Raw genomic sequence first — 110,329 nt, forward strand, 5'->3', positions numbered from 1 at the left:
GAAGTCGTCAACTTCAAGCCGGCCAACGCTTCGGCCTGTTTCACGGCGGCGGCAACGCCGTCGACGACGGGCACATCGAATTTGTGCGACAGTTTTTGCGCAAGATCGGCCATGCCGGCGCAACCGAGCACGATCGCCTCGGCGCCCCTGTCGAGCGCGCGGGATATCTCGGCTTCCAGTTTCGCCTCCGCGCCGGAGCCGGGCTTTTCGAGATCCAGCACCGCGACGTCGCAGGCGGTGACCTCGGCCCGTTCCGCAAAGCCGTAGCGGCGGACCAGTTCCTGCAGCGGCACGATCGAGCGCGGCAGTGTGGTCACGACGGCGATGCGCTTTGCGATCTGACCTGCCGTCACCAGCGCCGCCTCGCAAATTCCGACCACCGGGAAGCGGGCCGCGGTCCGGGCCGCATCGAGGCCGGTGTCGTCAAAACACGCGACAATCGCGGCGTCGGCGTCCGGCGCATTCATCAGCGCCTGGATCAGGCCGGGCACGGCGAACGCCTCGTCGTAATACCCCTCGATCGAAACCGGTCCCATTGCCGACGTCACGGCGGAGATTTCAGTGCCAGGGCCTGCAACGACGCGCGCCGCGGCGCCGATGGTTTCGGTCATCGAGGCGGTGGTGTTCGGATTGACGATCAGGATTTTTGTCATGGGTGCATGGTAATGGGTATGGCGCGCAGTGCAACTCCGTCATCCGTCGTCCCTGCGAACGCAGAGACCCATACGCCGTGACGTGTGTTTTGAGGGTTGCTGTTCGAAGGCTTCGTTTCAACAACCGAAGCCTGTGGTTATGGGTCCCCGCGTTCGCAGGGACGACTTCTACACAATGGCCTTAACCCACGCCGCGAACGCATCCAGCGCCTCATCCAATACCTCCTGATCGTTCCGCCCCGAACTCTTCAGCACGTGGAAGGAATGATCGGCGCCCTTGAGCAAACACAACGTCGCCCGCGATCCCAGACTTTTGACGACGGGTTCGAGCAGGCTCAGCTCCGCCAGCGCATCGCGCGTGCCCTGCAGGAACAGCATCGGGATTTTGACATCGGCGAGATGCGTCGCCCGGTCGCGGGAGGGTTTTCCAGCCGGATGCAACGGAAAGCCGAAGAACGCCAGCCCCCGCACGCCGGGCAAGGGTGAGAGCGCCTGCGCCTGCGACGTCATCCGCCCGCCGAACGACCGGCCGCCCGCGATCAGCGGCAAAGCATCGCAGCGCCGCCCGGCTTCCGCCACCGCCGCCCGCACCGCGGCGTGCGCGACCGCGGGCGCATCGGGTCGCTTGCTCCCCCTCTCCATGTAGGGAAACTGATAGCGCAACGACGCGATGCCGCGCGCGCCCAGACCGTCTGCGACAGCTTCCATCGACGCATGGGTCATGCCCGCGCCGGCCCCGTGCGCGAAGACATAACACGCCCGAGCCTGCGGCGGCGCGACCAGCAAGGCTGAAACCGCCTCGCCCGGGCCAACCTCGATTCGGAGCGATTGCGCGTCAACGATTGTCATATGATCCGATCGGCAACACTGGGATGACCGGGACAGTATAGAGGAAACAACCGAGCGAAAGCGAACACGACCAAAACAATCCCGGCCGTGGCCGAGAACGCCACGGCCGAAATGTTCCCGCGGAACGGACGTCAGGCCGCCGAGAGGAAATCGCGCTTCAGTCCCATTTGATCGACAAACGGCCTCTCGTCCGCCAGCGCCTGCTGGAACGGCGCGGTCGCAACGATCCCGCGCAGATAGTTTGCGAGATTCGGATACCGGGCGGCGTCGATTTCAAAGCCCACATATTGATAGACGATGAAGTTCGACGCGATCGCGATGTCCGCCAGTGTCATGGCGTTGCCGACAAGGAATCTTCCTCCGATCTGGCGTTCGAGATAGCCAAGGATTTTCGGCTGCACATTCGTCAGCACATCATCCACCACAGCCTTGTCGGTCGGGACGTTGCGGATATGGGGGCCGACGATCGTCTGGGCGAACAGCGGATGCACCACATGCCGGAAGATCGTGCCGCCGGCATAGGCGTCGAACCACAGCACGCGCGCATAGTCCCTGATGTCCGCCGGCAAGATCGGCGGCGCGGGCTGCTTCCTCTCGAGGTAGAGGCAGATGGCGGTCGAATCGGCGAGCGTAAAATCTCCGTCCTGCATGACCGGGATTAGTCCGGTTGGGCTGAGCGTGCCCCAATTGGCAGGCGGGTTGCCGGGCATCACCGGAATCACCACCTCGAACGTGTAGTCGATCTTCTTCAGGATCGCGGTGACGATCGCCTTTCTGGTGTGAACGGAAAGCGGAACGCCGTGAATCGTAAGCATGTCTACTCCTGTTGGGATTGGCCGCCGGCCGGAAGCCGGCACAGCGGTTCGGGTGGCCGGAACGCGCACGCGTGCCGGAGTCGGTGGTTTGAGAGAGTGAAAGGAAGCTAGGCGGCCAGCTTCACGGGAAACTGGATCTCAACCAGTGCGCCTTCGAAGCCGGGAGGCCCGGTAATGGACTCCAGGAATACTTCACGGCACGGCCCGGCGATCTGGTAGTTGTTGGCTTCGATCCAGCTGCCGACCGCGCCGAATGAGCTGTGGCTTTCCATATTGGTGCCCGGCCGGACGAGAGTCGCCATGGCCTCCACCGCCGGCAGTTCGCCGGCGCGCAGCAGATAATCGCCGGTCAGGCGGACGCCGCCATTGGACGGCCGCGTCAACGAGAAGCCGATCTCGAGATCGAGCTTGTCGTCGTCGTGATCGTTGCGCGCGACCACGACCAGCTTGTCGCGCAGCGCCGGCCTGATCTGCCGCGCACCGTCTTCGGCGACGAGGCGGACCATCCGGACCACTTCGTCCATGTCGGCGCACGAACATTGCAGCGACAGGAACGGCGTTGCCTCGACCGATTTGAGGATGACGTCAAATCCTTCCGTGCCGCCGTGCCGGTCGATTTGCGCGATGCGGGATTCGATATGGCGCAAGCGCGTCTCCTCCGCGCGCAGCGACCGCTCCACTTCTGCCCGCTTCAGCGTCAGCATGGCCCGTAGTTCGATTGGCGAGATCGCGTCCTTCAACAGCGGCCCGATCTGCTCCAGAGAGAGGCCGAGCTCCTTCAGTGCGAGAATGCCGTTCAGTCGCGGCAATTGCCGGATGCTGTAGTAGCGATAGCCGGTCTGGATATCGATATGGGCGGGCTGCAGCAATCCGATCTGGTCGTAGAACCGCAACTGCCGGCTCGATACCTGCGCGATCTGGGCGAATTCGCCGATTCGGAACATCAGAACTCTCCATCCATGAGCGGACTTCGTTTCAGCTTGCGGGGAAGGCGTGGTCGCGGGGTCACCAAGGTCTTGATCGTACGGCTCCAAATCTGAAAGGTTTCGCTTCGGGCGGATCGCGGCAAGGCAACGGCTGCCGACGCGGCGGCCAGAGTGCCGAGGGAGAGATGGATAAAGCTGTGGCGGGCGGCCATAAGCGGCTCCTCTGTTTCGAGGAGCGCATTGTGCGGGTTTGACGCGACGTCAAAGTCAAGCGACCTTTTCATACATGACGGCGCCGCGAAACTGGCAGGGATTGCTCATAAGTGATTCGGGGAATGACCGAGGCGACGCCCTGAACTGAATCGATGCGATTCTAGGGCCTGCCTCGGCCGCGGTCGGCGTGACATCATGCGCGGGGCAGCGCAGCCGGATTCATGGACAGGTCTCTGGCGCCACTATACGGTAGTATCATATTGAATCGCACGCCAAGGGTGATTCGCCTTTCGGCGTTTTTTGATAGACGGATGTTTCGACGTAACCGACGCGCGGTTTTGAAAGGGGGCGGGGCCATGCGTGGCAAAAGGATTGCAAAGATCGTGATCGCACTGGCGATCGTCGCCGTCGTCTACGGCGTCGTGAAGGACGATGCCGCCAAGCTCTGGCAAGATCTGCATGTGAAGATCGTGGAGCGCCCCGCACCGAAGAAGACGGTCTGGCTCGACCAGGGCATATCAAAGGAGAAGCTGAGCTGGTTCTATCACGCCGACCAGGGAACGCGCACTTTCGGCTTCCCGTTTGAGTGGTTCATGGCGCTGGAGCAGCCGACGATTTCGTGGATGCCGTTCGCCAAGGTCGGCCTGTTCAGCGACACCGCCTATCTCGACCGCTATGGCTTCATCCCGGACACCGTCATTCCCGGCAAGGAGGCGCTTCCTATCGGGATCGCGAAGGGCACGCCGATGCTCGACCCGACCGGCGCGGTCTGGCGCAACCCGCGGACCAAGAAGGAGATGATCAGCGTCGGCCTGACCTGCGCGGCCTGCCACACCGGCAGCTTCACCTATAACGACACCGCGGTCGTCATCGACGGCGGACCGGCGCTCACCAATCTCTTCGTGATGAAGCAGGGCATGGGCATCTCGCTGCTGATGACGCGCCTCGTACCCGGCCGGTTCGACCGTTTCGCCGACCGCATCCTCGGACCAGACTCGAGCATCGACGACCGCGCGACGCTGAAGAACCAGCTCGATCAGGTCCTGGCCCAGTACAAGCAGGTGAAGAACCTGGAAGAACGGGTCGCCTCCCAGAGCATTCTGGAGGGTTACGGACGGCTCGACGCGCTCAACCGGATCGGCAACCAGGTGTTTTCGATCGACCTGAAGAAGCCGGAAAACTACGCCGGCTCCTCCGCGCCGGTGCATTACCCGCGGATCTGGAACACGCCATGGTTCGACTGGGTGCAGTACAATGGCTCGATCATGCAGCCGATGGTGCGCAACGCCGGCGAATCGCTCGGCGTGTCGGCCGAACTCAATCTGACCGATCCGTCGAAGGGCCTCTATAAATCCAGCGTCGACGTCGACAAGCTGTTCGCGATGGAGCAGATGATCAAGGGCGACACGCTGCCGAATGCCAAGACCGGCTTTCCGGGCCTGCGGTCGCCGAAATGGCCGGCCGACATTCTGCCGCCGGTCGACCAGAAGCTGGCCGACAAGGGCGCCGAACTCTACAAGACCCATTGCCAGGAATGTCATCGCCCGCCGGTGACGAGCGAGGCGTTTTACGATTTCAACAACAAGAAATGGTGGCGCAAGAACGAGGCCGGCGAGCCGATCCTCGTGGTCGAGAACATTCCGATCTCGCATATCGGGACCGATCCCGCGCAGGCGGCGGACATGATCGCCCGAACCGTCGCGGTGCCCGAAAATCTCGGAATCAAGAGCAGCAGCTTCGCGTTCGCGCTGGGCGAACTGGTCGAGAAGACCGTCAACACCATCTTCGACCAGCGGAAGCCGCCCGCGACTCCGGCGGAGCGCAAGCGCTTCGACGGCTACATGCCGAACGAACTCCGCGGCGAGCTTGCCTACAAGGTGCGTCCGCTCAACGGCATATGGGCGACGCCGCCCTATCTGCACAACGCTTCGGTGCCGACCATCGAAGATCTTCTCGGTGATCCCGATAATCGGCCGCGGACATTCTATCTCGGCAGCCGCGAATACGACCCCGTGAAGCTCGGCTACAAGACCGACCCGATCGCCAACGGCTTCGTATTCGACACCTCGATTCGCGGCAATTCGAACAGGGGGCACGAATTCAGGAAGGATTTCAGCAAGGACAAGGAAATCACGGGCGTGATCGGACCGGCCCTGTCGGCAGACGATCGAAAGGCGCTGATCGAATACCTCAAGACGCTTTGAGGCGATCCGCTATCCGGCATGCCGCGCCTTACCTGCTGACCACCAGCCGCAAACGCGGCTTGATCGTGGCTTCCAGCTCGGACTTGAGCTGGTGCACGCGCGGATCGTCGGAGCGGGCTGCGCACACTGAATATTGATGGACAGAGCACGCCAGCGCGCGCCGCTCTTCGGGCGTCCGCGTCACCTGCGGGCTGGACAATCTCAGCACCATTCCGCCGAGCTGCACCAGCATGTCGTCGAGGGTCCGGTTCACACTCGCAATCCGATCCATGGCACCACTCCCTTGATAAGGAAGTAACGAACAAGTCCGTCGGCCCGTTCCGCGCGCGCCCCCTTACGGCTAACGGGAAGTAAACGGCACACGATTCTATCGACGCAGGCCGTGTGTCTGCTTGCCGGACTCACTACCAATTGAACGAAATCAGCTCGCCTCTTTCGTTCAAACGCTGCGATTGCGGCATCCGCTCCCGTTACCTATGCTGACGCATTATTCCGCAACGGAGGCGCGTTTCCCATGATTCCACCGCTCGACCCCGTCATCGCCCAGATCATCCCGCTGCTGCCGCTGCGCGATCCGACGTCGATGACGCCGCAGAGTGCGCGCGAGGCGCTCAGTGCGCTGGCGGCCTCGCGCGCGGCGGTCCCGCCGCCGCCGGTGACGAGCGCGGAGGACATCAAGGTGAAGGGCGCGGCCGGATTCCTCGGCGCGCGGCTCTACCGCAACGGCAGCGGGAAGTCGCCGACGGTCGTGTTCTTCCACGGCGGCGGCTGGGTCGCCGGCGATCTCGACACCCACGACCGGCAGGCGCGCTGGCTCGCGATCGAGACCGGCGCGGTCGTCATCTCCGTCGACTATCGCCGCCCGCCCGAGGTCAAGTTTCCCGGCGCGTTCGAGGATGCCGTCGCGGCGACCAAGGACGTGATCGACCGCATCGCCGAATTCGGCGGCGAAGCAAGCCGCGTCGGCGTGGCCGGCGACAGCGCCGGCGGCAACCTCGCGGCCGTCACCGCGATCGCCTGTCGCGACGCCGGCATCAGGCTGGCGGCGCAGCTGTTGGTCTATCCCGTCACCGACGTCGCCGGAAACTTCGCCGATACAAAAGAGAACGCGCGCTTCCCCTCGCGCAGCGAGAACGCGGAAGGCTATTTCCTCACCCGCGCCACCATGGAATGGTTTTGCGGCCACTACCTCGTCGACCCGAAAGACGGCGCCGACTGGCGCGTGTCGCCGCTGCGGGCCAACAGCCTCGCCGGCCTTGCGCCCGCGGTCGTCACGACCGCCTGGTTCGATCCGCTCCGCGACGAGGGCAAGGCCTACGCCGACGCCCTAAAGGCCGCCGGGGTGCCGACCAGCTATCATGACGGCCTCGGCCTGATTCACGGCTATTTCGGCCTCGGCGAGGCGTCGGAGACGGCCAAAAGCGAAGCACAACGCGCCCGGGCGGATTTCAAGGCGCTGCTCACGGCCGGCGCCTGAAGCGGGATGGGTTGGCGCCGAAGGGCGCCAACACAAAACATCGAAAACAACCCCATGCAAAGTAGCTAAGTCTTTGCCAACAGACCTCTTTTAACCGGCGGTGGGCGCTTGAGACGACCTGTTGCCACGACCGAACCGCCGGCGGCTCATCCCCTCTCGATCGTCACCTGCTCGGCCAGGCGCGCGACGTCGGCCGGCCGGCACAGCTCCGTTCCGGGATGCAGCAGGGCTGCGGCGCCGGCGGCGACGGCCAGGCGGAAGGCATCGGCACGCGAGGCATCCGACGCAAGCCGCCAGATCAGCGCCGCCAGAAAGCTGTCGCCGGCGCCGACCGCGCTGCGCGGCGTGATCAGGATCGGCTGCGCGCGCAGCACCTCATCGCGCGTCACCAGCGCCGCGCCGAGGTGGGCCATCGTCAACGCGACGACGGTCGCCTTCCCCGTTCCGACCAGATCCCTTGCGGCCACTTCCCATTCGTAAGCGTCCGACGGCTCGCTTCCGGTCAACTCGCGCATCTCGCGCAGATTCGGCTTGATGAGATCGACGCCTTCGGCCGCCGCCGCGGCCAGCGCCGGTCCCGACGTATCCAGCACGAACTTCGCGCCGCGCTGTTTGGCGATCCGCGCCACCTGCGCGTAGAAGTCGTCGGGCACGCCCTCGGGCAGGCTCCCGCTCGCGACCAGATAGCGGGGAAAGGGTTCAAGCGCCGCAACCAGCGTCAGGCATTCCCGCCACTCGGATTCGGCAAGCCGCGGACCGGGAAGAATGAAGCGGTATTGCCGGCCTGCACCGATCTCATCGACGAAGAAATTCTCCCGCGTCTCGCCCGCGATCGCCCAGGTCTGGCTGACGACGCCCTCCTGGTCGAGCAATTGCCGCAGCAGCTTTCCGATCGCGCCGCCGACCGGGTAGATCGCACGGGCATCACCGCCGAGCCGCCGGATCACCCGCGCGACATTGACGCCGCCGCCACCGGGATCGCGGCGCTGGGTCTTGCCGCGCAGCTTGGCCACCGGCACGATCCGCTCGACCGAAGTCGAGAGATCGATCGCCGGGCTCGGAGTGATCGTGATGATATCGGTCATGGGCTGATTGGACCCGCGGAGACCCGCGTTGTGAACCCGAACGAGCTGGAGATCCCGCGAAGACTCGAGCTTCCGACCTGCGGTTTGGAAAAGCGTCTCCCGAAGGTCAGTCATCCCTGTTGCAGATATCATGCGGGTCGGCAAGGCGGGACCAGCGCGGGTGAATCAATAACGGGAGCGTCTTTCACGCGTGCTTAAAACTGCCAATTCGCGGGAACCCATGCGTAACCGCTGTCGGTCTTGAGCATCCGGCCAAGGCCGGGAAAGGGGTAATGGAAACCCAGAACCAGCAGCTTGTCGGCCGCTGCCCGATCGAATATGCGCCGGCGCGATTGCAAGGCGGCATCCTTGTCGCGATCCGGGCCCGGCCGCCAGGGACGATCGACGTTGACGACCGGGTGATAGGCCAGGTCCGCCGTGAGCAGGAGCTGGTCTGATCCCGAATGCACGAGGAACGACGCCATGCCCGGCGTGTGCCCGGATGCAGGCAGCGTCGTCAAACCCGCAACGATCTCCGATCCAGGCCGATACAGCACGATATCGCCCGCGATCGGCTCGACACTTCGCTTGATGGCTTCGCCAAACCGGCGCCGGAATTCCGCATTCACCGGCATGTAGGAAAGATCGGGATCATTGCGGATGAAGAAGTCCCAATCGGCTTCCGGCGCATACACGGTCGCGCGCGGGAAAGCCTTCCCGCCTGTGGCGCTACGCAGGTTGCCGACATGGTCCGGGTGGGTATGGGAAACAACCACCACGTCGATATCGTCCGGCCGCAGGCCGATCGCCGAGAGATTGTCGAACAGTCGACCGCCGTTGGGGCCCATCGTCTGCCCGGCGCCGGCTTCGATCAACACGCGACGCCCGCCGGTCTCGATCAGCAGCGTGTTGAGATTGAGCGTCATCGTGTCCGTGGGCAGGAATGCGCGCATCAACGCCTCGCGCAGCTCCATTTCGGGCGCATCACTGGCATAGACTTTCGGCGGCCCGGCCAGGAGCCCGTCGCTCAGTACCGTGGCCTGAATCTCGCCGATGCGGAACCGATAGTGGCCAGCGTTTCTCCCCGTAGCGGCTGGCGCCTGCGCCTTGGCCGCACCGCCCACGCCCGTTACGGCGGCGGCCAACATCACCGTGCGCCGATTGATCAACAGTTTGTTCAAAGGGGAATCCACTTCTCATCTCCGTGCCGCCGCAAGAGGATCTTGAGGCGTCGCACCCAGGGTTTGAATCCTAGGCGACCGCCGGAATTGCAGAAAGTGACGTCATCCGATACACGTTATCCGCTAAGCGAATAACCTCGTCGGCTGATCGCGCCGACGGCCAGGAACGTCAGGCCGAATGTCCGCAGACGACGACTTGTTTCGAGTCGACCTCAACCTGCTCGTCGTCTTGAGAACGCTCCTGGAAACGCGGAGTGTCACCAGGACCGCGGAGCAAAGTGGAATGAGTCAGCCCGCCGTCAGCCGGGCGCTCGCGAAACTGCGCCAGACCTTCGATGACGCCCTGCTGGTCAAATCGGGGGCGGTCATGAGGCCGACGATCAGGGGCAGCGCGCTCCTTGAACCGGTCCAAAAGGCGCTGGCTGGCGTCACCGACCTGCTTGCCGACAGGCATCCCTTTGATCCCGCCAGCACCGAGCGCGTTTTCCGCATCGCGACGACGGACTACGGGGCGACGGTTATCCTGCCACGGCTGGCGGGCCTGATGTTCGCCATCGCGCCCAAGGCCAGCGTGGAGATCGTTCCCGTTGATGGACAGACCTTCAAAAATCTGGGCGAAACCAATGTCGACCTGGCGCTCTATAGCGACAACCCGGTGCCGCCCAGCCTCCGAACACGCGACCTTTTTCGAGAGACCTTCGCCTGCCTGGTGCGCGCCGGTCACCCGCTTCTCGATCGCGCAAAAAACGGCCGGTTGCGTCTCGATGATTATGTTGCCGCTTCACACATCCTGGTGACGGTGGTCGGAGGTCGAACGGGCCCGGTCGATACGGCGCTTGCGACACTCGGCCATAGCCGACATGTCGCGGTGCGGATTCCCTACTTCGCCACCGCCGCACTGGTGGCGGCGGGCTCGAACCTCGTTCTGACCATTCCGCGCCGCGCCGCGGAAAACTTTTCTGACGACAGCCGCCTTCGCCTGGTGGGACCGCCACTGGAGCTTCCGAACTTCGGATACCGGATGCTGTGGCACGAAAGAGTTCATTCAGAGCCGGATCACATCTGGCTGCGAAGGCTCATCCTCAGCGCCGCCCGCTCGGAAGGCGATGCGACCGAATTGGCTGGTTCATCGCCCTCGTCCGAGTAAGGCTGGAGTGCAATTCGCAATCTGACCTGCCATCTCGGCGCCCGGGGCCGGCGCAATGATGAACCCGACCGAAGCTGGCGATCCCGGCATGACTCGAACATGCGACCTACGGTTTAGGAAACCGTCGCTCTATCCGGCTGAGCTACGGGACCGGATTGTGCGGCTTTATACGGCATGTGGCAGCCTATTTCCAGTAGCTCGCACGATCGAGCAGGGCATCAACCCACCCTCTGCTGCTTGCCGCGACTGAACGTCCTGAAGCGGAGCCCTCTCCACTCCCGGAAGCGGCTCGGCCCGTACGTGCGCGCCCCATTGCACCTTCTGGTGAGGGGTTGCTGTGTCCTTGACCTGCTAAGGCTGCGGATTCCTGCAAAGGTCACGTGATCATAGGCGCCGCCTTGCTTGTCGACGAAATCGCTCATGACCGGCCGCTATATCCAGAACGCTGAAGCAACGATCGACGATCCGATGAAGACGAATATGCCGATGATCCACCACGCGTCACCGATTCCCGTCATCCGCTGCCGCTTGTGGTTCGGGCGAATCTCGTGAGATGCCGCCAGTCGAACCTGGGCCGCCGTGTTGGGAGATCCCCCCGCTTCATCGTCAGTTCCAAGCGGCGCCGCCGCAGGATCGGTCGCGTCGACCTTGCCGTGGCCCTGATCGATGGCCATGCGGAGCTGCTCGGTGGTTTCGATGGGATTGCTGGTATCAACCTCTGCGCCGGGAAGCGGGGACGAACTGGAGGCCTGCTGGCTTGACTGTCTCATGCGCATTCAACGGGCGCGCGACGATAAGGTTGCCAGTACCCGGAATCAGATCGGTATTGCGGCCATCCTTCGAGACGGCCGCTTCGCCGCCTCGTCAGGATGAGGTCTGGCGTGTCGCCACACAACGACCTCATGCTGAGAAGCGAGCGACGCGAGCGCCTCGAAGCATGGGCGCAAGCCACTCACATATCCAGATAGGCGTTGCCAGCTGCGCGCCCTGGGCGACGGCAGCCGACACTATTTGCGATCGACCAACTGCTCTTTCAGATCGTCGATAAAGTGCTGGGCGCCCTCTTGCGTGAGCAACTCGCCGGATTTGTCGGGCACGTCCGCCTTCTGGCAGAGCGTCTTGAGTTCGTCGCGCTGGGCTTCCGTCATCATCGGTTCTTCGGGCATGGCTATGCTACCTTCGCTTTCTCGCGCATGTCGTCGATCATCTTCGACGCCGCCGCCTTCGTGAGGTTGTCGTCATACGCCTCGGGCGTTCCCGCCTGCTCGCACAGCGTCTTCAGATAAGACGCCTGGGCGCCGGTCATCGGGTCATCGCCCGAGACCCACTCGTCGGGATCTTTCTTGGTATTGTCGGTCGGTTCCGTCTTCGGATGGCTCATGGTGACGCTCCTTCTCGAAGCGGCAACGCACGCGTTCTTCGAACGTTCCTCAGATGCGGTCGATGCTCGAACGCAAAAGAAAAAGGAGCCGTCCACCGACAGCCCCTTTTGCCATGTCGGCCTCTGCGTCGCGCCGCTACGCCTTGATATTATTCTCCCGCACCACCTGGCCCCAGATGCTGACCTGCTTGGCGAAGAACGTCGAAAAATCCTTGGCGTCGGCGAGCAGCAGCGTCATCTGCTGCGTCTCCTTCAGGCTGGCCGCGACCGACGGCTCGCTCAAAATCTCCTTCACCGATTTCGCCATGCCGGCGATGACGTCGGCCGGCGTGTCCTTGGGCGCGAAGATGCCCCACCAGGCCAGCGTCTCGAAATCGGGATAGCCGGCCTCGATCGCGGTCTGCGTGTCCTTGAGCGCGGCCAACCGCTCGCGGCCCATCTGCAGGATCGGGCGCAGCCGGTCGGTGCCGAGCTGCGCGGTGATCAGCGCCGCCGATCCGATGATCAGGTCGACATGGCCGCCGAGCACGTCGTTCATCGCCGGGCCGCCGCCGCGATACGGCACATGCGTGATCTCGACGCCGGCCTTCTTGCCGAGCACGGTCATCGCCAGATGGCCGAGCGTGCCGATGCCGACCGAGGCGTATTTCACCGCGCCGGGCTTTTCCTTGCAGGCCGCGATGACGTCGGCAATCGTCTTGTACGGCCGTTCGCCGTTCGCCGCGACCACATAAGGCGCGGTGCCGACCAGGAACACCGGCACCAGATCCTTGTCGACATCGAGGCCCGGCTTTTCCAGGATCGCGGGGATCACCGCATGCGAATCGAAGGTGACCAGGAAGGTCGCGCCATCGGGCGCGCTCTTGGCGACCTGCACGGCGCCGAGCGAGCCGGCCGCGCCGGACTTGTTTTCCACCAGCACGGTGCGGCCGAGCCTGGTCTGCAGATGAGACTGCAGCAGCCGCGCCAGCGCGTCGGTGGAACCGCCCGGCGGGAACGGCACCACCAGCGTCATGTTCTTGGCCTGCTGCGCCAGCGCCGGCGTCACCGCGAACGCGGCGGACGCCGCCAGCAAGGTACGTCTGGAAATCTTCACCGAGTTTCTCCTCCTGAATATGACTGCGACTTTGTTTTTATTTTTCGCAGACTTGACCAGATCCCGATACCAGCGCGCGATGAATTTTCTCTGAATCGTCATCCCGCTCGTTTGGTACTAAAGCATGATCCCTGCGCAAACGCGTTCCGCGTTTGCCGCGAGGGACAACCGATACCCGCTTTTCCCGATCATGCTTTAGCCAAAGCCGGACCCGGCCTTTTTGTATTCGGGCCGCGGCGGGCTGAAGATGTCAAGCACGCGCGCCCCGTCCGGTCCAGCCCGCATCGTGTGCGGCACGTTGCCCGGCGTGCGCCAGAAGTCGCCCTTCTTGACCGCGATCTCCTCGCCGCCCTGAACGCGGATCGCCGAGCCGTCGAGCAGCACGCCCCATTGTTCCTCGGGGTGGTGGTGCAGCGTGCCCTGCGCATGCGGCGCCAGCGTCACCACCGACAGCATCGCCTGCTCGCCGGAGAAGATGCGGGTCGTGACCCCGGACGTCAGTTCGCGAAACAGCCCGTCGGCCTCGTTGTCGAGATTGTGAAATTCATCCTTCTGACTCATCGTTCCTCCTTCAGGCGCCTTCGCGCGTCGATCAAGGCTCATCCGTCAGGACTTGCCGTAGCTGCCCTGGTAGCGGCCTTCGCGGATCGAGATGATGGTCTGCTCCTCGCGCGCGATCTGGGCGCGCACGGCGTCCAGCAGGCTCGCCGCCGTCGCAGCGGGAAACGACACCACGCCGTCCTCGTCGCCGACCACGATGTCGCCGGGCGAGATCACCGAGCCGCCGATCGATACCGGCACGTTGATTTCGCCGGGACCGCTCTTGTAGGGACCGCGGTGGATCGCGCTGCGGGCAAAGCAGGGAAAGTCGGACTCCGCAAAGGCCGCGACGTCGCGGATGGCGCCGTCGATCACATAGCCGGCGGCGCCGCGATATTCGGCGATGGTCTTCATGATCTCGCCGACCAGCGCCCGCGTCTCGTCGCCGCCGCCGTCGACCACGATCACGTCGCCGGGCCCGACCAATTCGAGCGCTTTATGAATCGCCAGATTGTCGCCCGGCCGGGTACGCACGGTGAAGGCGACCCCCACCAGCTTGCTGCCGCGATGGAACGGCCGCAGGCCGACCGCGCCCGGCAGCCGCGCCAGGTTGTCAGAGATCACCGAGGTGGGCAGGCCCCGGAATGCCTCGATCAGGTCGGGCGCGGGCTTCGGCACGCTGGTCATGGCCGTGGTGATGTTCATTAGGACGGTTCTCCCTGCGGCAGCGGCATGCCCGGCACACCGCTCGATTTGCCGCCACATGATGGCTTCGGTCGGCGCAGAACCATTAGCATTCCGCTTGAGCAGGTATAATGGATTTGGAAGGGTCGAGGCGAGCGGGTGCCGGGTTCTGACGGTGAAGTTCGGTGCAATGGCGGTCGCTCTGAAATCTTCACCCCGGCCACACTCGTTAATGCGCCCTTAACCACGTCGGTCCGAGGCTGGCGTCGAAGATTCGCCCCCGCCGGTTACCGCACCATGCAGTTCCAGAGCCTCTTGCCCTCCCCGGCCCTTTCGATCGTCGAGTTTTCCGACATCGATGCTTTCCGGCCGGTCGAGTTCGCTGCCGATGCGCGCAGCGTGCCGCTGGATCTGACGAATTTCCATACCGCGCGTGCCGTGGTGCAGCTGCCGTTCTGCCAGATCACCTTGCTGACCTCGTTTCCACGGATCGTCGACGTCAGCTACCGCGCGGCGCACGGCCTCGTGATCTTCCAGCTCGAGGACAATTACGAGGTGTCCGTCAACGGCATGTCCGCCGAACGCCCGGCCTTCATCGGCATGCGCGGCAATGTGGATCTGCAGTTCGTCGAGCCCCGCAGCTCGCTGCACGCCATCATCACGCTGGGTGCCGGCCTGCAGGACCGGGAATGGTTCGATACGCCGGACGCGCTCTGCCCGTTCCTGCCGGACGCCGGCACGCTGGCGACCGTCAGGTCCGTGACCGCGGAGATCTTGCAGACAGCTTCCGCCAGACCCGATCTGTTGCAGGAGACCGGCCCGGCGCTGGCCCTTCAGGAACGACTATTGCTCGCCATCGACGACATGTTCCACCGCAGCCGGACGCCGAAGGCGGCGGGCCGGGCTGCCAGCCGGAGCTATTGCCGGGTCGTTCGCATGATCGACGACTATGTCGCCTTCCATGCGGCTTCCGCGATCTACAGCGCCGAACTGGCCGAACAATGCGGCGTGTCGGTCAGAACGCTGGGAACCGCGGTGGCGGCCGTTCGGGGCATGAGCCTGCATCGCTATCTGCGTCTCAAGCAGCTCTGGTCGGCGCGCGCCCAACTCGTCAAAGGATCGGACACCATCACCGTATCGTCGTGCGCGCGCGCGAACGGCTTCCATCACATGGGCGAATTCGCGCGACTCTATCGCGCCAGATTCGGCGAAACGGCCTCGCGTACCTTGGCACGCGCACGCGCCTTCTGACTGAATCTTGCCACAATGCGGCGCGCTTATCCGCCTGCGCTGCGTTGGCAGGTCAAGAATCACTGTAAGATGCCGTGCGCGGCGAATCTTACCGTTGAATTTATTCGATAAATTTCAACGACATGACGCTGTGTTCCATCGGTCACATGGTCAGGGTAAGGTAACGAAGACAGCGGGAAATTCGTGCAATTTCGGGGTGACAGCGCTGCCAAAATGATGACAATCGACTCAATCAAGGTTCCCAAGAGCAAGATCCGGAAAAGCGGAAACCGGTTTTCCGAGAAGATCATGCTCGAACAAAGAGATTGGATCATGGTTCGATTTGATCAAATCGCATCGTGATCCGGAGTAGTTGGACTGGAGAGTGTCTTCCGTGATCGCCTCACGTGCTTCTTCGTTTGCCATCGCCACCGTCGGAAGCCTGATCGTTCTGGCTCCGGTGCGCTGCGATGCGCAGTGGTGGCGCAGTACGCCCGTTGATTTCGAGTCCTGCGCCGATGTGGCGGAGAAGGCGAAGACCAAGGAAGAAAAGACGGCCGCGCTGGCCGAGTGCAACGCGAAATACGCCGGCCGACGCAAGCCCGGCGGCGGTTACACCTATTACGATTTCATGCAGGACCGCACCTTCGACATCGCCGGGCCTAACCCGACGCCGGAAGAGCAGAAGAAGATCGACGAGCAGTATACCGCCTATCTCGAACGCGAGCGGCGCAATCACGCTGCCGCCGCGCTGGCCGCCAAGCAGCATCAGCCGGAGCCGCCGCCCGCCCAGGAATGGCAGCAGGTCTCGCTGCGCAGCGAACCGCCCCCGCCTCCCGTCGAAATCGAAAAGGTGCCGGTCCCGGTGGCAAGCCCGGTCAAGCAGGCGGCGCGCCTCAGGGCGATTCAATGCGCCAGGGACCAGTTCTCTTGCGAATGGCCGCGGCTTTCCGAGAAGGTCAACGAGCTGAAGCGGTTGTTCAACCCGCAGCAGCAGCAACAACAAGCGCAGGCCAAGCAGAAAAAGAGCTAGGTGTCGCGGTCGCCCCTGCCAAACGCAGGGACGACGCCAAGGCCTCAGCGCGTCCGCGGTTTCCTGACACGGCGTGGTTTTGCGGTCGGCGCATCGGCGGCGCGCGCCGCGGCCCGCTGCTCCTGCAGCCGGGCGTCATAACCCGGCGACGGCGTTGCCGTCGGCGGCACCGCGCAGGCCGGCGTCGGCGAAGCCGAGCCGGCGAGCACGGCCGCCAGCAATGCCAGAGTTGTCCGTTTCATTCGCTTCTCCCTCGAACGCCTGTCCTGTCCGGCGTCACTCTAGGCCGGGCCCCACGCACAGCGCCAATCAACTCAGCGCGCGAACCTGCGCCGGCGTCAGCCCGGGCGAACCCTTGGCGTCGCGCTCCGCCTGACGGATCAGCGCCACGATCCGGCGCGACAGCGGCGCTTGCAGCCCGCGCCGCCCGGCGATCTCGGTGATGACGCCCTGCAGATAATCGATCTCGGTACGGCGGCCGTGCTTGAGATCTTCCCACATCGACGAGCGCGCCTCGGGATCGATCTTCATGGTGCGGCCCAGCAGCGGCTCGAAGATGAAATCGGGCAGGCGCAGCAGCGTCGGCATCCATGACGGCGGAATCGGCGTCGACGACACCGGGTCGATGCCCTCGGCGCGCATGGCCGCCAGGGCTTCCGCGAGTTGATCGGCGAACAACTGTCGCCATGGCCGCGAACCGAGCTGCCGGCGCAGCGGCTGGCCGGACAACGCATTGAGCGCGTTGTTGAGATTGAGCAGCAGCTTGCCCCATTGCACGCCCTCGATGTTGCCGGTCGGCCGCACCGTCAGCCCCGGCACCGACAGTCTTTCGGCGGTATCCGCATCGTCCCGTTCGATCACGATGTCGCCGGAGGTCGCGCGATGAAAACGCCCCGCGCCGAGCGCCATCACGTTGAACGGCACCATGCCGCCGAGCACGCGTCGCCCCGGCAAGCGATCGCGGAGGACAGCGGCATTGCCGACGCCGTTCTGCAGGCTGACGATGACGGCGGCCGCCGGCGCGTGCCGGGCAATGAGGTCGGCCATTGCAGCGGTATCCGCGCTCTTGACCGTGACCAGCACGATGCCGGCATCCGCGAACACGGAAGGATTTTCCGATAGGGCAAAGCGACCGCGCGCGATTACCTGATCAAACCCTTCAAAACTCGTCGGCCGCAGGCCATGCGCTTCGATCTCGGCGATCACGCGCGAACGCGCCAACAGCGCAACGGGGCGTCCGCCGGCCGCCAGCATGCCGCCGACGAAGCAGCCGATGCTGCCCGCCCCTGCAATACCGATCGTTGGTCCCGCAACCATTTGGCACCTGCTGCCTCGCACCTTCCTTCAACTAGCAGAGCGCGTGGACCGCGCCTATCACCGGGCATCGGCCGCGCGCTCCTTGTAACCGTCATGGAGCACCGCTATCTTTTCGCGCGGGGGCTGCGCGGAGGAGACGATTATGGGCCTACTCGACGTACTCAACGGCATGCAGAACGGACCGCGTGGCCCGAGCCGCCCCGGCGAACAATCCGGCAGCGGCGGAATGTCGCCGTTGACCATGGCAATTCTGGCCCTGCTGGCCTGGAAGGGCATCAAGCATTTTACCGGCAACCAGCCGGGCGCCGCGCCGACCCAGGCACCTCCAAGATTGCCAGGCAATCTGAACGCCGGCTTGGGCGGCGGTGGCGGCCTGAGCGACATGCTCAAGGGCGGCCTCGGCGGACTGCTGGCCGGCGGCGCTGCAGGCAGCATCTTGAGCGGCGGCCTTGGCGACCTCCTCAATCAATTCCAGCAGAAAGGCCTTGGCGACCAGGCCGACTCCTGGGTCAGCAACGGTCCCAACAAGCAGGTCGCGCCCGGCGATCTCGCCAGTGCGCTCGGCGCCGATCAGATCGAGGCGCTCACCTCACAAAGCGGCCTGTCGCGCGATGAATTGCTGCAGGGCCTCAGCCAGTACCTGCCCGACGTCGTCAATCATTTGACGCCGGACGGACGGTTGCCGGACGAGAACGAAATGTCGAAATGGGTCTGACGGGGCGGGCACGTGGCGCCGATTGCGCCGCGCGGACATCGACACATTGCAATGGGGATCTAACATGAGCGGTATTCTCTGGATCATCGTGGTCGGCTTCGTCGCCGGCATCATCGCGCGCATGCTCTCGCCTGGACCGAACAATCCGGCCGGTTTCATCCTGACCACCGTGCTCGGCATCGCCGGCGCGTTTCTGGCGACGTGGATCGGTCAGGCGATCGGTCATTACAGCCCCGACCAGGGCGCCGGCTTCATCACCGCCACCATCGGCGCGCTGGTGGTGCTGTTCATCTGGAACCGGCTGGTGGCCAGTCGCGTGATCTCGGATCCGGGTAACAGGTAAAATTCGTAGGGTGGGCAAAGGCGCGAAGCGACGTGCCCACCATCTCATGCCGAATGCGCGGTGAAATGGTGGGCACGCTTCCGCCTTCGCTCTTCGAGCTACGGCGGACAAGTCGGTTTGCCCGCCCTACGGCGTCACAGCACCAGATGCATGCCCGCATCCATGCGGACGAACTCGCCGGTCATGTTGCTCGATGCCGGCGAAGCCAGAAAACACACCAGCTGCGCGATGTCGTCGGCCGTCGAGGCGATCTTCAGCGGCACCTTTGCCACCACGCTGTCGCGCACCGCTTTCGCGCCGGCCTCACCGCGGCCCTTGGTGAACCAGGGCGTATCGATATAGCCGGGGCACACCGTATTGACGCGGATCAGGGGCGCCAGCGCGCGCGCCAGCGACTGCGTCATGGTGTTGAGCGCGCCCTTGCTCGCGGCGTAGGCGACCGAGGAGCCGCCGCCGGAAATACCGGCCACCGATGAGACGTTGACCACCGCCGACGGTTTGCCGGAAGCCTTTGCGCCAGCCTCGAGCTGCGCACGCGCCGCGCGGATCATCTGGAACGGGCCGATGGTGTTGACCGCGTAGATGCGCTGGAAATCCTCCGCCGACAGCCCGTCGAGGTCGTGATGCGGCACATGCTTGGTGGTGCCGGCATTGTTGACCAGCACGTCGAGCCGGCCCCAGCCTGCTGCAGCAGCCGCGATCTTCTTGCAGTCCTCATCGCGCGAGACGTCGCCCTGCACCACGACGACTTCGGCGCCGGCGCTGCGGCAGAGGTCGGCGGTGGCCTCGGCTTCCGCCTTGCTGTTGGAATAATTGACGACGATGCGCGCGCCGCCCTTGGCCAGGATCGCAGCGGTCGCAGCCCCGAGGCCCGAGGCAGAACCGGTGACTATCGCGCACAAACCATCCTTCGACATCCGCATTTCCCTCTATATGTATTCGGCTGGTTTTCGAACCGCCTGTCGGTCGTGGCCTTACCATACCGCGCCGTAAAGTACGCGCAAATCCGCGACCGTTCCACTATGCGGAATTTATTCTTGGCAAGCCTCCTTCATGCCGCCGCCTCATGCCGCCCTGCAGACAGCGCTTGTCAGGGCTATGGCTTTTGCCGATCATAAAGCGCAAGAAAAGACCGCACCCGACGCCTTGCCGAATGCGCGAGGCCGGGCGGTGCCAAACAATTTCGGGGAACGCTGTGGCGGAGAGTGACAACATCGTTGCCGAGACCGCGGAGAAAATCTTCGCCGATCTCGCCGACGCGCAAACCATCAATCGCGACACGAAGGGTGAGTGGAAAGCGCCGCTCTGGCAGGCGCTGACCGAAGCCGGCCTGCCGCTGTCCTGGGTCAGCGAAGATTGCGGCGGATCGGGCGCCTCGCTCGCCGAAGGTTTCAGCGTGCTGAGCGCGGCCGGCCGCTTCGCGATCGCGGTGCCGCTGGCCGAAACCATGCTGGCCGGCTGGCTGCTGTCGCAGGGCAAAATCGCCTCGCCCGACGGCGAGATGACGGTGGTGCCTGCGAGCCCGAAGGACAAGATCACGCTCAATGCCGACGGCAGCCTCTCCGGCAAGGCGCGTAGCGTGCCGTTCGCCAAGGCGGCGAAACATTTCGCCGTGCTTGCAAGCGACGCCAAAGGCAGCGTCTCGATCGCGCTGGTCGATGCCGCAAAGTGCCGGATCGAGGCCGGACTCGGCCTCGGCGGCGACGATTCGGACACGGTGACGCTGGACAAGGTGCAGCCCGCTGAACTCAAGCCGGCGCCGAAAGGTTTTGACCAGACCCGGCTGATGCTGATGGGCGGCGTGGCGCGCAGCTTGCAGATTGCCGGCGCGCTGGAATCGCTGTTGGAAATCTCCGTGCGCTATTCCAACGAACGCGTCGCCTTCGAGAAGAAGATTTCGAAGTTCCAGGCAGTGCAGCACAACCTGGCACGGCTCGCCGGCGAATCGGCGGCCGCCCTGGCGGCGGCCACCTCGGCCGCGGACGCCGTGGCAAACACGAAAGAATTCAACGACGAGGTGTTTCTCGAAGCCGCGGCAGCCAAGATCCGCTGCGCGGAGGCGGCGGAGAAAGGCGGCGGCATCGCCCATCAGGTGCATGGCGCGATCGGCTTCACCAGCGAGCACATCCTGCACCGCTATTCGCTGCGGGCGCTGGCCTGGCGCGACGATTTCGGATCCGAAAGCTACTGGGCGGTCGAACTCGGCAAGCTGGTCTGCGACCGCGGCGCCGATGAACTATGGCCGCTCGTCGCCTCGCGCTGACCTCAACACTGATCAAGTCGAGACCACATCCATGACCGCAGCCCTTCGTTTCGATCCGATCCGCCTGCCGGAAAAATGCGAGCAATTGCGCAAGGAAGTGCGCGCCTTCCTCGCCGAGGAAATCGCCGCCGGCACTTTCGACCCGCACAAGCCGAACCGCGAAGACACCGACGTGCCGGAATTCTCCCGCAAGGTCGGCGCGAAGGGTTGGCTCGGCATGACCTGGCCGAAGCAATATGGCGGCCACGAGCGCTCGTTCCTTGAGCGGTATGTGGTGACCGAGGAAATGCGCGTGGCGAACGCGCCGACGCGGCGCTTCTTCGTCGCCGACCGCCAGAGCGGCCCGGTGCTTTTGAAATATGCGCCCGAGCACATCAAGATGGACATCCTGCCGCGCATCTGCCGCGGCGAGGTGTGTTTCGCGATCGGCATGAGCGAGCCGAATTCCGGCTCCGACCTCTTCGCCGCAAAAACCCGCGCGACCAAGACCGACGGCGGCTATCTGATCAACGGCACCAAGATCTGGACCTCCTCGGCCCATATCGCCGACTACATGATCGCGATCTTCCGGACCTCACCGTCGACCAAGGAAAACCGTCGCCACGGCCTGACGCAGTTCCTGGTCAAGATGAAGCAGCCGGGCATCCAGGTGAACCCGATCAGCCAGATCACCGGACAAAAAGAATTCAACGAGGTGGTGTTCACCGATTTCTTCGTGCCCGACGATCACGTGCTCGGCGAGATCGACGGCGCGTGGAAGCAGGCGACCTCCGAACTCGCCTATGAGCGAAGCGGCCCCGAACGCTTTCTCGAAACCTATTACGTGCTGACCGAACTGGTCCGCGCGGTGGGAAACAACCCGGATACCCGCAGCGCCGAAGGCATCGGCCGGCTGGTGGCGCAGGTGCACACCATGCGGCGCATGTCGGTGTCGGTGGCCGGCATGCTGCAGGCCGGCAAGGAGCCGGTGGTGGAGGCCTCGATCGTCAAGGACATCGGCACGGTGTGGGAGCAGCAATTGCCGCATCGCGTCCGCGATCTCGCCGCCTTTGTCGAGGAAACCGCCACCAACCGCGAGACGCTGGAAAAGCAGCTCGACTTCGCCATCAAGACGGCGCCCAAGCTGACGATCCAGGGCGGCACCACCGAGGTGCTGCGCGGCATCATCGCCCGCGGGCTCGGTCTGCGCTAATTCAACGAGGAAACCCAATGACCAAATACACTGATATCGGCGTCGAGAAGCACGGCCATGTCGGCCTGATCGAAATCCGCAAGCCCCCGCTGAATTTTTTCGACGTCGCGCTGATCAACCAGATCGCGGACGCGCTGGAAGAGTTCGACAACGACGTCGAGATCCGCGCCTCGGTGCTGGCTGCCCAGGGCAAGGCGTTCTGCGCCGGCGCCGATTTTTCCGACCCGAAGCGGAAGGAACAGGAAGAGGAATCGCAGAAAGACCCGGCGGCGAACCTGCCGATCAACCATCTCTACGTTCAGGCCGTACGCATCTTCCGCAACAAGAAGCCGGTCGTCGCGGCCGTTCACGGCGCTGCCATCGGCGGCGGACTGGGCCTGGCGGTTTCGGCGGACTTCCGCATCACCTGCCCGGAAGCGCGCTTCGCCGCCAACTTCACAAAGCTCGGCTTCCATCCCGGCTTCGGCCTGACCGCGACGCTTCCCGAACTGGTCGGCAAGAACAATGCGGAACTGATCTTCTACACCAGCCGCCGCGTCACCGGCGAGGAAGCCACGCGCATGGGCCTTGCCAACCTCTGCGTGCCGCAGGACCAGGTGCGGGCCGAAGCGATGAAGCTCGCCGCCGAAATCGCCGAGTGCTCGCCGCTCGGCCTGATCTCGACCCGCGCCACCATGCGCGCCGGCCTTGCCGACCGCGTGCTCGCCGCGACCAACCACGAACTGGTCGAACAGAACAAGCTGCGCGCGACGGAGGATTTCAAGGAAGGCGTCAAGGCGACCGCCGAGCGCCGCGTCGCGAATTTCAAGGGACGGTAAGCTCGCGCTCGTCATTCCGGGATGCGCCGCAAGGCGCAGGCCCGGAATCCATCTTTCAGCGAGCGTGCGGCTCGTTGGATTCCGGGCTTGCGCTTCGCGCGCCCCGGAATGACGGTCATCACGCCACCAGCTTGAATGTCACGCCGCAGAGATCAAAACTGTCGCCTGATACCTTGCAGCCCTTGGCCTTCGCCGCATCGCGCACCCTGGCGATATCGGCCACCTTGAACGTCAGCCCGCTCATCAGGTCGCTCGCGCCCTTGACGAAGCGGAAGATGGCGTTGGGCAATTTCAGTTCCGTGTCACCACTGACCGCAACGCCCAGGATTTTCCCCCAATGCCCGGCGAGGCCCTGCGGGTCCGGGCTTTCCATCTCGACTTCCGTCAACGCCAGCGTCACGTCTTTGCGGATCGCCTTCTGCCAGTCCGGCCCTGCCGGCGGATAGGGCCCCAGCACGTCGTCGCTGCCGGTCGTGTGGTTGAATTCGATGAACGCGGCACGGCAATCGCGCGGGTGCAGTTGCACGCCGTGATAGGGCGCGTGCGTGATCACGTTGGCGGTGCGCACGCCGATATCGTTGGCGTGCTTGCCGCGCGCGTCGGGATCGTCGCAGCAGAAGATCGCCATGTAGCCGCCACGGCCGCCGGTCTTGTCGATAAAACGTCCGGCCGCGGTCCCCGGCTGGAACGGCGCCACCACTTCCAGCAAAATCGTATCGACCGGCAGCAGCGCGTTCTCAAGGCCGTATTTCGCGACGTTACCGTCGCGGTAACAAACGGTGAGGCCCATGATTTCGGATATGTCCGAAATCGCAGGTGCGAGATTCGGCGCCACCAGGCAGATCTGCCGCAGCCTGAGATAGCCAGCCATCTCAGTGGCCCCCGAACACCGGCTTGCGCTTCTCGACGAAGGCCTTGGCCGCTTCCTTGTGGTCGGCAGTTTCGCCCGAGCGCGAATGATGGATGGCTTCCGCGTCGAAGCAGGCTTCCAGCGTCATCGTTTCCGCGTTGTTGATGTTGCGCTTGATGTAGCCCAGCGTCACCGAAGGTCCCTGCGCCAGCGTCATCGCGAGATCGCGCGCCTCGGCCTCGATGTCGGCGTCCGGCACCACCTTGGTCACCATGCCGAGATTGTAGGCTTCGGTCGCGCTCAGTACCGGCGAGGTCAGATAGAGCTCGCGCGCTTTCGCGCTGCCGAGCATCTGGGTGAGGAAGTAGGTGCCGCCGTAATCGCCCGACAGTCCGACTTTGGCGAACGCCGTCGTGATCTTGCAGGAGGCACTGGCGACGCGCAAATCGCAGGACAGCGCGATCGAGAGGCCGGCACCGGCCGCAGCACCGTCGAGCTGCGCCACCACCGGCTTCGGCATCTGGTGCAGCAGGCGCGATACCTCCATGCCGCGGCGCAGATTGGCCATCTTGGCCTCGAACGGCAACGGCGCCCGGCCCTCGGCCATCGACTTGACGTCGCCGCCGACGCAGAACGTGCCGCCGGCGCCCTTGATCAGCACCGCGCGCACCTCGTGGTCCTCCACCGCACGCCGCGCCGCCTCCACCAGCCCGCGCGTCATGTCCGGATTCAGCGCGTTGCGCCGGTCGGGGCGGTTCATGGTGATGGTGAGCAGGCCGGAGTCGAGATTCTGGATGACCATTTCATTTGCGCTCATGGGTGGTGCTTTCAGTTGTTGTTGTTGGTTGTCGTAAATTTCGACCGGTGCCTGAGGGTGGGTTAGCGTAGCGTAACCCACCCTAATCTGGCGGCTCGGATAGTCCGGCGGTGGGTTACGCCTTCCGCCTTCGCCCTGCGAGCTACGGCGGACACGTCGGCTAACCCACTCTCCGAACTACGAAGCCTCTATTTCTTCACCAGCGGACAGCGCGAGGCTTCCAGCGGCTGGAACGCCTCGCTGCCGGGGATCGTGGCCAGCAGCTTGTAGTAATCCCAGCGCGCCTTCGATTCAGACGGCTTCTTGACCTCGAACAGATACATGTCGTGCACCATGCGGCCGTCTTCGCGGATCTTGCCGTTCTTGGCGAACATGTCGTTGACCGGCGTCTCCTTCATGACCTTCATGACCGCCGCCGCATCCGTGGTGCCCGCGGCTTTCACCGCTTTCAGATAATGGCCGACGGAGGAATAGACGCCGGCTTGGGCTGCGGTCGGCGGCCGCTTGACGCGCTCCGCGAAACGCTTGGAGAACGCGCGCGTATCGTCGTTGAGGTCCCAATAGAAGGCCTCGGCCAACAACAGGCCCTGCGCGGTCTCCAGCCCGACGCTGTCGATGTCGGTCGTGAAGGCCAGCAACGGTGACAGTTTCTGGCCGCCGCTTCGCATCAGCCCGAATTCGGCGGCCTGCTTGATCGCGTTGATGGTGTCGCCACCGGCATTGGCAAGACCGATGACCTTGGCCTTCGAGCTTTGCGCCTGCAACAGGAACGAGGAGAAATCCGACGTGTTGAGCGGATGCTTGACGCTGCCAAGCACCTTGCCGCCGGCCTTCACCACCACATTGGTGGTGTCCTTTTCCAGGTCCTGGCCGAACGCATAATCGGCGGTGAGGAAGAACCAGGACTCGAAACCGGACTTGACGGTGGCAAGCCCGGTGACGTTGGCCTGTCCGAACGTGTCGTAGGCGTAATGCACGGTGTAGGGACCGCAGGCCTCGTTGCTCAGGCGAATCGAGGCCGGGCCGGAATACATCACGATCTTGTTGCGCGCCTTCGCGATCTCGCCCGCGGCCAGCGCGGTGGCGGACGCCGCCACGTCGTACAGCATCTCGACACCCTGGTTGTCGAGCATGTCGCGCGCGATGCTGGCGGCAAGGTCGGCCTTGTTGAGATGATCGGCCGCGACGATCTCGACCTTGCGTCCCAGCACCTCGCCGCCAAAGTCCTCCACCGCCATCTTCGCGGCGGTCTCCGAGCCCACGCCGGTGATATCTGCATAAAGCCCGGACATGTCGAGAATGCCGCCGAGCTTCAGCGGCGGCTTGCTTTGCGCCGATGCGGCGGTCGCCGACATCGCGAGTACCGCGGCGACGACGGCTGTTGTTGTTCTCTTCAAGTAGGCCTCCCTGTGCGCGCCGCATTGCCTGCGGCTTTGAATTTTCGGCGCGATCATGCCGCATGGGGTCGGCAGCGGCAAGGCGCGGGAGAAGCCGGATTCGATAGTGTTTTCCGTTGAACGGAATGATCGGCATCGCTCGCGCAGGATGGGGTAGAACTATCCCAACAGCCCCTTCCCCGGCACGTGGTTGAGCTCGAGCCTGATGCCATCAGGGTCCTCGAACAGGATCGAATAATAGCCCGGTGCCCACTGGTCCTCGCGCGGCGCGCGGATGATGTTTGCGCCGAGCGTCTGAAGAAAACGATACAGTTCGTCGACGTCGGCGCGCTCGCGGGCGCGGAAGCAGAGATGATGCAGGCCGACGCGCTTCTGTTCGAACACGGCGCCTTCGTGCTCGGCAGACGGCGCGCTGATGCCGACCGCGGTCCGGCCGCCAACGCAATAGTAAGTCGTCTCGGTGTCGATCACGGGCTTCAGCCCGAGGAACGGCAGCAATTCACGATAAAATTCGCGGGACCGCTGATAGTTGGAAGCAGTGAGGAAAACATGCGCGATGCCGTTGACTTCCATGATCTCCCCCCTATCTCCCCGTGCGGCAATTCCAGGTAGCAGCGCCGTCGATGATCGATCATACAGGACAAGCGGCGCGGAGTGCAGCGGCATGAAGCACGTGGGATGGCAACGAAGTGCGGCGCTCGCGGCATGCGTCGCGGCACTTGCACTGCTGATAATCGCCGAACGCGCAGATGCGGCCGAATGCACGCTGGAGCGGCAGGGCGAAGGGCGCGTTGCCGCGATCGTCGACGGGCGCAGCCTTCGCCTCGAAGACGGTCGGGAAATCCGCCTCGCCGGCATCGAGCGTAGCGAGGCCGACAGGGCCAGCGGCAGGACGGCCCTCGCCGCCATCGCTGATGGCCGCGAGGTGATGCTGCATGGCGATGACGACGCGCCGGATCGCTATGGCCGCCAGAGCGCCTTTGTGTTCGTGGCCGGATCGCAACACTCGGTGCAAAGTGAACTGCTGCGCCGTGGCGCGGCGTTGGCCTCCATTGATATCGCAGACAAAAATTGCGCTGCCACCTTGGCCGAAGCCGAGCGCGCGGCGCGCGACGCCAAATTGGGCATTTGGGCGCGGCCCTCGGCCATAAAAAACGCGGAAAGTTCGGGCGATATTCTGGCCGCGATCGGGCACTTTGCGGTCGTCGAAGGAAAGGTTCTTTCGGTTCGGCAGGCGGGGGCAACCACCTACCTGAACTTCGGGCGAAACTGGACACGAGACTTTGCGGCGACTATTCCAAGGCGCATCACGCCGGCGTTTGAGAACGCCAGCCTTGGGCCTAAGTCGCTCGAAAATAAACGAATTCGTGTCCGCGGGATCGTCTCGTCGCGGGGAGGACCGCGGATCGAATTGCTTCGGGTGGGGCAGGTTGAGGTGCTGGGCGGGACATAGCGCTTGATTCGGAGACTGGGCACCGGTTTTCATGTGGGTCAAACGCAACAAAGGGATGAGATCGACGGTTCGAACCGGATCGTGGATCCAGAGGCTGATTTGACGCATCGTGCAAAACCGCGCGAAGGAAACATCGGCTGCCGCCTTCTGGCAGCGTCGGCGCTGCTATGCGCCGCGCTGGCGCTTTCTGCCTGTGGAAATCTGGGAAAGCTCGAGACCGCCGCTCCTGCCGTACCGACGCCGAAGCCGAGCCGCGCCGTCGCGCAGACGCCTGCCAGCGAGCGCGAACACGAGCGCATCCTCGCCTCCTATGGTGGCGCCTATGAAGATCCGAAACTTGCCATCCTGATCGGCAAGACGGTCGACCGGCTGGTCGCGGCCTCGGATCGGCCCGAACAGGCCTACCGGGTGACCATCCTCAACTCCGGCGCCGTCAACGCCTTCGCGCTGCCGACCGGCCAGCTCTACGTGACGCGCGGCCTGATCGCGCTCGCCAGCGACACTTCCGAATTGTCTTCGGTGCTGAGCCACGAGATGGCGCATGTCATCGCAAAGCACGCCTCGATCCGGGAAGACCAGGCGCGGCAGGCGGCAGTCGTGACCCGCGTCGTCACCGACATGAGCAACGACCCCGATCTGACGGCGCTGGCGCTGGCGAAAACCAAACTGACGATGGCGAGCTTCTCGCGCGCGCAGGAGTTCGAGGCCGACGGCATCGGCGTCGGCATCGCCGCCCGCGCCCGTTTCGACCCGTATGGCGCGGCGCGCTTCCTCGCCTCGATGGAACGAAATGCCGCGATGAAGGCCGGCAAGACCTCGCTCGATCCCCGCGCGCAGGACTTTCTTTCCTCGCATCCGGCGACGCCGGAGCGGGTGCAGAATGCGCAGGCCAGCGCGCGGCAATACGGCTCGCCGCAGGGCGCCGAGCGCGACCGAGAGACCTATCTCGCCGCGATCGAAAACATCGTCTACGGCGAGGACCCCAGCGAAGGCTTCGTTCGCGGCCGTCGCTTCCTGCACCCAAAACTCGGCTTCACCTTCCTGGCTCCCGAGACATTCACGCTGGATAACACCGCGCAAGCGGTGATCGGCGTACGTGATGGCGGCACCCAGGCAATGCGCTTCGACGTGGTGCGCGTGCCGGGCGAACAGTCACTGGCCGATTATCTCAACTCGGGATGGATGGAAGGCGTCGACAAGGGGTCGACCGAAGACCTCATGATCAACGGCTTCCCGGTGGCAGCTGCGAACGCCACCGGCGACCAGTGGCAGTTCAAGGTCTACGCGCTGCGCTATGGCAGCGACGTCTACCGCTTCATCTTCGCCGCCAAGCAGCGCAACACCGAAAGCGAGCGCAACGCGCGCGAGACGGTGAACTCGTTTCGCCGCCTCACGCTGGAAGAAATCCAGGCCGCGCGCCCGCTGCGCATCAAGGTCATCACGGTGCAGCCCGGCGACACCGTGGAATCGCTCTCCCACCGCATGACCGGCGTCGATCGTCCCGCCGAACGCTTCCGCATTCTCAACGGCCTCGACCAGCACGCCCAGGTCAAGCCGCGGGACCGCGTGAAGATCGTGGTGGATTGAGGCGGCGGCTGAACAGACCGGGCGCTGATCACATGCCCTGAAACCGGGCTTGGGCGCTGTCCCAAAAAGAACACGTTGTCTTGATTGTTCTCGGCCAAGCCAAGTTTCACCGAAACGATTTTCGGACCGGGAGTTTTCTTTGTACATTCGCGTTATTGCCGCCATCGCGGTGATGGCATCGGCTTCGGCCGCGTTCGCCGATGAAATCAGCGATGCTATCGATCAGGCCCGCAAATCCTACCAGTCTGGCGACTTTGGCAACGCCAAGCAGTCGCTTGACCTCGCCTCGCAACTCGTCGCTCAGAAGAATGCCGAGAGGTTCGCCGCCCTGATGCCGGCGGCATTGTCCGGGTGGAAGGCCGACGACGTCGAAACGGCGGCCGGGGGCGGGTACGGGCTTGGGGGATCATCGGCAAGCCGAACCTATACCAACGCGAAGGATGAGCAGGTCAACCTGAAAATTACCGGCGATTCCGCCCTGATCAATCAGTACGCGGCGATCATCGCCAATCCGATGATCGCCGGGATGGCAGGCAAGATCGTGCTGATCGGCAAGGAGCGGGCTATCCAGGACAAGAACGGCGACATCAACATGATCGTCGTCAACAAGTACCTGATAACGGTGGATGGGTCCGCCCCTGCCGCGGCCAAGCTCGGCTACGCGCAGGCCATCGACCTGGCCAAGCTGGCCAAATTGTAAGCGCGAATTGCCGGAGCCTTCTCCGTTCCGATTTAGTCGGGAACGGAGCTCCGGATTCTCGTTTTGACGCGTTTTCTCGACGCGAACCGGTTTCCCGTTCGCTGGGAAACGCTCTTGCCAGATGCCTGCGCAACACCGGCGAGCGACGTCGGTACTGAATTCGCTGTCGCGTGTACGGGCCGTCGTCGATGCCGCGCTTTGGTTTGCGGCGTATGGGCGTTGACGGCCGCCGACAGTCCGAACAGATCAACGTCCGGCGCATCGCTTATCGTGGATCCGCACGCTTCTTTCCTTCACCCGCAAGGGCGAAGGAAACAATGCTTCGCCTACTCGGTGCTCACGCGCGCGCGCCAGCGCGATTCAAAACTGTCGTCGTCGAGCATCCGCGCCTGCGCATCCATTGGATTGCCGCGCTTCTCGGTGACGACGCCGACGGTCGTCGCAGTTGGCCTGGCTTGCGCAGCCTTGACGTCGGCAGGCGTGAGGTTGCCAGCCTTGACGTCGACAGTCTTCGCATCGACCGCCTTCGCTTGAGCCGCCTTCGGCTGCGCCGCTGCAGGCCAGCGCAACGACGCCTTTGCGATCACGGCCCTGCCGGCATACCAGCATTTACGTCCATCGATTAGGCGCCAGGACCAATGCCCTTGCGTCTTTCCCGGTGAAGCACTGCATTCCCTGATCGGCGCCTTGGCTTGCGCCGTCGGCACCACGGTGGGCACCAGCGACGCAATGCAAACGGCGAACACGAACGCCGGAATCTGTCCTTTCATCGAATCCCCCTTACGGTTGATCTTGATGTGAATCGGACAGTCGCCTGCAAATCCGGTTTCATGAGGTCCGAAATCGGGCCGGCCTCCATGCGAACGCCCTCAGATCGCCGCGATGACGTGGCCGCTTGAACAGCGCCGCTGACGAATCATGCCCGCACGCATGCGTCGCGACGAACAGAAGCTGCGCGCGCCGCTATCTCCAGCGATGAATAGAATAACCCGTGGCCGGCAGCGCGACGCGCGATTGGGTTCCGTCACGACATCGCCGACGAACCGTTGCGGCAACCAGATTCTCACATGCGGATGACCGGAACGGATTGCCCGCTCAAGCGTCATTTCTTCGGGAAACGCACTTGCAGCGCTGGGAGGGCGGCATGGAAAACTTTCTGCTTTTCGTCCTGTCGAGCAGCTTCTGCACGCTGGTGACGGGAATCACGCTCTTGCTGCGGCCGTTGTTCGGCACGCCCTGAACAGGCGGGAACCGGCGATCCTTCACGGAACCCTGTCGTCCGTTCCTGCTGTGAGTACACACTGCCCGCGGCATTGATGACTGCAACAAAAAGCCCGGCACTTCGGCCGGGCTTTTATCTCAATCCGTCGAACCCTTTCAGGCGGCTTCGTCCGCCACGGCGGCGTCGTCGCCATCGGCCTCGACATCGGCCTCATCGGCTTCGCCGCCCTCGGCCGTCTCTGTCTTGGCGCCCCGGCGCGGGCTCTTGGCGAGCTGGCCTTCGATTTCCTTGACCGCTTCGGTCTCGGTCGAATGCTGCACGACCGCGATTTCGCGCGACAGCCGATCGAGCGCCGCTTCATAGAGCTGGCGTTCGGAGTAGGACTGCTCGGGCTGCGATTCCGAACGATAGAGGTCACGGACCACTTCGGCGATCGCGACGATATCGCCCGAATTGATCTTCGCTTCGTATTCCTGCGCCCGGCGCGACCACATGGTGCGCTTGACGCGCGCGCGGCCCTTCAGGGTTTCAAGCGCCTTCTTGACCAGCGCCGGCTCGGACAGTTTGCGCATGCCGACATTGGCGACCTTGGCGGTCGGCACGCGGAGCGTCATCTTGTCCTTCATGAAGTTGATCACGAACAGTTCGAGCTTGGCGCCCGCGATTTCCTGCTCCTCGATCGCCAGGATCTGGCCGACGCCATGGGCCGGATAGACCACGAATTCATTGGCCTTGAAGCCCTGACGCTGGGTCACGACCTTCTTGGGCTCCTCGACGCGCGGCGCGGCCGCAACCGGCTTGGCGGGGGCCTTCGGCGCAACGACAGCGGCTTTCGGGGGCGCAGCCTTGACAGGGGCCTTCGGAGCGGGAGCCTTCACAGGAGCCTTCGGAGCAACTTTCGACGCAGTGGTCTTGGAAGCCGTCGCTTTCGCGGCAGTCTTGGCAGTCTTTTCTGGCATTGCGCTTCTTTTGTTCTTTGAGGACTTTGTGGCCGCAGCCTTCCCGGCCACCTTTACGGTCGCCTTGGCACGGCCTTTGGTTGCGCTGCGGCTGGCCGGAGCGGCTTTTTTAGTGGTCTTGGAAGCACTCTTTTTACGCGTTTTCTGTGACACAGCCTGCGCGCGGAACTGCCACGCCCCTGTTCGATGTTTTGCGGGAACCCACCGGGGCCACATGGTACGCATGGCCAGGATCGGCTTATAATGTGCCGAATATAGCACATTTTCCGCAAAAATCAATGATTTACGCCGGGTTCCGGGCCCTTCCGGGACCGTTTCCGCCACAAGTCGAAGAACAGGGTTAAATCCGGCAAGCTGTTTCGGTTCAGTTTGGAGCCGAAAACAGCCTCAACAGGCCCCTAACTTATCCACAAGCTAGTCGCCGGAACCGGGCTCCTTGGAAAAATATTTCTCAAACTTGCCCTCCACACCCTCCATTTCTTTCGCGTCGGGTGGGGATTCCTTCTTCTGGGTGATGTTGGGCCAGCTCTTGGCGTACTCGCTGTTGACCTCGAGCCACTTCTCCAGCCCCGGCTCGGTGTCGGGCTTGATGGCATCAGCGGGACATTCGGGTTCGCAGACGCCGCAGTCGATGCATTCGTCGGGATGGATGACCAGCATGTTCTCGCCCTCGTAGAAACAGTCGACGGGGCAGACCTCAACGCAGTCGGTATATTTGCATTTGATGCAGGCTTCAGTGACGACGTAAGTCATCCAGGACTCCGAATAAGGCTCCGAACGAGGCAGCGAAACGGATCAGTTTTCCGGGGGTTGCGTAGCGCATGCGATGGGCTGCCGCAAGGGAAGCAAACCCGGGATTTTACGGCTCGCCGCCCGCTCCGTGCACTTAATCACGCCTTGTCGTTCTGCAAATCGTCGTAGAGCACGCGCGCCGCCGACGCATCGCCGCGCCGCTCGCAAAATCCGGTCACCTTGAGAACGCGCACCGTGCGATCGAGCGCGATGGTGAGCACATCGCCGACCTTGACCGCATGTCCCGGCGCCTTCTCGCGCACGCCGTTGATGCGGACGTGGCCGGACTCGACGAGGGCGGCAGCAGAGGTGCGGGCCTTCACCACCCGCGCGTGCCATAGCCATTTGTCGAGACGCTGCCGCTCCAACGACCTGCCCGTGATTACTCTTTGCGATTGCCGGCGAGCTGTTCCTTCAGCGCCGCCAGTTTTGCGAACGGCGAATTGGGATCGGCGGGACGATCGCGGTCGCGCGGGCTCGCGCTGGTCGCCCACTGGCGATGCGAGGGACCGCTGTCGCGCTTGTCGCGGCCACCCTTGTCGCGTCCGCCGAAATCACGGCCGCCGCGTTCGCCCTTGTCGCGGCCACCGCCACCCTTGTTACGGTCGCCGCCCTTGTTGCGATCTCCGCCGCCCTTGTTGCGATCGAATTTGTCGCGGCGATCGCCGTCGCGGCCCTTGCCTTCAGGACGCTCGCGGGGCGGACGCGCTTCCGCGGCCGGCGCGCCCTCGACAGCCGCCGCCGGCGCAGCCGTGGCGTCGGCCGGCGCACCCTCACGGGGTTTGCGGAAATCGTTGCGGCGGCCGCGGCGATGACGCTGCTCGCGCGGCGCGCCATCGGCGCCTTCGCCGCCGGCTGCCGCCGCCGCGCCTTCGGCCGGGCGGGCGTGATGACGCTGACGGTTGCGGTCGTGGTGCGGGCGGCGCTCCTCGGAACGGCCGCCGGGCCGCCAGACTTCGACGAGCACCGGCTCAGCCGGCGCATCGGGTTTGGCGTCCGCAGCCGATGCTTCGGCGGCCGTTGCTTCGGCCGCTGCGGTCTCGGAGGATGCGGCCTCGGATGGTGCGGCCTCGCTGGCAGCAGGCTCTGCGGCAGCTTCAGGCGCGCTTGCCGTCTCGGTCTGTTCCACAGGCGCTTCGATGGCCGGGGCTTCAGCGGCAGGCTCCGCTGCCGCTTCGACGGGCGCAGGTTCAGGCGCGGCGGGTGCTTCGTTGACCGGCGTGACGTGCGGCAGCAGCGAGGACGACGGCGCGGGATCGCCGGAGATCGGCAGATCGGCGGCAACTTGTTCCGCGGGCGCTTCTGCCGCGGGCGCTTCTGCTGCCGCCGGAGTTTCTGGCGTTGTCTCCACCGTCGCTTCGGCGCTGGCCTCGACCGGCGGCGTTTCGGCGGCGACGGTTTCGACAACCACCTCAGGCGCGGGCTTCGGCGGCAGCGGCGGACGCTTGTCCATGCGGTAGCCGAGCGCGCGCAGGATCGAGGCAAAATCCTCGCCGGCCGATCCGGTCAGCGAGGTCATTGCCTGCGTGACGACAAAGCCGCGACCATCGAACGCGCCGGTCGGCTTCTCGCCGGGCGAAGTTTCGCGCCACGCCAGCGCGGGACGAATGAGATCGGCGAGCCGTTCCAGAATGTCGACGCGCACGGCGCGCTCGCCGCACTGCCGATAGCCGAGCACGCGATAGGCGTCGCGATGCAACGCCTTGTCGACCGGGAAAGACGTGCGGCCCGAGCTCGCCAGATGCTGCGCGCCCGACAGCGCCGACATGTCGACATTATCCTGCTTCTCGGCCCACAGCAGCGACGCCAGCGCGCGCGCGGCAGGCTTCAAAAGGCCGGGGAAATAGATGTGATAGGCGCCGAAGCGGACGCCGTATTTGCGCAAGCTGGCGCGCGAAGCCTGGTCGAGATCCTTCATCTCGGCGGAGATCTTCGAACGCTCCAGCACGCCGAGCGCCTCGACCAGCTGGAACGCGATGCCGCGGCCGATGCCGGTGATGTCTTCTGCCTTGGAGAGACCGAACAGCGGGCCGAGCAGCTTTTCGATATGCGTCTTCAGCCACAGGTCGAGCCGCGCCTGCACGGCCTCGCGCGGCGCTCCGGAGAGACGGTCGTCGGCGATGATGCGGATGCGCGGATGCAGCGCGTCTTCGGCCGCGACGAGCTTTGCCACCGCATCGCCGGTCCAGCGGATGGTGCCATCGGACGCCAGCACGAACTGGTCGTCGGGCGCCGCACCAAGCTTGGTGGCGCGCGCGTCGATCTCGCCGGCGAGCACCTGCTGCGCCGCCGCCTGCAATGCCTTGGCGTCCGAGCCGGCTTCAGCCGCATCGGGCGCAAATGTAAATCCGTCGAGCCGGCCGATGGTGTGGCCTTCCACAATGACTTCGCCGGTCTTGCCAATTTCCGTATTCAAAACACTGTTCTCCCGCAGGCGGCGCATCAATACACTGGTCCGCCGGTCAACGAAACGCTCCGTAAGCCGTTCATGCAGCGCATCGGATAATTTATTTTCGATCTCCCGCGTCATCCCCTGCCAGTGTTCGGGGTCGGAAAGCCAGTCCGGGCGGTTGGCGACGAAGGTCCAGGTGCGGATTTGCGCGATCCGCCCCGACAGCGTGTCGATATCGCCGGTGACGCGGTCGGCCTGGTCGACCTGGGCAGCGAACCAGGCGTCCGGTATGCGGCCCCTCTTCATCAGGAATGCATAAAGCGTGGTCACCAGCTCGGCATGGGCGGCGGGCGCCAGCCGCCGGTAGTCCGGGATCTGGCAGGCGTCCCACAGCCGCTCCACGGCATCCGCGCCGTGGGCCATGTCCCTGACCTCGCCGTCGCGCGCGGCGTGATCGAGCACGCGCTGGTCCTCGGCGATCGGCGCGCGGGTCAAAACCTCGTGTCCCGGCGGCAGCGCCAGCGCCACCTGCAGGCTGCCGAGCGAGGCGAAATCCAGCTTCGAATTCCGCCACTGCAGCATTTTGACGCTGTCGAAGGTGTGGTTCTGCAGCGCGTTGACGAGCTCGGGTTCGAACGGCGCGCAGCGGCCCGTGGTTCCGAAGGTGCCGTTGCGCGTCGCGCGGCCGGCGCGGCCGGCGATCTGCGCGAACTCCGACGGGGTCAGCCGGCGGAACTGGTAGCCGTCATATTTGCGGTCGGAGGCGAAGGCGACGTGGTCGACATCGAGGTTCAGCCCCATGCCGACGGCGTCGGTGGCGACGAGATAATCGACGTCGCCGTTCTGGAACATTTCCACCTGCGCATTGCGCGTGCGCGGGCTGAGCGAGCCCAGCACGACGGCCGCGCCGCCGTGCTGGCGGCGGATCAGCTCGGCGATGGCGTAGACTTCATCGGCGGAGAACGCGACGATGGCGGTTCGGCGCGGCTGGCGCGTGATCTTGCGATCGCCGGCGAATTCCAGCTGCGATAATCGGGGCCGTGTGATGATGGAGGCGCCCGGCAGCAGCCGCTCGATGATGGGGCGCATCGTCGCAGCTCCCAGCAGCAGCGTCTCGTCGCGGCCGCGGCGATGCAGGATGCGGTCGGTGAAGACGTGGCCGCGCTCGAGATCGGAGGCGATCTGGATTTCGTCGACGGCGAGAAAACTCACGTCGAGGTCGCGCGGCATCGCTTCCACGGTCGAGACCCAGAAGCGCGGGTTCTTCGGCTTGATCTTCTCCTCGCCGGTGATCAGCGCGACGCTGTTCACGCCCGCGCGATCGACGATCTTGTTGTAGACCTCGCGCGCGAGCAGCCGCAGCGGCAGGCCGATGACGCCGCTTGAATGCGCCAGCATCCGCTCGATCGCCAGATGCGTCTTGCCGGTGTTGGTCGGCCCGAGCACGGCGGTGACGCCGGCGCCTGGCGCGCGATCGGTCGCGAACGTAGAGGGGGAGAAGGCCATGTGGTGCGGGTGTTTCTTCTGACTGCCGTCGCTCAGATTCGGTGCCAGACCTCATCCGGGGGAGCCGCGCGAGCGGCGTCTCACAAGATGAAAGGCACTGGCCGGGCCTGCATGGCTCGAGACGGCGCTAACGCGCCGCCTCACCATGAGGGTCCATCCTCTCAGGAGCGAAGCCTTTCTGGTCGCCCGGCGTCAAATCGGCCGAATCTGTTTCATTCTGCGACGGCGATGCGGTCGCGGCTTAAGCTCTGGAACGAGTCTGGAACGAAACGCGCCCGAATCGCTGACTCCTCCCGAAACCCGGTACGTTCACCGCAACATCTCGCGCTGAAGCGCCTCGGGTGATACTAGATCAAGTTTATGCGGGCTCCACAAGCGGCGCTGAGAGGGCGGAATCGTTAACGGACGGAGTCGAATCAGAAGTGGTCGGGAGTCAACATGAATCGTGGCGGTTGTGTCGGTCATGTTGCTGCGGCGAGCGGTCTTCATCCTCCCCTGGAGGGGGAGGATCGGTTCGCATGCAATGCGAACCGAGGTGGGGTGACGCTCTCTCCACGTCCAACAGTGCCCGAGTGGAGAGATCGCCCACCCCGTCACGCATCTTGCGATGCGTGCCGACCCGCCCCCTCGAGGGGCGGGTGAAGAAAATCTCAATTCGTCTTCGCCACCCTTGGCGGCGTCGCCGAGGTCACGAACGATGTCGCTTCCAGCATGGCCTGGCCGAGCGGGGTCGGGATGGACATGCGGAAGGGGACCAGGATCCTGGTGCCGGCGATCGGCACGAAGGCGATCTCCATCCGCCGTTCGGTGGCGAGGTACTTGATCACGGGGCGGTCCGGGATGAAGCCCGCGACCGGGGTGAAATAGACCGCGCAGACCACCGCCGGGCCGTGATAGCCGCGCTCGGCCTTGACCGTTTCCATGCGCTTGTAGTCGAGCTTGAGGTCGTAGCGCATGCGGCCGTCGAAGATGCCCGCGCCGGTGCGGCAGGAATCGGGCGACAGCAGCTCGCCGTTGCCGTTCACGCGCAGCATCGAGCCGGTCATGGGATCGAGCACGCCCTTGCGGTGCGCCTCGGTGACGACCACCCGGTCCGGATCGACCGGCGGCGCGGGATCGATGGAAAAATCCTTCACGGTGCCGTTGGTCAGCACCATGCGGATGGTTTCGGACTTCTTCTGCGTGGTGGTGGTGGCGGTATAGGCGTTGGCCACCAGCGCGCCGTTCACCACCCTGCCCTGGCTGGCGCCAGAACCGTTGCCGCCGGAAAACGCCTTCAGCAGCCCGGCGGTGCCGCCCTGGGCCGCGGCGGAGAACGCGTCGTCGCCGATTTCGATGGTCCAGGCGCCCTTGCCGACCGGGATGCCGGCCAGCGTCGCCTCATACTTGGCTTCCAGCCGGCCCTGCGCGGCGGCCGCCTGCGGCGCCAGCGCCGATAACCCGGCCGCGCACAAGCCGAGCCCCAAGCTGGAGGCGAGCGAAACGGCGTGTTTGGCGGTCAGCACTGGATTGTCCCGGGATCGGCGCGGATGGCTGTTCATTTAGGCAGTCGTATCCAGCAAACAACGCGCGGGCTTTCGCGAAACCGCACCCAGACCCGTCATCGCCTTCAGCCGCGCACAAAAGGCCCGAGGGTCTGCTACCTGTTCAACCCTAGATGTCGGCGGCGATTGCGCCCTTTATATGATGGCCTAAGTGGCTGGAACCCCTTATAAACCGGCCAAATGGCCGACCCCGTTTTCAAGGCGGCCCTGCCCCGGACGTGATCCGGGATGGGCTTCCGATTCGCGTGAAGAAAGCGCGTCAAAAACAGGCTTGGAACCCCGGCACGGCGGTCCAAACCGCCCCAAAAACCTTGACCGGCTGGCCTTCTCCCCCTATACGTCCGCGGTTCCTGAAAATGGACGCGATTTTGGACCCCCGCGGCGCCCGCGAGAAGCGGCTTGGCCATGGCGGGGATGGAAGAGGATTTGAAAAATGTCCCGGCGCTGCGAACTGACGGCCAAGGGCCCGCAAGTGGGCCACAAGGTGAGCCACTCGAACATCAAGACCAAGCGGCGCTTCCTGCCCAACCTGGTCAACGTCACCTTCATCTCGGACGCGCTCGCCCGCAACGTGCGCCTGCGCGTCTCGACCAACGCGCTGAAGAGCGTCGACCACAATGGCGGCCTCGACAAGTTCCTGCTGAAGGCCAAGGCCGACCTGCTCTCGCCCCGCGCGCTGGATCTCAAGCGCGCGATCGAGAAGAAGGTCGGCAAGCCGGTGTTCGAGAAGAAGGCGGGCTGAGCGCGAGCTTAAATCGGCGGATCGGAATTAGCGGCCGGGTCGGATGACCCGGCCGCTTTCGTTTGCGGGGACTTCTGAAGCCGAATTGAGCTACCTGCGAGATTCAGCGCGGGGCAAAAATGGCGTTCGCAGTTTGCCTAACTGCAAGGCACTTGACGAAACGTGCCGCTCGATAGATGCTCAACCTATGTGCGAGAAGCACTAGTCGCCAGCAGGTAGCAATTTCACTCTGCCGGAGAGAAATGCCAATTTCTCTTCACCTTCGCAACGGCCTCTGACTACCGCTGCCTGCTGGCGCAATATTTTTTGACCGAGCAATGCAACTCCTCATCAAGCGAGAAATCGAACGCGAAGCAAAGAAACGGCTAGCTGGATACTCTCGTGCTCAATACTACGTACATAAATACCGAATTAGCTTTCAAAAGCGAACAGGGAAGAAAGCTAAAGCTTCCGCTCAGACCACGCCAAAAAAATGGTCTTTTCACAAGCATTTCGATCCACGTTATTGCCTGAACCATTCCGAGTTTTTAGCTAGCGGAATCTGGGATAGCCTTCAGCAAGGCGCTTACGAGCCCACAGCGGCTTCAAGGACGGCCATTCCGAAGCCTTCTGGTGGATTCCGATATATCGATTCTTTCAGTATCCCCGACGCAGTTGTTGCAAAAATTTTCCTAAATAATCTTAGAAGCAGAAATGCGCGAATATTTTCCGACTCAAGCTACGCATATCAAAAAAACAAAACCCCATTGGACGCAATTATTCACTTGCGCTCATTGCTAGACGCGCAAACGATCTTCATTAGCCAGTATGATTTCTCTAAATATTTCGACTCAGTCGATCATTCATATCTCAAGAACTTGATTAAGAAGTCAGGCCCCTTTCTAACGACTCACATGGAGAGAGCGGTCCTCAAATCAGTTTTGGTCCATGAATACATCGAAGGAAAGAAGGCGCCCAAGCAGCGCACTAAAGGATTTCCTCAGGGAAATAGCCTTTCACTATTTCTTGCCAACGCCGCCGCACATCCACTCGATACAGAGTTAGGACGACTAAATGGAGCATTTGCTCGATTTGCAGACGACTCGGTTGTTGTGAATTACAGTTATGAGGACGCTCTTCAATGCGCCAGTGCATTTCAGAGGTTCTCGCAAAGCAGCGGCGTGGAAATAAACCAAGAGAAATCGACCGGCATTCAAGCTTTCGCAAACGAAAAGGCAGGGCTTTCCCACATCGCACATTTTGACTTCTTGAGTTATAGCTTTCAACGCGACGGGCTGCACGTAAGCCAGCGCGCTGCAGCAGCAATCAAGAGACGGTGCGCCCGAATTATCTACAACCATTTGCTGCTTCATCCAAGGAGGACGAAGTCATTCGGTCATGCCCGCTTGGGAGCTGGATTCAGAGATTGGGATTTAGTCACATGCTTGAACGAACTTCGCGCATATATTTATGGTGGGCGATCCCAACGTGCCATCGACGACTATCTAGTCGGGGCAAGTAACATTTCTAACCTTAGCGGGGCTGTGTCCTACTTCTGCCTGGTGGAAGATAGCAAGATATTCAGAGAGCTCGACGGCTGGCTTATCGACTGCCTTTACCGAGCTTACAATGCGCGGACCGCTTTGCTCCATTCATTTCCGTCGACGTTAGCATCAAAAGTAAAGCTCAAGTTCCTCAAGGAAATAATCAAGCCCAAAATGATTGACGGCAGTTGGTACGATTTTCCAACCATTCCAATGGAAACGCGCGCGCCGAGCTTCTTTACAGCGTGGCGGGCAGCCCGAAAAAGTTGGATGAGGCATGGCTTGGGTGGAATTGACGCTGGCGGAATGGGGTATTCTTACTGATGACCAGAGAGATTGAGTATTACAGGCATCTTGCGGGAATTATGTATCAGACGAGAGGCTGCCGCTTCGGTGCTGCATCTGCATTAGAAGTAAAAGAACGCTGGAGTATATGCACAATAGCGTTCCTCTCGATCTATCTGCTTTGTTGGTCGATAATTCTTCTTGCTTACCCCGATGCATTTAGCTCCAAGCACGCCGCTTTTTACACAGCTATTTCGGCAACTGCTTCTGTTGCTCTCCTTGTAATTTCGCTGATGGATTATGCCTTTGGAAGAGCTGTAAAAGCCGAAAAGCTACAGCAAAATGCCCTTTCAATATCTATTTGCATGCGAGACCTGGAACGACAGCTCGCCTCGAGCGAACCCGACGTCGCTATATTGGAGAGAATTGCAGGAGAGTATGAGAGACACATCAGGGAAACGCAGGTCAATCACACCAGCATTGACTTCAAGCGTTGGACTTATGCGTCTCAGAAGCCAACCGGAATTTTGACAGGCCTATGGTATCCCTTGAGGCGGACGCTGTTTAGCGCCTGGTTTTATCTTTCAGCCATGTTTATGTATGTGCTGTTGCTAGCTGCAATCATTGCTCCAACGATATGGTACACGGCGCGATTTGTCATTCCGACGTCGTTTTGGCAATAGAATCCCACTTAAAACGATTCAAGGCCGTTACTTTCTCGACGATAATACTCCCACCGCTAAGATTGGCTTGACCATTCAAGAAAGCTAATTCAGCGCTTTGATCTTTTTCCTCCTTTTCGATCCACCAAGACCGTGGGCGACCCGAGCTCCCCGGATACCATCTGTACCCGCGAGACTTCAGTACGCTGCGTAGTTCATAGGGAGAAATCACGGAAATTCGATATCGGGTTTTACGTGCACAGGATAGAAGTTCCGCGAGGACCGATTTCCCTGCTCCAATCAAATTCATTCTCAGTATATTTAAAAGTGCGATGCAGTCGTCTAACGCCCGATGGCCCACATGGTACATTCCAAATTGATTAAGAATGTAGACTAGTTTGGTGCCTTCAAATCCGGAGCGTTGCCAATCAATCTCTGTCGCAGAACATGCCCATGGCTTTTCTGCGAACATCGTGGAAAGCCTTTCGCAAATTGGACGATCAAAAGCAGCATTATGCGCTATGATTAAAGAAGCAGGACTGAGGAACGTCTCAACTGCTCGTTTGTCGATAACTTGCCCTCTGACTTCATCGTTAGAAATTCCAGTCAATTTGGTGATTGGTGCCGGAATCGGCTTAGACGGCTGCTGCATCCCGCCAAATGTTTCAATAACTTCGCCGAAATTGCCTGCAGCATCATAAGAAAATGCAATCATTCCAATTTCGATTATTTCGTCTCTTTGCACATCAAGGCCAGTGGTTTCGATATCTACAATTATAGCAATCCTGTTACTGCCTGCAGCCGCTAGACCTGCGGCCGGTCCTAGCACGGCCCTTCGTAGAACTCGAAACCTACCTGTAGCTTCTAACTCGCGTATCGATTTCTCGAAGTCACAATCACTCATCTTTAAGAGCCGCTTTCGTTCGCTAATATCATTTCGGCCCCGCAATCTTTAAGCACATTGCCTCAAGCTGACGCATATTCGTCAAAGAAGATGTCCTTGCTGCGGAGAGCTCGATAAGCGCAACAACGTCATCGTTGCGCAGCACCAGCAACAAGATCTCCGAGAACATCTCCAACTTCCTGAAGCTATATCGCGGCCTGCAACACGGAGAAGAACCTAGCCCGCGGCGCGCAACGGCTAGTCGAATTGCGACGCCATTTCAGGCAACCGCCGGTTCGGTTTCGCAATGCCCGCTCCACACCGAGGCTTCATCGTCCTAGGTCGCGGAAATGGCAAAGATGACCTACTTTGGCATATTGGATCTGCCTCGTCTTGCTTGGACTGAGCTGGAGCGTAGCCTAAACCTCGATATCTGTCATATCGTGGCATTGCGGGAGATGGGTCCCGCTATGCTGAGGCCCGCTTAAGTCCGGAGCTGGCCGTCAACCGGTCGGTCCTCGTATGGCAATTCTGATCCCGAGCCTGGGCTACGCGCGCTTCGATACCCGCGGCGAGTTGCGGCTGGCAGAACGGCTGAAGGACTTCCTCGAAGAGAACGCGGTCGTCTGGCACAACCTTCCGGTCGGGCCCCACCACCGGCATCCCGACTTCATCATCGTGCATCCGGCGAACGGCCTGCTCGTGCTCGAAGTGAAGGACTGGCGCCTCGAGTCAATCGCCTCGGCCGACAAGGGCCGGGTCGAGCTGCTGACGGCGCGCGGCATGGTGCGGGAGAGCCATCCGCTGGAGCAGGCGCGCAAATATACGTTCGATGTCGTGCGCACGCTGGAACGGGATGGGCAATTGCTGTTTCCAGCCGGTCACCGCTTCATGGGTAAATCCATCGTGCCGTTCGGCTTCGGGGCCGTGTTCACGAACATCACGCGCCGGCAGTTCGAGCAGACCGACCTCACGGAGGTGTTTGCCGGGGACCTGTGCGTGTTCAAGGATGAGATGACGGAGGGCGCCGACCCGGAGGAATTCCGCGCCAGGCTGTGGCGCATGGTCTCGCCGCGCTTCGGTGAGCCGCTGTCGATGCCGCAGTTCGACCGGCTGCGGGCGCTGATGTTTCCCGAGATCCGCATCCGGCAGATTGCCCTGCCGCTGGACGCAGCGCCCGCGCCCGATCCATCCGACCGGACGCTCGCCGTCATGGACATGCAGCAGGAGCAGATGGCGCGCAGCCTCGGCGAAGGCCATCGCATCATTCGCGGCGTGGCCGGATCGGGCAAGACGCTGATCCTGGCCTTTCGCGCCGAGTATCTGGCGCGCGGGGCGACGAAGCCGGTGCTGATCCTGTGTTACGCCAATGGCATCGCGGGCCGACTCGAGGATGCCATGCAGGCCAGGGGCGTGGAGCACCGGGTCCAGGTGCTGACCTTTCATGGCTGGTGTTACCGGATGCTGCGGACCTATGGGATTCCCGCGCCGTCCGAGCGGGACTATCCGGACTACGCGCAGCGGCTGGCGGCGAGCGTTGCGGAGGTGATGAAGGCGGTCGATCAGGGGCATATCCCGATGGGGCAGTACGACGCCGTGCTGATCGACGAGGCGCACGATTTCGAGCCGCAATGGCTGGCGCTGGCGGCCAAAATGGTGAACCCGCGTACCAAGGCACTGATGGTAGTCTATGACGATATCCAGGCGATCTACCAGGGACGCGAGCGACCGGTGTGGAAACAGCTCGGCATCGAAGCGACGGGCCGGACGACCGTGCTGAAGGTCAACTACCGCAACACGGCCCAGATCGTCGCCTTTGCGCGACGCTTCGCGGCGGACGTGATCGGCGCGCCGGGCACGACGGCCGATGACGAGCATCCGGTGCTGTTGCCGGAAGATGCGGGCCGGCAGGGGATGGCGCCGGACGTGCGGCAGTGCGTGAGCATCGAGGCGGAAACGCACTGTGTGGCCGAGTGGTTGCTCGACCGGAAAAAGGCGGGATACGAGTGGCCGCAAATGGCGTGTCTCTATCCGGAGCACTGGATCGGGGAGAAGGTCGCGCAGATCCTCAGCAAGCACGGCGTGCCGGTCGATATGGTCAAGAACAACCGGAACAGGATTTCGACGAAGAAGATGGCCGTGCGGCTGCTGAGCATGCACACCGCAAAAGGGCTCGAGTTTCCCTGCGTCGCGATTGCAGGCCTGGGCTTCCTCGGCCGCCACGGCGAGGCGATCGAGGAATGCGTCCGGCTGACCTATGTCGGGGTGACCCGGGCCACGCATGAGGCGCTTTTGACGTATTCGAGCGAGTCGGCGCTGGTGCAGCGGTTGATTGCGTAGAGGGCCGAGCGCCTTGCGCAATAGTAACATATATGATACCAAATGATCCGGATTGAAGAATATGTTGAGGAAGGCAGCAGCCCCTTCCGCCGCTGGTTCGACGATCTCGATACGCAAGCGGCCGCCAGCGTGACCGTCGCGATCGAGCGGCTGGCCGATGGCAATACGTCGAACGTCAAGCCGATCGGCGGAGGCGCTGCGGAATTGAAGATCAATCGCGGCCCCGGCTATCGGATTTATTTCGGCTGGGACGGCAAGACGCTCGTCATTCTGCTTGGCGGCGGCACCAAGCGACGGCAGCAGAACGACATCGAGGCCGCGCTGCGTCGCTGGCGCGATTACAAGAAGCGCAAGCGCGAGGGATGACACAATGCCACTGACCCGAAGTTTTCGCGACACGGTGCGGGCGCGGGCCGATCGCGAGCCCGCCTTTCGCCGGGCATTGTTTCAGGAGGCGGTGCAGGCGCTGCTGCAGGGTGAAACCGACGATGGCCGCGCGGCGCTGCGAGCCTACATCAATGCCACCATCGGATTCGACCGGCTGGGCGAGGTGCTCGGGCGCTCGCCGAAGAGCCTGATGCGAATGTTTGGGCCGGACGGCAACCCGACGGCTGAAAACCTGCTCGGAGTGATCGGCGCGTTGCAGGAAGAAACCGGCGTGCACCTGAAGATTCGCGCCGTGACCGAAGCGGCCTGACGGCGCCCGGACCGTCATCAGAGAGGGCGACCACGAGGGTCGCCCCACCCTATCGATCGTAGGGGCGCCCCTCGTGGGCGCCCGCGTCATCCAAAATCCCAAATTGCGCTATACTCGCTCCGGTAGCATCGGGGGAGCATCACCATGCGCAACATCATCATCTGCTGCGACGGCACCGGCAACGAGATCTCCGAGAACATTTCCAACGTCCTGAAGCTCTATCGCTGCCTGCGCAAGACGGAGAAGACGGAGCCGCGGCAGCTGGTGTTCTACGATCCGGGGGTCGGCACGCTGACGCGGCCGGATCCGTGGCACAAGCTGCGACAGGACTTCAATGCCATCCTGGGGCTCGCCACCGGCTATGGGCTCGACGACAACGTGCTCGCGGCCTACGACTTCCTGGCGCGCAACTACCAGCACGGCGACCAGATCTATCTGTTCGGCTTTTCCCGCGGCGCCTACACCGTGCGGGTGCTGGCGGGGCTGGTGCATAAAGTGGGTTTGATCACGCCGGAGCAGATCAATCTCGCCGGCTCCGGGCTGATCGCCTACAAGCAGTTCTCCTCCGACGAGGCGCCGAAACTGCGGGCGCAGGGCAGGCTGCTCAGCGAGAGCGGCGACGCAGGCGGGCCGCTGCCACAGACCGCGTTCGACAACGCGGCGCAATTCGCGCGCATCACCTCGTCGCGCGGGCCGACGATCCGCTTCGTCGGGGTCTGGGACACGGTGGCGAGCGTGATCGTGCCGCGGGCCGATCGGTTCTATCTGCCGAGCCTGGAGGAGCTGGCGTTCACGCTTGCGAACCCGAGCGTGCAGACGTTCCGGCAGGCGATCTCGATCGACGAGCGGCGCTGCATGTTCCGCCTCAAGAAGTGGGACGACCCTCAGACCTTCAAGCCGGTGCGCTTCAACGACGTCCACGCCGCGCCGCAGGATATTCTGCAGGTGTGGTTCGCGGGCGTGCATGCCGATATCGGCGGCGGCTATCCGGAAAAGGAGAGCGGGCTTTCGAAATATCCGCTGCTATGGATGATCGACGAGGCGACCCGGTGCGGGCTCAAGGTCAACCAGGCCACCGTCAACCAGCTCGCCTGGGGCGTCCAGCGCAAGGGCAGCCCGTATTCCTATGTCGCGCCCGACGTGCGCGGCGATCTGCATACGTCGTTGTCGGGGGCGTGGTGGATTCTGGAATATCTGCCGAAGAGCGCGAAATACAAGGAATGGCCGGAGCGGCAGGTCCATTTCGGCTATTACATTCCGGACGGCGAGCCGCGGCTGATTCCCGACGGCGCCATGATCCATGAATCCGCGCTGCTGCGCATGGACGCGCTGCCGGCCTATCGGCCGGTGAATTTGCCGAAGCAGTACCAGAAGTTTCCCATGCCGGTGCCCCCGGCGCATTTCACCGCGGAGGCGGAGGAGGATTGAGGCGCGCGCCTGCCTCCTCCGCCAACGCGGAACGGAGGAAACCTACGTGGCGTAGTCCGGCTCCTTGCGGTCCAGCATGCGCTTCAGCGCATCGAAATGCCGCTGCGCCGGGGTCGGCCCCTTGTAGAGATGCTCGTCCTTGTAGTCGCGCTTGGTCTTCTCGACGACGGGTGCGGGAAGCTGTTTCAGCCTCTGCCCGGTCCACATCGCGTAGATCTGCACCTGCGCCGCGCGCTCGACATAGTACAGCATGTCATAGGCTTCGGCGACGGTGGCGCCGACGGTGGAGATGCCGTGATTGGCCATGAACAGCACGGTCTTGTCGCCGATCACCTTTGCCAGCCGCGCGCCTTCGGCGGGATCGAGCGCCGGGCCGGTATACTGGTCGTCATAGGCGATGGCGCCCGACAGGCCGACCTCGGTCTGGCCGATCTCCTTGATGCGCGGGTCTTCGAGACGGGTCAGCGCGCTGGCATGCGGCATGTGGGTGTGAAACACCGCCTTGGCCTGCGGCAGCGCCTTGTGGATCGGCGCGTGGATGCAATAGCAGGACCGCTCCACATCGCCCTCGCCGCGCTTGACCTCGCCGTCATCGATGCCGACTTCCATGAAGCAGGACGCCGTGACCTCGGACCAGTGCGTGCCGAACGGAATCTGGTAGTAGCGATCGGTATTGCCCGGCACCACGAAGGTCAGATGGTTGAAGATGCCTTCGGAAAAACCCTGGATGAAGGCGAGGCGATGCGCGGCGGCCAGATCGACCCGCGCCTGCCATTCCTCGGTGCTGTAGTTCTCGAGCGATTGCGGCGATACCCTGAACTGCATGAATTCTCTCCCGCTGTGATGCCTGTTTGACGGCTGTTATGGCGGGCAGTGTAGCGCAATCCGGAGCGGCCATGGCTGAAATTGCCGGGGGCCAGCTATCTCAATTTGTCGCGCCTTCTTCCTTCTCCCCTTGTGGGAGAAGGTGGCGCGAAGCGCCGGATGAGGGGTTCTCTCAACGAGCACGATTCGCGGATAGATACCCCTCATCCGCCTCCGCTTCGCTCCGGCACCTTCTCCCACAAGGGGAGAAGGAAGGAAGATTACGCGCTGCGCGCCAGCGCGCCGTCGATCATGTTGACGGCGTTCTGTACGCCGTAGACCGCGACGAACGAACCGAAGCGCGGGCCCTTTTCCTGGCCGAGCAGCACCTGGTAGAGCATGTTGAACCAGTCGAGCGAGACGCCGGGCCGGCCGTCCTTGCCCTTTTTCACCTGGTCCAGGAAAGGCTCGCGGCGGCCGATTTCGTAGACCACGTTCTGGATGTCCTCGGCGCTCGACCCTGCCGGCAATTGCGACAGCGCATCGCGCAGGTCCTGCAGCGCGGCGCGCTCGCCGTCGGTCGGTTCGCGGAACTGCTTCGTCGGGGCCACGAAGTCGCGATAATAATTGATCGCGTAGCCGACCAGCGCGTCCAGCTTCGGATGGGTCTGCGGCGAAACGCCCGGACGATAACGCCCGATGAAGCCCCACAGCGTCTCGGCGTTCTCCGCGTTCGACGACGACACCAGCGTCAGCAGCAGCTGGAACGTGACGGGCATGTCCGCCTTCGGCGGCTTGCCGGAATGGATGTGCCAGACCGGATTGGCGAGCTGCTGCCTGGCATCCTGCCGCGTAAACCCGTCGAGGAACTGCTGATAGTCGTCGACGTTGCGCGGGATGACGTCGAAGTACAGCCGCTTCGCCGCCTTCGGCTCGCGGTACATGAACAGCGACAGCGATTCCGGCGAGGCGTAGCGCAGCCATTCGTCGATCGTCAGGCCGTTGCCCTTCGACTTCGAAATCTTCTGGCCCTTGTCGTCGAGGAAGAGTTCGTAGTTGAAGCCTTCCGGAGGCGTGCCACCCAGCGCCGCGCAGATCTTGCCGGACAGCTTGACCGAGTCGATCAGATCCTTGCCCGCCATTTCGTAGTCGACGCCGAGCGCAAACCAGCGCATCGCCCAGTCCGGCTTCCACTGCAGCTTGCAATGGCCGCCTGTGACGGGAACGGTGACGCTCTCCCTCGTATCGGGATCGTCATACGAGATCGTGCCGGCCTTGGCGTCATGCGCGGTGACGGGCACGTAGAGCACCATGCCGGTGCGCGGACAGATGGGAAGGAATGGCGAGTAACTCGCGGCGCGCTCCTCGCGAAGCGAGGGAAGCATGATCTTCATCACCGGGTCGAGCCGCTCCAGCATGCGCAACAGCGCGGCGTCGAACTTGCCTGAGGTGTAATACTCGGTCGAGCTCGCAAATTCGTAATCGAAGCCGAAGGTGTCGAGAAACGCGCGCAGCCGCGCATTGTTGTGCGCGCCGAAACTATCATGGGTGCCGAACGGATCGGGCACGCGCGTCAGCGGGCGGCCGAGATGCTGCTCCAGCAGTTCCTTGTTCGGCACGTTGTCCGGCACCTTGCGCAGGCCGTCCATGTCGTCGGAAAACGCCAGCAGCCGCGTCTTGATCTTGTCCTCGGTGAGCACGCGGAAGGCATGGCGCACCATGGTGGTACGCGCGACCTCACCGAAGGTGCCGATATGCGGCAGGCCCGACGGGCCGTAGCCGGTCTCGAACAGCACCTCGTCCTTCGGACTTTTCTTCAGCCGCGCGACGATCGCTTTCGCCTGCTCGAACGGCCAGGCGTTGGATTGTTCGGCGAGCGCACGCAGGTCGCTCGGGCTGGAAGCAAGGTCGATGACGGACATCTTTAAAGGCTCTCTCCGGGGGCCGGGAAACTAGCGCTTCCGCGGCAAAATGCAAAATGACGGCGAAGCGGCCGTAGGGTGGGCAAAGGAGCGCAAGCGACGTGCCCACCATCTGCCGCCGATCCGCGTCTCCAATGGTGGGCACGCTTCGCTCTGCCCACCCTACGAAGCTGCGTCAGAACGGGCTGATCGAAAAATACCGCAGCCACAAATCGGTAAAGCGGCCTTTTTCCCAGATCCGGAACAGCGCCCAGTTCAGCGACGTGCGCAACAGATCGTTGCCCTTGCGGACGGCGATGCCGATGCCCTCGCCGAAATAGCGGCTCTCGACGAACGGCCCGCCGGAGAAGGCGCAGCATTCGCCTGAATCCGTGCCGTTGATCCAGAACGCCAGCGAGATCGCATCGCCGAAGATGAAATCGACCTCGCTCCGCCGCAGCGCCAGCCGCAGCGCGTCGTCATTGGGATAGGGCTTGAGCTCGGCGTCGGTGAACATCGCCTTCAGATAGGCCTCGTGCGAGGTGCCGGCGATAACGCCGACCTTCTTGCCTTCGAGATATTCGGGGCGGATCTCCGGCATCACGGCGTCGCGCCGCGACACGAAGCGCGCCGGCGCACGGTAATAGGGATCGGTGAAATCGAGCCGGGCGCGCAGCGCCGGCGTCACCGCCATCGAGGCGATGATGGCGTCGCCGCGGTTGCTGGTGATGGCGTCGACCAGCGTCTCGAACCGGCGCATCTGCACGGTGCAGGAAATCTTGATCTCGTCGCACAGCGCGCGCGCCAGATCGACGTTGAAGCCGGCCGGGTTGCCGTCGGCGCCGGTGAAGTTGAACGGCGGGTAGTCGGTCTCGGTCAGAAAGCGGATCACGGTGAGACGCGACATGTCCGGCCGGTCCGGACGCCGCCGCGGGTCCCAGAAGCCGGGCACCGCCTGCGGGGCCGCCTCGACCGCCGGGCGCGGCTGGGTTTGCGCCTGCGCTGCACTGCCGGGCCCGATCAACGCGGCCGCGACCGACAAGCCGGCCAGCCAGGCGCGGACGGTGCGGCACGGTCGTGCATTGGTTAACGGAGCGTTAGGAACTGGCATCTGCGGCAATGCTTGCGGGATTTCACGGCCTTATAGACCATCCGGCCCGCGTTGCGAGCGCCGTTTTCGCCTCTTGGCGCACGGGTTAACGCTCAGAGATACCGCTTCAAGTCCTTGGCGGCTTCCTCGGGCGTCCGTTTCAGGTTGAAGGGCGCGACGAAATGGCCGTTCCGATCCATCAGGTAGATCAGCGCGGTGTGGTCCATGGTGTAGTCGCCGTCCTTGAGCGGGACTTTTCGGGCATAGACCCGGTAGGCCGAGATCACCTTGGCCACTGCCTGGGGATCGCCGGTCAGCCCCTTCAAATGCGGATCGAAGCTGGAGAGATAGTCCTTCATCGCGGCGGCGGTGTCGCGCTCGGGATCGACGGAGACGAACCAGGCATTCACCTTGTCGGCGTCCGTGCCCATCGCCTTCAGGACTTCCGAAATCTCGAACAGCGACGTCGGGCAGACGTCCGGGCAATGGGTGAAGCCGAAGAAGATCAGCGTCGGCTTGCCCTTCAGATCCTGCTCGGTGACGGCCTGGCCGGCCTGGTCAGTAAGCTGGAACGGCCCGCCGATCGCGGCCGGCGCGGTGACGGTACGCAAGCCGCCCGTCGCCCAAAGCATGACCGCCAGCCCAACCGCGAGGCTTGCGGCAAAGGCAGCGATAATCACCAGCGGGCGGATCGTCCGGTCCATCATGGATTCCTTTTCGCCGTATCAGAAGCAGGCCGCGATGCCGGCGGCGATCATCTCGAAAAACACCGCGGCGCCGTAATGGAACCACAATGCCGCCGCGCCAAGCACGGCGAGCGCACCGATGCCGGCAGCGCTCCAGACGATGATGGACGCCACCCTGCCCTGCGGCCGGGCGGCCGTGATGTGTGGGTGGGTGGAAACCGGCTGCGCCATGCGCTCCAGATAGGACCAGTTCCGCAGGCAGGCAAGCGGAATGGCCGCGGCCGGCATCACGTCATGCGGAGGGGCGGACCGGGCAACACGTGCACAACAGGTAAATGGCCGGGTAGGCCCGGCCATCGCATGACTTTTCGACCAAACGGCTGGCTTGGTTCAGCGCGATGCCGCCGGCTTGTTGGTGGAGGCTTGCGCATCGAGGTAGCAGGGCTTGTACATGGCCTGGAGCTGCTTGCCGCGCAGGAAGATCATGCGCGGGGTCAGGCCGCCGCGCGCGGCAATCCATTTGCGGACCGCCGGCGGGTACATCGAATAGAGCATGTGGGTGGCTTCGGTGTTGGTCACCGCGCGACCGTTGGAGCCGAAATCCCAGGCGGCATGGAAGCCGAGGTTGGCGTGGGAGGTGACACAGATCCGGTCATGGGGAACCGCGCCGAGCACGATGGTGCAGGCCGAGGCGCACAGGCCGTCGATGATGACGGTTTCGCCCGAAGTCCGCAGGCCCTGGTACTTGTCGACATAGGTGCCGATCCGGCCGCCGCGGTCGTCGGCGATCCGAACCACTGCCTGGCTCGCCCCTACTCCCGCCAGCAGCAGTATCGCGGCAAGCAACCCCGTCAACAGCTTCATTTCCCAGCCCCAGTCGAGAGAATGTCGAACCCGAATCTGATCGTCTCAGTGATGCAAGACAGGAAGCAGCGTCGTTTGAGATCGTGATTTTGTCTAGGCAGCGAAGGCCGCTCCAATCAAATTCAAATCGAGTGTTGCCGGACCGCTGCACCCTCCGCGCAGGCAGGTCCCAAACTGGAACACGCAACCTCAACGATCTGTCACCGAGGTCACAGACAAGCGCTGCTTTGCCGTTGACCGCGCACGAGGACGCGGGCTTGAATCGAAAGCGGCACGGGGGAGGAAGCGATGGCTGAAGACGCGGATGTAATCGTGGTCGGCGGCGGACTGGCGGGGCTGGTCGCGGCAACCGAAATCGCAGACGCCGGCAAGCGCGTCATCGTCGTCGACCAGGAAGGCGAACAAAGTCTTGGCGGACAAGCCTTTTGGTCATTCGGCGGACTGTTCCTGGTGGACTCGCCCGAACAGCGCCGGCTCGGCATCAAGGATTGTTACGATCTTGCATTGCAGGACTGGATGGGCACCGCCGGCTTCGACCGCGACGACGACCATTGGCCGAAGCGATGGGCGGAAGCCTATGTCGCGTTCGCCGCCGGCGAGAAGCGCGACTGGCTGCGCGCGATGGGCCACCGCATCTTTCCGGTGGTCGGATGGGCCGAGCGCGGCGGCTATGACGCGATGGGTCACGGCAATTCGGTGCCGCGCTTTCACGTCACCTGGGGCACCGGCCCCGGCATCGTCGAGCCGTTCGAGCGCCGCGCACAGGAAGCGCAAAAAGCCGGCCGGCTCACGTTTAGATTTCGCCACCGCGTCGACACACTCGTGATGACGAGCGGTCGCGTTGAGGGCGTCGCCGGGGCGGTGCTCGAAGCCGACAGCGTCGCGCGGGGCAAGAGTTCGTCGCGCAAGGTGACGGGCGATTTCACGCTGCGCGCGCAGGCGGTGGTCGTCGCCTCCGGCGGCATCGGCGGCAACCACGAGATGGTCCGTCAGAACTGGCCGAAGCGGCTGGGCGAACCACCGAAATTCATGATCTCCGGCGTGCCCGAACATGTCGACGGCCGCATGATCGGCATCACCGAAGCCGCCGGCGCCCGGCTGATCAACCGCGACCGGATGTGGCATTACGTCGAGGGCATCAGGAACTGGGATCCGATCTGGCCGCGCCACGGCATCCGCATCCTGCCTGGCCCGTCCTCGATGTGGTTCGACGCCACCGGAAAGCGCCTGCCTGCGCCGCTGTTCCCGGGCTCCGATACGCTCGGCCAGCTGAACTACATCATGGGCACGGGTTACGATTATTCCTGGTTCATCCTGACCCAGAGCATCATCAAGAAGGAGTTCGCGCTCTCCGGTTCCGAACAAAACCCTGATCTGACGGGCAAGAGCTGGCGCATGACCATCAGGCGCGCCACCAACAAGGGAGCCCCGGCGCCGGTGGAAGCGTTCAAGCAGAACGGCGCGGATTTCATCGTGCGCGACAACCTTGCCGACCTCGTCAGCGCGATGAACGCGCTGTCGGGCGACAATCTGCTCAAGGCCGATCACATCAAGGCGCAGATCGAGGCGCGCGACCGCGAGATGTCGAACGCCTACGTCAAGGATGCGCAGGTGATGAACATCCATAACGCGCGGCGTTACATCGGTGACAGACTGATCCGCACCGCAAAGCCGCATCGGATTCTCGATCCCGCGCACGGGCCGCTGATCGCGGTGAAGCTCAACATCCTGACGCGCAAGACGCTGGGCGGTTTCGAAACCGACCTCGACTCGCGCGTGTTCGGCAATAGCCGCGAGATCATCCCCGGGCTTTATGCCGCAGGGGAAGCCGCCGGTTTCGGCGGCGGCGGCGTGCATGGCTACCGTTCGCTGGAAGGCACATTTCTCGGCGGCTGTCTGTTCTCGGGCAGGAATGCGGGACGCGCGGCGGCGAAGGCTGTGGGATGATACTGGCCGGGCATGACGGGCACCCTGAGAACGCAGTGGCGCGCCCGACCTCGGCACGCTAAGAAGCCGCCGCCCCTCATCAGGAGAAAAACATGACCATCCAGCGCTTCGAAACCGGACCTCGCATGAGCCAGGTCGTCGTCCACGGCAACACCGTCTATCTCGCCGGCGTCGTCGCCAGCAACGCGGCCGGCAAGAGCGTGACCGAGCAGACTCAGGACATTCTTTCGATCATCGACGGCCACCTCGCCAAGGCCGGCACCGACAAGTCGAAGCTGCTGTCGGCCACGATCTATATCACCGACATGAAGACGTTCGGCGACATGAACAAGGTCTGGGATGGCTGGGTGTCTCCCGGCAATACGCCGGCGCGCGCCACCGTCGAGGCCCAGCTGGCGTCGCCGCAGTACAATGTCGAGATCATGGTCGTGGCAGGCAAGTAAAGCACCCCATCGCAACGAACTTCGCCCCGGATGGCACGCGCCGTCCGGGGCTTTTCATTGGCCGCTTACGCGCCGATCGTTTCGGCCGCGGCATCGCTGATGTCGGCCTGAAGCCAGCGGGCGATCCGGCGCCAGGAATGGCCGAGGACGTGGCTTCCCATGAAGAGGCCGAGGTGGCCGCACGGCTCGCTGGCCTGTTCCAAAGCGGCCGGCGGCGTGCCCAATAGCCCCGCGGTGGCGAGCGCCTGGTCGCGCGGAACGACGGTGTCGCTCTCTCCCGCCAGCAGGAAGACCGGTACGCGCACTTCCGCGAGATCGACCCGCCGGCCCAACGCGACAAATTCGCCGTTGGCGATCTGGTTCTGCCGGAATACCCGCTCGGTCACTTCGAGGTAATAGCCGCCCGGCAGGTCCAGCGTCGCATGATCCCAGCGCGTAAAACGATCCAGCAGCATTTCGGCTTCTTGCGATCCATCGCCGAGGTCTCGCTGCAGCACGGCTTCCACATCCTGCCGACTGAATGGCAGATTCCAGAACTTGAGCATGTGCTCGCCGCTGACGAGCCCATCGCCCTGCCGCACCATCTGCTCGAAAGCGGCTTGCGGGATGGCGGCCACCATCCGCGACAGTTCGGACGGCGTCGAGATATCGACAGGGGTGCCGGCCAGCACGAGCCGCCGCACCTTGCCGGGAAAGCGGGCGGCATAGACCAGCGACAGCCATCCGCCCTGGCACAGGCCGACAAGGTCGACCGGCGCGCCGATCTCGTCGATCGCGACATTGAGGTCGGCAAGATAATTGTCGATCGACAGGTGGCGCATGTCCGGCGTGGCCGAGCACCAGTCGGAGACGTAGATGCGGCCCACGCCATGATTTTGCAGCGCCCCGACGAGGCTGTGCCCAGGCGCGAGATCCGCGATCAGCGCACCATGCAGCGCAAAGGGTGCGCAGACCAGCACCGGCGGCTGTATTTCGCTACCGTGAGAAAATTCCCGCAGCCGCATCGTTTGGAGTTGCAGCGCCACCACGTTCGGCGTGGTCCAGTCGAGCGGCTGCTGGTCCCGCGCGGTCGACGGCGCGGGTGTCTGATCGGCGAACCATTGCGCATAGCCTTGCAGCGCCATTCGCGTGGCTTCCAGCGGCCACAGCCAAGCCTGCTGCGCCCAGTCGGCGCCCGCAGGTTGTTCCGGCCGCTTGCTGTGTTCTGCCATATCGCGTCACCGATCCACCGCCCCACCATGGGCGGGCGGCAAGAGCCTCAGCTTTGACGTCGATCAAAACCGGCGGGGTTGCGATCATCTTGTACGCCAAATCCATCGCGGGCCCCAGCCCATCGCTGGTCGCGGCCCGCACGATGTCGGGTAACGCGGGCGCCACCGCACCGTTCCCTCCGCCTCGATCCGCCGCGCCGCCAGCCAGAACGCAACGACGTCCACTTCACAACACGATGCAGGAAGAGTACCGGTAGCTCGGAAGATGAACCAGGAACTTGTCTCCGTTCTTGACCTGAAGCGTCGCGGTGAGAAGTTCGATGAAGAGCGTATTGGCGCGATGCACCGAGCGGTGTGCGACATAGATCCACGCCGGCTGCGGAGAAGTGGCTGGCGTGCATGGCTCGAGATCGATCCGCGTCAGGCTGAATCGCTCCTTGAATCCCTGATCCCACTCGATCTCCGACGTCGTATAGTCCGGATTGAGAATGCGCAGCGGGTATTCGAGCTGAAGATTCAGCGTACCCCAGCGGTGCACCTCCCTGATATCGGGAAACTCCCTGACGAGATGAGCGTATTGCTTGGCGACGGCCGTCGTCGCGAGACCAATGCCTGAAATCTTTGTTGCTGCAATCGTGAGTGACATCCCTGCTCTCGTCTCCTGCGCGGTGCCCACATCCGGTTCGAAATTCCTGGCCCAGGGGCCAGGACATGACCTCCGAGGTAATCGATCGGCGCGCACCGATTTTCTATGTCTCGGCCAGCCGATCCGTTCGGCCAACCAAGGAGAGACACATGACCGATGTCAACACGATCGCCCGCAACTATATTGATCTGTGGAACGAACGCGCACCCGCGCGCCGCCGCGAAATGCTGGTGGCGAACTGGACCAGCGACGCCCGCTATGTCGACCCGCTGATGTCAGGCAATGGCCATGACGGCGTCGACGCGCTGATCACGGGCGTCCAGCAGCGCTTTCCGGATTTCCGCTTCCACCTGATCGGCGAAGCCAACGGATTCGGCGATCACGTCCGCTTCTCCTGGGGACTGGGTCCCGACGGCGCCGACAGCCCGATCAAGGGAACCGATTTCGCCGTGCTCAGCGACGGACGCATCCGCAGCATCACGGGATTCTTGGATCAAGTCCCGGCGGGCGCTTGAGAGCAGCGATAGGGGCGAGCGCCCTTCCGCGCGGCCGCAGGCTCGGCCGCGCGACATTCCGGTCCACGACAGTTACACGGACTCAGGCCGCCCGCACCGAACTGAGGAACTTGCCGACCTCGCGCTTGAGCCGGTCGCTTTCGCCGGACAAGGACTTTGCCGCGCCGAGCACCTGACCGGAAGCGGACCCTGTCTCGCTGGCCCCGCGCTGCACGTCGGCGATGTTGGCCGAAACCTGCTGCGTACCGTTCGCGGCCTGCTGCACGTTGCGGGAAATTTCCTGGGTCGCCGCACCCTGCTCCTCGACCGCGGCTGCGATCGTGGAGGCGATCTCCGACATCCGTCCGATGGTGTCGCCGATCTCCTTGATGGCCGCGACCGATTCCTGGGTCGCCGCCTGGATGCCCGAAATCTGCTGGCTGATCTCGCCGGTCGCTTTCGCTGTCTGCTCAGCCAGCGCCTTCACTTCGGACGCCACGACCGCGAAGCCGCGCCCCGCTTCGCCGGCGCGCGCCGCCTCGATGGTGGCATTGAGTGCCAGCAGATTGGTCTGGCCGGCGATCGTGTTGATCAATTCCACCACGTCGCCGATCCGCGTGGCCGCCTTTGCGAGTTCACCGACGCGGTCATTGGTCTTCTGCGCCTGGTCCACCGCCTCATTGGCGATCCGCGCGGAACCCTGGACCTGCCGGCTGATCTCGTTGACCGAGGAAGCCATCTCTTCGGTGGCGGATGCGACCGACTGCACATTCGTGGAAGCTTCCTCGGACGCCGCCGCAACCTTGGTGGCGAGATCCTCCGAACGCTCGGCGGTCGCCGTCAGCGTGCCGGCGGAGGCTTCCAACTCGGTCGAGGCCCGTGACACGATCTCGACGATTTCGCCGATCATTGCCTCGAAGTCGCTGGTGATCTGATCGACGCGCTGGCCGCGCTGGATCTTGGCATCCGCCTCGACGGCAGCGGCCTCGTCGGCAACCTTCTTGGCGATCAGGGCGTCCTTGAAAACCTGCAGCGAGCCTGCCATCGCACCGATTTCGTCAGCACGCTCGATGGTCGGGATCGTGACCTCATGCCGGCCGGCGGCGAGTTCGCCGATCACACCGGTCAGCGTCGCAAGCGGTGTGATCACGCGCCGCCGCAGCATCACGGTGACGCCGGCAAGCACGGCAAGCAGCGCCACCACGGCAAGACCGGCCAGCGCCAGCATGGTCAGCGCCCCATCGCGTGCGGCGCCTGCGCGGGCTTCCGCTTCCGCCAATGCGGCGTCGCGCACCGCGAAGAAGGCCTGCACTGCCGGCACGATCGTGCCGGCGAGTTGATCGGCGTTGATCGCGTAATTGCCATCGGCGCGCCCGGCCGCCATCTCTTTTTCAATCCACGGCGCGGCTTTGCCGAAATAGCCCTCGATGGCGTCGTTCATCGCCTTCGCAAGACGCGGCGGGCTGCCGATCTGATCGACGCCGGCCTCGATCCGCTCGCGATCGAGATCGACACGACCCTGGGCGCGATCGGTAATGGATATTTCAGCCGCCGTCAGCGGACGGCGTGTGCTGATCGCAAGCGACATGGTGGCGGCACGTCCACCTGCCGAGATTCGCAGATCTTGCGACGTGCGGGCGACATTCAACAGCGCCGTCAGCGACGCATCGGACATCGCGACCTGGTTTTCAAGCCGATTCAACAGCGGCTCGAGAATTCCGACGACCGCAGCGATGCCCGGCAGGAAACCCTTGACCGCCGCCGGATCGCGCCCGCTCATGGGCAGGATCAGCGCTCGATCGCTCGCCGCGGTAACATCGGCCAGCTTGGCCGCCGCCTGGTTGAGGCCCTGGACGATCACCGCGCTATCGTCGAGCACGTCGACCGCGGCCCGCGCCTTTGCGAACGCGGCAGCGGCCGCCTTTACCGCTTTTGCGGCGGTCTCTATCTGCGCAGGCGTCGCGGCCGTTTCCTGGAACAGCGGTCCGACATAAGGCGCCCGATAGCCGGCAACGTACTGGCCGACCGCCAGCACCGCGCCATAGGCTTCCACCGTCTTGATCGCCTCGCTCTTGCCGGCAAAGGTACGGTATTGCGGGACGAGAACCCCGGCGCCAAGGACGACGGCCAGTATCGTCACCGAAAGCATCGATGCCGCAAATAGACGACCGATCCGCATTTGTGATTCCGTTACATAAGGGAGCGGTCAGCGTATCCGGAACTCGGCTAAAGCAGCCTTAATGCATGCTCAAATGCGAGCCGGTAGAACTACGGGGCTGCCGCCGCTCCGGGCCGTCGGGATCGCACCAGGATCGTCACCAGCCTTACCGACACCGCGGCCTGCCAGACCGGATAGAGAAACGAAGTCCGGTCGAGGCCGAGCGCATTGTCGAGCGCCAGCAGCGTACCGGCGACTGCGCCTGTGGTCAGCATCGACCACCAGGCGGCCGCCACGCGCGGCCCCGCCGGCAGCATCGCGATCCCCAGCGCCATCACGGCGGCGCCAACGAGCCCGCCGGTCAAACCGGCCAGCAGGTAACGCATGGGTGTCGCAGCACCCGCGGTCTGCGCTTCGATGAAGATCGCCGCGTTCACCGCGCAGACAAAGGCGATCATGGTGATGACAGAGGAAAGCATCGCTGCCCAAAGCGGATTGACGCTGAAGCGCCGGACCAGAACGAAAACGAGGACGGCAAACGGCACCGCGATCAGAGAAATGCGAAACTGACCTGGCAGGCCGACGATCTGATCGATCAGCGTCGGCAGCAGCGGTGTGAGAACGCCGGAGATGACACCGCCGCCGGCGGCCATCAGCAGGTTGCGAGAGGTGTCAGCGGAGGCGATCGCCTGGGTCACGTTCAACTCCATTTGCGGCGTCTCTTGACGCAGACCTACCCGTTCTCACCGTCCGAAAAAATCTCTTCGATATCCTGCCTGCCGTCGAGCACCCGTACGATCTCGGTCCGATCATCCTTCAATCGATAGAAGACTATCTGGGGAGCAGCCGCCAGCGATCGCAGGCCTGCCCGGAGTTCGTCGCGCGCTCGGCCGGCAAGTGGAAAGTCATCGATGACTACAACAGCCTTCGCAATCTCGCGCAGAACCCCGTCTGCTGTCGCGCGTCCGGCCGCGTGAACGTAGTAGTCCCAAAGGCGGTTCATATCGTCGAGAGCTTCAGGCGACCAAATAATCGCAGGCTTATGCTCCGCCATGCCGCGAATTCTTCTCGCGAAGGAAATCTTCCATATCCAGGGCACGGCCCTTGCCTTCGTCCAGAGACTGGATGCCCTTGTCTATCTCGGTACGAAGCGCCTTGAGCTTTTCGACATGCGTGAGCAGTGTTCGACCGATCTGTTCCTGATCGGCGTCCGGGAGCCGGGAAATCTGCGCGATGGCTTGTTCGAGCGTTCTAACCATGAATGCAGACTAGCACGGCAGCAGCGGAAATTAAAGGCAGCGAGCGAGGCGAGAGCCGGGCACAAATAAAAGCCGCGCCAACCCGAAGGTTGACGCGGCAATGGCCGTTCTGTTGCCAGGTGGACCAACCCCGAACAGGTTACGCCGCGAGGCGCACTTCGTTCAATGCAACGTTATCGTTTGCATTTAGGTTTTTGACCCGATAACGGCGGTATCATGCCGAGCACAATTCAGAGTTTCTTTGCGACCATCGATCCTGGTTCGCCCCCGCCCTAGCAGCCCTGGGATTCGGCCTTCCGGCAAAATCGATCTCACCGGGATGAGACCTTTAAGCTCAAGCTGCTAAGGTGGAGGCGCCGGGTACTGCCCCCGGGTCTGCCCGCAGTCCACTCTAAGGTTCAGCGCCATCGTCTTGCGACGAAGCGACCCTACGCGTGATCGGTGAGGAAAGATAGGGCGTTGCAAACCGGGAATGAGCTGGAGCGGGCGAAGGGAATCGAACCCTCGTATGCAGCTTGGGAAGCATTTTTTGCACCCTTATCCGTCAATAGGTTACACGGATTTGGCTCTTTTTTGGCTCCGGATTTTACGGGGAGTGATTGCGCACTATGATGCCCGCGTCCTCCCAAGCTTCTGAAGGGAGGATGGTCAGAATGAGTTCTCCGAATACCTGGCTTTCCCGGTAAGGCGATCTCGTTGATACGCCTAGATCGTCATTGGTTGCGCGCAGGTGAAGGTGGTCCCCTTTTGATTTCAGATTTTGCAATGTCCGAATAAGCAGATCTGCGCCCTTGGCATCCAAGTACACTTCTATGCCTTTGAGAGTTTCATTGTAGACAATAGAGATCATCTAACGCTCCCTTACGCTGCAGGTACGAAGTCAACGTAGTATTCTTTGCCGATTTCAAACTGCGTCGCAGCGCCTTCGTTCACCGTACCGAGTTCAATGCTGCCTGATGGTGAGAGTTTGTAAAACTCTTTGTTTTCGTCTGAGCCAGACATCACCGGACTTAGTTTAATAACGGTGCCAACACCGTCTTCCCCATTCCACATCTTCTGCTTAGTCAGACTCACAACAAAAAATTTCGCTCGTACACTCATAGATCATTAGCTAGCCAATATGATTCATTGAATCACAGGGCCGAGAACCTGCAAGTGAGCTGTGAGTCTAGACCGGCTCATTTTTGGCTCCGAAATCGCGTGGATAAGGACGGAAACCACAGTCAAATCAAAGCTGTCGGTATCCACTAGGGCCTAGAACGGCAGCTCTTTTCAAATACATGCGCTGTGGAGAAACCCCTTGTTTTATGGGGTTTTGGAGCGGGCGAAGGGAATCGAACCCTCGTATGCAGCTTGGGAAGCTGCCGTTCTACCATTGAACTACGCCCGCGGAAGGCTTTGGTCTCTTGAACGCCGATTAGGCGCTGACCGCCTGTCGAGGCTCTTTTTAGCGTGGCCCTTTTAACAAATCCATATCGAATTACCCCCATGGGGTTCTGAGAATGTAGCTTGTGATAACTTCCCCCGATAGCAAGGGAGGCTGAAATGCGCACCACCCTCATAGCCGTGCTGACCATCGGAATGTTCGCCGGTCCGTCGTTCGCCCAATCCAAGGGAGCGCAAGGCACCAAGGTTGGCGCCTGCAAACCTGAGACGATGGACGCCTGCGTGAAGCGGCAGATGGGCCTTCGCGATCCGGTTTCCGGTATCACAATCCAGCGCGGCGATGCCGAGCGATTCTGCAACAGAAAGTCACAGCGGCGCTGAATTGCCGCGTCTGCGGCCGGGTGCAATCGCTCTTGAAACTATGGTTACCGCACGCGCAGGCCGTTGCGCCGCCGCGCGTGCATCCTTAAATCTGCGCCATGGCATCCATCACGCTTCTCGAACGCAAATCGATTTCGGTTTCCGACTTCCGCTGTACCGCGGGGCCGGGCGACGAGCCGTTCGCAGAATATCATCGCTGTCACTCGATTTCGTATGTGCGCAAGGGCAGTTTCGGCCTGCACTGCCGCGGAAAGTTCAGCGAGCTGGTGGCGGGGTCGGTGCTGATCGGCCATCCCGGCGACGAATACACCTGCACCCACGAGCACGTCTGCGGCGACGAATGCCTGTCGTTCTTCCTCGCACCCGAACTGGTGGAAGCGATCGGCGACAGCCAAAACCCCTGGCATGTCGGCGCCGTGCCGCCGCTGCCGGAGTTGGTGGTGCTGGGCGAACTGGCGCAATCGGCAGCAGATGGCAGCAGCGACATCGGCCTCGACGAGATCGGCCAGGTGCTGGCGAGCCGCTTCGTCGAGGTGGTTTCCGGCAGCAAACGCAAATCCGGCCCTGATGCCGCGCGCGACCGCCGCCGCGCGGTGGAGACCGCGCTGTGGATCGATGCCAACTCGCACCGCCAGATCAATCTGGAAGATGCCGCATCCCAAGCCGGGATCAGCCCGTTCCACTTCCTGCGGCTGTTCTCGCAAACGCTCGGCGTCACACCGCATCAATACCTGGTGCGTTCTCGGCTGCGCCATGCGGCGCGGCGGCTGGCCGACGACGACAGCGCGGTCACCGACATCGCCTATGACGTCGGCTTTTCGGACCTCTCCAATTTCGTGCGCACCTTCGGCCGCGCCGCCGGCGCCTCGCCGCTGAAATTCCGTCAGGCGTCGCGGGGGGACCGCAAGATTTTCCAAGAACGGCTGGCGCTGCACTAGCTAGGTTTGCTCCAGGCCGCGCGGTTCTGCGCGCTTTTCAACTGGAGAAGACCATGTACGACCACATCGGATTGCGCGTCGGCAATCTTGACGCCAGTGTGCGCTTCTATACGGCGGCACTCGCCCCGCTCGGTTTTGTGCTGTGCTCGCGCGACGATTCCGGCGCGGGTTTCGGCCCCAAGGGCGCGCCCGCGCTCTGGCTGCATCTGCACGAGGGATCGGCGGGCTCCGCGGCGCATGTAGCGTTCCGCGCCATGGATCACGCGGCGATCCAGCAATTCCATGCCGAAGGCCTGAAAGCCGGCGGCCGCGACAATGGCGGCGCCGGGCCGCGCGCCGATTACAGCCCGACTTATTACGCGGCGTTCCTGATCGATCCCGACGGCAACAATGTCGAGGCGGTTTATACGTAGGCTCGTTTCGTCGCTTCGTAGGGTGGGCAAAGCGCAGCGTGCCCACCCTTCAGCTCACGCGCGGACAGATGGTGGGCACGTAGCTGACACTCCTTTGCCCACCCTACCACCCAGCAACAACGGAACACCATGGCTTCCATCAAAAAGAAATCATCATCGACGCCTCCCCCGATGACGTCTGGGACGCGCTTCGCGATTTCGGCGCACTGCATACGCGGCTGGCGCCAGGCTTCGTGACCGACACCAGGCTCGACGGCGACGCGCGGATCGTCACGTTCGCCAACGGCATGGAGGCCCGCGAGATCCTGGTCGATTGCGACGACGCGAGGCGGCGGCTGGTCTATGCGATCGTCAGCGAGCGCATCAGGCAGCACAGCGCTTCCGCGCAGGTGTTCGCCGAGAGCGGCGGGCGCTCCCGCTTCGTGTGGATATCCGACGTGCTCCCGAACGAGATCGCGTCCTACATGGATGCGCAGATGGACCAAGGCATCAAGGCCATGCAGAAGGCCCTGGAACACAGCGCGGCATGATTTCAGCGACGCCAGCGTGATATTTCGCACAGATCGGCCACCGCCCGTTTCCTAGCCTCCTCACATGCGTCCGAACGACGCCGCACCCGCGGCGGCGAACGCATGAGGAGTCGAAACATGACGGGAGCTGATAAGATTGTCTGTCAGGCGGCGGCGCTGCTTGTGCTGTTCGCCCTGACATTGACGCCGGCCAAGGCGCAATTCGGCGGCGGAGGCGGCGGCCAGGATATGATGACGCAGATGGCGCCAATGCTTGAAATGATGAAGGCGAAGATGGGCAAGAAGCGCTTTGGCGCGCTGATGCAGACCATGGGTCCGATGATGAGCCGCATGACGGAAAACGGCGGCGGCGGATTCGGCGGGCTGATGGGCGGCGGCGGCATTCCAAGCTTCGGCGGTGGCGGCTATGTGCCCGAGGGCTACGGCGTCACCACCGGCGGCATGAACATCGGCGGCTTCGGCGGCACCGAGTTGATGAGCATGGTCCCGCAACTGGTAAGCCTCGCCAATGTCGGCGGCGGCCGTCACGGACGGCGCCACCGCAAGCGGTAGGCTCACGCGTCAGGACAGCGCCGGCTTCACGATCGGCGCCGGCAGCTTCGGCCCCCACCGCGTCAGCATCACGCTGACGCAGGAGAGCACGCCGAGCAGCACCATCGAAGCGGCCGCCAGCAGAAAGAAACTCTGCGCGGTCGCATCGTGCGTCGACAGCCACCAGCCGCCCGCGCCGATGAACAGCAGCCGCGCGGTCTGCGCCAGCACCGGGCCGATCACCTTGGCCGCGCCCTGCGATGAGAAATAGCAGGTCGTGGAAAGGCCGAGGAACGCGTACATCGGCGCCACGGTCGACAGATATTGACGGCTCGCGGCCCGCACGCTCGGATCGTCGGTGAAGAGATTTACCCAGATATCGGGGAAGATTGCGATGAAGCTGGCGAACGCGCCGACCGAGACGAAGGCGACGAGGCCCGCGATCCAGCAGATCCTGCGGGCCCGCGCGATGCGCCGCGCACCGATCGCCATGCCGACCATCGGCACCGTGGCGATACCAACCGCGAACGAGATCGAGGTCAGCATGAACTCGAGCCGCGCGCCGATGCCGTAGCCGGCGAGGATCTCGGTGCCGAAGCGCGCCAGCATGTAGGTGAAGATGCTGATGGTCAAAACCGACTGCAGCGGGGAGAAGCAGGCAATGGCGCCGACCTTCAGGATGTCGATGAACATCGCCCATTGAATTTTCAGCCCGCGGACTTTCGGAATGACGCGCGCGCGGCCCGAGAACAGATACCAGGACATCACGGAGATGCTGATCAGATAGGCGATCAGCGAGCCAGCCGCGACGCCGCGCATGCCGAATTGCGGGATCGGGCCGAGGCCGAGGCCGAGCGAGCCGCCGAGAACGATCTGGCACGCCGACGACGAGAGCATCAGCAGCGACGGCAGCTTCATGTTGCCGGTGCCGCGCAAGATGCCCGACATCGTATTCATCAGCCACGGCACGACGGCGCCGCCGAAGAATATCTGCGTGTAGGCGACGGCCTGCGTCAACACATTGCCGCGCCCGCCGAGCAGTTCCAGCAGCGCCGGGCCGAAGATCAGCATCCCCAGCATGAAGGTCAGGCCGAAGCAAAGTCCGATCAGGAGCGCATGCGACGCCAGCGTCGAGGCGCGCTCGGTATCGCCGGCACCGAGCGCACGCGCGATAGCAGAAGCCACGCCGCCGCCCATGGCCCCGCCCGACATCGTCATGGTCAGAATCACGGTGGGAAATACCAGCGCCATCGCGGCCAGCGCTTCGACGCCGAGCCGGCCGATATAGGAGGTTTCAGCGATCACCACGCAGGTGCCGGCGGTCAGCGCGATCACGTTCGGCCACGCCAGCCACAGCAGCGTACGCAGGATCGGTCCATCGAGCAGCGCGTTCTTCGCCGGCGCTTTCGGCGGCAGAAGCGATCGTTCGTCCTCGTCGACGGGAATTTCGGCAACGCCGATATCGGACATTTCAGCTCCCCGCGCGCGGACTTGGATGGCCGCGGCGCGCCCGTTCCTAGCACGGCGAGCGGCGATTCCGCCTGCGAAAGGCGCAATGGGGGCCTGCGCGATTGCAGGCGGGATGTCGCGGCCGCCTGTCTCACGCGAAGTTCATGCCGGGCTGCATGAACGATCGGGCGTGGACCGCATTGTAAGGCCAACCCCCGAGGAACCCGCCATGCGCAACAAGCTTTTTCTTCGCACTGTATGCATCGCTGCCCTGGCGCTGCCGCTGGCCGCCTGTAACGAGCCGAAGGAAACTGCGACCGTGGCGCAGAGCTTTGGTCCATCGCCCCAGTTGCCGCCGCCCGAGCATTCCTGGATCCCAACCGTCGATATCGCGTCGGTCAACCGCTGGCCCGACGGCGCCAAGCCGACCGCCGCCAACGGTATGATGGTCACGGCCTTCGCGAGCGGCCTGGAGCATCCGCGCACGGTCTATGTGCTGCCGAACGGCGACGTGCTGGTTGCCGAGAGCAATGCGCCGCCCAAGCCGGACGACGACAAGGGCATCAAGGGTTTCATTTTTAAGCAGGCGCAGAAATGGGCCGGCGCGGGCGTGCCGAGCGCCAACCGCATCACGCTGCTGCGCGATGCCAACGGCGATGGCGTTGCCGAGACGCGCAGCGTTTTCCTCAGCGGACTGAATTCACCGTTCGGCATGGTGCTGGTCGGTGAAGACTTCTATGTCGCCGATACCGATGCGATCATGAAATTCCCCTATCGCGAGGGCGATACCAACATCGAAACGGCCGGCGTCAAGGTGGCCGACCTACCGGCCGGTACACTCAATCACCATTGGACCAAGGACCTCACGGCAAGCCCGGACGGCACCAAGCTTTATGCCACCGTCGGCTCCAACAGCAATGTCGGCGAAAACGGCATCGAGGCCGAAAAGGATCGCGCCGCCGTGCTGGAAGTCGATCGTGCCAGTGGCCAATGGCGGGTGTTCGCCTCGGGCCTGCGCAACCCGAACGGTCCGTCATTTCATCCGCAGACCGGCGACCTCTGGGTCGTCGTCAACGAGCGCGACGAACTCGGCAATGATCTCGTTCCCGATTACATGACGTCGGTCAAGGACGGCGCGTTCTACGGCTGGCCGTACAGCTATTTCGGCGACCATGTCGACACCCGCGTCGAGCCGCGGCGGCCTGACTTGGTGCAGAAAGCGATGGCGCCGGATTATGCGCTCGGCGCGCATACGGCCTCGCTGGGGCTCGTCTTCAACACGGGCAACCTGTTTCCGGCCGAGATGAAGGATGGCGCCTTCATCGGCCAGCACGGCTCGTGGAATCGCAAACCCCGCGCCGGCTACAAGGTGATCTTCGTGCCCTTCAAGGACGGCAAGCCGTCGGGCGCGCCGCAGGACGTGCTGACCGGCTTCCTCAACGACAAGGGCGAAGCGCAAGGCCGCCCCGTCGGCGTCCGGCTCGACAAGCAGGGTGCGCTGCTGGTGGCCGACGACGTCGGCAACACGATCTGGCGCGTAACGCCGTCGGCAAAATCGGCGGCGCGGTAGCCGCCAAGGACGCTCAGACGACTTTGCCGAACAACGCGCCGATTCCGGCCGTCAGTCCCATGGCGAATGCGCCCCAAAACGTCACCCGAATGGTCGGCTTTAACAATCCCGCACCGCCGGCTTTCGCACCAATCGCACCGAGCAGCGCCAGGAACAGCAGCGACCCCACCGAGACGATCGGGATCAGCGCATTGGCCGGTGAAACCAGAACCAGCACGAGCGGCGCAGCCGCTCCAACGGAAAAGGTCGCAGCCGATGCCAACGCCGCCTGTACCGGGCGGGCGGTGGTGATCTCCGAAATACCCAACTCATCCCGCGCATGTGCCCCCAAGGCGTCTTTGACCATCAATTGCCTGGCCACTTCGCGCGCGAGCACCTCCTCGACGCCACGCGCGACATAGACCTGAGCGAGTTCTTCCCTCTCGAACACAGGGTCGTCCACCAACTCACGCTTTTCGCGTGCCAGATCTGCATGTTCGGTATCGGACTGTGAACTGACCGAGACATATTCGCCAGCCGCCATCGACATGGCGCCGGCCACAAGCCCGGCCACGCCGGTCAACAGAATATCGTTGCGGGATGCCGCCGCGGACGCGACGCCCAATATCAGGCTGGCGGTCGATATGATCCCGTCATTGGCGCCGAGCACGGCTGCTCTCAGCCAACCGATGCGCTCGACAAGATGGTTCTCCCGATGGAGGCGACTCATTGATCGATCTTTCCTGTCGAGTGGGGCCGCCACCTTTAACGGCGTCACGAAGTTCGTCAGCTTCCCAAAGCGTCGAGCGGCCAGTAATGATCTGAATCAATATCAGACGATTGCCGTCATGCTCGATATCTGATCAATCTGCGGCAGCGGCGACGTGCCGAACGGCGACGGTGTTCCCCGCGAACAGGAAGAACATGCCTGACCTCCCGTCCGTGCTCCTGAATCTCGCCGCAGCACTCGGCATCGGACTTCTGATCGGCGCCGAGCGGGAACGCCGCAAGGGAGGAGGTCCAGCCCGCGCACCGGCTGGGATACGCACTTTCTCCGTCGCCTCACTCGCCGGTGCAGCCAGCGTTCTGGTCGGCGGTGCAGTCATGCTGGCTGTCACGGTGACAGGTGTGGCAGCGCTGACGGTGATCGCATATTTGCGATCCCGCAGCGACGATCCCGGCCTTACGACCGAGATTGCGCTGATCCTGACTGCGTTGCTGGGCGGTCTGGCGATGCAGCAGCCAGCGCTGGCGGCAGGCATCGCCGTCGGCCTTGCCGCCCTGCTCGCGGCGCGAACGCCTCTGCATCATTTCGTGCGTTCCGTTCTCACAGTGAAAGAGGTGAACGACGCACTGATCTTCGCCGGCGCGACCTTGGTGGTGCTGCCGTTGCTGCCCAATCAGGCGATGGGTCCCTACGGTGCGCTCAATCCACGGTCGATCTGGATCGTCGTCATTCTGGTGATGGCTATCAGCGCCGCGGGATATATCCTTGTTCGAATGCTCGGCGCGCGGTTTGGGCTTCCTGTCGCAGGCCTCGCATCCGGATTTATTTCGAGTGCCGCCACGATTGGCGCCATGGGCGCCCGGGTTCAAAAGAATCCCGATGCCATCAGCGCAGCCGTCGCGGGCGCGGCTCTCTCGACAGTCGCCACGGTTATTCAGATGTGCCTGGTGCTGGCAACCACGAGCCCGGCTACTCTGCGCGCGCTGTCCGTGCCGCTGCTTTGCGCCGGCATGGCCGCCGCTGCCTATGGCGGCGGATTCACGGTATGGGCCTTGCGCGAGCGGGACGCAGCCGAACCGCAGCCAGGACCCGCCTTCAGCTTCCCGGTCGCTTTGGTATTTGCCCTGACACTTTCCGCGGTGCTCATCGCCTCCGCCGCGCTACGGGAATGGTTCGGCGAGACCGGCGTCATCGTGGCGGCTGCGGCGGCCGGCTTCGTCGACACGCATTCCGCGGCCATCGCGATCGCTTCGCTGGTTGCTTCCGGCAAGATGACAGCGGCTGATGCCGTGCTTCCCATCCTCGTCGCTTTCTCGACCAATACGATCAGCAAGATGATATTCGCCTGGAGTGGCGGAAGCTCGACTTTCGCGTTGCGTCTTACCCCGGGCTTGATCCTGGTCGCAGGCGCAGCATGGGCCGGCGCAGTGCTGGTGTAATGGCCTCTCGACCACCTACACCCGGAAATGCTTGCTCAGCTTCAGGCCCTGCGCCTGATAGTTCGAGCCGATTTTCTGGCCGTACATCGCGTCGGGCCGCGACAGCATCTTTTCGTAGACCAGCCGGCCGACGATCTGGCCGTGCTCGAGGATGAACGGCACTTCGCGTGAGCGCACTTCGAGCACGGCGCGTGAGCCCTGCCCGCCGGCGCCGGCATAGCCGAATCCGGGATCGAAGAAGCCGGCATAATGCACGCGAAATTCGCCGACCAGGGGATCGAACGGCACCATCTCGGCGGCATAGTCCGGCGGCACCTGCACGGCCTCCTTCGAGGCCAGGATGTAGAACTCGCCGGGATCGAGGATGAGGCTGCCGTCCGGCCGGGCCGGGATCGGCTCCCAGAATTCGTCGACCGCGTAGCCGCTGCGGCGGTCGATATCGACCACGCCGGTGTGGCGCTTGGCGCGGTAGCCGACAAAACCATTAGCTTTCTCGCCGGAGAGATCGACCGACAGCGCCACGCCATTGGCCAGATCCGCATCGTCGATATCGACCAGCCGCTCGGCATCATGCAGCGCGTCGAGTTCGTCGGCGTCGAGGATCGCATCGCCGGTGCGGAAGCGCACCTGAGAGAGCCGCGAGCCCTCGCGCAGCAGCACCGGAAACGTCTTCGGGCTGATCTCGGCATAGAGCGGGCCGTGATAGCCGGCGCCGATCATGTCAAAGCGGCGGGTGCCGTCGGCGATCACGCGGGTAAACACGTCGAGCCGCCCGGTGGAGCTCTTCGGATTGGCGGCGGCCACGATCTCTCGCGGCAGCGCCAGGCTTTCCAGCAGCGGGACGATGTAGACGCAATTGGTCTCCAGCACCGCGCCGTCGGAGAGATCGATTTCATGCAGCTTCAACTCGTCGATGCGCTCGGCGACGGTGGAGTCGGGACCGGGCAGGAAACTCGCGCGCACCCGGTAGGCGATATCGCCGAGCCGCAGATCGAGGCTTGCCGGCTGGATCTGGCTTTCGACAAAGGGATATTGCGGCAGGATCAGACCCGCATCCGCCATTGCCGCGATCATGCGGTCGGGCAGAATCCCGTTGGCGTCGGGCGGGAGCGTGAACGGCACGGCGCAATCCTTAATAGAACCCAAACAGCATCCAAACCTCGGAAATATGGGCTTTCAGGGGTTATCCGATGGCCGCCTTGACGGGAAGGGCGGGAGGGAATATCACCCTGACTTATCCCGTGGTGATTTGAGCCGGCCGGCTTGCAGCCACGTTAAATAAGTAGCTAAACAGGCCGGGGACACGTGTGATCCCGGCCTGTGGAAATTTTTCCAGGCCGGTTTTTTGTGACCATTTTCCAAAGATGGTCACGACGGAGGTCACATGTCTGAGACTGCTACGAACAAGCGCTACCGTCCCGAAACCAAGCTGGTGCATGCCGGCGCCCTGCGCTCGCAATATGGCGAAACGTCCGAAGCGCTGTTCTTGACGCAAGGCTTCATCTACAACTCCGCCGAGCAATGCGAGGCGCGTTTCAAGAACGAAGATCCCGGCTTTCTCTATTCGCGCTTTTCCAATCCGAACATCTCGATGTTCGAGCGCCGCATGATCGAACTCGAAGGCGCCGAGGCCGCGCGCGCGACCGCGACCGGCATGGCGGCGGTGACGACCGCGATCCTCGCGCCACTGAAGGCCGGCGACCATGTGGTAGCAGCGAAGGCGATGTTCAGCTCCTGCCGCTATGTGGTGGAGGACCTGCTGCCGCGCTACGGCATCCAGTCCACCCTCGTCGACGGTCTCGACCTCGACCAGTGGAAGCGCGCAATGCAGCCGAATACGAAGACGTGCTTCCTGGAGAGCCCGACCAACCCGACGCTCGACGTGCTGGACATCCAGTCGATCGCCGAGATCGCGCACCAGGGCGGCGCGCGGCTGATCGTCGACAACGTGTTCGCCACCCCGATCTGGCAGAGCCCGCTGACGCTCGGCGCCGACGTCGTGGTCTATTCCGCCACAAAACACATCGACGGCCAGGGCCGCTGCCTCGGCGGCATCATCCTGTCGTCGGAAGCGTTCATCGCCGAGCACATCCACAATTTCATGCGCCAGACCGGACCGTCGATGTCGCCGTTCAATGCCTGGGTGCTGCTGAAGGGGCTGGAGACGCTGGCGGTGCGCGTGCGCGCGCAGACCGAGACTGCGGCGAAGGTGGCCGACGCGCTCGCCAAGCATCCGAAGATATCGCGGCTGATCTATCCCGGACGATCGGATCATCCGCAGGCCGCACTGGTGAAGAAGCAGATGCGCGCCGGCTCGACCCTGATCGGCTTCGAGGTCAAGGGCGGCAAGCAGGCCGCCTTCCGCTGCCTCAACGCATTGCAGGTCTCGCGCATCTCCAACAATCTCGGCGACGCCAAGAGCCTCGTCACGCATCCCGCGACGACGACGCATCAGCGCCTGACGCCGGAAGCGCGCGCCGAACTCGGCATCAGCGAAGGGTTCATTCGCTTCTCCGCCGGGCTGGAGCATGTGGATGACCTGATCGAGGATTTCGAACAGGCGCTGGAGAAGGCGTAACCGGCGAACGGCGGGTGGCGAATAGCGTTTTAACCATTCGCTATTCGCTACTCCCTATTCGCCCATCTTACATCGGCCGGTACGTTCGCACGTCCGCCGGCACGTGGACGCCGAGCTTGATCTGGCCGACCGACTTGATGATGTCGTCGCCGAGCAACTGTGCGAAGCAGGCGTAGCCCCAGTCGCTCATGTGCAGGCCGTCGGAGATCACGAAGTTCTCGATCGGGATCGCCTGGCCCTCGTGCCAGTCCTTCATGACCGCGAAGCGCGGGAAAACACCGACCTTGCGCAGTTCGGCGACCTTGCCGAGCAGCGTCATCATCCTGCCCGCGCTTTCGGCGTGCTCGTTGACCCGCGGCGAATATTGCGGATCGATCAGCACGACGTCGGCGCCGACGGCCTGGATGCGCGCAATGCCTTCCTCGACGAGCCTGGCGGTTTCGCCCGGATCGAGGTTGCGCAGCACCGCGTTGGTGCCGACCTGCCAGATCACCAGATCCGGCCGCAGGTCGATCACGGCGGTCTGCAGCCGCTTCATCATCTCGGGCGCGTCCTCGCCGCCCTTGCCGGCATTGATCACGGTGATGTCGGCGGTCGGATACTTCCGGCGCAACTGCGCGGCGAGACGATTGGGATAGGTGAACTCCGGCGCGGTGGAGCCAAAGCCCTGCGTCGACGACGAGCCAAACGCGACGATCACGACCGGCTCACCCGCCACCAGGCGGCTGGCGACGTGGGGCAACGATCCCATCGACTTGCTGCCGCCCTTCGGCGGCTGGCACGGCACGCGGCTGAAGATGTCGCCGGCCGACTTGGCAACTTCCTTCACCTTGTCGATCGCCTTGCCGGTGACGCCTTTTTGGGCGGCCGGATTGACGGCAGCCGTCGCCGCCGGCGGCGCAGCGTTTTCTGCCACCGGCTTTGGTTCTGGCGTGTTCCCCGACCGGGCGTTATCGGACAGCGCCGCCTGCTGGGCGGGCTGCTGCGGAGCGGTCTGGGCAAGCACCGGCGAAACCGCAGCGGGCATCGCCAGGGCGAGGCCCACGGCGCAGAGGATCGGCAATGTCGACAAACAAAAAGGGTAGTGACGGCTCATTAAGGCAAATCCCTAATTCTGCTGCGCCGGGTCCAGGCGGGCCGCATCGAACACGAATTTCGACAGCGCGCGGCCGAGGCAGGCATGAACCCGCTTGGCCATGTCGGGGCCATGGAAGGTGCTGAACAGATCGAAGTCTCCGGCGTCGTTCCAGTGACGCATGATACCGAAGCGGTCGAACAGCGGAACACTGTACTGCTGCGCCACCACCCGCATATTATCTAGGTAGGGCGGCGCGGAAATCATCGTTTCCGTGCGCGGGCTGTATTGCAGATTGATCAAAACCACGTCGGCCCCTGCCTTTTGCAGCGCAACAACCCCGTCCCCGACCGCCCCGCGAAAATCGTCGGGATCGACGGATCGCATGGCATCGACGGTTCCGGTCTGCCAGATCACCAGAGTAGGCCTTTTTGCTTCCACCAGCTTAATGAGGATGGCGTCGGTTTCCTCGGCGGTCTTGCCCCCTTGTAGTTCTACGGACATCTCTATCGGAACCGACGGCAGCTTCTGCTTCAGCGCGGCCAGCAGCTTGGCAGGATAGGCGCTGTCGGCCGAGGAGGCGATGGTCGAGGAGCGGCTGCCCACCACCAGGATGTTCAGCGGCCGGCCGTTCTTGACGGCCTCGGCAACCCTCGGCAGCAGGCCGTCGGTGCTCAGGAGATAGGCCGGCACCTCGCAGGCCTGGGGCGGGGTTTGAGGCGCGGCTTGAGATGGGACCTGGGGTGCGGCTTGAGATGCGTCCCGAGATGCGTCTTGGGCAAGCGCCGCCGCGCCGACCGCAAGGCCGGCGAACAGGGACAGGGCTAGTACGGCTCCGGAACCGGGCCTCATACGCTGCCTCCAGCCATATCGGCATTCACCATGCGGTTGGCCTTGGCCGCATCCTTGTCGGCCGAGTGCTTGTACCACGAAATCACCCAGGCCACGCCCCACATGATGAGGATTCCGACCAGGCTGACGAGGGCATGCATAAGGGCGCCCCCGCCAACTTCGGCCAGTACGAAATGGCCTGCGAAGGCCAGGAAGACACCGAGGCAGAATATCTCAAGGGAATGCTGCCCGCACAGGATCAATGGTCGCAGCCAGCGCGATTTCAACCCAGGCCAATCCTTGGGCAGGAAGCGCACGGTGAGTGCGGCAAGCGCCAGAAAATGGGCAAATCGCAGCACGTCCAGATCGGTCTTGGTGATCGGGTACATCCATTGTTCCAGCCGCTTCGGCATCAGGAAACTGAGCTGCGGGATGTGCCAGGTCAGCGTGACGAAGAACGCAAACAGCAGATAGGCGACGCAGATCCACAGCGTCACCGGCGACGACAGGATGCGCGACATCCGCGCGGCGCCGCCGAGCGCGCACCAGGCGCCGAACACGAAGAGCAACTGCCAGGCGAACGGGTTGAAGATCCAGAAGCCGCTCGGATAGGCCGTCAGGTACCAGTCGAACTGCCAGGCCAGCGCGTATAGCAGCACCGACAGACCAAGCGTGACGTCGGGCCGCCACTTCATCAGCCACAGGATGATCGGCAGGAACAGCATCAGCACGATGTAGAGCGGCAGCACGTCCATGTTGACGGGACGGAAGCGCAGCAGCAGCGCCTGCACGATGGTCACATCGGGCTGCTTGAGAAAATCCAGGATGCCCATTTCCTCGCTGTAGAGCGGGTTCTCGAACCGGGTGGCGACGTAGGAGATCTCGGCGAGGAAGATCGTGAACAGGAACACATGCGCGACGTAGATCTGCCAGACCCGGCGCATGATCCGCGCGGTCGCCACCACGAAGCCGGCCTGCAGCATCGCCCGGCCGTAGACGAAGGCGGCGGTGTAACCGGAGATGAAGATGAAGATCTCGGTGGCGTCGGAAAATCCGTAATTGCGGATGGTGAACCAGGTGAGGATGTTCGCCGGCAGGTGATCGACGAAGATCAGCCACAGCGCCATGCCGCGAAACAGGTCGAGCCGCAATTCACGCTCGCCGGTCGCGGGCAGCGTGATCGCCGGCGCAGAAGCTGAGGCAGGCTTGCTGTCGCTGCGAGGCGTTGCGATAACGGGATCGGCAATGGACGACATCTGGCACCGCTGGTTTGGCTTTTTATGCGTGCACTGTCCGGGACGGATCATATCGGCCCGCACCCTGCATACAAGATACGCCGACAGATACGGGAACGGACCGCGCGCGGGCGCGCTCTAGAACGGAACTATGTTGAAACCGCGATCAAACGACCGGCAAACCCGGCAGACCGGTGATTGTTCCCCCGGCATTCTTGGCTATGATATACGCAGGATTTCCGGAAGTTTGCCCGCATGTACCGCGCCGTCACCCGCCAGATCGAAGTCACCGTCGAGCCGAACTTTTTGCCCGAGCGCTCGTCGGTCGACAAGGGGCAATATTTCTGGTCGTACACCATCGTCATCACCAATACCGGCGCCGAGACCGTGCAACTGCGCACCCGGCACTGGGTCATCACCGACGCGACGGGCCGCAAGCAGGAAGTCCGCGGCGAGGGCGTGGTCGGCGAGCAGCCGGTGCTGGCGCCGGGCGAGCGCTTTGAATACACCAGCGGCGTGCCGCTGCCGACCGCGTCGGGCTTCATGGCCGGCCGCTACCAGATGGTCAGCGCCAGCGGCGAACGGTTCGAGATCGACGTGCCGACATTCTCGCTCGATAGCCCCGACAACAGGCGGGTGTTGAACTGACGAGCGCCTGGCGCTCGTCATCACCGGGCTTTACCGGGATCAATTATTTCGAAAAGCCATCTCAGGAAGCTTCGTGAAATTGCACGGCGCACGCTTTCCGGCCGCCGCCCGGCTTGTCGTTTGCCGCCCTTAACCATGATGTTCATCCGACGCGATCGGGGAAGATTAGTTTCCCGGCCAAAGGAACCATTGCCCTACGAGCCTATTGGCTCGCTGACACAATCATTTTTGAAAGAAATAACATGAAAACCCTCGCGATCTATCTCGCCGCCGGCGCAAGCGCCCTTCTCGTGACGGCCGCTTCCGCTGCACCGTTTTCCCCGAATGCAGTATCCGCTCCGGAGAGCAACATTCAGAACGTCCGCATGGTCTGCAATGAAGCCGGCCGGTGCTGGCGCGAGCGTGGCCAGCGCCGCGTCATCATCCGCGAGCAGAGGGATTCCTACGGATATGCTCCCCGTCGCGAGCGCTATATCGGCCGTCGTGGCCATAGCGAGGGTGCCGGCATCGGCATCCGTGCTCCCGGCGTCAGCGTCGGAATCGGCACCGATCGCTACTAAGCCGACGACAGTCTGACCAGCATTAAAGCCGCGGAGAAATCCGCGGCTTTTCGATGTGAACTCTCATCGCGCATCGGTCGGGATCGCGCACGCACGCCGACGCGCGGTCCGTCAGCCTGGCCGGATTCAGACGTGCGGGGCGTTTGTGCCCCGCAGCCGTTCCGCATACCAGAAAGCCCCAATCATTGCGAACGAGAGAACGAACAACGCTCCGCAGACAAGGAGCGTCGGCACCGAATTGATATCCATGGCTTTCTCCGGGAATCCGAGCGCGTGCAGTTTTCGTCGCGACCGACGCAGCGCCCACTCGTCAGCCTCGCAGATCAGATCAGTCGTTCATTTTCGAAAATCTGCCGCGACCAGATCGTAAGAACCCCGGCCTCCACGGACGTAGATCTTCGCAGCCGCAGCGCATATCGCATCGCGGTTGCAATCGAACGCATTCAGGAATCCAGACTCGTCGAGACGCGCGTCCGGCTGGATACGCCGCAACGCGCCTTCGTCTATGAAGAACGTCGCTTCCAGCGCGCTGTCGTGCCCCCAGAACCGCACGGCTCGCCGAGTCTGGTCGTATGAGCGGCTATGATTTGGAAACGCGATCATGAGGGTGGGACCGATCGACTCTCGCCGGCGAAGTTGCGCTGACCGGCGACGCGCCCATCGATGCGACGTGCGGTTGGTCAGTGTCATTGAAAAGATTTGGCGTGGCGTCTGCGCTGCCGCAAAGGGGATGCCGGGCAATACGATTGCGCTGCCTTTGAAGTGGCTACTCAGTGTCGCATTACAAGGCTCGTCAGGTCCCGCGCCGAAAACAAACTACGATTCTTCTCGCTATTCGGCGGACGATCGCTATATGGTCGGTATCATCGCGCGCCCCTTGGCTGTTATCGATGACTGAGAGCTTTGCGCTCCCGCCTAAAACCAGAGGCGGTCATATGCCAAATTCCAGATTAGACCTTCGTGAGTGGTGGGTGCCCCCGGTGTTGATGCCGATCTTTCTTGTGCTGCTGGTCGCCGCTGCGACGGTTGCCCAATGGTAACCCGGCGTCACGCAGCTTCACGGCAGAAACAGAACCCATCGACGCTGGCTCAAGATCTGAACACGGGCGCGGACGCCGCCCTGGACAGGGCTCGCGGGATGCTTCCGGGGGATGAGCGCACCGAGGCGATGCAAAAGGCATTGGTCCTGCGCAATGCCTCCGACATCCAACGCCTTTTCGGCGGCAAGCGCGACACACCTGCCGCATGACGGAGGCTTGGTCCGCTGGCGGCAAGGTGGGGTATTATTGTTATGCCGTCGGGGATCGTATGGGCCACGAGATGCTTGTCCCGGATGAACACTTATATAACTCCATGGCCGCGTCCCATGGGCTCCTCGACGATGGCGCTTGACCATTCCGGCGTTCCCGCCGTCGTTCTCATTGTCGAGGATGATATGATGCTTCGCATGCGTGCGGTCGACATGGTCGAAGACGCCGGTTACACGCCGGTCGAGGCGATGGATGCCGCCGAGGCGATCGCCATCCTGGAATCCCGATCCGACGTCGCACTGATGTGCACCGACATCCAGATGCCAGGGCAAATGGACGGCGTCGGCCTTGCGCAGGCCGTGCATGCGCGTTGGCCCGCGATCAGGATCATCGTTGTATCGGGTCAGTTGAACCTGCCGCATCTCGATCTTCCTCCCCACAGCACGTTTCTTGGCAAGCCGCTCGATGCCGGGGAAGTGATCGCCGAAATGCGTGAAATGATCGGCCGCGCCTGAGGCGTCAGCACTTTGGCGCCGAATCCAGCCCAAAGCGCATGACTGCGGCAAAAACCCAGCCTCCGAAGATCAGTGCGGTACCCAACCTATGGTGATACAATCGGCGATGTCCCCAGCCGATCTCCGAACCGATCCGCGTCCCGCAAGCAGCGCAACACCATATCAGGACGATCTGGCGGCAGAAAACGTCAGCCTGCGGCTCTTGCTCGCGCAAGCCGAGATCAATGCACAGAGTCTGCTGGCCACGGCCGGCATCGACGCCAGGGAGCGCGAGGCGTCGGACAAGCTGCAGAAGCTGATCCTCGAGGAACTGCACCATCGTATCAAGAATACGCTCGCAACCGTTGGCGCCATCGTCTCGCAGAGCCTGCGCGGACTGCCCGACGCCGGGCACGCGCAGCAGGCCATCGAGGGCCGGCTGCTCGCGCTGGGGCGCGCGCATGATCTGCTTTTGCAGGCAAGATGGAGCAGCGCGAACCTTGCCACGATCGTCCGCAGCGCCACCGAGGCCTTCGATAGTCCCGATGAGCCCAAATTCTCGATCGCGGGACCCGATATCCGGATGATGTCGGGCGCCGCCATCGCCATCGCGATGACGCTCAACGAGCTTTGCACCAATACCACCAAGTTTGGCGCCCTGTCGGTCCCGCAAGGGCGCGTCGACATCCACTGGACGCTGGATCAGCAGGCGCAGCGCCTGCACCTTACATGGACGGAAAGGAATGGCGCAGCCGTCCGCCCGCCCGAAAAGCGCAGCTTCGGCACGCGGCTGATCGAGACGCTCGGCAGGCAGCTCCGGGGCGACGTGCGGCTGACCTATGAGCCGACCGGGTTCGTCTATACATTCGACGTGCCGATGGCTTCCCTGACGTCGGCGGCGGCCTGAGCCCATATCCGGGCAACGTGGGCGCCAACGGTTGCTTTCATCCGTTCGACGCTCCACATCGAACCGAGATGACAAACCAGAAAGAAACGATGATGAAAAAACCCGTCCTCACCCTTGAAGAACCTGAGCCGAGAAAGCCGACGAGAGCCGACCGCCCCCCGACCGAGGGCTTCGTGACGGTCGTCGACGGCCACTTCAAATCGGAATTCGACACGGCGGAAGCGGCCGAAGCGGCGGGACGAAAACTGAAGTCGGCCTATCCGATGCTCCAGATCGAAATCTATGACGCCGCCACCAAGGTTCGCACGCTGCTGAGCTAGGACGACAGGCGAATTGTGGATGGGGTCACCGGCCCTGGCCCATCTACGAAACGGCGCTACTCCTCGACGCCGGCTTCATGCGGCGTGAACTGGTAGACCGACGAGCAGAATTCGCAGGTCACCACCACCTTGCCGTCCTTGACCATCTCGGCGCGGTCATTTGGCGCAAAACTCTTCAGCATCGCGGAAACCGCGTCCCGCGAGCAGGAGCATTGCGCCCGCAGCGCCACTGGCGAGAACACGCGCACACCGCGCTCGTGAAACAGCCGGTACAGCAGCCGCTCGCCCGACAGATCGGGATCGATCAGTTCGACATCCTCAACGGTGCCGATCAGCGACTGGCCCTCGACCCACGCGTCGTCCTCGGCGACCTCATGCGTCACCACGCCTTCCGGCGCGTCGCCGGGATGCAGGTCGGCCTGCCGCGCGCGCTCTGGCGCCTTCGGCAAGAATTGCAGCAGCATGCCGCCGGCGCGCCAGCGATGCTTCGGGCCGCTGCCATCGCCGCCGCGCCACTCCTCGCCGACCGCGAGCCGCACCCGGGTCGGGATCTGCTCGGAGCGCAGGAAATATTCATGCGCAGCGTCCTCAAGACCGCCGCCCTCGAGCGCCACCAGGCCCTGGTAACGGCTCATGTCCGCGCCCTGGTCGATGGTCATCGCCAGATGGCCCTTGCCGAGCAACGCACCCGAATCCTGGCCGTCCTTCAGCCGCTTTGCGTCATAGCGCGCATAGGCGCGCAGGCGGTCGGGCGACTGGAAATCCACGATCAGGAACGACACCGGACCGTCGGTCTGGGTCTGCAGGATGAAGCGGCCGTCGAACTTCAACGCCGAGCCGAGCAATGTCGCCAGCACGATCGCCTCGCCGAGCAATTTTCCGACCGGGGTCGGATAATCATGCTTGGTCAGGATGTCGTCGAGCGCAGGGCCAAGCCGGGTCAGCCGGCCGCGCAGGTCGAGCTCGGCAACCTCGAACGGCAGCACCGCATCATCGACGGGAACGGACGACGGCGCGCGAACCGGCGCCTCGATCGTGATTTTTGCGTCTGATTGTGAATCCATGGCGCCTTATCTGGGGTCGAGAAGCGAAAATTGAAGGGGGCCAGAGCTCCCTCCACGGGTCGTTGCCTTGTGCGCAATTGCGCACCTGGCGCAGGGACCCATAGCCACAGGGTGCAATCGTGAAGCACCACGTCTGACACACTTCGGCAATCGTCAGATCACGCGGCACGTGGCCCTTCGCTCACGGGGACGACGTCAAGAGCTACGCCACTTCGTTAAAGCACCAGGCCAAAATACCCTTCTGCGCATGCAGGCGGTTTTCGGCTTCGTCGAACACCACTGACTGCGGGCCGTCGATCACCTCATCGGTGACTTCCTCGCCGCGATGCGCCGGCAGGCAGTGCATGAAGATCGCGTCCTTGTTGGCCAACGACATCAGCTTCTCATTGACCTGATAGGGCTTGAGCACGTTGTGGCGGTGCTCGCCGTCCTTGTCGCCCATCGAGACCCAGGTGTCGGTGACGACGCAGTCGGCACCGCGCACGGCGGCTTCGGGATCGGTGCCGAGCACGATCGGTGCCTGCGTCGCCTTGATCCAGTCCTTCATCGCCTTGTTTGGCGCGAGCTGCGGCGGGGTCGCGACATTGAGCTGAAACTTGAATCGCTCCGCCGCATGCGCCCACGACGCCAGCACATTGTTGTCGTCGCCGGTCCAGGCCACGGTCTTGCCCTCGATCGGCCCGCGATGCTCCTCGAAAGTCATCAGATCGGCCATCACCTGGCACGGATGCGAGCGCCGCGTCAGCCCGTTGATCACGGGCACGGTGGCGTGCGCTGCGAGCTCCAGCAGCGCATCGTGGTTGAGGATGCGGATCATGATCGCATCGACATAGCGCGACAGCACGCGCGCGGTGTCGGCGATGGTCTCGCCGCGGCCGAGCTGCATCTCCGCGCCCGTGAGCATGATGGATTCGCCGCCGAGCTGGCGCATGCCGACATCGAACGACACCCGTGTGCGGGTCGAGGGACGCTCGAAGATCATCGCCAGCGTCTTGCCTTCGAGCGGCCTCGTGGCCTTTTCGTGCGCCTTCAGCTTCGCTTTCATCGCGGCGCTCGCGGCAAGCATGTTGCGCAACTCGACAGGCGGCAGCTCATTGATGTCGAGGAAGTGGCGGACGGGTTTACTCATCATCCCGCCGCCTTCTTTAACTGGTTGCCCGACAGCGCGACACAGGCGCGCTCCAGCATCTGAACGGACTCCTCGAGCTCGGCCTCGGTCACGATCAGTGGCGCCAGGAAGCGCACCACATTGTCGCCGGCGCCGACGGTGAGCAATTTCTGGTCCCGCAGCGCGTTGACGAGATCGCCCGAGGGAACCACGGCCTTGACGCCGATCAAGAGCCCCTCGCCGCGCACTTCCGCGAGTATGGCGGGATAGCGGTCGACCACGGAGGCGAGCTTCTGTTTCAGCAGCAGCGACATCTTCTGCACGTGGTCGAAGAAGCCGGGCTTGAGCATGACGTCGAGCACCGCATTGGCCGAGGCGATCGCCAGCGGGTTGCCGCCGAAGGTCGATCCGTGCGAACCGGGCGTCATGCCGCTGGCCGCTTCCGCAGTCGCCAGCACCGCGCCGATCGGAAAGCCGCCGCCCAGCGCTTTCGCCAGCGACATCACATCGGGGGTGACGCCGATGCGCTTGTAGGCAAAGAGATCGCCGGTGCGGCCCATCCCGGTCTGCACTTCGTCGAACGCCAGCAGCAGGCCGTGTTCGTCGCAGAGCTGCCGCAGCGCCTTGAAGAACGACTGCGGCGCCGAACGCACGCCGCCCTCGCCCTGCACCGGCTCGATCAGGATGCCGGCGGTATGCGGACCGATCGCCTTCTTCACCGCTTCGAGATCGCCGTGCGGCACCTGGTCGAAGCCGTCCATCGGCGGGCCAAAGCCTTCGAGATATTTGGCGGAGCCGGTGGCGGCAAGCGTGCCGAGCGTGCGGCCGTGGAACGCGCCCTCGAAGGTGATGAGGCGATAGCGTTCGGGATGGCCCTTGGAGAACTGATAGCGGCGCACGAGCTTGATCACGCCTTCCATCGCTTCCGCGCCGGAATTGCAGAAGAACACCATGTCGGCGAAGCTCTGCTCGCACAGCCGCGCGGCGAGCTTCTCTCCGTCCGGGCTCTTGAACAGGTTCGACATGTGCCAGAGTTTTGTCGCCTGCTCCTGCAGCGCCGCGATCAGGTGCGGATGACAGTGGCCCAGCGCGTTGACCGCGACGCCCGAGGTGAAGTCGAGATAGCGCTCGCCACCGGTCGATGTCAGCCAGCAGCCTTCGCCGCGTTCGAAGCCGAGGTCGACCCTGGCAAAGACGGGGAGCAAATGCGAGGCGGCGCTATGGGTCATGGCAATCACTTGAGGTTCGAGCCCTGTCTTCAAGACCTGCCGTGGAGCACGTCCGTGCCTTGACATCGGTGCCTTGGCGCGAGGCGGCGACAGCCGGTCTTGCGAAACGAAACGTGCCGCCTCTTTGGGGCGGCACGTGAGAGGCATTCTATGTGGGCGCGGAGCGCTGTCAACACGCCATGGAACACGCCTTTCCTGCATCTCAGGAGGGCTAAATCCGTAGGATTGCGGTGTGGTGGAAAACACGCAGTATCGTGCCTACATGTCGGAACATGTGGACGTTGGGGCGCGGACTCTTGCGCCGGAGTCACGCCATATTGTAGCTTTTGGGCTGTCGGGTACGACATCTCGTGCGGCGGTTTTTATCCCTAAGAGTCCATTTTGTATTGCGTACACGTTCGGGCGCGCTTTCCGCGCCCGGCGAGGGCTAAGGGATTCTGACCGCAGGGTTTTTTGAGACGAATGACGTCGCCCGCGCTGCCCCATATCGGCCGGCGCGGTGCGAAGGAAAGACTACGATGACGGTATTGACCTGGTCCGACGATCGCGTCGAGCAGCTGAAGAAGCTCTGGGAAGCCGGCTTGTCGGCAAGCCAGATTGCCGCGGAACTCGGAAATGTGACCCGAAACGCTGTGATCGGCAAGGTGCACCGGCTGGGCCTCTCCGGCCGCGCCAAGTCACCCTCCTCGGCCGCGCCGCGGCAGCGCAAGGCGCGCCCGGCCCAGCAGATGGTGCGCGTGTCGCGCCCGGTTTCGCGCGGCAACACCGCGCTGGCGCACGCCTTCGAGGTCGAGATCGAACCCGATCCGATCGCCTTCGACAACGTGGTGCCGATGAGCCAGCGGCTGTCGCTGCTCGAACTCAACGAAGCCACCTGCCACTGGCCGGTCGGCGATCCCGCCAGCCCGGAATTCTTCTTCTGCGGCGGCAAGGCGCTTTCGGGACTGCCCTACTGCGCGCATCACTCGCGCGTGGCGTATCAGCCGGCGTCCGATCGGCGGCGTGCGGCACCGAAGCCGACCCGTTAAGTCGCGCGCGATACTCCAAAGCGGCCGTCCCTGCAAACGCAGGGGCCCATCACCACAGGTGTGTGGGGTTTTGGCGAGCGTGAGCTCCGGGCTCAATTCAACAATCGAGATTCGTGGTTATGGCTCCCCGCGTTCGCGGGGACGGCGATAGAATGCAGGGTGAGGCACTGGAGCCGTGCTACGACTCCACCTTCGCGAACCGATCATCCAGCGCATATCCCGCGCCGCGCACGGTGCGGATCGGATCCTGTTCGCGGCCCGGGTTGAGGAGTTTGCGCAGCCGGCCGATGTGGACGTCGACGGTGCGTTCGTCGATGTAAATGTCGCGGCCCCAGACGCTGTCGAGCAATTGCTCGCGGCTGAACACGCGGCCGGGATGCTCCAGGAAAAATTCCAGTAGCCGATACTCGGTCGGGCCGAGATCGATCGAGCGGCCCGAGCGCGCGACGCGGCGCTTCTCGCGATCGAGTTCGATATCGCCATAGGTCAAGACGGTAGCGAGCCGCTCTGGGCTTGCCCGCCGCAGCAGACCCTTCACCCGCGCCAGCAACTCCGGCACCGAAAACGGTTTAACGATGTAGTCGTCGGCGCCGGTCGCAAGGCCACGCACCCGCTCGCTCTCCTCACCGCGCGCCGTGAGCATGATGATCGGCAACTGCTTGGTCTCCGGCCGCGCCCGCAAGCGACGGCACAGTTCGATACCCGACAGGCCCGGCAGCATCCAGTCCAGCACGACGAGATCGGGAATGCGCTCCTTCAGCCGCGTATCGGCATCGTCGCCGCGGCCGACGGTTTCGACCTCATAGCCTTCGGCGTCGAGGTTGTAGCGCAACAGCGTGGTCAGCGCTTCTTCGTCCTCGACCACCATAATGCGCGCGCTCATCTTTTATTCCTCAAGTACTAGGCAACGTGGTGGCAAACGTCGTCATGTCGCCCTTCGGGCGCTTGTCGAGCATCTGCTGGCCTTCGATCATGTAGAACACGGTTTCGGCGATGTTGGTCGCGTGATCGCCGATCCGCTCGATATTCTTGGCACAGAACATCAGGTGAATGCAGAACGAGATGTTGCGCGGGTCTTCCATCATATAGGTCAGGAGTTCCCGGAACAACGAGGTACAGATGGCGTCGACTTCCTCGTCGCCCTTCCATACCGCCAGCGCCGCCGGGAGGTCGTGCGCCGCATAGGCGTCCAGCACCGATTTGACCTGCGATTGCACCAGGTCGGTCATGTGCTCCAGGCCGCGAATGAGCTTCAGCGGCTGAAAATCATTCTCCAGCGCGGCGACGCGCTTTCCCATGTTCTTGGCGAGATCGCCGATCCGCTCCAGGTCGGTGGCGACACGCATGGCGCCGACGATCTCGCGCAGATCGACCGCCATCGGCTGGCGCCGTGCGATGGTCAGCACCGCGCGCTCCTCGATCAGGTGCTGCAGACGGTCGACCTCGACATCGGCCGCGACGACGCGGTTGCCGAGCGCGACGTCGCGGCGGACCAGCGCGTCGACGGATTCGGTGATCATGCGCTCGACCTGGCCGCCCATCTCGGCGACGAGACGGGTCAATTCCTGGAGGTCGCTGTCGAACGCCTTGGCGGTGTGTTCAGAAGCCATTTTCTATCTCCTCAACCGAACCGGCCGGTGATGTAATCTTGCGTGCGTCGATCGCTCGGGGAGGTGAATATCTTGTTGGTGTCGTCGAACTCGATCAACTCGCCGAGATACATGAAGGCGGTCTTGTCGGAGACGCGCGCCGCCTGCTGCATGTTATGGGTGACGATCGCGATCGTGTAGTCCTCCGCCAGTTCGGTGATCAGTTCCTCGATCTTGGCGGTCGAAATCGGATCCAGCGCCGAGCAGGGTTCGTCGAACAGGATCACCTCCGGCCGCACCGCGACCGTACGCGCGATGCAGAGCCGCTGTTGCTGGCCGCCGGACAGCGAAAGGCCGCTGGCATTGAGTTTGTCCTTGACCTCGTTCCACAGCGCGCCGCCGCGCAGCGCCTTCTCGACCCGGCCGTCCATCTCGGACTTGGAGATCTTCTCATAGAGGCGGATGCCGAAGGCGATGTTTTCGTAGATCGTCATCGGGAACGGCGTCGGCTTCTGGAACACCATGCCGACACGGGCGCGCAGCAGATTGAGGTCGAGCTTGGGGTCGAGAATGTTGGTCTGGTCCAGCATCAACTGGCCGGTCGCTTTCTGGCCGGGATAGAGATCGTACATCCGGTTGAAGATCCGCAGCAGCGTGGACTTGCCGCAGCCGGACGGGCCGATGAAGGCCGTGACACGGTTGGTGCCGAGCGTCAGATTGATATCCTTCAGCGCGTGATGTTCGCCATAGTAAAAATTCAAGCCGCGGGCGGTCACCTTTGGCGGCGCCTCGGGCAGCGCCACCTGCGGAACGGATCCGCTCGCATTACTCACGGATACGGAGAGTTCGGTCATTTGGATGTCCTCTCGGCGCCGAGAACGCGCGCGCCAATATTCAGGGCCAATACGGTGAGCGTGATCAGCAGCGCCCCGCTCCAGGCGAGTTGCTTCCAGTAGGCATAGGGGCTCTGCACGAAGTTGTTGATGGTGACCGGCAGGTTCGCCATCGTTTTGGTCATGTCGAGACTGAAGAACTGGTTCGACAGCGCGGTGAACAGCAGCGGCGCGGTCTCGCCGGCAACGCGCGCTGTCGCCAGCAGCACGCCGGTGATCAGGCCCGCGCGCGCGGCGCGATAGGCGATCCGCCGGATCACCAGCGAGCGCGGCAGGCCGAGCGCGGAGGCTGCCTCACGCAGTGGATTGGGCACCAGTCCCAGCATGTCCTCGGTGGTGCGGACCACCACGGGGATCACGATCACGGCCAGTGCCAGACAGCCGGCGAACGCCGAGAAGCCGCCCATCGGCACCACAATCGCGCCGTAGATGAACAGGCCGATAATGATCGACGGCGCGCTCAACAGAATGTCGTTGATGAAACGGATCACCGACGTCAGCTTGTCGTGCTTGCCGTATTCGGCGAGATAGGTTCCCGCGAACAGGCCGAGCGGCGCGCCGATGCCGACCCCGATCACGGTCATCATGATCGAGCCGACGATGGCGTTGCGCAGGCCACCGTCGGTCGAACCCGGCGGCGGCGTATCCTGGGTGAAGACGGCGAGGTTGAGCCCGGCGAGACCGTTGTAGAACAGCGTGAACAGGATCAGCGCCAGCCAGGTGACACCGAACAAGGCGGCGCCCAGGCAGAGAAACTTAACAATGATGTTGTTGCGGCGGCGGGATGCGTAGATCGGGTTCATAATCTTAGCTCCCCGCCTTCTTTTCCAGCCGCATCAGCATCAGGCGCGCGGCCGCCAGGACGAAGAAGGTCAAGACGAACAGCAGCAGGCCTAGCAGGATCAGGCCGGATTGATGCAAGCCATCGCTCTCGGCGAACTCGGAAGCGATCGCGGCGGAAATCGTGGTGCCCGGCGCGAAGATCGAGGACTGGATCTTGAACGAATTGCCGATGATGAAGGTCACCGCCATGGTCTCGCCGAGCGCACGGCCGAGCGCCAGCATGATGCCGCCGATCACGCCGACCCGGGTGTAGGGAATGACGACGTTGCGGACGACTTCCCAGGTGGTGCAGCCGACGCCATAGGCCGCTTCCTTCAATACCGGGGGCACCGTCTTGAAGACGTCGACCGAGATCGCGGTAATGAAGGGCAGCACCATGATGGCGAGGATCAAGGCCGCGTTGAACAGGCTGAGATAGGACGGCGGACCCGCGAAGATGGTTCCGAGCACCGGGACGCCGTCGAACACGGAAATCATGAACGGCTGGAAATTGTTGGCCAGGAACGGGCCCAGCACGAAGAAGCCCCACATGCCGTAGATGATCGAGGGTATCCCGGCGAGCAGTTCGACGGCAAGCCCGATCGGACGACGCAGCCAGATCGGACAGATCTCGGTGAGAAACACCGCAATGCCGAGGCCGACCGGAATGGCGATCATCATCGCGATCACGGAGGTGATCAACGTGCCGTAGATCGGACCGAGCGCGCCGAGAACCGGCGGATCGGCCGACGGCGCCCAGCGCTGCGTCCACAGGAAGGCCGCGCCGTACTCGCGCATCGCCGGCCATGCGCCGACGATCAGCGATAGAATAATGCCGCCGAGGATGAGGAGAACCGAGATCGCGCAGGCGCGCGTAATCCAGTAGAAGGTGACGTCGCCGAACTTGAAGGCGCTGAGCGCCCTCGCACGATCGTAAGGTCCGGCAGCATCCATTACGTCGCGCTCAACCGCCATTTCTGCCACGCCAATCCCCTGTACTTATAGCCCAATGACCCGGACGTCGGTGCACGGCTTTTTTGGGCTCGCGCATTTTTCTTGCCTCTCCTATCCCGAGAGGGGTGCTCAACCCGGCCAAGACCGGGTTGAGCGAGCTTATTGTGAGGCACTTGCCGATCAGCTCTTGATGTCGGCCGACCAGGTCTTCTCGATCAGCTTGACCACGGGCTCCGGCATCGGAATGTAGTCGAGCTCCTCGGCCATCTTGTCGCCCTTCTCGAAAGCCCATTTGAAGAACTTGATCGCTTCCTTGGACGCCGCCTTGTCGGTGGCATCCTTGTGCATCAGAATGAAGGTCGCGCCGGTGATCGGCCACGACGCTTCGCCGGGCTGGTCGGTCAGGATGACGAAGTAGTTCTTGGCGCCCGCCCAGTCGGCATTGGCAGCCGCAGCTTGGAAGGCCCCGATGGTCGGCTGTACGGTCTTGCCGGCCTTGTTGATCATCGCGCCGTAGGTCAGCTTGTTCTGCTTGGCGTAAGCGTACTCGACATAGCCGATCGAGTTCTTGGTCTGGCTGACATTGCCTGCAACGCCTTCATTGCCCTTGGCGCCGACGCCCGTCGGCCACTCGACCGCGGTGCCGGAACCTGCCTTCGTCTTCCACTCGGCATTGGCTTTCGAGAGGTAATCGGTCCAGAGGAACGTGGTGCCGGAGCCGTCAGAACGGCGCACGACCGTGATGGCGTCGGCAGGTAGTTTCAGCTTCGGGTTGAGCTTGGCAATCGCCGGATCGTTCCAGGTCTTGACCTTGCCGAGATAGATGTCGCCGAGCAGCTCGCCGGAAAACACCAGTTCACCCGGCTTGATGCCTTCAAGGTTCACCACCGGCACCAGTGCACCCATCGCCTGCGGCCACTGAATCATGCCTTCCTTGTCAAGCTGTTCCGGCTTGAGCGGCATGTCGGAGGCGCCAAACGTCACGGTCTTGGCCACGATCTGCTTGATGCCGGCGCCGGAACCGATCGACTGATAGTTCAGGCCGTTGCCGGTCTCCTTCTTGTAGGCATCGGCCCACTTCGAATAGAGCGGGAACGGGAAGGTCGCGCCCGCGCCGGTAATGTCGGCAGCGAATGACGACGTCGAAGCGGCGACCAGGCCGGCAGCGACGATAGCTTTCATGAAATTCATGGTTGGTCTCCATCTGGTGAGCGAAGCGCTTGTTGCGCCCGATAGCGCTCACTTGCCGCTGGTCTAGGAGCGGTCGATAGAGCTTTTACGAAGGTTCGATGACAGTTGGATGACACTGCCAAGCCATTGAAATATCTTGAATTTAATGCCTAAGCCGCCCTTTGCCTGGGGAAATCCGGCGCTGAAGGCTGTCGGTTTTTTGTGCACTTTTAGAGGACGACCGGGCCGGCGTCAGCCAAGGATCGCGATCCCGATTACGCCGGATCCAAGTCCGTCGGGAACTTATGCTTTTCTGTTGAGTAAGCCGTCGAAATCTCGGCTTCCTTGGTGCTGGCGAGATTACCGTGCAAGCAAGACGCCGCGCCGTGACCTCTTATTCGAGACGCGCGGCCCCTTCAGGCGCCCAGCCATGTGGCGAGGTGTTCCGGCTTGGGCAATCCGCCGGCATGCACAACCTTGCCGTCCACGACCACGCCCGGCGTCGAGGCGATGCCGTAACCGGCGATCGCCGCGTAGTCGGTCACTTTCTCGATTGTGACGGGTACTCCCAGCCTGTCCGCTTCGGCCTGCACCATCTCGGCCGTAGCGACACAACGTTTGCAGCCCGGGCCGAGCACCTTGACGTCTTTCATGGATCCCCCTCGTTTCAGTTGAACAGCAGGTTGAACAGTAACCCGACCCCAAGGATGCCCGTCCCGACAACGCCGACGAAGACCGCTATGAGCTTCAGACTCAATACCTTGCGCAGGATGATCATCTCCGGAACCGACAACGCGATCACCGACATCATGAAGGCGAGCACGGTCCCGAGCGCCGCCCCCTTGGCAAGCAGGGCTTGAACGACCGGGATAATGCCGGCGGCGTTCGAGTACATCGGAATTCCGATCAGGACCGCGGCCGGTACCGACCACCAGGCGCCCTGTCCCATGATCGAGGCGAGCAGGTCCGACGGTACGTACCCGTGAATCAACGCCCCAATGGCGATGCCCGCGATGATCCAGGGCCAAACCTTGCCGACGATCTCGCGCACGGCTTCGATACCCGTCTTGATACGATCAACAGCGGTGACATCTTCCGGCGGCAGTTCGGCTGCGCTCGCGCGGATGTTGCGAACCCATTCTTCCAGCCAGTTTTCGAGATGCAGGCGGCCGATCACCCAGCCTGCCGTAATCGCGACGAACAGGCCGAAGCCGAGATAGGTGAGCGCCACTTTCCAGCCGACGAGCCCGAACAAAAGCCCGAGCGCCACCTCGTTCACCATCGGGGCCGAGATCAGGAACGAGAAGGTGACGCCAAGGGGAACACCGGCGCTGACGAAACCAATGAACATCGGCACCGCAGAACACGAGCAGAATGGGGTGAGTACCCCGAGACCAGCCGCCAGCACGTTGCCGGCGCCTTCCCGCTTTCCGGCAAGAAGCGCGCGCGTCTTTTCCGGCGAGAAGAAGCTGCGCACCACTCCCATGCCGAACACCACGAGTGTCAGCAGCATCAGGACTTTCGGCGTGTCGTAGACGAAGAAGCTGAGCGCCTCGCCAAGGTGGCTCTTGGGATCGATGGGCGCCAACGACACGACCCATTGCGAAAACGGAACGAGCTGACTGTACACCAGGCCCCAGAGCAACAGGGCGACGATCGTCCCGCCGACCCACTTGGCGGTCGAAGGGCCGGTGCGAGGCGCGCGTTCGGTGATGGACCCCAAGCTCATGCGGCGTGTCTTTCCGAGGCCGAAATCGTGAACACCGGCGCGAACCCACCGCCTGCCGTCCGGAAATTCGTGGTCTGGCCCTGGTAGAGGCGCGCCGCCGTCAGAAGAAGCTCGCCGTCATAGACGTAGAGCCGGACGTCGGTCTTGCGGGCCTCGCGCGTGCCGTCGAGCTTGACCATCCGTTCGCCGGGAGCCGCAAAATCCTGAGCGACGTATCCGCCCTTGATCACCTCGGCCCACACCCCCTTCGTTATCTTGTCGCCGCGATAGACGCCCTTGCTGCCGTACCCGCTGACCGGCTTGAAGAACAACGTCTTCCTTCTCTCCCAAAGGTGAGCTGCATTGTCGGACGTGACGACCGCCGTATGGGGCACCCCGGAAAGATCTTCGGCCATCGCCGACGAAAGCCCCCAGCCGCGCAGCGCCGCCCTATCGGAGAGCAGTCCGAGATTGCGCTTGTCCGCATACAGAGCGTGCACATGCGGATTGGGCGTAACCACGACGGCGTTGTCGAGATAGGCCGCGCGCAACGCCTCGTGCCCGGGGCGATCAAGGGAAAAATCCACCAGCCGGTTGTAGACGAGATCGATCGGGCGACCATCGATCGACAGTTGACCCCGCGCGTAACTGAGCTGTCCGGCATCGGCAATGACCGCCTCGATGCCGTGCTTCGCAAAGAAGCGCTGGGCCAACACGAATTCCGGGTAGAGATACTGTTCTTCGGGCCGATCATCGACGATGGCAACCCGCTTCAGCGCGGCGGCCCGGCGCTGGAGGTTAAACTCATGCTGGAACATGCGCAGCACCGCCGATTCAAAATTGACGTTGCTGGTTTTCCCCAGAGCGGCTTCGATCTCTGTACAGCAGGCCCGCTGCGCATCCGCCAGCAGTGCATTGAGGAAGGCGCCGCCCGCATTGGTATTGACCTCGATCAGCCTGGCGCCCGCCGTGCCGACATGGAAATCGAAGCCCATGAAGGCACCGCGCGGCCCGAAATCATGCCGCGCGAACTCCGGCGCCCAGGACAACGCGGCGTGCTGATAGCCCGGCAATCTGGTCGCGGCCTCGATCGCCCGCACGATGCGAAGCATCTCAATCGTCTCGGATTCCGAGATGAACACAGGCGCATTTGAAAACAGATGCGGGCGCGCCCGGATGAACGTCGCACAGAACTCCGCGTCTCCAACCGTCCGCTCCAGCGCGTCGCACAGGGCGTCGCGATCGAGCGTGACGCAGAAGCACTCCTGATTCAGAAGCTCGGAGATCGATCGGGCGTCCACCGTCGAAGCATTCATCTGTCCGTCCTCTGTCACCCGTTCCACCGCCAGCGCGATTCCCTGTCCGCCGCCAATGCAGAGCGCGACCACGCCCCGCGGGCTTCCGTCGCGTTGAACCGGGGAGCAAAGGGCATCGGATTGTGCCTTTCATTCCCTTCGGATCGCCTCCTGAAATCCTTAACGATCCTCGGCAGGCCAACCCTTGTTCTAGGTCAATGTGGGCGAAATGAACCTGGACGGCCGCTTCAAGAAACGGGTTTCGGCTGGGGAAAACATGCGGAAAAAGTCGCACCGTTTTTCGGCACGCTTTCGATCAGGAGCCGGCCCCTGTGGCGGATAAGGATATGTTTCACCAGAGATAAACCGAGCCCGGTTCCACCCTGTGCGCGGCTGTCGCCGACATCGACCCGGTAGAAGCGCTCGGTCAGCCGCGGCAGGTGCTCGGGCGCGATGCCGGGGCCGAAATCCCGGACCTTGATGCGGATTTCCGGCGCGCCTTCGCTGGAAGTGGCCCGGGTCAGGGAGACGATCACCCGCCCGCCCGACGCGCCGTATTTGAGCGCGTTCTCGATCAGGTTCTCGAACAGCCGCAGCAGTTCCTCGCGGTCACCCGCGATCGTCACGGGCTCGGCCGGCAGGTCGATCTCGATCTCGACCTGGCGTTCCCTGGCCAGCGGCTCCAGGCCGTCGGCAACCTGGCGGATGATCGGCACGATATCGACCGACACGTCGGGCCGGACATGGGCCGACAATTCGACCCGCGACAATGACAGCAGATCGTCGATCAACCGCGCCATCCGCGTTGCCTGGGTGTGCATGATGCCGAGGAAGCGTTCTCGCGCCTTGGCGTCTTCCTTGGCGGGACCCTGCAGCGTATCGATGAAGCCGGACAACGCCGCCAGCGGCGTGCGCAGCTCATGGCTGGCGTTGGCGACGAAGTCGGCGCGCATTTCCTCCACCCGACGCAGCGGCGTCTGGTCGTGGAAGGTCATCAGCATGCATTTCTCGGTGCCGCCGAACAGCGTCGGCACCGGCACCGGCGTGATGATCAATTCCATCCACCGGTCGACGGGCACCTGGTCGAGATAGGTCGCCCGGCGCGGCTCGGTGGTCGCGATCGCCTCGCGCAGCGCGGTGATGATCTCCGGCGAGCGCAGCGCGAACTGCGCCAATTCGTTCTTGCGCAAGGCCGGCGCAAGCTGGGCTGCCGCGGCATTGAGGTGCAGGACACGGCCAGCACGGTCGAGCAGCACGGCTGGATCGGGCATGCCGGCGACGACGGCGCGGACGGCCGCGGACTCCACGGGGCTGACGGCGCGGGCGTCGTCACGGGAGACCGCCACATGGTGCAGCCGCCACGGCACCAGCGCGGCGGCGGCGATGCAGATGAATACTGCCACCGCGCGCGCCAGCGAGAGATCGGCCAGCAGTACGAGCGCGCACAGCGCAAGGCCCGCGGCGAGCAGGATGATGGCCGAATGCCGCAACCGGTCCGGCCACGGAGCAAAGAAGGAGGAACTGGAATCTTCGATCGCCATGACGCAGGCTTTCCTTTGCTTGCAAAGCCCCTGCTGCGGCGTCAGGTGCCCGTGTCGCCGCGTTCGCGCACATAGACGGCGGCCTCATGCCTCGCCGGCTCGGCATCGGCACCATGCGCCGGCTTGCGCAGGCGCTTCGATCGCATTCCGATGATAATCTCTCTAAGCGTCAGCAAGATTACAGATATGACAAAGGGTCCGATATAATACAGGACGCGGAACAGCAGCATGCCGGCGAGCAGGTCTTCCCGGTCCATCTGCCACAATCCGACCAGCATCGCGGCGTCGAAAACGCCGAGCCCGCCCGGCGAATGGCTGGCGAATCCCAACAGCGTGGCGGAAACGAAAATCACCGCCACCACGATAAAGCCGAGTTGGGGCTCGTCCGGCACCAGCATATACATCGCCAGCGCGCAGAACCCGAGATCGACGATGCCGATGGCGATCTGCAACAGCGTCAGCGGACCGCCGGGCAGCGTGACCGTCCACGGTCCGCGGCCGACCCCGCGCGGCTGGACCCAAACCCAGGCCACGTAGCCGACCAGTCCGAGCAGGATACCGAACGCCGCCAGCCGGTTGAGCCAGACCGGGAGCTGATCGATCGAGGCCGCGGCTTCCGGGTGATAGGCGATACCGAGCCCGAGTACGGCGGCATTGCCGAGCCAGAAGGTGAGCCCGGCGAGAAAACAGATCTTGGCGACGTCGATCGCATTCAGCCCCCAGGCCGAATAGATCCGGTAGCGCACCGCGCCGCCGGTGAAGACGCTGGCGCCGACATTGTGGCCGATCGAATAGGAAGTGAAGGCGGCCAGCGCATTGACGCGGTAGGGAATGTGGCCATGGCCGATCGCGCGGACCGCGAACCAGTCGTAGAAGGTGAGGGTGAAATAGCCGGCCGCCACGAACAGCGCCGCCAGCGCGATCTGGCGCGGCTCGGTGCGCTTGATGGCGTCGATCACCTCGTTGGTGTCGATGCCGCGGAGCATGTGATAGAGCACGTAGCACGCAACGGCGATCACCGCGACGCTGATCAAGAGCCCGAGCTTGTGCAGGACCTGCTTCTGGCGCAGAAACGATACCGTCCTGCGTATGGCTTCCAGCATCGACACCTCGACTTGCGCTTATACGACGACGGTTATGGCGTGACCCCCGCCGGCGCTACGCTGCTCCCTGATCCCTTTGGTAGCGCGTTTTGAGCCGGAGTGGAATTCGCCTGACGACAATAAAACACGCTTCTTCAACACATTAGGCGCAGCCCATGGCGGTAGAAGTACGGTTTTGCCGCATTCCAGCGGTTGCGCTGCCGCTCCGGACCATAGTCCGAACCGGTCAACAACCCGTGACAATAACCGCGGAGATGAAGCCGGCCGGTTCATGGTGCGGTCAGGCCGGAGGCGCGCTGCGCGCGACGACCCAGTGGCGCAAGCAGGATCCGACCACGCAGCCGCAGAGATAGAGCGCGAACATGATCAGCCCGAGGTCGAGCCAGTAGCCGAAGCGGCCCGGCACCACGCGAGCCAGCGCCACGCCGACCAGCGCCGCGACCAGGACCGAAAGCGTCCAGCGCAGCTTTCCCGTGACGCCCTCGCCGTGCTGGACAACGGATATCCAGCCCATGGCGAATCCGAGGAGCACCGACGCCAGCAGCCATCCCCAGTAGAATGTGGTCAGATAGGCCATGCTCACTTCACCACGAAATCGATACGGCGGTTCTGCGCCTTGCCCTGGTCGGTATCGTTGCCCGCGATCGGCTGCGTGGCGCCATAGCCGACCGCGCTGAACCGGTTGGCCGGCAGCCCCGCATTGACCAGGTAGTCGGCGACGGCCTGGGCACGCTTCTCGGACAGCGCCTGGTTGGCCGCCTCATCGCCATCGGTGTCGGTGTGTCCCGATATCTCGATGTTGGCGGTCGGACAGCGCAACGCGGTTTCGATCAGGCGGTCGATCAGGCCGGCGGAATCCGCGACGATGTCGGCCTTGCCGGATTCGAAGCGGATCCGGGCCTTGCCGAGCAGATCGCTGAATAATTGCTGGCAAACCGTCGCATCCACCGGCGCCGCGGCCGGCCTGATCGAAATTTCAGGCTTGAACTGCCAGCCCTGCGGAAAGTCCTTGCCGAGGCCGGCGCGGATCTGGCCGGCGGCGGCTTCATAAAGCGCATCGCCCGACAGCTTGACCTCCCGGTCGGAGACCACGAGCGTGCCGGTCGACAGCCGCGACAACGCGCCGAGCGCTGGCACCACCGCGCTGGCAAACCCTGCCGGGGCGCCGACGCTCTCCTTGAGGTTGTCAACGACCTTTTCCCTGAAGAACTTGCGTCCGGCCGCGGCCACCAGCGCGGCGTGGGCGTTGCTGTCGGGCGCATTGCCGGTCAGCGTCAGCGTCACCGCGACTGGATCCTTGTAGGCCTGGAAGATGTAAGGCGGCGCCTTGACATCGTTGGCCGCCACCGAAAAGCCCTCGGGCAGGTTTTTCAGCGCTGCGGCGATGGCTTCGCGGCCACCGAGTTCGCGCGCCATGCCGGACAGGCTGACCTGGTTGTCGGACAGGGTGATCTTGCCATCCTTCAGCTTGCCGATCTGATCGAGCAGCAGCAGCGCGGCATTGTCGAAACGCGGCGGCGCTCCGCGCGACAGCCCCATCCGGTCCACCACTTCGACGCCGCCGAGGTTGGCGCGCGCCGCCTCCATCAGGCGGCCCTTGATCGCCGGCAGCGGCGAACTGCCCGAGAGCGTCACCCGCAGCACGTCGCGTTCGGCCGACCAGACGAACGGCTTTGCTTCCGGAACGAGCCTCGTTTCATCGTTGACCAGCCGTACGCCCGGGACGGCTTCCACCGCCGCGACGACCCTCTGCCGGCCATCTTCTGCGAAAGCATCCGCGGCCAGCGTCACGTCGCGGCCCGCGACCGTGATCCGCCGCTTGTCGAGGATCGCGTCCTTGAGCGCCGCGGTCGAACGCTGTGCCAGGTCGGCTTCAAGCGGGTCGGTGCTGGTCCAGGCCGCGATAGCCCAAAATATGACCAACGGAATGACGCCCAGCCACCATTTGCCGCTCCACCTGGATAGTCCGCGCATACGAGTTCCCGCCGGGGTCTGGAACGCAGAGAAAACAAACCCTTGCGGGGCTGTCAAACCCGAAATGCCGCAGGGGCCGAAGAGCTCCCAAATAGGCCCGGCTAACAGTTTCTTCAGCGGTCTTTCGCTACTTTCGCCCCGCAAATAACCGGGCAGCCCCGCATCTCGATGAAACTGCTTCGCAACACCGTCATCCGCGCCGGACTGGAAGCGCTGTACTTCTCCGGGGCGCATTACCTGCTGCGACCAATCTTCGCAGGCGTCGGCGTCATCTTCATGCTGCACCACGTTCGCCCGCGGCGCGACGGCGCGTTTCAGCCCAACCATCACCTCGAGGTCGAGCCGGAGTTCCTGCGCGCGATGCTGGCGCATCTTCGCAGCCTGGATATCGACATCGTCACCATGGACGAGGTTCATCAGCGGCTGCAGGCGCGCGATTTCTCGCGGCGCTTCGCCTGCTTCACGCTCGACGACGGCTATCGCGACAACCGCGACTTCGCGCTGCCGGTGATGCGCGAATTTGACGCGCCCATAACCGTCTACGTCACGAGCGATTTCGCCGAAGGCACCGGCCGGTTGTGGTGGGTCGCGCTCGAGCGGGTGGTCGCGACGGCGTCAGCAATCGAGGTCCCGATATCAGGCGTCAAGACCCGCCTCGACGCCGCGACGCCAGCGGCGAAGCAAGCCGCCTTCGATCGCGCCCACGACTGGCTGCGCGCGCTGCCGACCGAACACGACATGCAGCGTGAAATCTCCGCGCTATGCGCGCGACATGAGGTCGATGAGACGGCGATCGCCCGCGAGCTATGCTTGTCCTGGGAGGAATTGAAGGCGTTCGCGGCCGATCCCCTGGTGACGATCGGCGCACACACGGTCACGCATTGCAATCTGGCGCGGCTGAGCGAGGAGACCGCCTCGTTCGAACTGGCCACCAGCCGCGCGCGGATCGAAGCCGCGTTGCAGCGGCCGGTGCTTCATCTCGCCTATCCCTATGGCGACCGCGTCGCGGCGGGCCCGCGCGAATTCCGCCTGGCGCAAACCGCCGGCTTCAAGACCGCGGTCACGACGCGGCCGGGCATGGTCTTTCCGGAAAGCGCCGGGCACATGGCTGCGCTGCAGCGGGTTTCGCTCAACGGCAACTACCAGGACGCCCGCATCCTCCCGGTCCTGACTTCAGGCGCCGCCACCGCGATGTGGAACGGCTTTCGCCGCATCGACGCGGCGTAGCTCTTAATTCCCTTTTTCATTGTGGTAGAAGGAATAGCAGCCCCTTCCTTGACTCGCCGCCCTGCCCCGCCCAAAACCTCCGGCAAGACAATGGAGGAACGCATGTTCAAGGATCTGTTTTCGCTCAACGGCCGCGTCGCGCTGATCACGGGCGGCTCGCGCGGGATCGGCAAGATGATCGCGGCCGGCTTTCTCGCGCAGGGCGCGGCGAAGGTCTACATCACCGCGCGCAAGGCCGGTCCCTGCGAGGCGACCGCGAAGGAGTTGACCGCCGCCTATGACGGCGAATGCATCGCGCTGCCGATCGACATCTCGACCGTCGAAGGCTGCAACAAGCTCGCCGGCGAATTCATCAAGCTGGAGCCGAAGCTCGACATCCTCGTCAACAATGCCGGCGCGGCGTGGGGCGCCGAGTTCGATGAATTCCCGGAAAACGGCTGGGACAAGGTCATGGACCTCAACGTCAAGTCGCTGTTCTTCCTGACCAAGGCGCTGGCAAAACCGCTGCGCGCCGCGGCCTCGCACGAGCGGCCCGCCAAGGTGATCAACATCGCCTCGATCGACGGCATCTTCGTCAACCCGGGCGAGACCTATTCCTACGGTGCGAGCAAGGCGGCCGTGATCCATCTGACGCGGCGCATGGCGACAAAGCTGGTCAAGGACAATATCAACGTCACCGCGATCGCGCCGGGCGCGTTCGCGTCCGACATGAACCGCGCCGCGCGCGACCAGTCGGACGAACTCGCCAAGCGCATTCCCTCGCGGCGCATCGGAACCGTCGAGGACATGGCAGGCATTGCGATCTACCTCGCCTCGCGCGCCGGTGACTACGTCGTCGGCAACACCATCGCGGTCGATGGCGGCGTGGTGTACGCGAACGCCGGGCTGGAGATTTCGGGGTAATAGCTGCGGCGGGGCGCGGTGCGCTCCCTCGCCCCGTTCTTCACGGGGAGAGGGTTGGGGTGAGGGGGGCTCTCCGCGAGTGGTACCTTATCGATAGACCTGTACCCTCTCACCCGGATTTCACGCTTCGCGTAAAATCCGACCTCTCCCCGCAAGCGGGGCGAGGTTAAGAAACCATCACGTCTCGATCTTCACGTACTCGAAATCGCCGGGCTTGTTGTCGATGCCGACCTTCGGCGGCGAGATCCAGTTGGCGTAGGCACCCACTTCAGTGACCGGCTTCATCAGCGAGGCGATGAAGTCGCCGTCGTTGCTTGACGGCAACCACTCGTTCTTGCGGGCATTCCAAGTGGCGTCGTCGATCAGGATGCCGTCGGGTGTCGCGTGGATATTCTTGAATTCGCCGATCTGGCGGTGGAATGCGACGTCCGGCAGCGCCAGCTTGAACTGATAGCCCGCGGTCGAGATCACCTTGTTCCAGCGCAGCAGGCCCTTGACGCAATCCTGCGTGTAGTCGTCGCGCAGCCGCATGTTGAGCGCGGTCAGCGCCGGCTCGTCTACGCGCTTGATCACGCCGTCGACCAGCTTGAGCACCGGATAGGTGGCGTTCTTGAGCTGGTGGTCGTCGTCGATCTGGGTTTCCTTGTAGCGCCCCTTGATGCCGGCATTGAAGGCGTTCGCGGCGTTGGTCGAGACCTCCGAGCCGAACAGATCGAGCGACAGCGAGTAATGCAGGTTCAGCTTCTTCTGGATGGTCGGCAGGTCGATGACGCCGAGCGCGCGCACTTTGGCGACATCGGTGGGATCGGTGATGCCGGCTTCGCGCATCGCCTCGCAGGTACGCTGCACGACGCGGCTGATGCCGGTCTCGCCGACGAACATGTGATGCGCCTCTTCGGTCAGCATGAAGCGGCAGGTGCGCGACAGCGGATCGAAGCCGGACTGCGCCAGCGAATGCAGCTGCATCTTGCCGTCACGGTCCGTGAAGTAGGTGAACATGAAGAACGACAGCCAGTCCGGCGTCGCCTCGTTGAAGGCGCCGAGCATGCGTGGGCTGTCGGCGTCGCCGGAGCGGCGGCGCAACAAATCGTCCGCCTCCTCGCGGCCGTCGCGGCCGAAATACTTTTGCAGCAGGTAAACCATCGCCCAGAGATGGCGGCCTTCCTCGACATTGACCTGGAACAGGTTGCGCAGGTCGTAGAGCGAGGGCGCGGTCTTGCCGAGATGGCGCTGCTGTTCGACCGAAGCGGGCTCGGTGTCGCCCTGGATCACGATCAGGCGGCGCAGCGTGGCGCGGTGTTCGCCGGGGACTTCCTGCCAGGCCGGCTTGCCGTAATTCTCGCCAAAGGGAATCACGCGGTTCTCTTCCTGCGGCGCCAGCAGGATGCCCCAGCGATATTCCGGCATCTTCACATAGTCGAACTTGGCCCAGCCGCGCGGGTCGACCGAATAGGCGGTGCGCAAATAGACCAGCGACTGCTGAAAGCCTTCCGGCCCCATGTCGCCCCACCAGTCCATGTAACCGGGATGCCAGCCCTCGAGCGCCTTCAGCACCTGGCGGTCTTCGCTGAGATTGACGTTGTTGGGAATCTTGGTCGAGTAGTCGACGTTCATGAAGTTCATGGCGTGCTCCTTAAACCCGCGTCATATCGAACTGCGCCTTCTGGCCGGTGCCGTAGCGGCGCAGCGCGCCGTCTTCGCCGACCGCGTTGGGGCGCTGAAAGATCCAGTTCTGCCACGCCGTCAGGCGCGAGAAGATTTTCGATTCCATGGTCTCGGGACCGACGAAGCGCAGATTGGCTTCCATGCCGGTGAGTCCGTCGGGCGAGAACGACGTGCGCTCCTCCAGGAACACCCGCACCTCGTCGTCCCAGTCGATGTCGTCGAGCGCGAAGGTAACGAGACCGAGTTCTTCGGCCTCTTCCGCATCGAGCGTCGTGCCGATGGTCGCCTCCGCGCGCTCCAGATCGGACGGATCGGCCTGAAAGCGCGACTGCAGCCGCGTCAGGCCATGGCTCATCGGATAGGGACCGAAATTCATCGCGGTCAACTGGATCGCGGGCGGCGCACGGTTGTCGCCCTGGCGCGACCCGATCAGCATGTAGGAGCGATCGGCGGCGAACACGAGTTCGGCGAGCGTGCCGGCAAAACACGAGCCGGGCTCGACCAGCGTCACCAGCGTGCGCGAGGTGACGTCGATGCGCTTCAGCACCCGCTTCCAGTAGTGCCTGATCTCGTTGACCAGCCAGTGCGCCTTGTTGGCTTCGAGGAAGGCGTCGCAGGCCACCACATTGGCGGCATCGCCATGGCTCTTGAACACCAGCATCGCGAGTTCGAGCTCGTTGATGCGCAGGTGCAGGATGGCGTCGTCGAGCTCGCGCGCCACCTGCAGCGGCCAGAACGACGCACCCTGCGCGATCAGGCCGTCGATATCGGCGGGCGGCGCGGCCTCCGGCGCCTTGATCGAGATGGTCGCGATCCGCGCAGCGCGATCGATGTCGACATTGACAAGACCGTAGCGGATGCCGCTGTCGTCGATGGTGCGGTTGAGCGGCGAAAGCGTGATGCCCTTGCCATTGCCGTTGCGCTTCGAGGCGGCGGCAAACTCCCTGGCGCGATCGGCGACTTTGCCTTCCAGTTTGCTGTTCGGCACGATCTCGTCGACCAGCCGCCATGCGACGGCGCGTTTGCCCTTGATGCCTTCCTCGATGGTGCAGAAGAAATCCGCATGATCGCGGCGCACCTTCCGCTTGTCGACGACGCGCGTCAGGCCGCCGGTGCCGGGCAGCACCGCCAGCAGCGGCACTTCCGGCAGCGACACCGCGGCGGCGCCGTCGTCAGCCATGATGATGTGATCGGTCGCCAGCGCCAATTCATAGCCGCCGCCGGCCGCGGTGCCGTTGACGACGGTGATGAAGCGCTGTCCGGAATTTTCGGAAGAGTCTTCCAGGCCGTTGCGGGTCTCGTTGGTGAACTTGCAGAAATTGACCTTGTGGGCGTGTGTGGCGCCCGCCAGCATGCGGATATTGGCGCCGGCGCAGAACACCCGGTTCTTGCCCGAACGCATCACCACCGCCTTCACCTCGGGATGCTCGAAGCGCAGCCGCTGCACGACGTCGGCCAGCTCGATGTCGACGCCGAGATCGTAGGAATTCAGCTTAAGCTGATAGCCCTCGAACAGGCCGCCATTCTCGTCAACGTCCATGGTCAACGTCGCGACGTCGCCCTCGACCCCCAGCTTCCAGTGCCGGTAGCGCGACGGATCGGTCTGGAAATCGATGTATTTCGCGCCGCCCGCGAGGACGCGATCTTCGCCGGCCATGAGCCACCCTTGAGTGTTTATTGATCTTATCGATATGAACAATAATGCATGTTTTGGAATTCGTCCAGCTCACATTGCCAAAATATGCATTTTCTTTCATCTTCTGGATCGGGCGACTGGCCAGCAACCTGGCGGTCCCGCTGGCACTTCAGGCCGCCGAGGCACCGTCCGCCCGGAGCGCCGCTGCCGCGAAATCGGCGATCACCGCCAGCGTCTCGCCCGCCGCCTCGCGGTGGGGGGAATGGCCAGCGCCGGCAAGGACAGTGACATCGACCGGGCAATAGCACTCCTGCTGCGCGATCTCGACCTGACGCATGGTGCCGTACTGATCCTTTTCGCCCTGGAGGATCGCTATCGGCACGCGGATATAGGCGAGGTATTCGGAGATATCCCACTCGCGGAATTTCGGATCGAGCCACGCGCCGTTCCAGCCATAGAAGGCGTTGTCGACATCCTTGTGCCAGCGCGACAGCTTCTCTTTGAGGTTGGTGGTCTCGTAAGCAGTCTTGATCTCTGCGATCGAGGCCACCGAAACATCCTCGACGATGAAATGCGGGGCGATCAGCGCCAGGCCCTGGATACGATGATCCTCGTTCGAGCCGGCATAGATCGCCGCAATCGAGGCGCCGTCGGAATGGCCGAGCAGCATGCCGCGGCGAAAGCCGATCTTGTCGAGCAGTTTTGGCAGCACGTCGAGCGCCTCGACATGCATATAGTCGAGCGGCCGCGGCAGCTTTGCCGGCGTCGAATGGCCGTAACCGACGCGCGAATAAGCGAATACGCCGGCGCCGGTCGCAGCCTGAAGCTTTTCCGGAAAGTCCCCCCATAGCCCGGCGGAGCCAAGGCCTTCATGCAGCATGACGATGGTCGGCCCATGCTCTGGCGACGGGCCGATCATGCGGTATTCGAGATGGGCGGCGCCGATGGTGAGGAAGCCCGTGGGGGAAAGGGTGGTCATGTCGTTGTATCCACTTGCTCCGTCATGGCCGGGCTTATTGGTTTGCACCATCGCGCAGCTTGAACCGTTGCACCTTCCCCGTCGCGGTCTTCGGCAATGAATCCACCACGTCGATCCAGCGCGGATATTTCCACGGGCCGATCTTCTGCTTGACGTGCTCCTTCAACGATTCATGCAGGCCGTCGGTTTGGCTGTCGGCGCGCAGCACGACGAAGGCCTTCGGCTTCAACAGTCCTTCCGGATCGGCCTCGGGCACGACGGCGGCTTCCAGCACGGCCGGGTGCGTGATCAGCGCGCTCTCGACCTCGAACGGCGAGACCCAGATGCCGGAGACCTTGAACATGTCATCGCTGCGGCCGCAGAAGGTGTAGCGGCCCTCGGCGTCGCGCGTGTATTTGTCGCCGGTGTAGGTCCAGTGGCCCTGAAAAGTCTGGCGGCTCTTGCTGCGCTGGTTCCAGTAGCCTTCGGCAGCCGACGGCGCCTCGACCAGCAATTCGCCGACTTCGCCGTCGGGCACCTCATTGCCGGCCTCATTGACCAGCCGCACCTTGTAGCCCGGCACCGGACGGCCGGACGAGCCGTATTTGATATCGCCGGGCGCGTTGGACAGGAAGATGTGCAACAGCTCGGTCGAGCCAACGCCGTCGAGAATGTCGGCGCCGAACCGCCCCTTCCAGGCATTGCCGACCGATTCCGGCAGCGCCTCGCCGGCCGAGGTGCAGATGCGCAGCCGCGTGCCGGCGCGCGCGTTCTTTTGCGCCTCATCGTTGAGCATCGAGGAGAACAGCGTCGGGACGCCGTAGAAGATGGTCGGATTATATCTGTTCAGCAATTCGAACATCCGCGCCGGCGTCGGCCGGTCGGCGTTGAGAATGGTGCTGGCGCCGACCGACATCGGGAACGTCAGCGCGTTGCCGAGCCCATAGGCAAAGAACAATTTCGCCGCGGACAGGCAGACATCGCTTTCGCGGATGCCGAGCACCTGGGCCGCATAGGTATCCGCGGTCGCCTGCAGGCTGGAATGCAGATGCCGCACGCCCTTGGGCATGCCGGTCGATCCCGACGAATAGAGCCAGAAAGCAGGCTCCTCCGCATGCGTCGGCGCGGTGTCGAACGCGTCGCTTTCGTCCGCGAGTTCGTCGGCGAGTTTCTTGTGGCCGAGCGCATCGTTGCCGGAAACCACGACATGCTCGAGATCGGGCATGCGCCCGACGATGTCTTTCACGACCGGATAGAGCGCTTCGGACACGAACAGCACGCGCGCGCGGCAATCCGCCAACACATAGGCGTATTGATCCGACGTCAGCAGCGTGTTGAGCGGCACCGGCACGATGCCGGCGCGGATGGCGCCGAGAAACACGGCGGGAAAATCCACGGTGTCGAGCATGATCATCGCCACGCGCTCTTCGCGGCGGACGCCGAGCCGGCGCAGCATGTTGGCGACGCGGCAGCTCTGCTTCTGCAGGTCGCCATAGCTGAGTTCAGAGACGGTATCGGTGAAGGCGAGCTTGGCGCCGCGGCCTTCCCTGACATTGCGATCGAGCAGCCAGGTTACCGCATTATACGAACCGGACATGCCGCCCACGACGCTTCTCCCCGCTTTTAGAATTATAATTCATACAAAGCCACCGGCTGCGCTTGCTGTCAATCCTCATCGGCATTATGTTTCCGGAATCCATTCATCCCCGCATGCAAAGCCGAACGAGGGCAATGACCGAGGCAAGCGACCCCGAAGCCGGCTTTCTCGAGCAGCTCGGCCAGCGTGTGCGCACCATGCGGGCGCTGCGCGGCATGTCACGCAAGGTGCTGGCGAAAGTGTCGGGGATTTCCGAGCGCTATATCGCGCAGCTCGAAAGCGGCAAGGGCAATGTCTCGATCGTGCTGCTGCGGCGCGTGTCGAACGCGATGGGCGCGCATCTGGAAGACCTGATTCCCTCCGCCGAACCGGCGCCGGACTGGGCCGTGATCCGCGACCTCCTGCGCAAGGCGACGCCGCCGCAGATCGCCAAGGCCAAGGACGCGCTCTCTGGCGACAGCCTTTCGGCGCATCGGCGGATGTCGTTCTCCGGCATCGCCTTGATCGGCCTGCGCGGCGCGGGCAAATCCACGCTCGGCAAGATGCTGGCGAAGAAGATCGGCTGGCAATTCGTCGAGCTCAACAAGGAGATCGAGGCGCAGAACGGCTTGTCCGTCGCCGAGATCATCGCGCTCTACGGCCAGGAAGGCTTTCGCCGCATGGAGCAGACGGCGCTGACACAATTGCTGGCGCGGAAAGAGCTGATGGTGCTGGCGACCGGCGGCGGCATCGTCTCCGAGCCGCTCACCTTCGAGCTGATCCTGTCGTCGTTCTACACCATCTGGCTCAAGGCCGAGCCGGAGGAGCACATGGCCCGCGTCCGCGGCCAGGGCGATCTGCGCCCGATGGCCGACGACCGCTCGGCGATGGCCGAGCTGCGCAACATCCTGGTCAGCCGCGAACCGCTCTACGCCCGCGCCTCCGCCGTGGTCGACACCGCGGGGCTTTCGGTCGATGCCGCGGCGGCCCGGCTCAGCGATGCGGTGGCGCCGCTGCTGCACGACAAGCACGCGTTCGGGCTGCGCAGCGCGGCTTCCTGAACGGCAATTCTTGCTGAATCTACTGCGCGAGGCGTCTCCCGCCTTGGTTGCACCGCACACGCATTAACCACCGTGCAAAACTCATGCGAGCACACGCTGCATCACACCCTCTAATTGTGTTACCGAATCGTTAATCGATTGGAGGAACCATGCTTGAGCGTCGTCAGCATCCGAGAAATCGCGTCTATTATGGCGGCGTGATCGCATTCAACGCACGCCAATCGACACTCGATTGCATCGTGCGCAATTTCAGCCCGCACGGCGCGAAAATCGAGTTCGAGAATGCGGCGATCCTGCCGGATCGCGTCGAGTTCGACGTCGTGCGCAAGGGGCTGTCCTGTGCGGCCCGCCTCGCCTGGCGCGACCAGAACAGCGCGGGCCTGACGTTCTGCGAGGAGCGCGAAAGGGGCACCGTCGTCACGCTGGATTGGGCGCGCAAGCTGCGCGACAGCGAACGCGCCAATCGCCGGCTGAAATCGCGGCTCGATCAGCTGCTGAACGAGTATTGAGGGATGGCGGTGTCCGGTGCGAGCCCATGAGCAGCGCTGAAAGCGACGACGCCTTCCTCGCCGCCACGAAGCCGCAAAAGGCAAGGCGACGGCCGCTGCGCAGGATATTGCTGGCGCTGCTGACCCAGTATGTGATCATCGCGACCATCGTCGGCCTGTCGGTCGCGGCAACGCTGCACTTCGTGGTGACGCCGAAGGTCGTAGCCCAGTTCGAGGCGATCGAAGCCGCGTTCAAGCGATTGCCGGGGCGATAGCGCGTACGAAATACGGATGCCTCTCTATCCGAGCGTGCCGAAGGCGGGAGCATATTGAATGCTCCCTGTGAGCGCCGGCAGGTCGCTCCCTCCAATTGGGATGGCCATCAAATGCGGCCCTGCGAATGGCGACGAGAAGCCGCTCGCCTTTCCAACATTGAATCCAAAACGTCGATAGAACGCGGGATCGCCGAGAACAAAGATACCCCGCCACCCGGCGGCCTCGCTGTGCGCAATCCCTTCACGGATCAACTGGTCGGCGATGCCTGCCCGCCGATGTTCGGGCAATACCGCGACGGGGCCGAGCGCCAGCGCGGGAAATGGCGCGTTCATCCGCGAGAACATGGCATGACCGGCGATAATGCCGCCCTCCACGGCGACCAGCGAAAGCACGGCATCACCAGCCGCACGCAGATCCTCGACCAGCCGCGCTTCGTCGCGGCGGCCGAACGCAATTTCTTCGACGATACGGATCGCCGCAATGTCGGCGGGTGTTTCGAGCCGGACCATCATTTCACACCAGCATCGCCTTGACCGAGGCCGCCGCTTCGCGCAAGCGCGGCAAGAAGCGTTCGACCATCTCCTCCGACGACACGCGATCGACATGCGCGCCCATATTGATCGCGGCGACGATGACGCCGTCATAGCGGCGGACCGGCACCGAGATCGAGCGGAAACCCGGCTCGGCTTCACGGTCGACCAGCGAATAGCCTTTCGCGCGATCGGCGATGATCGCCTGTTGCAACTTCTTCCTGTCGGTGACGGTGAGCGGCGTCAATTGCACCAGATCCATCCTGTCCAGCGCCGCGGCCAGTTCGTCATCCGACAGGCGCGACAGCAGCACACGGCCGACGGACGTGCAGAACGCCGGCAAGCGGTAGCCGATATCGATACCTGAGGAAAATACCCGCGTCGGGCTGGCGCGCGCGATGAAGACGACCTCGTTGCCGTCGAGGATCGCCATCGACGAAATCTCCTGCGCCTCGCCCGACAGTTTATCGAGCGCGGGCTGTAGCACCGAAACGACGTGATTGGACGCCAGATAACTCGACGCCAGCAGCAGCACGCGCGGCGTCAGGCGAAACAGCTTGCCGTCGGTCGCAACGAAGCCGGCGTGTTCGAGCGTGAAAAGAATCCGCCGCGCGGTAGCGCGCGCCAGACCGGCGGCCTTGGCGAGATCGCTCAACGTCATCGGCTGCTGGCCGGCGCCGAACACCTCCAGCACCCGCAGGCCGCGATCGAGGCTTTCGACAAAATCCGTCGCGACGCGGTTGTTTGCGTCCTCGGTGCGCTTAAGCTTGGGCATCGCTGCCTCCAAAATCCGCTTGCCTCACAAACAGCCTACGTTAAAATCGCACAGAAGTTCAATAGGCGAACAAACTCACGGAGACCGTCGCCATGATGAGCCAGGAAGCCAACGACCTGATCACCCGCACCGGGCGCAAGGACCCGTGCGGCAAGCTGATGCGGATGTACTGGCAACCGGCGGCGCTGGTCGACGAGTTGCAGGGGCCGCGGCCGGTACGCCCGGTCAGACTGCTGGGCGAGAACCTCGTTCTGTTCCGCGACGAGCAAGGCCGCTACGGCCTGATCGACCGCCACTGCGCGCATCGCGGCGCTGACCTCGCCTTCGGCCGGCTGGAGAACGGCGGGCTGCGCTGTTCCTTCCATGGCTGGCTGTTCGACGTGTCCGGCCAGTGCCTGGAAACGCCCGCGGAGCCGAAGGATTCGAACCTGTGCCAGGGCATCCGGCAGCGCTCCTATCCCGTAGTGGAGAAGGGCGGCATCCTCTGGGCCTATCTCGGCGAAGGCGAGCCGCCGGCGTTTCCGGAGATCGACTGCTTTGTCGCGCCCGATAGCCACACGTTCGCATTCAAGGGCCACATGAACTGCAACTGGCTGCAGGCGCTGGAAGTCGGCATCGACCCGGCGCACGCCTCGTTCCTGCATCGCTTCTTCGAGGACGAGGATACGTCCACCGCTTACGGAAAACAGTTCCGCGGCGCGTCTGCCGGCAGCGACATGCCGATGACGAAGATTTTGCGCGAATACGACAACCCGATCATCAATGTCGAGCACACCGAATACGGCCTGCGGCTGATCGCGCTGCGCGAGCTGGACGAAGAGCGGACGCATGTGCGCGTCACCAATCAATTATTCCCGCATGGCTTCGTGATTCCGATGAGCACGGAGATGACGATCACGCAGTGGCACGTGCCGGTCGATGACGAGAACTGCTACTGGTACGCGATCTTCACCAGCTATACGGCGCCGGTCGACAAGAAGAAGATGCGCGACCAGCGGCTCGAACTGTACGAGCTGCCGGACTACACATCGCGCAAGAACAAGAGCAACGATTACGGATTCGATCCGCACGAACAGGCGACCGCCACCTATACCGGCATGGGCGCCGACATCAACGTGCACGACCAGTGGGCGGTGGAATCGATGGGTGCGATCCAGGACCGCACCAACGAGCACCTCGGCACCTCGGACAAGGCGATCGTGCAATACCGCCGCCTGCTGCGGCAGGAGATCGAAAAGGCTTCCGGCGGCGAGAAGCCGATGCTGTTCCTGGATGCCGCACATGCGCGCAGCATTCAGGGCCCGGCGACCATGGACGGGATCGGCCCGACGCAGGGGTGGGAAATCTTCTGGATGGAAGTCGACGTCAAACGCCGCCGCGGCGCGCCTTGGGCCGCGCCGGTGCCGAGCGAGATCGCCGGCAAGATCCGGCATCTGTCGGCGGCGGAGTGATGTTCTTCTTCCGACCGACGGTGCGGGCTTTACCTCGCCCCGCTTGCGGGGAGAGGTCGGATCGCGCTTGCGATCCGGGTGAGGGGGTACAGGTCCATCGACTGGCATCAACCGCGCAGAGAGAGCCCCTCACCCCGCCCCTCTCCCCGCAAAGAACGGGGAGAGGGAGTAACGCGCACCGCTTTCCTCACAACGGCGTGGGAGCAGCGCGTTGAGTTTCGTCGAACGTCACGGCCTGTGGTCGAAAGAACAGCAGGAAGCCGCCAGCCAGCTGCGCAAGATCGTCGAAGAGAAAAACCTCGAAGTCATTCGCCTCTCCTTCCCCGACCAGCACGGCATCCTGCGCGGCAAGACACTGGTCGCCAGCGAAGCATTGGAGTCGCTGGAAAGCGGCTGCTCCATCACCACGACCATGCTGGCCAAGGATACCTCGCACAAGACGGTGTTCCCGGTGTTTACGGCCGGCGGCGGCTTCGGCATGAAGGAAATGGAGGGTGCCGCCGACGTGCTGATGGTCGCGGATCCCTCGACGTTTCGTGTACTGCCTTGGGCGCCGACCACCGGCTGGCTGCTGTGCGACCTGCATTTCAACGACGGCCGCCCGGTGCCGTTCGCCACGCGCAACCTCTATCGCAAAGTGA

Annotated in this window: 116 protein-coding genes, 2 tRNA genes, 1 other RNA gene and 1 riboswitch (2 of these 120 only partly in view); of the genes, 45 read left to right on the forward strand and 74 right to left on the reverse strand. The window is 63.4% G+C overall.

Going from position 1 to position 110,329, the window contains the following annotated elements; genetic code table 11:
• The 4 genes from QUH67_RS33105 to QUH67_RS33120 form a co-directional block, all read right to left on the reverse strand.
• Positions 1-653: the 5' portion of an aspartate/glutamate racemase family protein gene (locus QUH67_RS33105; RefSeq protein WP_300944106.1), read on the reverse strand. 82 nt of this gene lie to the left of the window's left edge; 653 of the gene's 735 nt are visible here — the first part of the coding sequence; the start codon lies at positions 651-653; its stop codon lies off the left edge, out of view.
• A 168-nt stretch (positions 654-821) separates the two neighbouring features.
• Entirely contained in the window at positions 822-1,502 is a 681-nt protein-coding gene (locus QUH67_RS33110; RefSeq protein WP_300944108.1) for an alpha/beta hydrolase family protein, read from the reverse strand.
• Positions 1,503-1,633: 131 nt separating this feature from the next.
• Entirely contained in the window at positions 1,634-2,317 is a 684-nt protein-coding gene (locus QUH67_RS33115; RefSeq protein WP_300944110.1) for a glutathione S-transferase family protein, read from the reverse strand.
• Between the two features lie 107 nt (positions 2,318-2,424).
• A complete protein-coding gene (locus tag QUH67_RS33120) occupies positions 2,425-3,261 on the reverse strand; it encodes a MerR family transcriptional regulator (protein WP_300944112.1) in 837 nt (278 codons plus the stop codon).
• Positions 3,262-3,812: 551 nt separating this feature from the next.
• Here QUH67_RS33120 and QUH67_RS33125 point away from each other — a divergent pair.
• The gene (locus tag QUH67_RS33125) at positions 3,813-5,660 is read left to right on the forward strand and encodes a di-heme-cytochrome C peroxidase (protein WP_300944114.1); all 1,848 of its coding nucleotides are present in this window, start codon (positions 3,813-3,815) and stop codon (positions 5,658-5,660) included.
• A gap of 28 nt (positions 5,661-5,688) precedes the next feature.
• Here QUH67_RS33125 and QUH67_RS33130 read toward each other — a convergent pair whose 3' ends face one another.
• On the reverse strand, positions 5,689-5,931 hold the full coding sequence (locus tag QUH67_RS33130; RefSeq protein WP_300944116.1) for a hypothetical protein: 243 nt from the start codon (positions 5,929-5,931) through the stop codon (positions 5,689-5,691).
• Positions 5,932-6,174: 243 nt separating this feature from the next.
• On the opposite strand from QUH67_RS33130, the gene QUH67_RS33135 reads away from it, so the two are divergent.
• Positions 6,175-7,137, forward strand: a complete 963-nt coding sequence (locus QUH67_RS33135) for an alpha/beta hydrolase (RefSeq protein ID WP_300944118.1) — start codon at positions 6,175-6,177, stop codon at positions 7,135-7,137.
• Positions 7,138-7,283: 146 nt separating this feature from the next.
• Here the strand turns inward: QUH67_RS33135 and QUH67_RS33140 are convergent, their stop codons facing one another.
• Positions 7,284-8,222, reverse strand: coding sequence for a 1-phosphofructokinase family hexose kinase (locus tag QUH67_RS33140; protein WP_300944120.1), 939 nt, complete (start codon positions 8,220-8,222; stop codon positions 7,284-7,286).
• 194 nt (positions 8,223-8,416) lie between these two features.
• On the reverse strand, positions 8,417-9,349 hold the full coding sequence (locus QUH67_RS33145; RefSeq protein ID WP_300948257.1) for an MBL fold metallo-hydrolase: 933 nt from the start codon (positions 9,347-9,349) through the stop codon (positions 8,417-8,419).
• A 211-nt stretch (positions 9,350-9,560) separates the two neighbouring features.
• Between QUH67_RS33145 and QUH67_RS33150 the strand changes: the two genes are divergently transcribed.
• Positions 9,561-10,529: a LysR family transcriptional regulator gene (locus QUH67_RS33150; protein ID WP_300944122.1), complete on the forward strand. Its 969-nt coding sequence runs from the start codon at positions 9,561-9,563 to the stop codon at positions 10,527-10,529.
• 75 nt (positions 10,530-10,604) lie between these two features.
• Here QUH67_RS33150 and QUH67_RS33155 read toward each other — a convergent pair.
• The 7 genes from QUH67_RS33155 to QUH67_RS33185 form a co-directional block, all read right to left on the reverse strand.
• Positions 10,605-10,681, reverse strand: a tRNA-Arg gene (locus QUH67_RS33155).
• 279 nt (positions 10,682-10,960) lie between these two features.
• Positions 10,961-11,203 (reverse strand): hypothetical protein, encoded by a 243-nt coding sequence (locus QUH67_RS33160; protein ID WP_300944124.1) that lies wholly within the window; start codon positions 11,201-11,203, stop codon positions 10,961-10,963.
• A gap of 333 nt (positions 11,204-11,536) precedes the next feature.
• Complete coding sequence (locus tag QUH67_RS33165; RefSeq protein ID WP_300944126.1) at positions 11,537-11,695, reverse strand: DUF3072 domain-containing protein; 159 nt, start codon at positions 11,693-11,695, stop codon at positions 11,537-11,539.
• Between the two features lie 2 nt (positions 11,696-11,697).
• A complete protein-coding gene (locus tag QUH67_RS33170; RefSeq protein ID WP_300944128.1) occupies positions 11,698-11,910 on the reverse strand; it encodes a DUF3072 domain-containing protein in 213 nt (70 codons plus the stop codon).
• A 136-nt stretch (positions 11,911-12,046) separates the two neighbouring features.
• Positions 12,047-13,006, reverse strand: coding sequence for a Bug family tripartite tricarboxylate transporter substrate binding protein (locus tag QUH67_RS33175; protein ID WP_300944130.1), 960 nt, complete (start codon positions 13,004-13,006; stop codon positions 12,047-12,049).
• Positions 13,007-13,201: 195 nt separating this feature from the next.
• Entirely contained in the window at positions 13,202-13,567 is a 366-nt protein-coding gene (locus tag QUH67_RS33180) for a dimethylsulfonioproprionate lyase family protein (protein WP_300944132.1), read from the reverse strand.
• A 45-nt stretch (positions 13,568-13,612) separates the two neighbouring features.
• Complete coding sequence (locus QUH67_RS33185) at positions 13,613-14,251, reverse strand: RraA family protein (RefSeq protein WP_300944134.1); 639 nt, start codon at positions 14,249-14,251, stop codon at positions 13,613-13,615.
• A gap of 276 nt (positions 14,252-14,527) precedes the next feature.
• Between QUH67_RS33185 and QUH67_RS33190 the strand changes: the two genes are divergently transcribed.
• Both QUH67_RS33190 and QUH67_RS33195 read left to right on the forward strand, forming a co-directional pair.
• Positions 14,528-15,481, forward strand: a complete 954-nt coding sequence (locus tag QUH67_RS33190; protein ID WP_300944136.1) for an AraC family transcriptional regulator — start codon at positions 14,528-14,530, stop codon at positions 15,479-15,481.
• 364 nt (positions 15,482-15,845) lie between these two features.
• Positions 15,846-16,493, forward strand: a complete 648-nt coding sequence (locus QUH67_RS33195; protein WP_300944138.1) for a hypothetical protein — start codon at positions 15,846-15,848, stop codon at positions 16,491-16,493.
• 44 nt (positions 16,494-16,537) lie between these two features.
• Here QUH67_RS33195 and QUH67_RS33200 read toward each other — a convergent pair whose 3' ends face one another.
• On the reverse strand, positions 16,538-16,735 hold the full coding sequence (locus tag QUH67_RS33200; protein WP_300944140.1) for a hypothetical protein: 198 nt from the start codon (positions 16,733-16,735) through the stop codon (positions 16,538-16,540).
• A gap of 67 nt (positions 16,736-16,802) precedes the next feature.
• Complete coding sequence (locus tag QUH67_RS33205; RefSeq protein WP_300944141.1) at positions 16,803-17,810, reverse strand: 2-dehydropantoate 2-reductase; 1,008 nt, start codon at positions 17,808-17,810, stop codon at positions 16,803-16,805.
• 142 nt (positions 17,811-17,952) lie between these two features.
• Between QUH67_RS33205 and QUH67_RS33210 the strand changes: the two genes are divergently transcribed.
• Positions 17,953-18,525, forward strand: coding sequence for a YidB family protein (locus tag QUH67_RS33210; RefSeq protein ID WP_300944143.1), 573 nt, complete (start codon positions 17,953-17,955; stop codon positions 18,523-18,525).
• Positions 18,526-18,589: 64 nt separating this feature from the next.
• Positions 18,590-18,868: a GlsB/YeaQ/YmgE family stress response membrane protein gene (locus QUH67_RS33215; protein WP_300944144.1), complete on the forward strand. Its 279-nt coding sequence runs from the start codon at positions 18,590-18,592 to the stop codon at positions 18,866-18,868.
• 134 nt (positions 18,869-19,002) lie between these two features.
• Here the strand turns inward: QUH67_RS33215 and QUH67_RS33220 are convergent, their stop codons facing one another.
• Complete coding sequence (locus tag QUH67_RS33220; RefSeq protein ID WP_300944146.1) at positions 19,003-19,785, reverse strand: SDR family NAD(P)-dependent oxidoreductase; 783 nt, start codon at positions 19,783-19,785, stop codon at positions 19,003-19,005.
• 278 nt (positions 19,786-20,063) lie between these two features.
• Here QUH67_RS33220 and QUH67_RS33225 point away from each other — a divergent pair, with 278 nt between their 5' ends.
• The 3 genes from QUH67_RS33225 to QUH67_RS33235 are packed head-to-tail and all read left to right on the forward strand — an operon-like array spanning position 20,064 to position 23,141.
• Positions 20,064-21,131, forward strand: a complete 1,068-nt coding sequence (locus QUH67_RS33225) for an acyl-CoA dehydrogenase family protein (protein WP_300944147.1) — start codon at positions 20,064-20,066, stop codon at positions 21,129-21,131.
• A 31-nt stretch (positions 21,132-21,162) separates the two neighbouring features.
• Positions 21,163-22,323 (forward strand): acyl-CoA dehydrogenase family protein, encoded by a 1,161-nt coding sequence (locus QUH67_RS33230; protein WP_300944149.1) that lies wholly within the window; start codon positions 21,163-21,165, stop codon positions 22,321-22,323.
• Between the two features lie 17 nt (positions 22,324-22,340).
• On the forward strand, positions 22,341-23,141 hold the full coding sequence (locus tag QUH67_RS33235; RefSeq protein ID WP_300944150.1) for an enoyl-CoA hydratase/isomerase family protein: 801 nt from the start codon (positions 22,341-22,343) through the stop codon (positions 23,139-23,141).
• 118 nt (positions 23,142-23,259) lie between these two features.
• On the opposite strand, the gene QUH67_RS33240 is transcribed toward QUH67_RS33235, so the two are convergent.
• From QUH67_RS33240 to QUH67_RS33255, 4 genes are all read right to left on the reverse strand, one after another.
• Positions 23,260-24,012 carry a VOC family protein gene (locus QUH67_RS33240; protein ID WP_300944151.1) on the reverse strand — a complete coding sequence of 251 codons (753 nt, stop codon included), beginning with the start codon at positions 24,010-24,012 and terminating at the stop codon, positions 23,260-23,262.
• 1 nt (position 24,013) lies between these two features.
• Positions 24,014-24,808 carry an enoyl-CoA hydratase gene (locus QUH67_RS33245; RefSeq protein ID WP_300944152.1) on the reverse strand — a complete coding sequence of 265 codons (795 nt, stop codon included), beginning with the start codon at positions 24,806-24,808 and terminating at the stop codon, positions 24,014-24,016.
• Positions 24,809-24,996: 188 nt separating this feature from the next.
• On the reverse strand, positions 24,997-26,163 hold the full coding sequence (locus tag QUH67_RS33250) for an ABC transporter substrate-binding protein (protein ID WP_407080497.1): 1,167 nt from the start codon (positions 26,161-26,163) through the stop codon (positions 24,997-24,999).
• Between the two features lie 201 nt (positions 26,164-26,364).
• Positions 26,365-26,778: a VOC family protein gene (locus tag QUH67_RS33255; protein WP_300944155.1), complete on the reverse strand. Its 414-nt coding sequence runs from the start codon at positions 26,776-26,778 to the stop codon at positions 26,365-26,367.
• A 91-nt stretch (positions 26,779-26,869) separates the two neighbouring features.
• On the opposite strand from QUH67_RS33255, the gene QUH67_RS33260 reads away from it, so the two are divergent.
• The 3 genes from QUH67_RS33260 (at position 26,870) to QUH67_RS33270 (ending at position 29,945) form a co-directional block, all read left to right on the forward strand.
• Positions 26,870-27,658 (forward strand): thermonuclease family protein, encoded by a 789-nt coding sequence (locus QUH67_RS33260; RefSeq protein ID WP_300944157.1) that lies wholly within the window; start codon positions 26,870-26,872, stop codon positions 27,656-27,658.
• Between the two features lie 99 nt (positions 27,659-27,757).
• Positions 27,758-29,245: a M48 family metalloprotease gene (locus QUH67_RS33265; RefSeq protein WP_455423966.1), complete on the forward strand. Its 1,488-nt coding sequence runs from the start codon at positions 27,758-27,760 to the stop codon at positions 29,243-29,245.
• 172 nt (positions 29,246-29,417) lie between these two features.
• Positions 29,418-29,945, forward strand: coding sequence for a hypothetical protein (locus QUH67_RS33270; protein WP_300944159.1), 528 nt, complete (start codon positions 29,418-29,420; stop codon positions 29,943-29,945).
• Positions 29,946-30,271: 326 nt separating this feature from the next.
• Here the strand turns inward: QUH67_RS33270 and QUH67_RS33275 are convergent, their stop codons facing one another.
• From QUH67_RS33275 to QUH67_RS33300, 6 genes are all read right to left on the reverse strand, one after another.
• Positions 30,272-30,715: a hypothetical protein gene (locus tag QUH67_RS33275; RefSeq protein ID WP_300944160.1), complete on the reverse strand. Its 444-nt coding sequence runs from the start codon at positions 30,713-30,715 to the stop codon at positions 30,272-30,274.
• 607 nt (positions 30,716-31,322) lie between these two features.
• A complete protein-coding gene (locus QUH67_RS33280; protein WP_300944161.1) occupies positions 31,323-32,126 on the reverse strand; it encodes a CarD family transcriptional regulator in 804 nt (267 codons plus the stop codon).
• A 414-nt stretch (positions 32,127-32,540) separates the two neighbouring features.
• Positions 32,541-32,879: a ferredoxin FdxA gene (gene fdxA / locus QUH67_RS33285; protein WP_300944163.1), complete on the reverse strand. Its 339-nt coding sequence runs from the start codon at positions 32,877-32,879 to the stop codon at positions 32,541-32,543.
• A gap of 137 nt (positions 32,880-33,016) precedes the next feature.
• Positions 33,017-33,286: an RNA-binding S4 domain-containing protein gene (locus QUH67_RS33290; protein WP_300944165.1), complete on the reverse strand. Its 270-nt coding sequence runs from the start codon at positions 33,284-33,286 to the stop codon at positions 33,017-33,019.
• A gap of 14 nt (positions 33,287-33,300) precedes the next feature.
• Positions 33,301-36,816, reverse strand: a complete 3,516-nt coding sequence (locus tag QUH67_RS33295; protein WP_300944166.1) for a helicase-related protein — start codon at positions 36,814-36,816, stop codon at positions 33,301-33,303.
• Between the two features lie 650 nt (positions 36,817-37,466).
• Entirely contained in the window at positions 37,467-38,357 is an 891-nt protein-coding gene (locus QUH67_RS33300) for a DUF3108 domain-containing protein (protein WP_407080380.1), read from the reverse strand.
• A 436-nt stretch (positions 38,358-38,793) separates the two neighbouring features.
• Here QUH67_RS33300 and rpmB point away from each other — a divergent pair, with 436 nt between their 5' ends.
• The 3 genes from rpmB to QUH67_RS33315 all read left to right on the forward strand — a co-directional run bounded on the left by rpmB (position 38,794) and on the right by QUH67_RS33315 (position 41,593).
• Positions 38,794-39,102 carry a 50S ribosomal protein L28 gene (rpmB, locus tag QUH67_RS33305; protein ID WP_300944167.1) on the forward strand — a complete coding sequence of 103 codons (309 nt, stop codon included), beginning with the start codon at positions 38,794-38,796 and terminating at the stop codon, positions 39,100-39,102.
• Between the two features lie 317 nt (positions 39,103-39,419).
• A complete protein-coding gene (locus QUH67_RS33310) occupies positions 39,420-40,949 on the forward strand; it encodes a reverse transcriptase domain-containing protein (RefSeq protein ID WP_300944169.1) in 1,530 nt (509 codons plus the stop codon).
• Positions 40,949-41,593, forward strand: a complete 645-nt coding sequence (locus QUH67_RS33315) for an SLATT domain-containing protein (RefSeq protein WP_300944170.1) — start codon at positions 40,949-40,951, stop codon at positions 41,591-41,593. The genes QUH67_RS33310 and QUH67_RS33315 overlap by 1 nt, the downstream gene beginning before the upstream one ends.
• Here the strand turns inward: QUH67_RS33315 and QUH67_RS33320 are convergent.
• Both QUH67_RS33320 and QUH67_RS33325 read right to left on the reverse strand, forming a co-directional pair.
• The gene (locus QUH67_RS33320; RefSeq protein WP_300944171.1) at positions 41,568-42,476 is read right to left on the reverse strand and encodes a 3'-5' exonuclease; all 909 of its coding nucleotides are present in this window, start codon (positions 42,474-42,476) and stop codon (positions 41,568-41,570) included. The genes QUH67_RS33315 and QUH67_RS33320 overlap by 26 nt on opposite strands.
• 28 nt (positions 42,477-42,504) lie before the next feature.
• The gene (locus tag QUH67_RS33325; protein WP_300944173.1) at positions 42,505-42,645 is read right to left on the reverse strand and encodes a hypothetical protein; all 141 of its coding nucleotides are present in this window, start codon (positions 42,643-42,645) and stop codon (positions 42,505-42,507) included.
• 332 nt (positions 42,646-42,977) lie between these two features.
• Here QUH67_RS33325 and QUH67_RS33330 point away from each other — a divergent pair, with 332 nt between their 5' ends.
• The 4 genes from QUH67_RS33330 (at position 42,978) to QUH67_RS33345 (ending at position 46,920) form a co-directional block, all read left to right on the forward strand.
• On the forward strand, positions 42,978-44,795 hold the full coding sequence (locus tag QUH67_RS33330) for a DEAD/DEAH box helicase (RefSeq protein ID WP_300944175.1): 1,818 nt from the start codon (positions 42,978-42,980) through the stop codon (positions 44,793-44,795).
• Between the two features lie 45 nt (positions 44,796-44,840).
• Positions 44,841-45,161 (forward strand): type II toxin-antitoxin system RelE/ParE family toxin, encoded by a 321-nt coding sequence (locus QUH67_RS33335; protein WP_300948260.1) that lies wholly within the window; start codon positions 44,841-44,843, stop codon positions 45,159-45,161.
• A 4-nt stretch (positions 45,162-45,165) separates the two neighbouring features.
• A complete protein-coding gene (locus QUH67_RS33340; protein WP_300944176.1) occupies positions 45,166-45,492 on the forward strand; it encodes a transcriptional regulator in 327 nt (108 codons plus the stop codon).
• Between the two features lie 144 nt (positions 45,493-45,636).
• Positions 45,637-46,920 (forward strand): T6SS phospholipase effector Tle1-like catalytic domain-containing protein, encoded by a 1,284-nt coding sequence (locus QUH67_RS33345; protein WP_300944177.1) that lies wholly within the window; start codon positions 45,637-45,639, stop codon positions 46,918-46,920.
• A 42-nt stretch (positions 46,921-46,962) separates the two neighbouring features.
• Here QUH67_RS33345 and QUH67_RS33350 read toward each other — a convergent pair whose 3' ends face one another.
• The 6 genes from QUH67_RS33350 to QUH67_RS33375 form a co-directional block, all read right to left on the reverse strand.
• Positions 46,963-47,745 carry a class II aldolase/adducin family protein gene (locus QUH67_RS33350; RefSeq protein WP_300944178.1) on the reverse strand — a complete coding sequence of 261 codons (783 nt, stop codon included), beginning with the start codon at positions 47,743-47,745 and terminating at the stop codon, positions 46,963-46,965.
• A gap of 260 nt (positions 47,746-48,005) precedes the next feature.
• A complete protein-coding gene (locus QUH67_RS33355) occupies positions 48,006-49,646 on the reverse strand; it encodes a lysine--tRNA ligase (RefSeq protein WP_300944179.1) in 1,641 nt (546 codons plus the stop codon).
• A gap of 175 nt (positions 49,647-49,821) precedes the next feature.
• Positions 49,822-50,736: a transporter substrate-binding domain-containing protein gene (locus tag QUH67_RS33360; RefSeq protein WP_300944180.1), complete on the reverse strand. Its 915-nt coding sequence runs from the start codon at positions 50,734-50,736 to the stop codon at positions 49,822-49,824.
• Between the two features lie 92 nt (positions 50,737-50,828).
• Positions 50,829-51,419, reverse strand: a complete 591-nt coding sequence (locus QUH67_RS33365) for an SCO family protein (protein ID WP_300944181.1) — start codon at positions 51,417-51,419, stop codon at positions 50,829-50,831.
• 21 nt (positions 51,420-51,440) lie between these two features.
• Entirely contained in the window at positions 51,441-51,689 is a 249-nt protein-coding gene (locus QUH67_RS33370; RefSeq protein ID WP_320416114.1) for a hypothetical protein, read from the reverse strand.
• A gap of 102 nt (positions 51,690-51,791) precedes the next feature.
• Positions 51,792-52,265 carry a hypothetical protein gene (locus tag QUH67_RS33375; RefSeq protein WP_300944183.1) on the reverse strand — a complete coding sequence of 158 codons (474 nt, stop codon included), beginning with the start codon at positions 52,263-52,265 and terminating at the stop codon, positions 51,792-51,794.
• Positions 52,266-52,553: 288 nt separating this feature from the next.
• Between QUH67_RS33375 and QUH67_RS33380 the strand changes: the two genes are divergently transcribed.
• Together QUH67_RS33380 and QUH67_RS33385 are read left to right on the forward strand one after the other, a co-directional pair.
• Entirely contained in the window at positions 52,554-54,212 is a 1,659-nt protein-coding gene (locus tag QUH67_RS33380) for an FAD-binding dehydrogenase (RefSeq protein WP_300944184.1), read from the forward strand.
• Positions 54,213-54,304: 92 nt separating this feature from the next.
• Positions 54,305-54,655 carry a RidA family protein gene (locus tag QUH67_RS33385; RefSeq protein WP_300944185.1) on the forward strand — a complete coding sequence of 117 codons (351 nt, stop codon included), beginning with the start codon at positions 54,305-54,307 and terminating at the stop codon, positions 54,653-54,655.
• 65 nt (positions 54,656-54,720) lie between these two features.
• Here the strand turns inward: QUH67_RS33385 and QUH67_RS33390 are convergent, their stop codons facing one another.
• Together QUH67_RS33390 and QUH67_RS33395 are read right to left on the reverse strand one after the other, a co-directional pair.
• Positions 54,721-55,866, reverse strand: a complete 1,146-nt coding sequence (locus QUH67_RS33390; RefSeq protein ID WP_300944187.1) for an alpha/beta fold hydrolase — start codon at positions 55,864-55,866, stop codon at positions 54,721-54,723.
• Between the two features lie 226 nt (positions 55,867-56,092).
• Positions 56,093-56,512, reverse strand: a complete 420-nt coding sequence (locus tag QUH67_RS33395) for a hypothetical protein (RefSeq protein WP_300944188.1) — start codon at positions 56,510-56,512, stop codon at positions 56,093-56,095.
• A 149-nt stretch (positions 56,513-56,661) separates the two neighbouring features.
• Between QUH67_RS33395 and QUH67_RS33400 the strand changes: the two genes are divergently transcribed.
• Complete coding sequence (locus tag QUH67_RS33400; protein ID WP_300944190.1) at positions 56,662-57,027, forward strand: nuclear transport factor 2 family protein; 366 nt, start codon at positions 56,662-56,664, stop codon at positions 57,025-57,027.
• An 82-nt stretch (positions 57,028-57,109) separates the two neighbouring features.
• Here the strand turns inward: QUH67_RS33400 and QUH67_RS33405 are convergent, their stop codons facing one another.
• The 8 genes from QUH67_RS33405 to QUH67_RS33440 form a co-directional block, all read right to left on the reverse strand.
• Positions 57,110-59,185: a methyl-accepting chemotaxis protein gene (locus tag QUH67_RS33405; RefSeq protein WP_300944192.1), complete on the reverse strand. Its 2,076-nt coding sequence runs from the start codon at positions 59,183-59,185 to the stop codon at positions 57,110-57,112.
• 89 nt (positions 59,186-59,274) lie between these two features.
• Positions 59,275-59,862, reverse strand: coding sequence for a hypothetical protein (locus tag QUH67_RS33410; protein WP_300944194.1), 588 nt, complete (start codon positions 59,860-59,862; stop codon positions 59,275-59,277).
• Positions 59,863-59,897: 35 nt separating this feature from the next.
• The gene (locus tag QUH67_RS33415) at positions 59,898-60,218 is read right to left on the reverse strand and encodes a type II toxin-antitoxin system RelE/ParE family toxin (RefSeq protein ID WP_300944196.1); all 321 of its coding nucleotides are present in this window, start codon (positions 60,216-60,218) and stop codon (positions 59,898-59,900) included.
• Positions 60,205-60,423 carry a hypothetical protein gene (locus QUH67_RS33420; protein WP_300944198.1) on the reverse strand — a complete coding sequence of 73 codons (219 nt, stop codon included), beginning with the start codon at positions 60,421-60,423 and terminating at the stop codon, positions 60,205-60,207. Before QUH67_RS33420 ends, QUH67_RS33415 begins: the two co-directional genes overlap by 14 nt.
• A gap of 99 nt (positions 60,424-60,522) precedes the next feature.
• Positions 60,523-60,881, reverse strand: a transfer-messenger RNA (tmRNA) gene (ssrA, locus tag QUH67_RS33425).
• Between the two features lie 128 nt (positions 60,882-61,009).
• On the reverse strand, positions 61,010-61,273 hold the full coding sequence (locus QUH67_RS33430) for a hypothetical protein (RefSeq protein WP_300944200.1): 264 nt from the start codon (positions 61,271-61,273) through the stop codon (positions 61,010-61,012).
• A gap of 11 nt (positions 61,274-61,284) precedes the next feature.
• The gene (locus QUH67_RS33435; protein ID WP_300944202.1) at positions 61,285-61,524 is read right to left on the reverse strand and encodes a hypothetical protein; all 240 of its coding nucleotides are present in this window, start codon (positions 61,522-61,524) and stop codon (positions 61,285-61,287) included.
• 215 nt (positions 61,525-61,739) lie between these two features.
• Positions 61,740-61,813, reverse strand: a tRNA-Gly gene (locus QUH67_RS33440).
• Positions 61,814-61,968: 155 nt separating this feature from the next.
• Here QUH67_RS33440 and QUH67_RS33445 point away from each other — a divergent pair.
• The 5 genes from QUH67_RS33445 to QUH67_RS33465 all read left to right on the forward strand — a co-directional run bounded on the left by QUH67_RS33445 (position 61,969) and on the right by QUH67_RS33465 (position 64,623).
• A complete protein-coding gene (locus QUH67_RS33445) occupies positions 61,969-62,190 on the forward strand; it encodes a hypothetical protein (protein WP_300944204.1) in 222 nt (73 codons plus the stop codon).
• A gap of 98 nt (positions 62,191-62,288) precedes the next feature.
• Entirely contained in the window at positions 62,289-63,128 is an 840-nt protein-coding gene (locus tag QUH67_RS33450; RefSeq protein WP_300944206.1) for a helix-turn-helix transcriptional regulator, read from the forward strand.
• A gap of 53 nt (positions 63,129-63,181) precedes the next feature.
• Complete coding sequence (locus QUH67_RS33455; RefSeq protein ID WP_300944208.1) at positions 63,182-63,541, forward strand: VOC family protein; 360 nt, start codon at positions 63,182-63,184, stop codon at positions 63,539-63,541.
• 149 nt (positions 63,542-63,690) lie between these two features.
• On the forward strand, positions 63,691-64,071 hold the full coding sequence (locus tag QUH67_RS33460; protein ID WP_300948262.1) for an SRPBCC family protein: 381 nt from the start codon (positions 63,691-63,693) through the stop codon (positions 64,069-64,071).
• Positions 64,072-64,188: 117 nt separating this feature from the next.
• Complete coding sequence (locus QUH67_RS33465) at positions 64,189-64,623, forward strand: hypothetical protein (RefSeq protein ID WP_300944210.1); 435 nt, start codon at positions 64,189-64,191, stop codon at positions 64,621-64,623.
• Between the two features lie 9 nt (positions 64,624-64,632).
• Here QUH67_RS33465 and QUH67_RS33470 read toward each other — a convergent pair whose 3' ends face one another.
• A complete protein-coding gene (locus QUH67_RS33470) occupies positions 64,633-66,072 on the reverse strand; it encodes an MATE family efflux transporter (protein ID WP_300944212.1) in 1,440 nt (479 codons plus the stop codon).
• 208 nt (positions 66,073-66,280) lie between these two features.
• Here QUH67_RS33470 and QUH67_RS33475 point away from each other — a divergent pair, with 208 nt between their 5' ends.
• A complete protein-coding gene (locus QUH67_RS33475) occupies positions 66,281-67,621 on the forward strand; it encodes a PQQ-dependent sugar dehydrogenase (RefSeq protein ID WP_300944214.1) in 1,341 nt (446 codons plus the stop codon).
• Between the two features lie 13 nt (positions 67,622-67,634).
• Here QUH67_RS33475 and QUH67_RS33480 read toward each other — a convergent pair whose 3' ends face one another.
• Positions 67,635-68,330, reverse strand: coding sequence for a VIT1/CCC1 transporter family protein (locus QUH67_RS33480; protein WP_300948263.1), 696 nt, complete (start codon positions 68,328-68,330; stop codon positions 67,635-67,637).
• 194 nt (positions 68,331-68,524) lie between these two features.
• Here QUH67_RS33480 and QUH67_RS33485 point away from each other — a divergent pair, with 194 nt between their 5' ends.
• Positions 68,525-69,766: an MgtC/SapB family protein gene (locus tag QUH67_RS33485; RefSeq protein ID WP_300944216.1), complete on the forward strand. Its 1,242-nt coding sequence runs from the start codon at positions 68,525-68,527 to the stop codon at positions 69,764-69,766.
• Positions 69,767-69,781: 15 nt separating this feature from the next.
• On the opposite strand, the gene QUH67_RS33490 is transcribed toward QUH67_RS33485, so the two are convergent.
• Positions 69,782-70,888, reverse strand: a complete 1,107-nt coding sequence (locus QUH67_RS33490) for a 2'-deoxycytidine 5'-triphosphate deaminase (protein ID WP_300944218.1) — start codon at positions 70,886-70,888, stop codon at positions 69,782-69,784.
• Between the two features lie 109 nt (positions 70,889-70,997).
• Positions 70,998-71,077, forward strand: a riboswitch (SAM riboswitch).
• Between the two features lie 73 nt (positions 71,078-71,150).
• On the opposite strand from QUH67_RS33490, the gene QUH67_RS33495 reads away from it, so the two are divergent.
• Complete coding sequence (locus tag QUH67_RS33495; RefSeq protein ID WP_300944220.1) at positions 71,151-72,344, forward strand: O-succinylhomoserine sulfhydrylase; 1,194 nt, start codon at positions 71,151-71,153, stop codon at positions 72,342-72,344.
• Between the two features lie 67 nt (positions 72,345-72,411).
• On the opposite strand, the gene QUH67_RS33500 is transcribed toward QUH67_RS33495, so the two are convergent.
• Genes QUH67_RS33500 through QUH67_RS33510 form a run of 3 tightly spaced genes read right to left on the reverse strand, consistent with a single transcriptional unit; the run spans position 72,412 to position 75,506 of the window.
• Complete coding sequence (locus QUH67_RS33500) at positions 72,412-73,440, reverse strand: SGNH/GDSL hydrolase family protein (RefSeq protein ID WP_300944222.1); 1,029 nt, start codon at positions 73,438-73,440, stop codon at positions 72,412-72,414.
• Between the two features lie 12 nt (positions 73,441-73,452).
• A complete protein-coding gene (locus tag QUH67_RS33505) occupies positions 73,453-74,271 on the reverse strand; it encodes an SGNH/GDSL hydrolase family protein (protein WP_300944224.1) in 819 nt (272 codons plus the stop codon).
• A complete protein-coding gene (locus QUH67_RS33510) occupies positions 74,268-75,506 on the reverse strand; it encodes an OpgC domain-containing protein (protein WP_300944226.1) in 1,239 nt (412 codons plus the stop codon). The genes QUH67_RS33505 and QUH67_RS33510 overlap by 4 nt, the downstream gene beginning before the upstream one ends.
• A gap of 234 nt (positions 75,507-75,740) precedes the next feature.
• Here QUH67_RS33510 and apaG point away from each other — a divergent pair, with 234 nt between their 5' ends.
• Together apaG and QUH67_RS33520 are read left to right on the forward strand one after the other, a co-directional pair.
• Complete coding sequence (gene apaG, locus QUH67_RS33515; protein WP_300944228.1) at positions 75,741-76,133, forward strand: Co2+/Mg2+ efflux protein ApaG; 393 nt, start codon at positions 75,741-75,743, stop codon at positions 76,131-76,133.
• A gap of 242 nt (positions 76,134-76,375) precedes the next feature.
• Positions 76,376-76,693: a hypothetical protein gene (locus QUH67_RS33520; RefSeq protein ID WP_300944230.1), complete on the forward strand. Its 318-nt coding sequence runs from the start codon at positions 76,376-76,378 to the stop codon at positions 76,691-76,693.
• Between the two features lie 336 nt (positions 76,694-77,029).
• On the opposite strand, the gene QUH67_RS33525 is transcribed toward QUH67_RS33520, so the two are convergent.
• Positions 77,030-77,383 carry a DUF1488 family protein gene (locus tag QUH67_RS33525; RefSeq protein WP_320416115.1) on the reverse strand — a complete coding sequence of 118 codons (354 nt, stop codon included), beginning with the start codon at positions 77,381-77,383 and terminating at the stop codon, positions 77,030-77,032.
• Here QUH67_RS33525 and QUH67_RS33530 point away from each other — a divergent pair.
• From QUH67_RS33530 to QUH67_RS33545, 4 genes are all read left to right on the forward strand, one after another.
• Entirely contained in the window at positions 77,364-77,591 is a 228-nt protein-coding gene (locus QUH67_RS33530; RefSeq protein WP_300944234.1) for a hypothetical protein, read from the forward strand. The genes QUH67_RS33525 and QUH67_RS33530 overlap by 20 nt on opposite strands.
• 537 nt (positions 77,592-78,128) lie before the next feature.
• Positions 78,129-78,458: a response regulator gene (locus tag QUH67_RS33535; protein WP_407080381.1), complete on the forward strand. Its 330-nt coding sequence runs from the start codon at positions 78,129-78,131 to the stop codon at positions 78,456-78,458.
• Positions 78,459-78,564: 106 nt separating this feature from the next.
• On the forward strand, positions 78,565-79,344 hold the full coding sequence (locus QUH67_RS33540; RefSeq protein WP_300944238.1) for a sensor histidine kinase: 780 nt from the start codon (positions 78,565-78,567) through the stop codon (positions 79,342-79,344).
• A gap of 92 nt (positions 79,345-79,436) precedes the next feature.
• Positions 79,437-79,664, forward strand: a complete 228-nt coding sequence (locus QUH67_RS33545; protein WP_300944240.1) for a hypothetical protein — start codon at positions 79,437-79,439, stop codon at positions 79,662-79,664.
• A gap of 56 nt (positions 79,665-79,720) precedes the next feature.
• On the opposite strand, the gene QUH67_RS33550 is transcribed toward QUH67_RS33545, so the two are convergent.
• From QUH67_RS33550 to QUH67_RS33560, 3 genes are all read right to left on the reverse strand, one after another.
• A complete protein-coding gene (locus tag QUH67_RS33550) occupies positions 79,721-80,728 on the reverse strand; it encodes an Hsp33 family molecular chaperone (protein ID WP_300944242.1) in 1,008 nt (335 codons plus the stop codon).
• Positions 80,729-80,930: 202 nt separating this feature from the next.
• The gene (argF, locus tag QUH67_RS33555; RefSeq protein WP_300948264.1) at positions 80,931-81,857 is read right to left on the reverse strand and encodes an ornithine carbamoyltransferase; all 927 of its coding nucleotides are present in this window, start codon (positions 81,855-81,857) and stop codon (positions 80,931-80,933) included.
• Positions 81,857-83,065 (reverse strand): aspartate aminotransferase family protein, encoded by a 1,209-nt coding sequence (locus QUH67_RS33560; protein WP_300944244.1) that lies wholly within the window; start codon positions 83,063-83,065, stop codon positions 81,857-81,859. The genes argF and QUH67_RS33560 overlap by 1 nt, the downstream gene beginning before the upstream one ends.
• A 518-nt stretch (positions 83,066-83,583) precedes the next feature.
• On the opposite strand from QUH67_RS33560, the gene QUH67_RS33565 reads away from it, so the two are divergent.
• A complete protein-coding gene (locus QUH67_RS33565; protein ID WP_300944246.1) occupies positions 83,584-84,093 on the forward strand; it encodes a GcrA family cell cycle regulator in 510 nt (169 codons plus the stop codon).
• A 178-nt stretch (positions 84,094-84,271) separates the two neighbouring features.
• Here the strand turns inward: QUH67_RS33565 and phoB are convergent, their stop codons facing one another.
• The 13 genes from phoB to QUH67_RS33630 form a co-directional block, all read right to left on the reverse strand.
• Positions 84,272-84,976 (reverse strand): phosphate regulon transcriptional regulator PhoB, encoded by a 705-nt coding sequence (gene phoB / locus QUH67_RS33570; RefSeq protein WP_300944248.1) that lies wholly within the window; start codon positions 84,974-84,976, stop codon positions 84,272-84,274.
• A gap of 10 nt (positions 84,977-84,986) precedes the next feature.
• Positions 84,987-85,703, reverse strand: coding sequence for a phosphate signaling complex protein PhoU (gene phoU / locus QUH67_RS33575; RefSeq protein WP_300944250.1), 717 nt, complete (start codon positions 85,701-85,703; stop codon positions 84,987-84,989).
• 11 nt (positions 85,704-85,714) lie between these two features.
• Positions 85,715-86,536: a phosphate ABC transporter ATP-binding protein PstB gene (gene pstB, locus QUH67_RS33580; RefSeq protein WP_300944252.1), complete on the reverse strand. Its 822-nt coding sequence runs from the start codon at positions 86,534-86,536 to the stop codon at positions 85,715-85,717.
• Positions 86,533-87,378 (reverse strand): phosphate ABC transporter permease PstA, encoded by an 846-nt coding sequence (gene pstA / locus QUH67_RS33585; protein ID WP_300944254.1) that lies wholly within the window; start codon positions 87,376-87,378, stop codon positions 86,533-86,535. The genes pstB and pstA overlap by 4 nt, the downstream gene beginning before the upstream one ends.
• Before the next feature lie 4 nt (positions 87,379-87,382).
• On the reverse strand, positions 87,383-88,381 hold the full coding sequence (gene pstC / locus QUH67_RS33590; RefSeq protein WP_407080382.1) for a phosphate ABC transporter permease subunit PstC: 999 nt from the start codon (positions 88,379-88,381) through the stop codon (positions 87,383-87,385).
• A gap of 150 nt (positions 88,382-88,531) precedes the next feature.
• On the reverse strand, positions 88,532-89,542 hold the full coding sequence (pstS, locus tag QUH67_RS33595; RefSeq protein ID WP_300944256.1) for a phosphate ABC transporter substrate-binding protein PstS: 1,011 nt from the start codon (positions 89,540-89,542) through the stop codon (positions 88,532-88,534).
• A 395-nt stretch (positions 89,543-89,937) separates the two neighbouring features.
• Positions 89,938-90,174 carry a thioredoxin family protein gene (locus QUH67_RS33600; protein ID WP_300944258.1) on the reverse strand — a complete coding sequence of 79 codons (237 nt, stop codon included), beginning with the start codon at positions 90,172-90,174 and terminating at the stop codon, positions 89,938-89,940.
• Positions 90,175-90,188: 14 nt separating this feature from the next.
• Positions 90,189-91,250 (reverse strand): permease, encoded by a 1,062-nt coding sequence (locus QUH67_RS33605; protein ID WP_300944260.1) that lies wholly within the window; start codon positions 91,248-91,250, stop codon positions 90,189-90,191.
• Complete coding sequence (locus QUH67_RS33610; protein WP_300944262.1) at positions 91,247-92,329, reverse strand: ATP-grasp domain-containing protein; 1,083 nt, start codon at positions 92,327-92,329, stop codon at positions 91,247-91,249. The genes QUH67_RS33605 and QUH67_RS33610 overlap by 4 nt, the downstream gene beginning before the upstream one ends.
• 443 nt (positions 92,330-92,772) lie before the next feature.
• Positions 92,773-94,065, reverse strand: coding sequence for an ATP-binding protein (locus tag QUH67_RS33615; RefSeq protein ID WP_300944264.1), 1,293 nt, complete (start codon positions 94,063-94,065; stop codon positions 92,773-92,775).
• A 41-nt stretch (positions 94,066-94,106) separates the two neighbouring features.
• A complete protein-coding gene (locus QUH67_RS33620) occupies positions 94,107-95,168 on the reverse strand; it encodes a lysylphosphatidylglycerol synthase domain-containing protein (RefSeq protein ID WP_300944266.1) in 1,062 nt (353 codons plus the stop codon).
• Positions 95,169-95,448: 280 nt separating this feature from the next.
• Positions 95,449-95,745 (reverse strand): hypothetical protein, encoded by a 297-nt coding sequence (locus QUH67_RS33625; RefSeq protein ID WP_300944268.1) that lies wholly within the window; start codon positions 95,743-95,745, stop codon positions 95,449-95,451.
• A gap of 2 nt (positions 95,746-95,747) precedes the next feature.
• Entirely contained in the window at positions 95,748-97,142 is a 1,395-nt protein-coding gene (locus QUH67_RS33630) for an OmpA family protein (RefSeq protein WP_300944270.1), read from the reverse strand.
• 168 nt (positions 97,143-97,310) lie between these two features.
• On the opposite strand from QUH67_RS33630, the gene QUH67_RS33635 reads away from it, so the two are divergent.
• Positions 97,311-98,369 carry a polysaccharide deacetylase family protein gene (locus tag QUH67_RS33635; protein ID WP_300944271.1) on the forward strand — a complete coding sequence of 353 codons (1,059 nt, stop codon included), beginning with the start codon at positions 97,311-97,313 and terminating at the stop codon, positions 98,367-98,369.
• 102 nt (positions 98,370-98,471) lie between these two features.
• Entirely contained in the window at positions 98,472-99,272 is an 801-nt protein-coding gene (locus tag QUH67_RS33640; protein ID WP_300944273.1) for an SDR family oxidoreductase, read from the forward strand.
• Positions 99,273-99,449: 177 nt separating this feature from the next.
• Here the strand turns inward: QUH67_RS33640 and boxB are convergent, their stop codons facing one another.
• From boxB to QUH67_RS33660, 4 genes are all read right to left on the reverse strand, one after another.
• The gene (boxB, locus tag QUH67_RS33645; protein ID WP_300948267.1) at positions 99,450-100,886 is read right to left on the reverse strand and encodes a benzoyl-CoA 2,3-epoxidase subunit BoxB; all 1,437 of its coding nucleotides are present in this window, start codon (positions 100,884-100,886) and stop codon (positions 99,450-99,452) included.
• Between the two features lie 19 nt (positions 100,887-100,905).
• Positions 100,906-102,594 (reverse strand): 2,3-epoxybenzoyl-CoA dihydrolase, encoded by a 1,689-nt coding sequence (gene boxC / locus QUH67_RS33650; protein ID WP_300944275.1) that lies wholly within the window; start codon positions 102,592-102,594, stop codon positions 100,906-100,908.
• A 148-nt stretch (positions 102,595-102,742) separates the two neighbouring features.
• Positions 102,743-103,552, reverse strand: coding sequence for an alpha/beta fold hydrolase (locus QUH67_RS33655; RefSeq protein WP_300944276.1), 810 nt, complete (start codon positions 103,550-103,552; stop codon positions 102,743-102,745).
• 34 nt (positions 103,553-103,586) lie between these two features.
• The gene (locus QUH67_RS33660; RefSeq protein ID WP_300948268.1) at positions 103,587-105,128 is read right to left on the reverse strand and encodes a benzoate-CoA ligase family protein; all 1,542 of its coding nucleotides are present in this window, start codon (positions 105,126-105,128) and stop codon (positions 103,587-103,589) included.
• Between the two features lie 113 nt (positions 105,129-105,241).
• Here QUH67_RS33660 and QUH67_RS33665 point away from each other — a divergent pair, with 113 nt between their 5' ends.
• From QUH67_RS33665 to QUH67_RS33675, 3 genes are all read left to right on the forward strand, one after another.
• Entirely contained in the window at positions 105,242-106,168 is a 927-nt protein-coding gene (locus QUH67_RS33665; protein ID WP_300944277.1) for a helix-turn-helix transcriptional regulator, read from the forward strand.
• A 149-nt stretch (positions 106,169-106,317) separates the two neighbouring features.
• On the forward strand, positions 106,318-106,677 hold the full coding sequence (locus tag QUH67_RS33670; protein ID WP_300944279.1) for a PilZ domain-containing protein: 360 nt from the start codon (positions 106,318-106,320) through the stop codon (positions 106,675-106,677).
• Between the two features lie 26 nt (positions 106,678-106,703).
• Positions 106,704-106,931, forward strand: coding sequence for a hypothetical protein (locus tag QUH67_RS33675; RefSeq protein WP_300944280.1), 228 nt, complete (start codon positions 106,704-106,706; stop codon positions 106,929-106,931).
• A 24-nt stretch (positions 106,932-106,955) separates the two neighbouring features.
• Here QUH67_RS33675 and QUH67_RS33680 read toward each other — a convergent pair whose 3' ends face one another.
• Together QUH67_RS33680 and QUH67_RS33685 are read right to left on the reverse strand one after the other, a co-directional pair.
• Positions 106,956-107,444, reverse strand: coding sequence for a GNAT family N-acetyltransferase (locus tag QUH67_RS33680; protein ID WP_300944282.1), 489 nt, complete (start codon positions 107,442-107,444; stop codon positions 106,956-106,958).
• 1 nt (position 107,445) lies between these two features.
• Complete coding sequence (locus QUH67_RS33685; protein WP_300944283.1) at positions 107,446-108,237, reverse strand: IclR family transcriptional regulator domain-containing protein; 792 nt, start codon at positions 108,235-108,237, stop codon at positions 107,446-107,448.
• 92 nt (positions 108,238-108,329) lie between these two features.
• On the opposite strand from QUH67_RS33685, the gene QUH67_RS33690 reads away from it, so the two are divergent.
• Together QUH67_RS33690 and QUH67_RS33695 are read left to right on the forward strand one after the other, a co-directional pair.
• A complete protein-coding gene (locus QUH67_RS33690) occupies positions 108,330-109,688 on the forward strand; it encodes an aromatic ring-hydroxylating dioxygenase subunit alpha (protein ID WP_300944285.1) in 1,359 nt (452 codons plus the stop codon).
• Positions 109,689-109,899: 211 nt separating this feature from the next.
• Positions 109,900-110,329, forward strand: the start of a protein-coding gene (locus QUH67_RS33695; RefSeq protein ID WP_300944286.1) for a glutamine synthetase family protein. 1,007 nt of this gene lie beyond the right edge of the window; the window shows 430 of its 1,437 coding nt (coding positions 1-430); its start codon is at positions 109,900-109,902; its stop codon lies beyond the right edge, outside the window.

The sequence above is a fragment of the Bradyrhizobium roseum genome, from assembly GCF_030413175.1.
In the GTDB taxonomy this organism is placed as follows: Bacteria; Pseudomonadota; Alphaproteobacteria; order Rhizobiales; family Xanthobacteraceae; genus Bradyrhizobium; species Bradyrhizobium roseum.

Excerpts from the sequence above, each read along its gene's own strand:
- QUH67_RS33345 (WP_300944177.1), top strand. The coding sequence starts at position 45,637 with ATGCGCAACATCATCATCTGCTGCGACGGCACCGGCAACGAGATCTCC.
- QUH67_RS33260 (WP_300944157.1), top strand. The coding sequence starts at position 26,870 with ATGAAGCACGTGGGATGGCAACGAAGTGCGGCGCTCGCGGCATGCGTC.
- pstA (WP_300944254.1), bottom strand. The coding sequence starts at position 87,378 with ATGAACCCGATCTACGCATCCCGCCGCCGCAACAACATCATTGTTAAG.
- QUH67_RS33520 (WP_300944230.1), top strand. The coding sequence starts at position 76,376 with ATGAAAACCCTCGCGATCTATCTCGCCGCCGGCGCAAGCGCCCTTCTC.
- QUH67_RS33500 (WP_300944222.1), bottom strand. The coding sequence starts at position 73,440 with ATGAGCCGTCACTACCCTTTTTGTTTGTCGACATTGCCGATCCTCTGC.
- pstS (WP_300944256.1), bottom strand. The coding sequence starts at position 89,542 with ATGAATTTCATGAAAGCTATCGTCGCTGCCGGCCTGGTCGCCGCTTCG.
- QUH67_RS33430 (WP_300944200.1), bottom strand. The coding sequence starts at position 61,273 with ATGATCTCTATTGTCTACAATGAAACTCTCAAAGGCATAGAAGTGTAC.
- apaG (WP_300944228.1), top strand. The coding sequence starts at position 75,741 with ATGTACCGCGCCGTCACCCGCCAGATCGAAGTCACCGTCGAGCCGAAC.
- QUH67_RS33215 (WP_300944144.1), top strand. The coding sequence starts at position 18,590 with ATGAGCGGTATTCTCTGGATCATCGTGGTCGGCTTCGTCGCCGGCATC.
- argF (WP_300948264.1), bottom strand. The coding sequence starts at position 81,857 with ATGAGTAAACCCGTCCGCCACTTCCTCGACATCAATGAGCTGCCGCCT.
- QUH67_RS33565 (WP_300944246.1), top strand. The coding sequence starts at position 83,584 with ATGACGGTATTGACCTGGTCCGACGATCGCGTCGAGCAGCTGAAGAAG.
- QUH67_RS33550 (WP_300944242.1), bottom strand. The coding sequence starts at position 80,728 with ATGGATTCACAATCAGACGCAAAAATCACGATCGAGGCGCCGGTTCGC.
- QUH67_RS33675 (WP_300944280.1), top strand. The coding sequence starts at position 106,704 with ATGAGCAGCGCTGAAAGCGACGACGCCTTCCTCGCCGCCACGAAGCCG.
- QUH67_RS33270 (WP_300944159.1), top strand. The coding sequence starts at position 29,418 with ATGGCATCGGCTTCGGCCGCGTTCGCCGATGAAATCAGCGATGCTATC.
- QUH67_RS33380 (WP_300944184.1), top strand. The coding sequence starts at position 52,554 with ATGGCTGAAGACGCGGATGTAATCGTGGTCGGCGGCGGACTGGCGGGG.
- QUH67_RS33230 (WP_300944149.1), top strand. The coding sequence starts at position 21,163 with ATGACCGCAGCCCTTCGTTTCGATCCGATCCGCCTGCCGGAAAAATGC.
- QUH67_RS33560 (WP_300944244.1), bottom strand. The coding sequence starts at position 83,065 with ATGACCCATAGCGCCGCCTCGCATTTGCTCCCCGTCTTTGCCAGGGTC.
- QUH67_RS33310 (WP_300944169.1), top strand. The coding sequence starts at position 39,420 with ATGCAACTCCTCATCAAGCGAGAAATCGAACGCGAAGCAAAGAAACGG.
- QUH67_RS33480 (WP_300948263.1), bottom strand. The coding sequence starts at position 68,330 with ATGAGTCGCCTCCATCGGGAGAACCATCTTGTCGAGCGCATCGGTTGG.
- QUH67_RS33130 (WP_300944116.1), bottom strand. The coding sequence starts at position 5,931 with ATGGATCGGATTGCGAGTGTGAACCGGACCCTCGACGACATGCTGGTG.
- QUH67_RS33680 (WP_300944282.1), bottom strand. The coding sequence starts at position 107,444 with ATGATGGTCCGGCTCGAAACACCCGCCGACATTGCGGCGATCCGTATC.
- QUH67_RS33250 (WP_407080497.1), bottom strand. The coding sequence starts at position 26,163 with ATGTCGGCGACCGCCGCATCGGCGCAAAGCAAGCCGCCGCTGAAGCTC.
- QUH67_RS33365 (WP_300944181.1), bottom strand. The coding sequence starts at position 51,419 with ATGGACCGGACGATCCGCCCGCTGGTGATTATCGCTGCCTTTGCCGCA.
- boxC (WP_300944275.1), bottom strand. The coding sequence starts at position 102,594 with ATGGCCGGCGAAGATCGCGTCCTCGCGGGCGGCGCGAAATACATCGAT.
- QUH67_RS33150 (WP_300944122.1), top strand. The coding sequence starts at position 9,561 with ATGTCCGCAGACGACGACTTGTTTCGAGTCGACCTCAACCTGCTCGTC.
- QUH67_RS33360 (WP_300944180.1), bottom strand. The coding sequence starts at position 50,736 with ATGCCAGTTCCTAACGCTCCGTTAACCAATGCACGACCGTGCCGCACC.
- QUH67_RS33110 (WP_300944108.1), bottom strand. The coding sequence starts at position 1,502 with ATGACAATCGTTGACGCGCAATCGCTCCGAATCGAGGTTGGCCCGGGC.
- QUH67_RS33420 (WP_300944198.1), bottom strand. The coding sequence starts at position 60,423 with ATGGTTAGAACGCTCGAACAAGCCATCGCGCAGATTTCCCGGCTCCCG.
- QUH67_RS33470 (WP_300944212.1), bottom strand. The coding sequence starts at position 66,072 with ATGTCCGATATCGGCGTTGCCGAAATTCCCGTCGACGAGGACGAACGA.
- QUH67_RS33525 (WP_320416115.1), bottom strand. The coding sequence starts at position 77,383 with ATGACACTGACCAACCGCACGTCGCATCGATGGGCGCGTCGCCGGTCA.
- QUH67_RS33255 (WP_300944155.1), bottom strand. The coding sequence starts at position 26,778 with ATGGAAGTCAACGGCATCGCGCATGTTTTCCTCACTGCTTCCAACTAT.
- QUH67_RS33685 (WP_300944283.1), bottom strand. The coding sequence starts at position 108,237 with ATGCCCAAGCTTAAGCGCACCGAGGACGCAAACAACCGCGTCGCGACG.
- QUH67_RS33505 (WP_300944224.1), bottom strand. The coding sequence starts at position 74,271 with ATGAGGCCCGGTTCCGGAGCCGTACTAGCCCTGTCCCTGTTCGCCGGC.
- QUH67_RS33205 (WP_300944141.1), bottom strand. The coding sequence starts at position 17,810 with ATGGTTGCGGGACCAACGATCGGTATTGCAGGGGCGGGCAGCATCGGC.
- QUH67_RS33660 (WP_300948268.1), bottom strand. The coding sequence starts at position 105,128 with ATGTCCGGTTCGTATAATGCGGTAACCTGGCTGCTCGATCGCAATGTC.
- QUH67_RS33400 (WP_300944190.1), top strand. The coding sequence starts at position 56,662 with ATGACCGATGTCAACACGATCGCCCGCAACTATATTGATCTGTGGAAC.
- QUH67_RS33160 (WP_300944124.1), bottom strand. The coding sequence starts at position 11,203 with ATGGCCATCGATCAGGGCCACGGCAAGGTCGACGCGACCGATCCTGCG.
- QUH67_RS33405 (WP_300944192.1), bottom strand. The coding sequence starts at position 59,185 with ATGCGGATCGGTCGTCTATTTGCGGCATCGATGCTTTCGGTGACGATA.
- QUH67_RS33415 (WP_300944196.1), bottom strand. The coding sequence starts at position 60,218 with ATGGCGGAGCATAAGCCTGCGATTATTTGGTCGCCTGAAGCTCTCGAC.
- QUH67_RS33210 (WP_300944143.1), top strand. The coding sequence starts at position 17,953 with ATGGGCCTACTCGACGTACTCAACGGCATGCAGAACGGACCGCGTGGC.
- QUH67_RS33350 (WP_300944178.1), bottom strand. The coding sequence starts at position 47,745 with ATGCAGTTCAGGGTATCGCCGCAATCGCTCGAGAACTACAGCACCGAG.
- QUH67_RS33690 (WP_300944285.1), top strand. The coding sequence starts at position 108,330 with ATGATGAGCCAGGAAGCCAACGACCTGATCACCCGCACCGGGCGCAAG.
- QUH67_RS33390 (WP_300944187.1), bottom strand. The coding sequence starts at position 55,866 with ATGGCAGAACACAGCAAGCGGCCGGAACAACCTGCGGGCGCCGACTGG.
- QUH67_RS33315 (WP_300944170.1), top strand. The coding sequence starts at position 40,949 with ATGACCAGAGAGATTGAGTATTACAGGCATCTTGCGGGAATTATGTAT.
- QUH67_RS33220 (WP_300944146.1), bottom strand. The coding sequence starts at position 19,785 with ATGTCGAAGGATGGTTTGTGCGCGATAGTCACCGGTTCTGCCTCGGGC.
- QUH67_RS33275 (WP_300944160.1), bottom strand. The coding sequence starts at position 30,715 with ATGAAAGGACAGATTCCGGCGTTCGTGTTCGCCGTTTGCATTGCGTCG.
- QUH67_RS33395 (WP_300944188.1), bottom strand. The coding sequence starts at position 56,512 with ATGTCACTCACGATTGCAGCAACAAAGATTTCAGGCATTGGTCTCGCG.
- QUH67_RS33385 (WP_300944185.1), top strand. The coding sequence starts at position 54,305 with ATGACCATCCAGCGCTTCGAAACCGGACCTCGCATGAGCCAGGTCGTC.
- QUH67_RS33600 (WP_300944258.1), bottom strand. The coding sequence starts at position 90,174 with ATGAAAGACGTCAAGGTGCTCGGCCCGGGCTGCAAACGTTGTGTCGCT.
- QUH67_RS33125 (WP_300944114.1), top strand. The coding sequence starts at position 3,813 with ATGCGTGGCAAAAGGATTGCAAAGATCGTGATCGCACTGGCGATCGTC.
- QUH67_RS33355 (WP_300944179.1), bottom strand. The coding sequence starts at position 49,646 with ATGTCCGTCATCGACCTTGCTTCCAGCCCGAGCGACCTGCGTGCGCTC.
- QUH67_RS33340 (WP_300944176.1), top strand. The coding sequence starts at position 45,166 with ATGCCACTGACCCGAAGTTTTCGCGACACGGTGCGGGCGCGGGCCGAT.
- QUH67_RS33640 (WP_300944273.1), top strand. The coding sequence starts at position 98,472 with ATGTTCAAGGATCTGTTTTCGCTCAACGGCCGCGTCGCGCTGATCACG.
- QUH67_RS33325 (WP_300944173.1), bottom strand. The coding sequence starts at position 42,645 with ATGTTCTCGGAGATCTTGTTGCTGGTGCTGCGCAACGATGACGTTGTT.
- QUH67_RS33120 (WP_300944112.1), bottom strand. The coding sequence starts at position 3,261 with ATGTTCCGAATCGGCGAATTCGCCCAGATCGCGCAGGTATCGAGCCGG.
- QUH67_RS33165 (WP_300944126.1), bottom strand. The coding sequence starts at position 11,695 with ATGCCCGAAGAACCGATGATGACGGAAGCCCAGCGCGACGAACTCAAG.
- QUH67_RS33620 (WP_300944266.1), bottom strand. The coding sequence starts at position 95,168 with ATGCTGGAAGCCATACGCAGGACGGTATCGTTTCTGCGCCAGAAGCAG.
- QUH67_RS33330 (WP_300944175.1), top strand. The coding sequence starts at position 42,978 with ATGGCAATTCTGATCCCGAGCCTGGGCTACGCGCGCTTCGATACCCGC.
- QUH67_RS33545 (WP_300944240.1), top strand. The coding sequence starts at position 79,437 with ATGAAAAAACCCGTCCTCACCCTTGAAGAACCTGAGCCGAGAAAGCCG.
- QUH67_RS33540 (WP_300944238.1), top strand. The coding sequence starts at position 78,565 with ATGTCCCCAGCCGATCTCCGAACCGATCCGCGTCCCGCAAGCAGCGCA.
- QUH67_RS33115 (WP_300944110.1), bottom strand. The coding sequence starts at position 2,317 with ATGCTTACGATTCACGGCGTTCCGCTTTCCGTTCACACCAGAAAGGCG.
- QUH67_RS33475 (WP_300944214.1), top strand. The coding sequence starts at position 66,281 with ATGCGCAACAAGCTTTTTCTTCGCACTGTATGCATCGCTGCCCTGGCG.
- QUH67_RS33510 (WP_300944226.1), bottom strand. The coding sequence starts at position 75,506 with ATGTCGTCCATTGCCGATCCCGTTATCGCAACGCCTCGCAGCGACAGC.
- QUH67_RS33180 (WP_300944132.1), bottom strand. The coding sequence starts at position 13,567 with ATGAGTCAGAAGGATGAATTTCACAATCTCGACAACGAGGCCGACGGG.
- QUH67_RS33320 (WP_300944171.1), bottom strand. The coding sequence starts at position 42,476 with ATGAGTGATTGTGACTTCGAGAAATCGATACGCGAGTTAGAAGCTACA.
- QUH67_RS33615 (WP_300944264.1), bottom strand. The coding sequence starts at position 94,065 with ATGGCGATCGAAGATTCCAGTTCCTCCTTCTTTGCTCCGTGGCCGGAC.
- QUH67_RS33535 (WP_407080381.1), top strand. The coding sequence starts at position 78,129 with ATGATGCTTCGCATGCGTGCGGTCGACATGGTCGAAGACGCCGGTTAC.
- QUH67_RS33370 (WP_320416114.1), bottom strand. The coding sequence starts at position 51,689 with ATGCCGGCCGCGGCCATTCCGCTTGCCTGCCTGCGGAACTGGTCCTAT.
- QUH67_RS33670 (WP_300944279.1), top strand. The coding sequence starts at position 106,318 with ATGCTTGAGCGTCGTCAGCATCCGAGAAATCGCGTCTATTATGGCGGC.
- QUH67_RS33300 (WP_407080380.1), bottom strand. The coding sequence starts at position 38,357 with ATGAACAGCCATCCGCGCCGATCCCGGGACAATCCAGTGCTGACCGCC.
- QUH67_RS33145 (WP_300948257.1), bottom strand. The coding sequence starts at position 9,349 with ATGTTGGCCGCCGCCGTAACGGGCGTGGGCGGTGCGGCCAAGGCGCAG.
- QUH67_RS33235 (WP_300944150.1), top strand. The coding sequence starts at position 22,341 with ATGACCAAATACACTGATATCGGCGTCGAGAAGCACGGCCATGTCGGC.
- QUH67_RS33465 (WP_300944210.1), top strand. The coding sequence starts at position 64,189 with ATGACGGGAGCTGATAAGATTGTCTGTCAGGCGGCGGCGCTGCTTGTG.
- QUH67_RS33665 (WP_300944277.1), top strand. The coding sequence starts at position 105,242 with ATGCAAAGCCGAACGAGGGCAATGACCGAGGCAAGCGACCCCGAAGCC.
- QUH67_RS33200 (WP_300944140.1), bottom strand. The coding sequence starts at position 16,735 with ATGAAACGGACAACTCTGGCATTGCTGGCGGCCGTGCTCGCCGGCTCG.
- QUH67_RS33655 (WP_300944276.1), bottom strand. The coding sequence starts at position 103,552 with ATGACCACCCTTTCCCCCACGGGCTTCCTCACCATCGGCGCCGCCCAT.
- QUH67_RS33185 (WP_300944134.1), bottom strand. The coding sequence starts at position 14,251 with ATGAACATCACCACGGCCATGACCAGCGTGCCGAAGCCCGCGCCCGAC.
- QUH67_RS33135 (WP_300944118.1), top strand. The coding sequence starts at position 6,175 with ATGATTCCACCGCTCGACCCCGTCATCGCCCAGATCATCCCGCTGCTG.
- QUH67_RS33455 (WP_300944208.1), top strand. The coding sequence starts at position 63,182 with ATGTACGACCACATCGGATTGCGCGTCGGCAATCTTGACGCCAGTGTG.
- QUH67_RS33605 (WP_300944260.1), bottom strand. The coding sequence starts at position 91,250 with ATGAGCTTGGGGTCCATCACCGAACGCGCGCCTCGCACCGGCCCTTCG.
- QUH67_RS33240 (WP_300944151.1), bottom strand. The coding sequence starts at position 24,012 with ATGGCTGGCTATCTCAGGCTGCGGCAGATCTGCCTGGTGGCGCCGAAT.
- QUH67_RS33450 (WP_300944206.1), top strand. The coding sequence starts at position 62,289 with ATGGCATCCATCACGCTTCTCGAACGCAAATCGATTTCGGTTTCCGAC.
- QUH67_RS33295 (WP_300944166.1), bottom strand. The coding sequence starts at position 36,816 with ATGGCCTTCTCCCCCTCTACGTTCGCGACCGATCGCGCGCCAGGCGCC.
- QUH67_RS33280 (WP_300944161.1), bottom strand. The coding sequence starts at position 32,126 with ATGCCAGAAAAGACTGCCAAGACTGCCGCGAAAGCGACGGCTTCCAAG.
- boxB (WP_300948267.1), bottom strand. The coding sequence starts at position 100,886 with ATGAACGTCGACTACTCGACCAAGATTCCCAACAACGTCAATCTCAGC.
- QUH67_RS33375 (WP_300944183.1), bottom strand. The coding sequence starts at position 52,265 with ATGAAGCTGTTGACGGGGTTGCTTGCCGCGATACTGCTGCTGGCGGGA.
- phoB (WP_300944248.1), bottom strand. The coding sequence starts at position 84,976 with ATGAGCGCGCGCATTATGGTGGTCGAGGACGAAGAAGCGCTGACCACG.
- QUH67_RS33435 (WP_300944202.1), bottom strand. The coding sequence starts at position 61,524 with ATGAGTGTACGAGCGAAATTTTTTGTTGTGAGTCTGACTAAGCAGAAG.
- QUH67_RS33495 (WP_300944220.1), top strand. The coding sequence starts at position 71,151 with ATGTCTGAGACTGCTACGAACAAGCGCTACCGTCCCGAAACCAAGCTG.
- QUH67_RS33245 (WP_300944152.1), bottom strand. The coding sequence starts at position 24,808 with ATGAGCGCAAATGAAATGGTCATCCAGAATCTCGACTCCGGCCTGCTC.
- QUH67_RS33445 (WP_300944204.1), top strand. The coding sequence starts at position 61,969 with ATGCGCACCACCCTCATAGCCGTGCTGACCATCGGAATGTTCGCCGGT.
- phoU (WP_300944250.1), bottom strand. The coding sequence starts at position 85,703 with ATGGCTTCTGAACACACCGCCAAGGCGTTCGACAGCGACCTCCAGGAA.
- QUH67_RS33635 (WP_300944271.1), top strand. The coding sequence starts at position 97,311 with ATGAAACTGCTTCGCAACACCGTCATCCGCGCCGGACTGGAAGCGCTG.
- QUH67_RS33170 (WP_300944128.1), bottom strand. The coding sequence starts at position 11,910 with ATGAGCCATCCGAAGACGGAACCGACCGACAATACCAAGAAAGATCCC.
- pstB (WP_300944252.1), bottom strand. The coding sequence starts at position 86,536 with ATGACCGAACTCTCCGTATCCGTGAGTAATGCGAGCGGATCCGTTCCG.
- QUH67_RS33625 (WP_300944268.1), bottom strand. The coding sequence starts at position 95,745 with ATGGCCTATCTGACCACATTCTACTGGGGATGGCTGCTGGCGTCGGTG.
- fdxA (WP_300944163.1), bottom strand. The coding sequence starts at position 32,879 with ATGACTTACGTCGTCACTGAAGCCTGCATCAAATGCAAATATACCGAC.
- QUH67_RS33140 (WP_300944120.1), bottom strand. The coding sequence starts at position 8,222 with ATGACCGATATCATCACGATCACTCCGAGCCCGGCGATCGATCTCTCG.
- QUH67_RS33190 (WP_300944136.1), top strand. The coding sequence starts at position 14,528 with ATGCAGTTCCAGAGCCTCTTGCCCTCCCCGGCCCTTTCGATCGTCGAG.
- QUH67_RS33630 (WP_300944270.1), bottom strand. The coding sequence starts at position 97,142 with ATGCGCGGACTATCCAGGTGGAGCGGCAAATGGTGGCTGGGCGTCATT.
- rpmB (WP_300944167.1), top strand. The coding sequence starts at position 38,794 with ATGTCCCGGCGCTGCGAACTGACGGCCAAGGGCCCGCAAGTGGGCCAC.
- QUH67_RS33485 (WP_300944216.1), top strand. The coding sequence starts at position 68,525 with ATGCCTGACCTCCCGTCCGTGCTCCTGAATCTCGCCGCAGCACTCGGC.